We start from the raw sequence: 115,343 nt of genomic DNA, 5'->3' as shown, positions 1-115,343 counted from the left end.
TACTGCTTCCCGGCTGATCCGCTCTCCCGGTACGATAACCGGGCTTCCCGGTGGATAAAGATAAGCGTATTCCAGAGAAATATATCCTTCGCTTTCCTTCCACGGAATCTCTTCTGCTTCTCCGTCTTCCTCCCGGTCCTCTGCCTCTTGCAGTGTAAAATACTGCTCCAGTCTCGGAAGCTCTCCGGAAATCTCTGTGCTTCCGGAAACGGCTGTTTTTCCTTCCAGCTGACCGTCTATTTCCAGTAACGCAGCTTTTAACCTGTCCAGTCCTTCCTGCGTATCTGCCACGGTCGTCATCGCAAGTACATAGGTTCCTCCGGTCATTTCCATTTCCAGATGATATTCTTTTCGCAGCCGTTCCGCAAGCTCCGGACTTGTAATATTTGCATTTGCTGTGGAAATCACAACTTTGGAAATATCATAATGTTCTGTACGGAGAATCTGTAAATGCTGTAATGGTTCCAGCTCTTCTCTGAACTTTTGCAGCCTTTCTACATAAAGTTCAAATGCTTCCTCACATTTTCCATCCAGGAAATCTACACAGGCATCCAGGCTTGCCATGAAAATATACGACGGACTGCTGCTCTGCAGCATATCCAGATATTTCTTAATTCTTCTACGATTTGCAAATTTCCCATTGATATGCAGGATCGCTGTCTGGGTAAGGGACGGCAATGTCTTGTGCAGACTATTGATCACCACATCTGCTCCCAGATCATTTGCGCGCCCCGGAAATACCGGATGAAATCCGAAATGCGGTCCATGTGCTTCATCTACGATCAGTGGAATCCTATACGAATGTGCCACTTCTGCAATTCCTTTCACATCCGATACCACGCCATCATAATTTGGAGATACGATCACAACGGCTTTGATATCCGGCTCTGCAGCAAGTGCTTTTGCCACATCTTCTTTGCTGATCTCCCCGTTCATATGCATGGAAATATCAAATTCCGGATACACATAGCGCGGTACAAGACCATTCATATAGATTGCATGGTAAATGGATTTGTGACAATGGCGTGCCACCAGAATCTTATCTCCCCGGTGCGTACATCCCATCACTGCACTTAAAATTCCGGCAGTACTTCCATTTACCAGAAAATGACTTTCCTCTGCCCCAAATACCCTTGCGGCTCTTTCCTGCTCTTCTTTTAAAATACCATCTGCGTGATGCAGATCATCGAAACCATCGATTTCCGTGATATCCAGATCGTATGGGAGTTCAATTCCAAGAAGTGCCTTGTTTCTCTTATGTCCCGGCATGTGAAATGCGTAAAAATCGCTCTCGGAATATGCTTTTAATTTATCGTATAGTCGTTCCATTTGATACCTCTTTAAGTCTTTTAGAAACATCATATAATTTTTCTTCCGAAAACGCAAGAGGACGAAACGGTTCTCCCATTTCGTCCTTTCCATATATTCCGGCTTACACAGCCACAATCTCAAACACTTTCGCCTGGAAATCTCCCTTATCATTCACGCCCTTCTTCCATACACCGGACGCAGAATCGGACAGGATCATTCCGACTTGCATCAGCTCATCGCCATAGCAGTCATAATCATATCCGCTGACCTTATAACAGATATCTTCTTTCAGCCCTTTCAGCTTCAGTCTCTTAAATCCAACATTGACCGGCTGCATTACCCGGTAATAACCGACCAGCGCCTTCTTCTGATCCTCCGATACGATCATCCATGCGGTCTCATTTCCCTCAAACGGACTCTTCAGTCGATAGAAAGTTCCTTTCTGGATCAGATCTCTCTTCTCCTTCATAAATGCGATCTGACGGCGGATTTCTGCCTTATCTTCCTCGCCAAGCTTTAAAAGGTCAAGCTCATATCCAAAAGTTCCAAAGTAAGCCACATCTGCTCTTGTCTCGATCGGTGTCACACGGTTTGTCTGATGGTTCGGTGAAGCTGATACATGGCTCCCCATGCAGCTTACCGGATAAACCATTGAAGTTCCATACTGGATTTTCAGACGTTCGATTGCGTCAGTATCATCCGAAGTCCATCCCTGCGGTGCGTAGTAAAGCATTCCCGGATCAAATCTTGCCCCACCACTTGCACAGGATTCAAACAATACATGCGGAAAACGGCTGGTCAGGCGCTCATACAGTTCATACACACCAAGGATATATTTGTGGCAGACCTTTCCCTGATACTCTCTGTCATTTCCATTGGAGAACACCTCTGAAAATGTACGGTTCATATCCCATTTGATATAAGATACCGGCACTTCTGCAAGAAGATTTTCCAGCATGTCCCCGATATATTCACGTACCTCTTTCTTAGAAAAATCCAGTACATACTGTGTCCGGCTGTGGCAGATCCGCTTGCCCTGTTCTGCAAGAAGCCAGTCCGGATGCGCCCTGTACAGATCACTGTCTTTGTTCGTCATCTCCGGTTCAATCCAGAGCCCGAATTTTAAACCTTTGGCATTGATCTTTTCTGCCAACTCCTTTAACGTTCCTTTCAGCTTTTCCTCATTCGGATACCAGTCGCCAAGGGAAGAAGTACTGTCATCTCTCTTTCCAAACCATCCATCATCCAATACAAAAAGCTCCATTCCAAGATCTGCTGCCGCATCCGCAAGTCCCAGAAGCTTTGGCGCATCAAAATCAAAATAAAATGCTTCCCAGCTGTTGATCAGGATCGGGCGAACCTTATCTCTCCAGGTTCCCCTTGCCAGACGTGTGCGGTACAGCTTGTGAAAGGTCTGGCTCATTCCGTTAAGTCCAGCTTCCGAATATACCATTACCATCTCCGGTGTCTGGAAGGATTCGCCTTTTCCAAGTGTCCACTTAAATCCATTTGGATGGATTCCCATCAGCACACGGGCGGTATCATAATTGTCTACCTCTGTCTGTGCAAGGAAATTTCCGCTGTAAACCAGACTGAAACCGTAGACCTGCCCCTGGAACTCGTCTGCATTTTCACGCGCAAGTGCAAGGAACGGATTGAACTGGTAGCTGCTGCATCCGCGCATACTGTAAATACTCTGGATACCGTAATCCAGCTTATGTCTTCTCACATGGCGCTCTCTCGCCCACACACCGGCAAGATCGATCATCTCATAATCCTTGTCCGGCAGATCCATACAGGCGCTCATTGCAGAAAGAAGTGTGATTTTTTCATCAGAATCACATTCAAAACGTACACTTCTCGCGATCACCGGAAATGCTTCATAGATCGTATATAAAAGGACAATTCTTGTATTGATACTTGTATCCTCCAGAACCAGTTCCAGAGTCTGCGCCTCATCATCACTTTCTACATAAGTCGCCGGAAGTCCTTCAAGCTTTGGTTTGCCATTATAAATTTTATGCTCTTTATATACAAACTCGACTACATTGCTTCCGTTCTCCCGCTCGATCTCATATGCCGGAAAACGCATGTCTCCGCAGCCGAAAGTCGGATACTCCTGCTTGATATTCTCCAGTGAGAATGTAGAATTTCCCTCGAAAGCATACGGTGACATATCACGCATCGCATATTCAAAAAGATGGCTGAAATCTTCTTTATGTGTCAGGCGTTTTCCATAGTAGAGCTGTCCCGGCTGGTCGTTGTCAAGGATCTTGATGATATAGCTGATCTCCTGGTTGTAAAGATGAAACTCTCTTGTTTTTTCATTGTATATGATTGGCATATCGTTTCTCCTCATTCCATATTGTATAACGTTCATTTTTCCGTATTATCTGTATAGTATCACTGTTGGTTTTTCAGCGTCAATGATTCCTGCGGATAAATTTGTAAAACATACACTCAAAAAAGGGACTCTGTCCTTTCCTGAAAGACATCATCCCTTTTCCTTTCTTAGCAGATTTATTTAATTTTCTCTTTGTATTCTTCTACTCTGCACTACTGTCCACTTTCCATCCAAGCGCTTTCTCTACCGTATCGATCAGTACCCGGCTTACTCTTTGTGAACCGTCCATCTGTACATAATAGTAGGTCGCACTGTCGTCCTTGCTTCCCACATAGAATGTAACTGTCTTTTCCTTATCATCATCCGACGTATCCTTGTAAGTCAGCTCCACCTTCGTCCGCTGATTTTCCGCAAGCCCGTAATTGCCAAGCGTCGCGTCCGTCACATGATAATCTGCACAATCTGTAAAATAGAATCCGGAAAGTGCTGTCATAATACTTGTGACAGTATCTTCCTGATCCTCATTGTCCGCTTCGTAGGTTTTTACCTCGTCACCCGGTTTTGTCACAGTCTCTTTTACAAAGTTATCAGATGTAACTGTTACAAAGCTGTCCTTTTCAGCAACATCTGCAAGCTGCCATACCATTTCCGAAATCAGATCTGTCGATACCGTGTACACTTTTTCTGTTCCATCTTCCATGAAATAATAATTTTCTCCGGAAGCATTCCCGATTAGAAATTTATGTGCCTCGCCATCCTTTCCGGTCAGCGTAAGATTATATTCCGGTGAATCAAATCCATAGTCTGAAAGGCCATCCGGATTCTTGATCTCTTTTACCGCCCGAATATCCGAAAATGCATCTTCCATATTTTGCATACTGCTCTCCGTCAGTGCGATCGTGGTGTCCGGCGCATACTCCCAGGTATCATCCTCTTTTACAAAGGACATTTCTTCCCCAGATGCTTCTTTATACTCGATCGACTCCAGCGAATCTGTCTCAAAAATATGCACCACTGCATTTTCTTTTTTCTTCTCTTCTGCCTCTGACTTAGATGTATTCCATTTTTTCAGCCCGAAAAATGTAATGAGCAGAACAAGCAGTACGAGCAGAAGGATTCCTATTGTCCTTGTTTTTTTCTCCATCTTTTTTCCTCCTGCCTCTTACGCTTTCCGTCTTCTCATCCAGATCACAAATCCAAGGATCAGAATTGCAAGCGGAATAATAAAGATCACAAGGATGCTGAATGCACCTGCATGCATCGATGTGTTGGTCTCAGTCGAAAGACTCTTCGCTTCAATCGCAACATTGTTTACATTATCAAAATTCTCTGTCACTGAATTTACAAACAAAGTCAGGTTATCCAGTGTCGTCAGCTGATCTGTGATATCCGAGCTGATCATAGATGCAGAAGCAAGCACCGTAAGTCTTGCCGTCTTTGTGTCTGTATCCGTTGCATCACTCTTATCGTCTTCATCCTCGCTGTCCGAATCTGAAGAATCCCCAGAAATCGCATTGGTAGAAACGGCTCCCAGGATATACTGTCCCTGTGTCTGGTCATTTTCTGTCACTGCATATCCACTGTCTGATGTCTGCATAAATGGAGTAACCGTCAGATTATCATTATCCGTATCTGTTTTCTCCATACCAGGTGAATTCAGTAGAAGTACCATCTGATTGCTGATGCCGCTTCCCAGGTCACCACTCAGAGAAAGCTGTGGGAAGATTGCATAATAATTTCCCTGGTAGCATCTCTGGGTATCTGCAATATAACCGCTGACTTTTTTCAGTCCATAATCTGACATAATTCCGTCCAGATTTGGTGTGTCTGAAGTCGTATCTCCAAGGATCAGATAAACCTTTCCGCCGTCACTCAGATATTTCTCAATAATTGTCTTTTCATCATCTGTAATATCCGATGTCGGTGCATAGAGGAACAACAGGTCACAGTCATCCGGGATTTCCGGACTCATACTCAGGTTGATTTCTTCCGTCTCCAGATTATTCTTAGTAAGCAGATCACTTACCGAACTTGAAAATGTCGCTTCTCCGTGACCACTGGTCCGGTAAATCTTGCTTGTTTCCTCGCTGGTTACATAATTGATCGCACTGGTAAGCTGTCCTTCTCCGTCGAAAGAACTTTCGCTGGCACTTCCGGTCGTATAATAAGAATAATAATCCGACTGGATAATATCTGAAAATGAAATCGTTGTAGACTTTCCGGTTGCATCACAGGACACAACGATTACATTCCCATCGGTATTATATTTCTGAAGAACGGACGGATGCAGTACGCTGTCCACCCATTCCACTTTTACTTTGCCGGAAAGCGCCGCATATTTTTTCACAAAAGTCTTGATCCTGGTATCCACAGAATCCTGTTCTGCGATCACTTTCAAATCTACTTTTTTATCCAGCTTCTTCAGCATTTTTGTGGACACACTGCTGATATCGTACAGATTGTTGCTGCTGATATCAATATTTCTTACTTTTTCCGGAAGCTGTCCTGCCACCAGATTGATCACGATCGCGATTGCAATCACGATCACTGCAAGCCCTACGCTGTAAGTTCCGTTCCGGGAGGACTTGCTGCTGAACATTTTTTTGATTTTTTCCATGTCTTCTCCCTCCTAACTCCAACGTCTTTTCTGAATGGACTGCATGGTCAGGAAGATAAATACACCTGCCACACTCAGATACAGGATCAGCCCACTCACATCGAAAAGCTTGTTATATGCTACGTTGTCAAATACATCTGCAAGATACAGCTTCTTCATGATGTTGACCAAAATATTTTCAAATAATGAAGATTTTACAAAGCTTACGATCACAACCGCAACAACTCCGATCGCTTCGATAATTCCTGCGATCATCCAGTTTCCCGTCATCCGGTAAATGATCAGCGCCGCAATGGTAACGAATACCACAATACCGATCATGCCGCTTGTAGCTGATGTCGGGAGGAAATTGATCAGTCCTCCCCAGAGATAGATCAGAAGCAAAACGCCAAAGGTTGTTACTGCCGCAATGATCTGACTTTCTGTGAGTGACGAAAGAAACATTCCGATTGCCAGATACACGCATCCGAGCAGGAAGAACATCAGGATCGACAGATAATCCACCTTCAGATACGCCGTTCCAAAGCTCTTAATGATAATTGGGAAAATGCAAAAAATCAGGCACGGTACCGCAAATACCGTCACCATCGCAAGGTATTTCCCCATCACGATATCAAATAATTTTACCGGTGCGGCAAGCAGAAGCTGGTCTGTCTTGTTCTTCCGTTCCTCCGCAAAGGAACGCATGGTGAGCATCGGGATAATGATGATCAACACGTAGTTGATATTCATCAGAACATATGAAAAATAGGGATATCCCGAATTTAAGTTGTACGCCATAAAATAGATTCCCGTGAAGATCACAAGGAATGCGATCAGGACATAGCCTGTCATTGATTGAAAATAGGATTTTAATTCTCGTTTATAAATTGCTGTCATTTTCGAGATCCTCCTTTTCATCCTCACTTGTCGGAACGGCATTTTCTTCCGGCTCTTCATCCCTCTCAGTCAGCTCGTTCTCTTCTGCCTCTTCCTGCGCATTTTTCTTGCGCCGCTTTACCATCCGGTCTTTCTTTTCGCCGTCTTTCATCGCTTTTGCTGCTGCAGGTGTGCTTCCCTGCGTCAGCTCCAGGAAGACATCCTCCAACGTCGTGCGGCTGTGATACAACATAAGTAACGGGCAGCCCTCCTGTGCAAATGCCATAAATACTGTTTCCCTGATATCTTTTCCATCCTTCGGGAACAGACTCGCTTTTACCGTTCCTTCTTCTTTTCCGTGTTCCACGGATGCCTTCTGCACATTACCGATTGTGCCGATGACTTTCCGTACCGTATCTTCATTTCCCTTTGCCAGGATTTCCACAGTCTGCTGATTCGTCAGAAGCTTTTCCAGATTCTCCGGTGTATCACTTGCCACCAGTTTCCCTTTGGAAATGATCATAATATAATCGCAGACTTCCTGGATCTCTGCCAGAATGTGTGAGCTCAGGATCACGGTATGCTCTTTTGCAAGCTCTCGGATCAGTTCACGGATCTCAATGATCTGCTTCGGATCCAGTCCGACCGTCGGTTCATCCAGAATGATGATCTCCGGGAATCCAAGGATTGCCTGCGCAAGTCCGACTCTCTGCTTATAACCTTTGGACAGGTTCTTGATCAGCCGGTCCTGTACATCCATGATCTTCACCATCAGCATGACCTTCTCAATCTGCTCTTGCCGTTCCTTTTTCGGGATCTTCTTCAATTCCGCTACGAACCTCAGGTATTCATTCACCTTCATATCCGTGTAAAGCGGTGGCATCTCAGGCAGATAACCAATACATTTTTTTGCTGCCTCCGGTTCCTCCAGTATATTGTGCCCGTTGATCAGCACTTCACCTTCTGTGGCGCCAAGATAGCCGGTCATAATATTCATCGTTGTGGACTTTCCGGCACCGTTCGGTCCTAAAAATCCATAGATCTGCCCGGTATCTACAGTAAAATTCAAATGATCTACAGCCAGATGTGAGCCGTATTTCTTTACAAGATTTTTTACCTCAATCAATGTTGTTCCTCCTGACTACAAAATTTCATGTTTTTCAATTATACGGATGATTTGTGAAACTTCTGGGGGCAATCTGTGTTCATTCTGTGTTTTTTCTGTAAAACGGTGAACTGCAAAAGTGTACCACCTGCCCGATAATAATAGAAATACCGATATCTGGAATCAGCTTTTCCACATATCGGTATTTTATATTTTTAAATCATTTTTTACCCGAAAAAGACTTTTTTATATACTGGACAGATTTCACTTAACTTGCGATTATCCACACCAGTCAGGCAAGGAATTCTTCCAGAATTTCCCGGATTCTTGCCTCTTTTGTCGGTTCCAGCTTTTCGCCGGTATCTTCCTGCTTAAATCGGGAACCGGCTGTATCTTCCATCCGTGCTCCAGGCTGCTGCGTCCGCATTTCATCAGCCTGATTTGCATTCGCCTGTCCCACTTTTGCTACTGTCTGCACGGTCTGCTGCATTTGTCCATCTTCTGTATACCGTTTTTCGTTCGCAGAAACCGCATTTACCGTAGCTGCGCTTGCTGGCACGGTTTCTTCTGAAAATGGTCTTTGCACCTGACCAGAATGCGCCGCTTCATTTTCCTCTGCATCCATTTTCTCCGGAATCTCATCCGCTCTCTGAACTGTAACCTGGATTTCTTTCTGATTGGTCTTCTCATAGCGATGAGCATATGTATTTTCCAGAAAATCTACCATATAGGTTTTCGCTGCCTCCAGCTGATAGGCATCATCCGCAAGCATCCGGAGTAAAAAGAGCGCCAAAGCTCCCATACCGCCCAAAATACCATATCTGTAAAGTCCCTGTTCCCTCTCCCCCGCTGCATAAGCAAGCGCTGTTCCTGTGGCTCCAAAGATAAGGCAGATCCAGATGCTCCCCTTCGCCCACTGCCTCCAGGTATGCAGCCTCACGCCAAGCACCCGGTATTCATACAAATATTTCTCTACAAATGCACCAACATTCTGTACTTTATCACTCACCATACACCCATGCTCAAATTTTGCCCTTACAAGCCGCATCAGCGGATGATTGCTTTTGCTCATGTTACTTGCTGCTCTTACCAGCTTTTTCAGTGAAATCCCGGTAATCAGTCTTGCAATCGCGCCGATCCCGATCATCACTCCCGTCAGAAAAAATACCGTTTCTCTCACCACGAACATTTCCAACATAAAAAGAATCCTCCTTCTTAGATTTACCGTCATTATACCGTAAACCTCCGAATTTGGATTCCCTAATCGTTCGCCACAATCCGACATCCTGTCTGGAAAATGACGCTGCTTTTCTGTTTTACTTTGCTGCCTTACGCATTACATTCTTTCTACAAGACCTTTGACAAGCCCTACATAATGGGTGATTGCCATCTTCACAAACTCCGGATAATCCATCGTTGCACTGTTGTCAGCTTTGTCCGAAATTGCACGAATAATGACATACGAAACTTTATTCAGATATGCGGTCTGCGCCATTGCTGCGCCTTCCATCTCCGCACACTTTCCATCAAATGTCTTTACCAGATATTCCTTCTTTTCCTTGCCAGAAATAAACTGATCTCCACTGAGCACTCTTCCGGTAAATGTCTGAATGTCCGGATTCACTTCTTTGTTTACTTCCACTGCCAGCTTCACAAGTTTCTCATCTGCCGGGAAAGAAAAGGTATCCATTCTCGGAATCTGTCCTACCGGATCGCCAAGCATACTTACATCCATGTCGTGCTGAACTGCATCTGTAGAAATCACGATATCCCCGATGTTGATATCTGCATCCAGAGAACCTGCCACACCTGTATTGATCAGCGTATCCACACCAAAACAGTCAATCAGAATCTGTGCGCAGATTCCCATGTTGACTTTTCCGATACCACTTCTTACAACTACAACTTCCTTGCCACTCATAATACCTTTGACAAAAGTCATTCCGGCACGTTCCATCGTATCCTGAACTTCCATCGATTCCTTTAAGATTGCAACCTCTTCATCCATTGCTCCGATAATTCCTATCATTTGAAAATCCTCCGTTTTTCTTACATATTGTTTTTATCTATATCTATAGATTTCCCTTCAAAATTACAATAGCTATTATATCAGATTTCTTATAATATGCACTAGCATTTTCTTATAAGGCTGTGTTATAATCATTGAAGCAATTTTATAAGGCACAATAATAATATAAATATAAAGGAGGACTATACTCATGGAATTTACACCACACGGCGTCTGTTCTAAGAATATTCACTTAGAAGTAGACGAAGCTGGACGTATTCATAATGTTGAGTTCACAGGCGGATGTAACGGTAACTTACAGGGCATCGGGCGCCTCGTTGAAGGAATGGATATTCACGAAGCAATTTCACGTATCGAAGGTATCAAATGCGGATACAAAGCAACATCCTGCCCGGATCAGCTTTCACTTGCTTTAAAAGAATATTTAAGCAATAACCAGTAATCAAATAATTTTTTCGCAATTTTGTGTCAAAACAAGCAGGTCAGGAATTATCCCGACCTGCTTGTTTTGGTCTAATTCAGTTTAACATTAGTTAGGCTTCTTGCTTGCTCTGATATTCCATACTCACATATTTCGCGACCGGGTTGTATTATTTGGTCATATGCTTTCTGTCCAATCAGAAAATACGTTTATTAGTTGTGGCCTTTACAGTCCTGTTCGCCCTCTTGTCAGTCTGCAAGACCGGAGATGTTGAACTTTATCAACCTGCAATTCAGACAGGTGTTAAAAGGAATCTTCCCATCTCCCTCCCTCATATTGTTCCCTTGTCCTTACTTTCGCTAACTGCCGCACCGGTTGATAGTCGTATGAATATTTTATAAAAAATATTTTTTTGGTAGTGCGGGATGAGTTAGGGTGGGTAAGGGGTTGGGATGTTGTTGGTTTGTGATTTTTAGATGTAAATGCCGTTGGTGAATGAATCGCTTACATCTGAGTTTGCGTAATGTACACAGCCTACACGATAATAATATCCAGTTGGTACAGATAATGTCTTACTAGTACTTACATAAACTGAATTATAATTTGTTTCTGACCATGAAGTATAATAAGCCCATTTTCCATTCAATAATCGCTCCACAGTTACACTAACCGTAATCTTGGAAACCGTTTTCTGCCCTACCGTGTTTCCTCCCGCACCGATTTTTCCTGGTCCTACTTTAGTAATTGTTGATGATCCACTTTTCAAATATATGCCTCTACTCATTGATCCAACTGTTACTTCTGAGGAATCATCATTTGTCAAATAAGAACCATCAATACACTTCGGTACATCCGATGCCTTTACAACTCCTTGCGTACTGATAAACAATGTACAAACCATGACCATTGTCAAAATCAGCGACAAAATTTTACTTTTTTTCACCTTTCGCCTCCTCTCTACACTATATTAACAATCGAGAGAGAAAAAACTCACGCCATATTTAAAAAAAATATAAAGTTTTTAAAAGTTCTTTAAAACTTTTTTCATCCATTGTCGTATTAATTGTATAAAAAACATCTTTGTAAGTAAACTGTGCCACGCTTTCCTTGCCTTCATCTGGCAATTCATATTGAATAATAACAATATTATTACCATCTACTTCAAATTGTTCCTCTTTAATTTTTTTATCTTCTATATCATATCCGTGAGATTGTTCTTTATAATTAAAAATCATTTGATATTCAATAATATTATCTTCATTATTATAAATCAAACACGCCCGCTTCAATGTCTCATTTATGTCACTTTGCACCAATATCATATCATCTGATTTTTGCAAAAATCGAACAACATCCACTCCCATTTTTTTCTTTATTTCTTCATAAACTTGAAATTCATCATATTCATCGACCTTATTCTTATCCCCATCTTCTCTCTCCGTATCTACCTGTGTCATCTTCCTATCTCCGATAGTCTGCGTCCACAGTTTCCCAAAGAACGGCGTCCCACCAATACTCACCATACTCCACATCATAGCAAGCACAGCCACGATCGCCACGATTCCATATGCCTTCCAGTGCCGTTTTCTCTTCTTAACTTTCTTCTTCCCGGCTTCCTTCCCGGTCTCTCCGTTCGTACCGTCGTCACTTGCTTTATTATCTGTTTCATGCTTCACATGCTCAATTGGCACAACATTATCTATATAACTGTCACTCTCCACATCTTTCTCAAGATGATCTTTCGTATCCTCCCCTCCGCGAAGCGCCTGAACCTCTCGTCCGAGACGGATTGCCTCCTTGTCGGCATCTGACAGTTTTTCATATGCTTTCTGCTGTTCTTCATATTCTTGGATTTTACTCCACATCTTTTCATCCAGGTCTTCTGGAAAGGAAATGTCCTGCAGTGATTCGTCCGAGTCCACTTCTTCCATGATTTCCCCGGCTTCTTTTTCCAGTTCAGCTTTTAAAAGCTTATCCAGATTATCTTCATGTTTTTCCATTTTAAACCTCATTCTTTTGGATTTCTTTTCCCTTTAACTTGACCTTTTTCCTTCACCTGTTTAATATTATGATATCAGGGCAGTCTCTCTGCCTGTATCAACTGCGAATCTTAATTCGCACCATCAATGGGAGGATTTTTATTATGAAACGCATCATTCTGACCGGCGGAGGTACTGCCGGACATGTTACACCTAATATTGCACTGCTTCCCCGTCTTCGGGAACTGCAGTATGACATACATTACATCGGTTCTTACAACGGTATGGAAAAGCAGCTGGTTGAACAGCAGGGGATTCCATATCATGGTATCTCTTCCGGTAAGCTCCGCCGGTATTTCAGCCTTCAGAACTTTACGGATCCGTTCCGCGTCCTGAAAGGCTTCAGTGAAGCCAACCGTCTGATCAAGCAGTTAAAACCGGATGTAATTTTTTCAAAGGGTGGATTTGTAAGTGTTCCTGTTGTTATTGCCGGAAAGAAGAACCATGTTCCTGTTATCATTCACGAATCGGATATGACTCCGGGACTGGCTAATAAGCTTTCCATTCCTTCAGCTGCAAAAGTATGCTGTAACTTCCCGGAAACTTTAAGTTCCCTTCCTCAGGATAAAGCTGTCCTTACCGGATCCCCTATCCGTCAGGAGCTTTTCACCGGAGATAAAGAAAAAGCCTGCGCTTTCTGTGGTTTCAAGGAAGTAAAACCAGTTATCCTGATCGTCGGAGGAAGTCTTGGCGCAGTCGCAGTCAATAATGCAGTACGCAAGATTCTTCCTGAACTGTTAAAAGATTTCCAGGTTGTTCATCTCTGTGGTAAAGGCAAGCTCGATGAAAAGCTCACCGGTCTGAACGGCTATGTTCAATTTGAATATATTCAGGATGAACTGAAAGATCTCTTCGCCCTTGCCGATGTTGTAATCTCAAGAGCAGGTGCAAATGCAATCTGCGAATTGCTTGCTCTTCGCAAACCAAATCTTCTGATTCCACTTTCAGCTAACGCAAGCCGTGGTGACCAGATTCTGAATGCCCGTTCTTTTGAACGTCAGGGATTCAGTATGGTTATGGAAGAAGAAGAGCTTACAGATGAAAAGCTTCTCGCAGCTGTCCACAAGCTTTATGATTCCCGTGAAGACTTCATAAATGCAATGAATCAGTCTTCTCAGCAGGATCCGATCAAGACAATTATCGGTCTGATCGAAGATGCTGCTTCCAAATAATTTTTTAACAACAGTTATTTACATTGTTCAAAAACAGGTGCCGGAACGACACCTGTTTTCTTTACATATCCATCGGTGCTATTTTGTGTAATCATCAGAATTGTAATGTATCTTTACCCATTTTCTTGCTCTGTACAGTACACCCGTCAGTGCTTGGATACTGATCCCCATAGATTCAGCCACATCTTTTTGTTTTCTCTCCAGACAGTAAACCATGGTAATTGCTTCGTACCAGTTTTCATTTTCTTCGTACAATGCATCCAGAATCGTCCATCCATAACCCACTTTTTCTTTTTGTAAAATTTTGTGGAATACATGCTCCTCTGCACTTTCCGCATATTCCTTCGAGTACAGATCCGAAAACAGCTCAATATCTGCCTTCGGACATTCTCTTGCCCGCTTCTTCATATAATTGATAGCTGTATTTTTCGTTGTTGTTACCAGCCATGCTGCCATGTATTCTTCATCCACTGTATCAAAGTGTGTATATAGTTTTAGAAAAACCTCCTGGAATATCTCTTCCGCTGACTCTTTGTGACTGCCAGAATAATCCATTGCTATCCGATAAACGTTGAACTTATTTTTATAGTACACGTTCTCGAATTCCTTTTTATTCTTATTCTGAAAACTCACTCCAGTACCTCACTATTTTATTTTTCTTTCAGTTTTTCCAGGATTTCATCCCGATCTTCATCTGTAAGTTTACCCGGTTTCCAGCCGAATCCGCTCTTGTCATTTTTATATCTCGGAATCAGATGCATATGGAAATGGAATACGGTCTGACCGGCCACTTCCCCGTTATTCTGTACGATATTATAGCCGTCACATCCAAGTACATCTTTTAATCTTGTTGTGATCTTCTTTGCAAGCTTAAATGCTTTTCCTGCCAGTTCTTCATCAATAGAATAAATATCTGCCGCATGTTCTTTTGGCAGGATCAGTGCATGTCCCTTTGTCGCCGGTCCAAGATCCAAAATTACTCTGAAATCATCATCCTCATATATGGTTGCAGATGGAATTTCTCCATTTGCGATTTTACAAAAAATACAGTTCTCATCCCTCATGTTTTTTCCTTCTTTCTACATTTTCTTCGATTAATCTCGAATTTGTTTACGAACCAGACTTTCAATGATAAACTACAACTACTTTATATCATGGAAAGGATGGTCGTTACCATGCCATTTACTGCAAATGATTATGAAAAGTTACATCAGCTTATGAATTCCAGTCCGGAAATTCGTGAATTACTTCAGAAACTCCTGGATTCACAGCAATATACAATCAGCAAGATCAGTCATGAAGTTCGCAATCCACTGACGCTGATCTACAGTACCTTTCAGCTCATAGAGTCCAGTCACCCTGAAACCAGAGATTTCAGCCACTGGTCAGAGCTTCGCGAAGACATTGAATACACAATCTCTCTGCTGCAGGAGCTGTCTGCCTATAATAACAGTGAACATCTGCATCTGAGCACGTTTTCTGCACAGGACTTTTTGGGACAGATCTGCCTGTCCTTTGCCGCCTCCTGCGTAGATACCGACATTGGATTCTCTTCTCTGATAGCCCCTGATCTTCCATCTCTGACGGCCGACAGATTAAAGCTGCATGAAGCGATTCTCAACCTTTTAAAAAACGCCCGTGAAGCCATTTCGTCTGCCGGTTCAATCCGTCTGGAAGCAATCCTCAAAGATCAAATGCTTCAGATTACCATATCTGATACCGGATGTGGAATCTCACCGGAATATCTCGACACGATTTTTGATCCTTTTGTCACTTACAAACCAGACGGCACCGGTCTTGGTCTTGCCATTGTCAACCGGACAATCACAGCTCACGCCGGAACAGTAACAGTTACTTCCTCCTGTGGAAAAGGCACTTCTTTTTTGCTTTTGTTACCAATTACATAATCATTTTTATTATAAAAAACACGTAATTGTTTTACAAGTACTTCTTTCCATAAACTGGAAAATGTAGTAAAAAGAAAAACATGTCCTATCTTACTTATTCCTCTGAATCATCCGCCATTATCTCATCCCATTGGGATTCCCGTTTTTTTCTACGTTTCTGAAGGCGCTGATTCAGAAATCCCCAGACGCTCTGTCTGTCCTTTACAACCTGCCCTTTCATTTCCTGTTCTGCAATCCAGTCATCCAGGATCAGTTCCTCCTGCAGATCATATCCTGCTTTTTTCTCCGGCTGTATACTCTCCATTTCATTCTCCTTTTTCTCCAGTATCCGCTCCAGCGCATACTCAATATTATAATTTTCTTCCATTGAAGCCTTATGTAATTCATATGCCAGATAGACTGCCTCTTTCTGTTCATAATCTGTCTCCCTGACAAAATACTCTGTAAGCTCATGAAACTTTTCCAGAATATTACCTTCCAGTCCCGGACAATAACAAAAGTAATAGATTTCATCCGATACATAAATATGTCCCGGATCCAGGCTCAGACAGTTCACGTCCAGCAGATAATTCTTCACTGCATAAAGCACCTGGATAAACTGTCTCATAAAATTTTCCAGATCTGCAAATTTCCAGTGCTCTTTTTCTCCCTTTGCTTTCACGGATATCTTCCCACTGATCTCGTAGCGGTACTGGCTTTTATCATCTTTTCCCTGCCCTCTTACTGACAAGAGTCCGGGAATCGCATTTTCCATCAGCATCCGCATCTGATAATCTTCTTTATATAGCTCATCTGTTTCCAGAATCATCCAGGCATGATGTAAATCTCTTTCGTACTCTTCTCTCATTCCTCCTGGTCCCTTTCTACAATCTCCTGCAATACTTTTTTCCTGCGTATTTTTTCCTCTGGCACGGTCAGTGCCGCACTGCGTTTAACAGATACGCGCATTTTTCTCTTTTGCGCTCCTGCTGTCACTTCAAATTCATCTTTTACTACCGCAGTTTCCACCGATACTGTATCAAAAAATATCAGTTTGTTTTCAATTCTTTTCTGAAAATACTGCTCCATTTTTCCATCTTCTATTTCCTTTTGCCATCGCCATTCTTCACTTCCGACAATCGCAGTCTCATATGCCGCCCCACCGATAATATTTTTATCATGGTAATAAAAAAGTGCGAAAATGACTGCCATCCAACAAAGCAATACTACCGGCATCAGATACGCCATCTCAACTACTGTACTTCCTTTTAGCTTTACCATATAAATGTCCCCAGATAGCCGATCAGAAGAAAAGGATAAAATGACATTCTTGTCGTCCTTTTCCATTTTCCGCTCCAAAGACCTGCTCCTGCTGCCATCGCAGCCACAAGAAATGCAAGCATCAGCATTCCAAGCAGATTCCAGATCCCAAGAAAAATACCCATATTCAGGATCATCCAGCTGTCTCCGTACCCTATTCCCTCCTGTGACCATTTCGATATCATGAGAAATACAATTCCACATCCCAGTCCGGCAACCCATACACTCCAATGCATCCGTCCAAATAATGCACGGTACAGAATCGCCGCACAGCTTCCTGCAAGCAGATATTCTGTCGAGATTTTCTGATATTTTATATCCTGTGCTGCTCCGAATCCTAAAAAAAATAATCCTGCCAATTTTGCTATTTTCCACCACATTTCGAACATGCTCCTTTTCCTTTTACTTCTGACAGCGGAACTGTATAAACTTTTCTCTTCAGTCCGCTGCATGATAATGAAGTATGATAACGATCCCCGTAATCTGTGACATAGCAGTTTCCATCATTTCCCGGCATCCATCCACACCGTTCACACAAATGATAAATTCCTCCACTGCTGTTTCTCAGTTCCCCTAACTGTGTTTTCGCAACACTGCGCACGGACGGTTCCAGATAAGTGCACTGATAATTCCGGTGATATACGATCCCTGTTTCTGTCACATATACAAGTTCATTATCTCCAATTCCTGCTTCGTAGGTCTTTACATAACCGGTCCATGTCTTCATCCTCATTTTTTCTTTATAATGCAGTACCGGAATATGAAAGACAGGAACCGGCAATTCTACTTCATATTCTGCCGTCAGTTCCAGCACTCCCATTCCCGGTATCGCCCAGGATCTTTTACAGCTGACTCCTCCGCTTCCGCCAACAATCATACTTCGATCCATTCTTTCTTTCCCGACCGCATTTACAAGATCTGCATGCAGACTTATCGGGTTCAGCACGGGAATTTCTGCAAAACTCTCTGCCACCTGCTTTCCTGCACTCTGCAGTCCGCATCTTACTGCAGACTGGATGCTTCTGAGCTCCAGCATCCAGATCAGGCTCACCGCCGCATATAGGAACAACGGAACACAAAGTACAGCTTCTACTGTTACCGAGGCAGATACAGATGCCTTTTCTTTGACACAAGATATGGCGATCAAATCAGGTAGAAAATCAAATCCTTCCTCCTTTCTGCGAATATCAAATATGTGTTTGTAATTCAATATTTTTCTGTACATCATCAAAGGAATTTTATTTATTATTTCGATTGTCCTCAGAAAAGACACCTGTATCCACCTCCTAACATTTTCATTTTTTGTTACTGATATTGATATAAAATATGATACTGATACCGGATTCCTCTTCTCAGATAACATGTCATGTCAAAGTCTGCTCCTGATACGCAGGCATCTGCCCGAAAAAACGTTTTCTCCATTCCGAATCGCAGATTCATTTCCACCAGATCCAATGCTCTCATCGACAGTTCTTCCTTTGATTTTAAAACCAGCATCATTTGCAGATACTGCTCATAAGAATTTCCCTCTTCTGTCTCCTTCCCTTCCGGAATACTTCTGTTCTTTGCCAGTTCAAGCAGACCATCCAACGTTAGATTCCAGCTCTCCTTACTCTTTACAGCCGGAACCTTCTTCCCTGCCAGAAGCGTCTTAACATCCGTAAGGCTTTCTCCATAAGCCCATGCAAGAAGCAGCGCATGCTTGATCACAGGTCTGATCTCCGGTGAAAGAAACACCGCACTCAGTGTCGTTGCAAGGGTATCCACCTCCATTTGCATGTCCTTATCGGTCAGCAAATATCCATAATTCACTGCAAATCGAAGGATTCGGATTCTCCCGATCACATATTCCAGATTGTCCTTGTCGCTCGCCTTTCCTCCTAACAAATACTCCATCTCATAGTCCAGTACCGTATTCTTTTTCTTATTTGCAGCATTGCCAAACTTATCTATAAGGTACAGATTGAAAAAAATGGTATCTCCGGCTCCATTATCTTTTTCCTTCATGGTTCCGTATCCCTGCCTGAGCTTTCGGTTCGATACAGTCTCTTCTGACTTTACAGCTTTCGATGACAGCGTAAATCCTTCCGGGCTGACCAGATTTAACAGTGCTTGCGCCTGTATATCCACAATATCCGCCAATGGATTATTTTCTGCAGGAAGTTCTTCTTTTTCACTTTCCAGCATCTGGTCAAGTTCTTTACTCGTCTCTATATTCTCTTTCCCATATTCATTTGCTTTCAGTTCCTGCTCCTTCCATTCGGATACCTTTCCCGTCAGATTCTCTATCGCCGCAGCTCCTGTCTTCATTTTCTCGTATTCAACCGCCTGCCGCAGAAATTCTTTCCCATTCTGGTCTGTCAGATAACGGATTGCCGCAATCTCTGTTTCTATATTTTCTGCCCCGTAAAAGGACAGTCGGTTTAAAATATTTTCTTCAGACATTGTTCCGGATTCATAACTGCCTTCTATTGCAAAAATACCATATCGCTCCAGAAGATCTTTCTGATATTCTGCAAACGCAGATTCCACTGCCCTGCCTGCGTCTGCTCTTCTCTCATTCTTTGCCAGCTGGATCGAGGCACTTTCCAGCAAAGCCCCAACCAGAGTAAGAAGCAGAAGAAAGACCAGGCTTAGAAACACAGTAATCTCTCCCTTTACCATTTTTTTCATCTCTGTACACACTCACTTCTGAAATAAAATTTTTATTTTAGATTCCTGAACTTTCATTCGTTATTTTTTCAAATATTTTAGTTACAAGTTCATTAAGCTGTTTCTTAAAAATGATAACCAGACCGATAATGACAACCAGTACAAGGATCAATTCTACCGTTGATATCCCGTCTTTTTCCGTCAGAATCTTCTGAATTCTGATCCATCCTGTCCACAGCTTCTTTTTTACCGCCTTCATTCTCTCACCTCCTACACCTGGATCGACAAAAATGCCGGTACAACTACGATCGTAATCACGATGATCAGCATCAAAAGCATTGGGATCAAAAGTCTGGTTCCTGCCTCTTCTCCCAGCTGTCTCGCCCTGCTCTTTCTGTCCTCCAGTGCCTGTACTGCCTCCATACGAAGCATTTCAGAAATTCCTTTTGCACCCTTTTTCAGATTCTGTGAAAGAAGTGCTCCCATTTTCATATACGGAATCAGATCACATCTTCTTGCAAATCTTTCATAACATTCCATCTCTGGAATCCCACTTTTCATTTCCTGCCAGGTTTTCCAGATTTCTTCATATGCTTCTCTTTTTCTTCCCGTTTTTCCCCTGGTGATCCCATAATCTTCCGCAATCCTTTTCCACACATTTTTTGCTGTCATTCCGGCACCGGTCAGCATCGTAAACTCTGTGATAATTTCCGGATAATCCAGCATCATCTGCTCTTTTTTCGTCTTCTTCCGATTGCTTTCTTTCTGTATTTCTCTTCCGACAAGCAGAATGCTTATCGCCATTCCGAGCATCAGAATCGGAATCACTTTTGAATCTTTCTCCTCTGTCCAGGCAATTCTTCTTCCGTCCAGACTGGGTGGCAGTGTAAGATATGCTTTCTGCCTTGTAGCACTGTCCTGTAATCTTACCAGTTCCAGAACCCGCTCTTTCGTGGAAAGCGTTTTCTCCTGTCCTGCAAAAATAACAAGATCCATCTCACACGGATATACCTTATCTTCATAATGCAGAACTCCGGTAATATTCATCCCAATCCCCTGATTCTCCGGATCTTCTTCCCGGATTTTTTCCTGATCCAGTCTCCCAAGCGAATCCATTACATCATATCTGCTAAGTTCCCAGGAAATCGAAAACGGAAAATCGTCTAATGCTGTTACCAGATTCAGATCTGTCTTTATATGCGACAGATCCTTATTTTCCCCGGAAATCACTTTTGCAAGCTCTTTCCTCGCTTTCTGAAACTCCTTTTCCAGCCGCTTTTCACTGTAAATCTTCGGTGACACACGAATTTCTATATCCTGCTTTTTTTCTCCTTCAACCTGCATAGAAAGCGCCGCTTCTTTTTGTCCTTCCCCGTACCCGTTCCGCTTTATCTGCATGGTTTCAGAGTTTTCCGTCCCTGTCTTCTGCACGATTTCCGACAAAAATGCCAGACTTGTCACCGCCAACATCAAAAAAAATATCTGCCTGAGAAGCCTGTCCCATTTTCTGAAAAGTGATTTCTTCTTGAAATACATCCATGCACAAGCTCCGAGAAAGAAATACATTCCGATACAAAACCACATTTCTATACCTCGATTTCCACAATCTTGCATCCAAGTCTCCAGGCAGCAATGTAAGCTCCAAGACAAATACTCATAAAAGCCGCTCCTGGCAGATTCCCGTATAACCCCGCCATAAATTCCGGAAAGCTCAGACGCATATAACCAATAATTCCCAAAGGAATCACTGACATAATCTGAAATTCCATTTTTTTCGCTGCAATTACGGTATCGATTTCTCTTTTTACTTCCGCTTTATCACCAAGTTGTCTAACCGCATTTTTAATGATCAGAATACTGTCGCCTCCGCTCCTCTTTGCCAGGGAAAATACAGTGACAAATGTATCCACCTCCGGAAGTGCTACCCTTGCAGCAAAATCCTTCCAGGCAGCTTCCGCGGTTATGTTCAGATTCAGCTGCCTTACCATATACGTAAATTCCCGTACAATAAGTGTATGCCTGTCATACATGATCTGCAGGTCTCTCTGTACCTCTTTGATTGCGTTCTCCATAGAGTATCCCACATTCAGCTGCGCTTCCAGTGATTGAAGCGCATCCTGGAACTGTCTTTCAAAACGTCTCTTCCCTTTTTCCTCCACCTGACAGATCATCCTTTCGTAATACTTCATTCCCAGAGGAAAAAGCACTGCCATCATCCATAGTCTTGAATAGAACAGCATGGCAATCAGAAACACCAGAAGAATACTTTCCGTTATCGCCAGGGCATACTCCTTCCGGCTGATACCCTGCCGCCATAAGTTTTTCCGTCCGTGTAAGTGTGGACCTTTTCACCCACTCCCCCTGGATTTTTCCATCCTTACTTCCCGTCTCCTGAAAGGAAAATAACGGTTGAAGCCTGATTTCTCCTTTTTCATATCCCAATACCTCCATGATTTCCAATACTTTCCTGCTCTTGTCCCGAAGGCGTCCCAGATGTACCAGGATATCGATTCCGGAAGCGATCTGACGCATAACTGCTTCCAGCGGAAGTTTAATCCCCATCAGTACCATTGTAGACAGTCTGCTCATCATATCATCCGGACTGTTCGCATGACCGGTACTGATCGACCCGTCATGACCTGTATTAAATGCCTGTAACATATCCAGTGCTTCTTCTCCTCTGACTTCACCGACAATAATCCTCTCCGGTCGCATCCGGAGTGCTGTCCTGATCAGATCACGGATATTGATTTCGCCTGTTCCTTCTACATTTGCATTCCGTGCTTCAAGCCGCACCAGATTGGGAATCCCTGTGATCTGCAGTTCCGCGCTGTCCTCAATGGTAATAATACGTTCTTCTTTCGGAATAAAATCCGACAATACATTCAGAAAGGTTGTCTTTCCTGATCCTGTCCCTCCGCTGATAAAAATGTTATACTTTGCCTTCACGGCCTGGATCAGCATTGCCGCCGCTTCTTTTCCGATAGAACCTGTGTCGATCATCGTCTCCATCGTAATCCTGCTTTTCGGAAACTTTCTGATCGTAACAATCGGTCCATTAAGCGCAACCGGCGGCAGCACCACATTTACTCTGGATCCATCCTCCAGTCTCGCATCTACGATCGGTGTTGCCTCATTGACAACCCTGTTACAGCCTGCTACCATCTGCTGAACCACATCTTCAAGCTTTCCCTTTGAAAGAAACTTTTTATCGGTTTCATAAATCCTTCCGTTACGCTCGATGAAAATCGGCTGCGTTCCATTGATCATAATTTCCGTAATCTCTTCATCCTCGATCAGCTCCTGCAAGATATCCAGCTTCCTGAACGCGTTAAAAAGCTCTCTCCCGAGAATTGCCTTTTCTCCAAGCGGAATGAACTCTTCTTTCGATTTTTCTTCCAGTATCCTGTGGATCAGTTCCAGCAGCTCTTCATCGCTTGCTTCCTTCGACAGATCCATCTGCGCCAGAATTTCTTCATGAAGTTGTTCTGCCCTCCGCATAGAAGAACCTCTTTTCTGTACTTTCTTTTAATAACTCAACTGTTTCTTTTACTGTCTGACGCATATTTTTCCTCATATTGATATACATGGTACGCGACTCCAGCTCCTGATACCGCAGTACCTTCAACATATGCTGGTACTGCGCAATTTTTGCCATCGCATATACATCCTCCGCACACGGCATGAGAATCTGGTCACACAGCCTTAACAGCTGAAACACATCCTCCATCCCATTTCCGATATCCAGAATGATCACGCTGTATACACTTTGGCCGATCAGTCTTTCAAATAGAGTTTTCCATTCCTCTATATGCACAGCACGAAGATCTGTCCATACTTTCATTGGTGGGATATAGTCCAGATCACCCATTCTTTTTACCATGGATGCAATCCGTATCCCGATATCATCTCTTTCCTGTTTTGCATAGTAAAGAACATTTGCCAGATCAGGAGCATCCTGATCCCGGAAATATCCTCCCATGCCTGCATAGGTTTCCAGATTCAGATACAGCACGTCCTCTGACTGTGCCAGTGCTTTCCCAAGTTTCAGTGAAAACGTTGTCTTTCCAATTCTGTGAACCGGTGAATATACTCCAAGGATTCTTCCATTTCCGTTATCCGCACACGATCCCGGAAACTTCTCCTCCTGAAGGCCTTTTAAAATCCCGGTCATCAGTCCGTCAACCGGCTGATATTTCCGAAGCTCCGTTTCCTCCTCTCCCAGATCCACACAATGCTGTCTCGTCAGAATAATTCTCTTCCCGGTAAAAATCTGCTTTCTTTTTTCATATGGAACATCCTCACTGATCAACAATACCTTTATCAGACCAATCTTCAGTAACTCCTGTACCATTTCCGGCGACGAACAGATTCGCACTCCTGCTGTCACCTCTTTTTTCAAAAGCAGCGCCTCCGCAAGTCTTTTGACATACTCTTCTTCTGGATCACAAATTAAAATTTCTCTGTCGATTCTTTGCTCTGCTCCTTTCCGGCATGTCCGCCCTTTTTCTTTCAAACTTTGAATCAAATGCCGAATGGCATATGACGGAACACGTTTGCATTCCTTTTTTGACACAGTATTTATCAGAATATAAATACTGCTGAAACTGATTTTTTGATTTTCTAACTTATTGCTTTGCCTCTCTTGTAAGACGTATTATATGCGCCACTTTTCCCTTTGTCCATAGCTTTAAACCAGAAAAAAACGTTTTGCGCAACACCTACATAAACTGATAAAACATAATCCCATAAAGCATGGCAACTCCCGGAATTCCAAGACATCCGGACACAAAAAATGACAGGACATTTAGTCCGACAGAAACAGGAATGTTTCTATAGTCCATCCATTGATTGACCAGAAAAATACTGCCCATTCCTGTCAAAGCCCTGACAATAAAGTTTATCTGCCATGATCCTCTTCTTTTCATGCTCCGCCACCTCCTGCTCTATCTTATGAACTTTTTCACACAGATATGTTTTTTACCTCTGAAAAGAATTTCCTATAAAAAAAGAGCGCCACTGTCTGCACTTCACAGTCCAATGGCACTTCCCCATATCTTTTATAATTCAATTTCCACTTTTCGCCCGGTCCGGTGATACTGATGGTATCGCACCCCGGCACAGTCAAACATCATTTTAGATGCTTTTACAGAAGTTGTATCTGCATACTTGTCTGAATCATAGATTACTTCTTTGATTCCACTCTGAATGATCGCTTTTGCGCATTCATTGCACGGAAAAAGCGATACATAAAGTTTGGCTCCTTCAAGACTTCCTCCACTGTAATTCAAGATTGCATTCAGTTCACTGTGTACGGTGTATACATACTTTGTCTTCAGCGGATCCTCACCTTCCCGTTCCCACGGAAATTCATCATCCGAACAGCCTCGTGGCAGACCGTTGTATCCCATTGACAGAATTTTGTTATCTGCACTTACGATACAGCATCCCACCTGGGTATTCGGATCTTTTGACCGTCTTCCCGAGAGAATGGCAACTCCCATAAAATATTCATCCCAGGAAATATAATCCTGTCTTTTTCCACTCATAATCGGTTCCTCTATTTTGTTCCGAAAATACGGTCTCCGGCATCTCCGAGCCCCGGAACAATATATCCATGTTCATTTAACTTTTCATCCAATGCTCCAATATACACTTCAACATCCGGATGAGCTTCCTGAAGCTTCTTTACTCCTTCCGGTGCTGCAATAATACACATAAAACGGATATTTTTTACGCCTCTGTTCTTCAGCATCTGGATCGCTGCGATACAGGATCCTCCCGTAGCAAGCATCGGATCTACTACAAATACTTCTCTTTCTTCACAGTCAGCCGGAAGTTTGCAGTAGTATTCTACCGGTTCAAGAGTTTCCGGATCACGGAACAAACCGATATGACCTACTTTTGCAGCCGGAATCATCGCAAGCATACCTTCTACCATTCCAAGTCCTGCTCTCAGGATCGGAACAACAGCAAGCTTCTTTCCTGCAAGCTCTTTTGCTGTCATCTTGCAGATCGGTGTCTGGATCTCGACATCCTGTAATTTCAGATCTCTGGTTGCCTCATAGCACATCAGCATTGCAATCTCACCGATCATCATTCTGAAATCCTTTGAACCTGTTTCCTCTCTTCTGATAATCCCGATTTTGTGCTGAATCAGCGGATGATCCATTACGTGTACATTTGACATTTGTTTTTTGCCTCCTCGTTTAACTTATTGGCAAGTTTTTTGACATACCCCTGGATCAGCTCATACATCTGCTCATACTGTTCCTGTGTCTGACCATATACAGACGGAACCTCTTTGCTTCCATTTACAAATTCACATAGTGTATAAACCTGTCCTTTTCCCGGATAATCATTCTGTATCTTTTGTTTGATACTATCCTGCATTGCCAGAACAAGCGTATCTTCCCCAAATTCCTCTTCTGATAATGCAACAGTCTCATATCCTTCTGTCTCAATATGATGTCTCGCCAGAAGTTCTTCTGCTCTCGGATTCAGTGGCTCCGGGAAGAGAACCACAAGTCCTCTCGCACACACCTCGTATTCCTGGAAAAGCGGCTGCTTTTTCAGAATTGCTGCTGCGATCGGAGCACGACAGTTCGCGCTGTTGCTCACAAATACAATCCTGCGGTAATCCTGAAGCTTCGTGATCTCAGATGCCTGCAGTACATGATGTCCTGCTGCTTTGCCCAGCCGGTTCATGATCGCAGTTCCGATACCTGCCTCCGGAAATGCTTCACTGTAAATGTAATCAACTTCCTCTTCATCAAATTCACGTAGGACTTTATAAAGGTTTCTCGCAACCGTCTTTTCATTCACACGGGAACCTATGCATTTTACTACACCGGTCGTATACTGATCAACCGATTCATTAGACGCAATGATCCCCACCTTATATCCAAGTCTTACCTGCTCGTAAGCAATCTGCTTGATCGCCCGAACAGCCTCTTCAGGCTCTCCGTCAACAATGATCATCTCTGCCTTCGGCGCGTAGTGACGGTACTTCATTCCCGGTGCTTTCGGTGCTTTTGTGCTGTTCTCTGAAATCAAAGTTTCATCTACAGCCACCTCACCGATCACTTCACTTAACATCTCTTTTGTGATCGCTCCCGGTCTCAGGATCATCGGTGGTGTCACCGTCATATCCAGAATCGTAGACTCTACTCCGATATCTACACTTCCTCCATCCAGAATCATCTCGATCTTGCCACTTAAATCCTCTGCCACATGCTGTGCTGTCGTCGGGCTCGGTCTTCCGGATGTGTTGGCACTTGGTGCTGATACATATCCGCCTCCTGCAAGGATCAGCTCACGGGCAATCTCATCATCCGGCATACGCACAGCGACCGTTTCCAGACCACCGGTTGTTCCCAGCGGAACTTTTTCGTTCTTATTGAAAATCATCGTAAGTGGCCCTGGCCAGAAATGTGCCGCGATCTCATCTACAATAAGTGGTACAGATTCAACGATCGCACCCAGATCCTCCAGTCTCGCAATATGGACGATAAGCGGGTTGTCTGACGGGCGTCCTTTTGCTGCATAGGTCTTTTTCGCTGCCTCCTCATCAAGCGCATTTGCCCCCAGTCCGTAGACTGTCTCTGTCGGAAATGCCACCAGACCGCCGTTCTTCAGGATTGAACCGGCTTCTTCCATAATCACCTGATCTATTTGGTTTCTGTCTATTTTTTTTATTATTGTTTCCATGTGTTTCATTATAGCATTATCCACATGGCATGGCAATTTTAATTTCCATACTCGTTCAGGTATTCCAGACATTTTGCGATTCCTTTTGCAACAGCTTCTGCAACCTGCTCCTGATATTCTTCTCCCGACAATTTTTCTGCCTCTTCCGGATTAGTCAGAAAGCCGCATTCCACGATCACCGTAGGCACTTTTGTCCGCCTCAGAAGATAATAGGTCTCATTTGCTTTTGCCTGCCTGTGATTTTCCGGATCAATCTCCTGCAAACTTTCCTGCAGGATCTTCGCAACAGCCTCTCCTTCCCGGGAATGGCTGTAATAAAACACCTGCGCTCCATGAATTTCCGGGTCTTCATAGCTGTTCTGATGGATACTCACTGTAAGGACAGGTTTCGTCTCGTTGATCATCTTCACTCTTGCCTGCATATCTTCTGTCTTTTTACTTCCGTCTCCTGTTGTTACAAGCCCTTTATCCTCTTTTCTTGTAAGCTCTGCTGTTATCTTTTCCTTTTCCAGACATTTTTTCACTTTCTCAGTAATCGCCAGATTGATATCCTTTTCCAGAAGGTTATTCAGCCCGATTTTTCCCGGATCACTTCCCCCGTGTCCGGCATCCAGGATTACCTGAGCCTGCTTTGCCTCCACCTGATCCGCCTCGGTATACCTGCTTAATGTATAGCTGCCATAAATACATCCCGTCAGTAAAATAAGAGCCAGAATCCACTTTATTTTGCTCTTGAAAATAGTTTTCCCCCTTTTTACCATTTCACTGATTTTTTTATTCAAAAAAAGAGCCTCCTGCATATATTTTTACAAATATATGCATGGAAAGCTCTTTTCTATACCTTTCTCATTATGTAATCAGTTTACATATTTCTGAATCAGATCCCAGATATCGGAAGTCTCAAATCCAAGTTTCCATGCCGCCGTTCCTGCCAGATTATTGTCCTTCATAAGTCCGAGTTTGACTTCAAGTGAAGAAGCATCCTCCAGCCAGATCCTGTAGGTTGAATCGTTATCTCCCTGCCACTCTGCATAGTTCTGCTTCGCCGTATCATCCCATGTCACAGTTGCTCCGGCTTCGCTTACCCGCTGTGCCGCTTCTTCCATGCCAAGTGCTTCGCTGGTAACTTTCATTGAATAGCTTGCAGCCTCGGTTCCCTGATCTTCCGCACGCTCTTCGTCCGTCTTCGGTGTCTCATTCCACAGCCTTGTATAGAATGGCACTGCATTGATCACCTTATCTGCCGGTACATCCCGCAGGGTTTCTTCAATTCCCTCTTTTACATAATTGTAAGATGCCACAGAACCTGCTTCATAGGAACCGGCAAAATGTTCATCATATCCCATAATGATCACATAATCTGCCATAACCCCCTGTTCTTCTCTGTGATAATGTGTGTTATAACCCTTCGGCACATAATTATCTACAGAAAGGACCAGATTGTTCACCCGGCACAGCACAGAAAGCTCCCGGATAAACTGAATGTAATGCTCTCCGACATCCGTCGGTATCTGTTCAAAATCCACGTTGATTCCGTCAATTCCATTCTGAAGTGCTGCATTTACCAGCTGATTCTCCAGATTCTCCCTGCTTGAAGTATGACTGAGCAGCTCCATATCGTCTACATTCTGGTCGAAATTATCCACCAGCGCCCATACTTCCAGTCCACACTGATGTGCATAATCCACATAGTCTGTACTTGCAATGGAACTGATATTTCCGGAATTATCCGTTACACTGAACCATGTAGGGGAAATCGTATTGAGTCCTTTTGTAGCTGCAAGCGCATCTTCAATCCCTTCGTTGGCAGCTTCACTTGTGACCTGATGCCATACCAGATTGATCTTGTAATCTTTCTTGATTCCTGTATAATCCGGTTCCTCAAATTCTCTTGAGATTGTCTCTTTCTTGGCATCCTTCAGCTTTGACTTCTGAATATACCCGACAATTCCGGACTTTGTACAGACTTTTTTCCAGTCACTTACATCTTCAAGAACCGTAAGCTTATCTCCCTTTTTCACTTCTTCGAGCACCGGACTTTTTACACCTCCCAGAATCCTTACCTGGGAATCATCCTTAACCTTTGCCGTCTGACGCTCTCCAAACTTACTGGTGATCACGACTCTTGCCGGATCTTTATAAACTTCGTAGTCAAAATTTGCATATTTCTGCAGGAAATCCAGTGCAATATATGCTGTATCTCCTTCTGTCTTTACAATTGTATAATCCTCACTGTTCACAGTATCTAAAACAGAATAATCCTTACTGTCTGCCGCTACCTTTACCATATCTCTCGGCAGTGTATACAAAAGTATATGCTCATTGGAATCCCAGTAAAAACGATCGCTGATATAATCCTGTACAAAGTTATAAGACAGATATGCAGTTCCGCCTTCTGTAATTGCCTGAGCATCCAGTACCTCGTTGTTGATCGTTACACCCATCTGCGACTTTGCCGTAATTCCAAAATATTTATTCAAATCATAGGTTTCTTTTGTCGGCCCATACTTTATCCAGTATATTGTTCCACCGGCAAGCCCAATGACAACTATAAAGATCACCAGCAATGCAATACACACGTTTCTGACACGGCGACGTCTTTTTCTTGCTCTTCTCCGTCTCTGATAACCTACGCCCGGATCCTCGTATCTTGCAGCAGCTTTTCTTGCTGCCGCAGCTTTGCGTCTGCGCTCTCTTTCCCTTTGCTCATTGGTCATTCTTCTTTCGTCCACATGACACCTCCTGTTTGCAGCATATTTTCACAGCTTAACTAAGCTTGTAATATGCGCATACTTTAGGTTATTATACCACATATATCTACCATTTGTACACATCTGAGAACTATTTCCATTCTCCACAGGTCATGTCCTGGCGAGGGGGCTCTGCTCTTTTCATTCCACCTGTGAATGGTCTGTTCCTATACTGTTAAAATCCAGTTCACGGATCATTCCCTGTTCATCCAGAATATAATCCCGCATATAATTACTTTCTTCTCTTACCATATGCGCTGACACGATCTGAAGCGGACTTGCCGGAAAGCCATTCATCTGCATCCGGACACCACTACGCTCATAATTTGTCAGTTCTGTAAATAAATCCTGATACTTTTTCTCTTGCTCGTCCATATTTCCCCCTTGAGTCAGACAGTTTTTACGGCAAAAAGCGACCATAAGGCAACACTTGTGATATATTACTTCTCCTGTGCTTTTTCCGATGACAAGAAAATGATCACTGTCCATACTTCGGTTCAATTGTTAGGTTCTGTTGATAAATCGTCTGATATGACCTGAATGTACTTGATTCTGTACGCTGTGTGCGAAATGCGTATGATAAATTCAAGATTTGTGCGATTGACTGGTCTGTCTTATTTTCCTGTAACGCCATTATAAGAAAGAGTTTATAAAAAAGCAAGCATTTTTTATTTTTTATTTTGTTTACATCGTTCCGTTTTTTGTTTATACTATTAGTAATTGTTCAGATAGATTTTTGATTGAATAGGAAGTGATACTTTATGAAGATAGAAAAGATAAATGATAATCAGATCCGCTGCACACTTACCCGTGATGATCTCGCCCAGAGACAGTTAAAGCTCAGCGAGCTTGCTTACGGCTCCGAGAAGGCAAAGTCTTTATTCCGCGAGATGATGCAGCAGGCCGCTTCTGAATTTGGATTCGAAAGCGACAATCTGCCACTGATGATCGAAGCAATCCCGACCGCCGGTGATTCTATCGTTCTGAATATAACCAAAGTTGATGATCCGGATGAACTGGATACCCGTTTTTCCAGATTCACACCTACTCCTGCGGACGAAGCTGCTGATAAGCACAAATCCGTGCTGGAACATCTGAAAAAGCTTGACGGAGCCGAAGATTTTCTCGACATTCTCCGCCAGATGAAAGAGGCTGTATCCCAGCTCCCGGAGAACCCGGAAGCACTTGCCGATACTCCGGTCCAGGAACAGGCTCCTGCTTCAGAAGCCAAAGAAGCAGCTCCTGCTGAACCTTCTGTTCCACCGGTCCGGCTTTTCTCTTTCTCAAGACTTGACAGTGTGATTCATGCCAGTCATTTTTTAGCTGAGATGTATGATGGTCCGAACACACTTTACAAGGATGAAGCAGAGAACATGTACATCCTGACACTTGCACAGGGAGAGCATCCGTCTTCTGATTTTAACCGTATCTGTAATATGCTCTCCGAGTATGGTTCACCGGAACAGGGTGGTGGTATATCACTTGCATTTCTGGAAGAACACTGTGATATGATCCTTGCCAAAAACGCAATACAGACTCTGACTTCATTTAAATAACAGACAAATCCACAATTTTTAACTTGGCGAAAAAAGACGGGGACGGCAGATTAATGATCTGTCGTCCCCGTTAAATTATATCTTTTATTTATTCACGGTCTATGCTTCAGCTGCTAAGAGTGCGTTGATCTTTGCGATAAGAAGATCTGCATCAATTCCATGAACCATTGCTGCTTCTTCAAGAGACTCACCCTGTGAAGCCGGGCATCCAAGACAATGCATTCCAACTTCCATAAGAACCGGTGCTGTCTGTGGAGCTACCTGAAGTAATTCGCCAATTGTCATTGTTTTTGTTACTTCGACTGCCATCTTTCTTCCTCCTTTGCTTTTCGTATCCCTTATTATAATACCATTTATCCCAAAAAACAACCTTAATATCCGACTGTATTGCTCGGTGATATGCTCCCTTTTAGGTAGACAAGTAAAATAATATAAAACTTGTTACCTGAAAGGGGGTATTTTTATTGGGAAGAAAAGCAAGATACAGTGCTGAAGAAAAGATAAGTGCAGTTCAAGAATATTTAGATGGAAAAGGCAGTATGAAGACGATTGCACAACGTTTAGGTATAGCCTTTCAATCATTCAAACAATGGGTAAAAAACTATGAAGCGATGGGAATAGATGCGTTTAAAACCAATCATAACAAACATTATTCCAAAACAGAAAAAGAGCAAGCAGTCGCAGCATATTTAGCCGGCGAAGGTTCTCATATAGAAATTTGTCAAAAGTTCAAAATTCTTTCGACCAGTCAACTCAGAAGCTGGATTAAGAAGTATAATGGTCATGAGGAGCTAAAAGCTTCCAGAATGGGAGATACAGGCATCATGACCAAAGGAAGAAAAACGGCATTTAATGAACGGGTAGAAATTGCGGCATATTGCATTAGCCATGATCATAATTACACTGAAACATCTGAAAAATTTAAAGTTTCTTATCAGCAGGCACGAAACTATACGGTTAAATATGAAAACGGTGGAATTAATGCACTAAAAGACAATCGTGGCAAAAGGAAATCGGAGAATTTTCTTTCAGAAATTGAAAAACTTCAAGCAGAATTGAAGATGGAAAAAGCCAAGCGGAAAAAAGCTGAAATGGAGACATCATTCCTAAAAAAACTCGACGAAATAGAGAGGAGGCGAGGTTAAGCCTGTTGAGGCAAGGGCAGATTTATCAGGCAATTAAAGAGGAAAACGAAACATACGGTTACCCAATCAGTGCACTTTGCAAACTTGGAAATGTAAGCAGATCTGCTTATTATAAATGGCTTCATAGAGAGATTCCAGCTAATGAAATTAAAAACTTGCGTATTTCAGATGCAATCGAAAAGATACACACGGATTCTCCTGACAAAGGCTATCGAAGAATACGAGATGATCTGGAACGCTATTATGGAATAAAAGTAAATGACAAACGGGTTCTTCGTATTTGCAGAAAGAAAAATATTAAATCCACAATTAAATATGCTAACAATGGATGCACACGTCAATCCGCAAATCCACAATACATAGCGGAAAATGTATTAAACCGAGAGTTTTTTGCAGATGCACCTAATCAGAAATGGCTTACAGATGTGACGGAATTTAAATATTACATCGGTTTGGAAAAACATAAGGTATATCTTAGTGCAATACTAGATTTGTATGATAGACGGATTGTGTCCTATGTAATTCGAGATAACAATAATAATGCATTGGTCTTTGATACTTTCGACAATGCCATTGCCAGTAATCCAGATGCACGCCCGCTGTGTCATAGTGACAGAGGATTTCAATATACAAATCGAAGCTTCCACAATAAACTGGAAGCTGCCGGAATGACGCAAAGCATGTCCAGAGTTGCAAAATGTATTGATAATGGTCCGATGGAAGGATTCTGGGGGATTATAAAAAGAAAACGTTATTATGGGAAAAGATTTACGAATCGTACAGCACTTGTGGGCATGATTGAAAGCTACATGGAATATTACAACAATAGACGATTACAAAGGAATCTTGGAGTTTTAACCCCAATGGAAAAACATGAACAATATATATTGGCAGCATAAAAACTGCCACCAGTTTTTCATCTAGTGGCAGAAATAAATTTTATTTTTTTAATTGTCTACTTGACGGGAAGCAGTTCACTGAAAATTGGTAAGGTTTCTCTTTTTTATGCAATATAAAATAATGTCCGGTGATTACAAACACAGCCTCTACACACTGCACTTCTCATATGCAAACAATGCAGCTCCAAGCGCACCACAAAGCTGTGCCTCGTCGCAAATATACAATTTTGCATCCAGCTTTTCTTCCAGTGCTTTGATGATTCCAGGATTCTTTGCCACTCCGCCTGTCATCATATATTCTCCCGGATTCTTTTTCCCAAGACGTGCCGCCAGTGCTCCTACTTTCGAAGCAACCGACACATTCAGACCATGGATGATATCTGCCACATCTTTATTCTGAGCCACAAGTGATACCACCTCTGACTCAGCGAACACCGTACACATACTGGAAATCACAATATTTTCCTTCCATTCCAATCCTTTTGTACTCATCTCTTCAAGAGAAAGTCCCAAAGTCCGTGCCATCATTTCCAGAAACCTTCCGGTTCCTGCCGCACATTTGTCATTCATCAGGAAATTTTTTACTGCGCCATTTTCATCGATGCTGATCGCCTTGATATCCTGTCCGCCGATATCGATCACCGTCCGCACATTCGGGTTCAGGTAATGCGCACCTTTGGCATGACAGGTGATCTCTGTAATACTGTCATCCCCGCTTTCAATATAAGCACGTCCATATCCCGTCGTGACAATTCTGACAATTTCTTCTTTCTTAATTCCTGCCTTCTCTACGGCAAGATCCAGGCTTTTCTCCGCACTCATCATCGCTCCGCCGCCTGTCGGAATGATCATCGTAGATTTAATTTTTCCGTCCTGATCCAGAATCACAACGTCTGTACTTGTAGAGCCACTGTCGATCCCTGCTACATAATATATTCCTGACTCCATCTTTTTTCTTGCCTCCTCACTGATTCCTTTTCCCGGATCCATGTCTTCCGATCCTTCAATCGTTTCTGCAAATGCCTGGATTCTCGTCAGTAACTGTCCAGCGCTCTGACTTGTAAAATCCGTCTCGATTTTCAGAAGCGGTACTTTGATATTCTTTTTAATGCTCGCATATTCAAATCCATAATAATCACAGAATTTGATCGTATGATAAATAATTCCCTTCAAGTTTGGATCCAGATACAGCTGATTTCTCCGAGTGTTGTTATTCATTCGGAAACATGGGATCTGGCAAAGCAGGGCATCCGCATAAGCCAGAAACATTTTTTCTTCATCCATCTGTCTCATCTGCTCCGGAACAACTGCAAGCTGTCTTCCACCGGTGCAGGTAAGATTGTCCACGTCCATCTGAATATTATCCCGGATCATTTTTTCAAGAATACCCGTTACACGCACACCCATCAGACCAATGTATGGCTTCATTTCTGTCTCATTTTCTGTAAATGAATTTAAAAATGCTTCCTTATCAAATGTTTTTCCGGAAAATTTTTCGTATGCTTTTTTCAGGCGCATGATTGCCTGTGCATACTTTACCTTCCCACATTCATTATCCTCATGCGGAAGATCCAGCATATATAAAAAATTGCATTTTCCGGTACTCTCTACAATATCATAAACTCTCCGGGCAGAATCACAGCAGTTCACAAGTACAAGCTGCTTAACCTTTCCTTCCAGAACTGCCTGAATCACAGATTTCCCAAAACCGCACAGATTTGCGTGTGCGATCTGATCCGACATTTCAAAGTTCTCCGGCATTTCCTCCAGTACGGCACACTCTTCTCCAAATGCATTCAATAACTCTACCGGCGTATATTTACAGACATAATGTATCATCTGACCCAGCCCCCTTTCCGTGATTTGCGGCATATTTTTCTGCTTTATTTACCTTCAGCATCTCCATATAAGCCTGAAGTCTTGTAGAAATCTGTCCATCACTGCTGTTTGCCGGATTACATCCATCTCCATCAAGGATCATGGTTGGAATCCCTGCTTCCTCAAGCGATCCTTTGATCAGACTGGAAGCTCCGATCGTACCTTTGCATCCCCAATGGGTAAAAAGGATTCCTCCATCCACATTTGTCTGCGCCGCAAGCTCTTTTGCCTTCTGGATTCTCTGCCTGACGCTTCCATTGTAAATGCAGTTCACCATCTTTTCTGCCATGGACTCATACGGATCTTCATAATGTGTCTTCTGAAATCCGTCTGCCACAAAGTCACAGGCACTGATATGAATCTGGTCACTGTAATTGAAAATATCCTTTACCGGTTCCTGCAAAAATGGCATCATATGCATCCAGAGAATATGCAGACCTTCGCTCTTCGGTGCCTTTTTCACATCTTCCAGAAGCAATTTCGTGTACTTGACTGCCTCCTGCGAACCCGCCATGAGGTGGCACATGAAAATCGCGTACAGCTCATTGGTCAGGCTCGTGACCGGATCATGTTCTTTGCGCAGTGCCAGCTGTTCATGATAATATGCGGCTGCCTGGTTACTGTTATTGACCGCCTGCCGTACTGCCTCTTCGGAAATCTTCTTTCCAGTAACATCTTCTAAAAATGCTTTCAACTCCCGGAGCTGATCTGCCACATATTTTACAGAATCTTCGTTCTTGTCATATGGTACATCTATAAAAAATCCCGGAAGCATATTTTTCTGCTTCAGATACGGGAAGGTCATCATATTGCTGTCACATGCCAGATTTGTGTAGATCATACATTTTGGCTTTGGCACAAGTCCGGATAGTGCCGCTCCAAGGAAAACTCTGTGATAGGAGCACATCGTTTCCGGAAATCCCTCTTCTTCTGTTTTTCTCAAAAATGTCTGCTCACATCTTGTTCCTGCGATAAAGCAGGACATTGCTTCTACCGAATACGGAGTCAGCCCTGCCGCCGTCAAAAGCTCTCCCGGAACAAAGATGCTGACCATCGCTGAATTTTCAGGCTTTGAAAGTGCCTGGATGATATTTTTCATAACAATTCTTGCTACATACTGTCCCGACTTGGGCAGCTTTTTATCTGAAAAAAAGAGCAGTCGTTTCTCCTGAAGTCGATATCCTGTAAGAAGAAGCCTGCGCGCCTTCCCGGGATCCTCCAGAGACATACTGCTCACTGCGTTACCAAATTTTTGTATAATGTCCATTATAGAATTCCTCTCTGTTTTGCCTTTACTTGCTGTCTGATATATTATAGCAGTTGTGTCGGGAAAGTAAAGAGGAATCTATTGACTTCAACGGAACCAATGGAACGTACTTTTTTCAAGATATAATATCTGCTCTTCTATCTCTTACTCAAATTTAATAGCTATCTCAAGAAATTTTCATTGACTCTCGAGTGCGCTTCTATGATATGATGATACCATGGTCCAAAGTCTAACAATTATTATTTCTTTACTTCCGGACTTCTTCCATACTTGCTTTACGGAAAAATTCCGCGAATATCAAATCATTACAAAGGAGATTTTTATCATGAGAGAAACTATTTTGGGCAATCATCTGCAAAAAATTCCTTCCATTGCAGTCGGATGCATGCGACTTTCTGAAAAATCGAAGAAGGAAATGAACCATTTCATTCACTCTGCATTGGAACAGGGCGCATATTTCTTCGATCATGCGGATATCTATGGCGGCGGTATGAGCGAGACTGTGTTCGGCGAAGCCTTTGCCGGCGATCCATCCCTGAAACGGGAAGATATTTACCTGCAATCAAAATGCGGCATCCGGCAAGGTTATTATGATCTCTCAAAAGAGCACATTTTGAAATCCGTCGATGGTATTTTAAAACGGCTTCAGACAGATTATCTCGATCTTCTGCTGCTTCACCGTCCGGATGCACTCGTAGAACCGGAAGAGGTTGCTGCCGCATTTGATGTTCTGTTTGAGAGCGGAAAGGTCCGCCATTTTGGTGTTTCAAACCACAAACCGATGCAGATTGCACTACTGCAGAAGTATGTCTGCCAACCGCTCGTTGTCAACCAGGTTCAATTCAGCATTCCGGTTTCCAATCTTGTTGCAAATGGCATGGAAGTCAATATGGAAACCCCCGGTTCAATTGACCACGACGGAAGTCTGCTCGACTACTGCCGCCTACACGATATCACCCTCCAGGCCTGGTCACCATTTCAAATGCCGGCATGGCAAGGATGCTTTCTCGGAAATGACGAATACCCGGAGCTGAATCAAAAGATTCATGTACTGGCTGAAAAATATAATGTCAGCGACACTACCATTGCGGCTGCGTGGATTTTACGCCACCCGGCAAATATGCAAATCATTACCGGAACTGCAAGCGAAAGCCGCCTGAAAGAAATTATCGCAGCATGTGAGATAACACTGACTCGCGAAGAATGGTATGAGCTGTACCTGGCTGCAGGTCATCCGCTTCCATAAGGATTTTCGGCATTATATTTCTGATTTTATATTCTTGCTGACTTATGCTATTACCCGCACCGTTGGTGCGGGTAATTCTATTTCCGGAATAAACAGACAGTTAGCAAACTGAAGCCGCTTTATCAGTTGGCCACGATTTTCTAAGTGCCACATAGGAAATCACAAAATTGGCAAACCAGCCAGCCGGTACGGCAAGCCAGACAAATTCGATACCAAAACGAGGTGCAAAAATCAAAGCAACTGCCAGGCGGATTGCAAGGTTTACCATATTGGCAACGAGAAACGGGCGCATGACACCAAGTCCACGGAGGACTCCATCTGTTGCCATCTTGATACCCATAAAAATGAAAAAGTAACCAAGCCATCTCATATAATCCCCGGACACCTGATATGCCAGGGCGGTTCCGTCTTTCCCCAGGAATAACGAGGAAATCTGGGTATGCAGCGTTTCAATGACTATAAAAGCAAGAACTGCAAAACATAAATCCAACACCAGTGCCGCATGATATCCTTTTTTGATACGTTCCATTTTCTTTGCGCCAAAATTCTGGGAAACATACGGTGAAACTGCATTTCCAATGGATACAAAGATCAGTGAAAAAACGTTCTCTACCCGCATCGTTGCCGAATAACCGGCAAGTGCCTGTGTACCGAATGGATTTACAACTGCCTGTACGATCATCATGCCAATTGACACTGTAGACTGCTGAAGAACAGATGGCACAGCGATCCGAAGCATGGAATGCAATTCCTTCCCATCAAACCAGTCAAAATGACTTTTATATCGACGCATCCGGCTAAAGAAAATCAAAAGTGAAAACACTGCCGAAATCCCCTGCGCAATGAGGGTTGCAAGAGCTGCACCAAATACCCCCAAACCAAGTCCGGCCACCATCCAGAGATCCATAAAAATATTCAAAATAGAAGAAAATATCAACAGTCCCAATGGGATCTTTGATTCACCGATCGAGGTAAACATCGTTGAAAGGATGTTATACATAAACAGAAACGGAAATCCCACAAAATAAACACGAAGGTACAGTACTGCTTCATCCAGTATATCAGCAGGTGTCTGTAATAAACTCATCATCGAATGGGAAAAACAAAAGCCAAATACACCCAGAAGTACGCTTAGAATCAGGAAGCTGATCAATGATGTTGACACGATTGTTTTCATTTTACTATAATCTCTGGCTCCAAAATAACGGCTCACGAGCACTCCTGCACCTACACCGGCACCCAATGCTATACAAATGAAGACATTCGTAAGCGCGGCGCAGGCACCGACTGCCGCCAGTGCAGACGAACCAACAAACTGACCTACGATAATAGAATCAGCCATATTATATACTTGTTGAAAAAAGCTGCCTAAAATCATAGGCATTGCAAAAACAGTTAATGCTTTAAGAGGCGCATCTGTAATTAAATATTCATCTTTTGACACTCTCCAGTTCCTCCTACTGTTTATTTTTTTCGTACTTCCTCAATTCCTCCAGTGCCTCTCCACCCATAGGATACAAAGTCACAATATTAAAAATCGTCATAAGTCCGATTCCCACATCGCCAAGATCCCATACAATATGATAAGCCGCAATTCCTCCGATAAAGAGCATCACAAGTGCGAGGATTTTATATGCTGTCTGCCAGCACCACTTATCCCCTAAAAGATATGCCACATTTCCTCTTGCATAAAACAGGATTCCAAGAAACGTTGAAAAGCTGAAAAGGAACAACGTAACCGCAATAAAGATCACGCCAAATTTACCGAGATGATAATTCATTGCTGTCTGCAAAAGCTCCATTCCTTCCAGTCCTGCTATCATCTTTTCCGGTACAAGAAGCATGATCATCGCCGTACAGCTGCAGATCACAATTGTATCTATAAATACACCCAATGCCTGTATAAATCCTGCTTTTACAGGCGTATCACATTCTGCAGCCGCAGCTGCGCATGGTGCTGATCCCGAACCCGCTTCGTTGGAAAATAACCCTCTTTTTACACCATTCATAAGAACTGCTCCGAACCCTCCGGCTGCTGCCTGACGGATCCCAAACGCTTCCTGGAGAATCCGCTCAAATACACCCGGAAGGCTTCGGATATTCAATAAGATAATGACTATCGTAATCACAAAATAGCAGACTGCCATGATTGGAACCAGAATATCCAACACCTTTACTGTGGCATTTTTTCGCAGTACGATCACTGCCGCAACGGCTACCAGAATCACCGTCGTTAAAATTGGCGGAATCCCAAATGCATTTTCAAAAGAAGATGCAACCGAATTACTGATCACCTGACTGATCCCGGCCCAGCAGATAAGCCCTGAGATTGCAAAGAGCACCGCAATACAGACATGTTTCTTTGTCTTTCCTGTCCGTCTCTCTACATAATGATGCATATAATATGCCGGACCTCCGCGGTAGCCTCCGTAAAGCGGATCTTTCTCTTTATAAAGCTGTGCAAGCGTTGCCTCGATAAATGCAGTTGAAGAACCGATGACTGCTGTGATCCACATCCAGAATACCGCACCGGCACCGCCTGCGGAAACGGCAGCGACTACTCCTACCAGATTTCCCATTCCGACTCTTGTTGCAGTTGAGACGATCAGTGTCTGAAAAGTCGACAGACTGCCATCTTCCTTCTTTTTCCCGGTAAGCGCGCGAACCATATCTCCAAAAAGACGAACCGGCAAAAATCTTGTTCTGATCGTAAAATAGATTCCTGTGGGAATCAGCAAAATAATAAGCAGTGACACACCAAAAGAGGAGCCTCCCGGAAGTGGTATCCTTAAAAGATCTCCCCATAAAAATTGGTATACTGCCTGAATCCATGTAGTTAGCATTTCTCTTGTTTCCTTTTCTTTAAATTATTGTTCTCGTTTATCTTATCACAAAGCTATTCTTTAAAATACAAAAAACACGGAAATATTCCGTGTTTTTTGTATTTACATCCTCTTTTTAGATTATTCTCCCCAGCGAAGTCCTTTTCCGGCTTCTACCGCCTTATCATAAATCACTTTTGCTGCTACCAGATCCTGCGCAGCAACTCCTACAGTTTCATATACGATAATTTCTTCGTCATTTTCACGTCCTTTGATCTTTCCATTGATCACATCTCCAAGACTTCCAAGCACATCCTCTTCTGTAATGATTCCGTCTGCGATCGGAATCAGAAGATCCCCCGTTTCTGAAAGTGCCGCCTCTTTTGAATCACAGATGATCTTAGATGCTCTCGGTAAAACCGCCGGATCCAGCTCATGCTTGTGCGGTTCATAGGTACCTACGCAGCTGATGGTTGCACCGGCTTTTACCTTTGTTCCGTCAAATACCGGTTTTGCCGAAGGCGTCACTGTGATGATCAGATCTGCATCTTCGATACAGTCATCCGAATCCTTGGCCGGTATGATTGTTGCACCGTATTTAGCCAGTTCCTTCTGCATTCCTTCGGCAAATGCTTTGCATCTTTCTTCATTCAGGTCAAAGATCTTTACTTCTTCCAGCTTTCTTGCTGCGAGCATTGCCTCAAGCTGAGCTGCTGCCTGTCCCCCTGTACCGATCATTGCACCTTTTTTACATTCCTTTTTTCCAAGCAGATCGAATGCTGCACCGGAAGAAGCCCCCGTACGAAGCTGTGTCACATAAGTTCCATCCAGCATCGCGATCACATATCCCGTCTTTCCGTCGATCAGCATGGTCTGCGCCGGTGATGTCATCAGATTGTTATCGATATTGTGTGGAAAAATGTTGATCACCTTCATGGCTGCTGCATCTAATTCCGGAGCATAGGCCGGCATAAACAGAAATGCGCCGTCATATTTTCCATTGATGACTGTACGAAGCGGTGTATCTACCGTACCATCGACAACCATCTTAAATGCCTGCTTATCCGCTTCGATCATATCTTTCATTGTAATTACACTTTTAATATCCTCTTTTGAAAGCAATAACATACCCGTTCTCTCCTTATCCATACCAATACTTTTATTCGTGATGATATCCGTAGTCTGCATCCAGTGCCCATGGCTGCATTGCACCGCCTTCTTCTGCCGGTCTGCAGTTCTGTGCGTAAATATTTAAAACACCCTTCTGCTGCTTAAGCGGCGGACGTACCCAGGATTTTCTTCTTTCTGCTAAAATCTCATCGGATACGAGAAGATTGACGGTTCCCCCTGCAATGTCCATCTCAATTTCATCACCATTTTCGATCAAAGCGATCACACCGCCGTCATAAGCTTCCGGAGAAACATGTCCGACGATTGCTCCGTAGTTGAATCCGGAGAAACGCGCGTCTGTGATAAGCCCGACCTTTTTATCAAGTCCAAGTCCGATCAGCGCATCGATACTAAGCATCAGCTCTTTCATACCCGGTGCTCCTTTACAGCCTTCATAGCGGATAACAAGAATGTCCCCCGCAACAATCTCGCCTGCCATAATGGCTCTATATGCATCCTGATCGCATTCATACACTTTTGCCGCACCTTTGATGTATTTTACTTCTTCATATACTGCTGTCGGACGTACGATCGCCCCTGCCGGAGAAATATTTCCCCGCATGATTTTAAGTCCCGGTTCTTTTGCTACAGGATCTTCCAGCGAATGAATGACTTTATTTGGCGCGCTTTTCACAGAATCGAGGAGTTCACCCCAAGTTGTATCCCCGTAAATCGTCGGCGCATCGGTATGGATTTTACCGGCAAGCTGCTTCATGACCTGCTTTACACCGCCGGCATAATGAAAATCTACAACTGTATACGGTCCGCTTGGAATCACTGCATTGATGCAGTAAATTTCCTTCGCATACTTTTCAAAATCTGCCAGTGTAAGCTTGATACCAAGTTCATATGCATATGCCAGGATATGCAGTACCGCATTGGTTGATCCTGCAACTGCCATATCAAACATGATCGCATTTTCCAGAACATCTTTGGTGATCAGATCTTTTGGTGTCTTTCCGGATCTGGCAAGCTGTACCATGTATTTTCCTGCTGTTCTTGCAGCACGAAGTCTTGCATTATCTGATGCAGGAATCGTAGATGTTCCCGGCATAACAAGGTTCAATACCTCACCTAACATCTGCATCGTATTGGCTGTTCCCATAGAAGGGCATGCACCGAAAGACGGGCAGACGCTTTCTTCCATTTCAAATAACTCAGCTTCGGAAGCACCTGAGAATCTTGCCGCATCCAGATCTGCCTCTACAACTGTCTTACCACAGTAATTTCCGGCCTGCATTGATCCCCCGGTCACTACCAGAGCCGGAATATCCAATCTGCACGCTGCCAGATAACATCCGGCAATGATCAGATCACAGGATGCCACACAGCAGATCGCATCGAAATTATGTATTCTGGATACAAATTCGATGGACATTGCCACGATATCTCTTCCCACCTGCTCATACTTCATCTCATCCGCACCATTTGCCACATTTCCGCAAGTAGCCGGGATTCCGAATTCTACCGGGATTCCTCCTGCTGCCCAGATTCCCTCTTTTACAGCTTCTGTCACCTGGCGAAGATGCGCAGTTCCGGGAGAACCTGCCATGTAAGAATTCGGTATTCCGATATGCGGTTTCTGACGGATATCTTCATCCGAATATCCTGCCGCCTTCATCATAACACGGCGGTGTGCCGCTTCTGTTCCGTTCCAGTAATTGTATCCCATTATTCTTCTCCTTTAATTCATAATACACTTAAACTCCTTTGAATTTCATTCCCCTGCTTCTATGCTATTCCAGTTTCCGGTCATTGAAAAGTCTGTAAAACTGATATCAGACTTCACTTTTTCTTAATACATTGTTAACTCTTTGATTTGCGCTTATATTTTCACTTTTTCTTATGTTTGATTTTAAAAAAATTTATGTAACTGTTCAGAGCCAACCTCCAAAATGCTACACATTTCGTCGGTGTGGCGTATCCGCCAAATAAAATTTCAAAAACAGTCTTATAAATGCAAGCATTTTACACCCGTTTTATGAAATTTTGCTTGGCTCTGAACAGTTACAAATTTATAATAAAATCCCACGGATATTGATTATCTTCCTTATATTAAGTAAGATAGTAAAAGAGCATTGTTTATCAACACCACGGGAGGTTTCATCATGTCTAAATACGATGTGATTCTTGATGTCTATGAGAATCAGAGCATCTCAAAAGCTGCTCAAAAACACAACTACACACAATCAGCTGTCAGCCAGACCATTCGCAATTATGAAAAAGAGATTGGTCTTAAGCTGTTCAAGCGTTCAAAAAACGGAATGGAAGCGCTTCCCGGAACAGAACCCATCTTTGAGGAGCTTATGCATATCCGCTCCGCCAATACACGGATCAATCAGATTGTATCAAATATCAATAATCTGGACAGTGGCTTTATCCGCATCGGAACGGTGCAGAGCATTGCCTATAACTGGCTCCCCGGAGTACTGAAAAATTTTTCTGCCGAATACCCGAATATCACCTTTCGGCTCTATGTTGACGGATTTCAGAACCTGACGGAAAAGCTTCGCAAAAAAGAACTGGACTGTATCTTTGTTTCGCAATATGTCGCAAAGGATTTCCCAAATCTGCCTGTCGGCACCGACGAACTGGTTCTGGTTACTTCCCTGGACCATCCTCTTGCCGATCAGCTGACGGTATCTTTTGCCGATATTGACGGACAGGATTTTGTTCTCTCCGCCGATGATTTTGATTATGAAACCGGAAAATTATTCCGATTAAACCATATCACGCCTAACGTAAGATTTCGGATCAATGAAGACTATACCGCGATTAAAATGGTGGAACAGGGCTTTGGCATCACTGTACTTCCCAAACTTCTGCTTCATAATATTCCATTCAACGTCTGTGTCCGTTCCTTTACCGAACACTTCCGCAGGAATCTGTCCGTAGCCTATCTGGATACACCTGAACTCTCTCCTGCACTTGATAAGTTTCTTACCTTTGTCACCAAATGGGCCAAAGAGTGTAAGCTGATCTGATTTCCTGTCACACACAAAACGGCACAAAATTCTTCTATGACTTTGTACCGTTTTGCGCGTAACTTTATTTTGTTTATTTTCTCAGACCATCTCTGAGCGCATCCAGATTATTTCTCTATAATTCCGTATTTATAACCACTTTCTTTCATTAATTCAAGGTATGGTTTCGGATCAAAATATTCCGGTGCATAGACCCCAGCTTCTTTCCAGATTCCTCTTCCGATCAGCTCCAGTGCAAGTGCTGCTCCAAATCCTGTCTGGGCGGTAACAGCCTGGGTTCCCCATCTTTCGATAGACTCCTGATTATCAAATGGCTGATACAGGAAGTATTCTTTTTCCTTTCCGTCTTTCTTTCCGATACACTGTACTCCGACCAGCATTTTTCCGGTCATCTCATCTCCGATATCTTTTGGCTGCGGTGCGCAGGCTGCAACCACATCTCTTGGAACTACCTTCACATCCCCTACCTGCACCGGCTTGATACTGCGAAGTCCCAGCTTATCCAGCACCTTAAGTGCCGTGATCAGATTCTCATCAAGACTGATCTTGAAGGTTGCCTTTTTCAATCCATACTGGCTTAAGTAGCGTGCCATCGTCACAACTTCCTCATGCTCTACCTTTACCAGGGTATTCTTTCCTACTCCTTCCGGCATCTCATAGATTTCCTGCCCTGCAAATGCTTTTTCTACGATAAATCCGCCCTTCTCCTTATCATACTCAACATTCGGGTTCATTACCTCATCCAACACGGTCCACACGTTGAATCCAAACATAATGTCATCCGGATCTGCACCCGGAACAGACAAATTTCCGCCGTCTTTTACATGAACTTCTGTTATTTCATCCAAAAGCTCTGTCGCCGCGTATTTTGCAAATACATTTACAACACCCGGATCGATTCCCATACAGATCACAGCCATATTCCCCTGCTTCTTCCAGGCTTCATGACGGTCAAAATTGTATTTTGTCATCGGTTCAGTATAGCTGTTCTCAATACCAAGTCCGTAAGCCGGATCTTCCATCGGAACCGACCAGGTTCCCATGCTTCCGTAATCTGCACCCGTTTTAAATGCAGCGTCAAAAATCATATTACTTGCAAAAGGTGGTGCTGCATCCATCACAAAATCAATCTTATGCTCCCGGATCAGTTCTGCCATTTTCTCTGTATTTGTCGCGTCGATCTTAGAGGCTTCAAAACGGGAATCCCCCTTCATCATACCGACAACTTCCTCTGCCCTTTTCAGATCATAGTCGCAGACCAGCACATATTTCAGCCATTCTCCCTTTGGGTCTCTCCACCGCATTACTTTTAAAATACTTTCACCGACAGCACCGGCTCCCACAAGCATCATTCTCATCTTTTTTCCTCCTGCTTTTCCTTTTCTTCTGTCAAATTTTATTCAAAAAATGCCCTTTCCCTTCTTCCTCGGATATTACTTTTGTATGCCACCACGTACCCCTGCTAACAATCCCATCTCATATAAGTGCCCATATAAAAAGGACAGAAAAACAGACGCACGAAATAAATCGTTCATCTGTTTTCTCTGTCCTTTTACCAGTTGGTTCTAGCCTCGTAGGTGGTGCTCTCTTTGCACACTCTCCAAAGATTCGTCAGGTCGCCTTCCTTTTTGCCTGTCAGTTTCCACGAAAGGAAGATGTTACCTTACGCTTTGCTTCTTCGGCCCCTTGCGGTGTCTAGGGCGTCCCTCATCCGACATATTCTTGATAAATTTAAGTTTACCCTTTTTTATCTGTCCGGTCAAATCTTTTATTTCTTTCCTCCGAAAATAGCCCCCATAAAGCGGATATAAGTATATACCACCAGTACCACTGCAATGATTGTCTCAATCAAAACAATATATTTGAGGAATGGCATCGGATGTCCCATATTTGCTGCACAGGCCATCGTCTGTTTCGTTGCGATCGCACTGATAACAAACGGGAATGTGAAAGCTGCATAGCTTGGGAAGAATGGCATCTTCAGATAGCCTGCTGCTTTTACCAGGGCAAAAATATAAATAACCGTTGCAACTACGAACATTGCCATCAGGAAACCATAAGATTTTGGTGTTACCGACTGCACATATCCTGCGATACACAGACTGGTCGGCGCCGCATAAATACAAATCAGCGGTTTCGCCGGATCCGGTACTTCTTTGAACTTTACATAACGATAGGTTACAAATACAAGAAGTACGATCAGTGTTACAAATCCAAACCAGAATGCTGCGGTTCCGATTCCAAGCTGCTCATAAGCCGGTGCTGTAACAGCCGCTACAGCGATTCCTACATATACAATATAATAGCTTGCAAATACTTTCGGCATCTGAAGTTTCAGAACAAACTTCACCGTAAAGTATATGATCAGAATGATGTGAAGAATGATTGCCAGAAGCCATATGTAATAAGCTGCCTTTCCGATAAACGGTTTTACATAAGTGCTGAGAATCATGAGTGCCATCGGAAATGTTCCTGATACGCTTGCCATGATCGGATTTCCCATATCTTCTTTCACTGCTCCCGGGAACATGATCAGCTTCAAAAGCACCAGTATCAGAAGAAATGCTGCGAATATACCGCATACATAACGGATTCCTTCTGAATAGCTCTGAAGTAAATTTCCAAGTGCTGCCGCGCCAAGCATGACTCCACAAAGCGGAATCGGTACTTTCTTAATTACGTCTTTCATTGTTTCTTTCCCTTTCTCTCATCAAGCGGCTGTCGTTACCACTTCATTTAAATATCTGCAATTTTTCTTCTTTCGCATGGTTCATCAATTTCATCTAAGTTTTTGATTCCAAGTTCACGACAGACAATCTGTGCGACCTTCCATGCACAAAGTCCTGTAAAATATATACACTGCTCTTTATGTTCACCTTGTCCCATATTAAATTCTTTCGTAAGAACTCTGCAGCAGATCGCATTTTTACCATTTGCCTTCTTGAACCAGTCATGAAGTTCGTGTGTAAGCTCCATACATTTGATACTCTTCGGGTTAGTCGGTCCATCCTGCTCGGTACGTCCAAAGAACATTCCAAGTGCAAGAATTCCTCCGTTAAATGCACCGCAGACACATCCTGATTTTCCTGCTCCTACTGCCATTCCGGATGCCATAGCTACAACTTCTTTCGGTACATCCAGTTTAAATTCATCACGAATCGTACTTACCAAAGCTTCACAGCAATAGTATCCGTCTTTAAAACACTTTTCTGCCTTTCTCTGCACTTCTCTTGGACTGATTTCTGTTACTCCGATATTCATTTTCAAAACCTCCTGTAAAATTGTATTTGTGCCGGCGCGATTATTTGTATATTCCGCCAACATCCATGTATTACTATTATATTCTTTTGTGCATTTTATTCAAATTCATTATTTCTATAAATATTCCATTATTATAGTTATTCTCTATTTTTATATAATTGTCGACAAAAAAGTCACAAGCTATACTCTGCTTTTTCATGCATTCTGTATAGTTTGTGACTCGCCTGCAACTTTTCGTTACTTCTTAGCAACTTTTTTCTTATCGTGTAATCTCTCCTGAGCGAATCTTTTGCAGACATTCCTGTACGTGTTTCCGGAAACACTGCCTTCCTGTGCGATCATCAGAAATATTTTCAAATCATGAATATCCATCTATTTTCTCCCTCTTTTACTCATATTTCTATTATAACACACTTCGTTTGTTTTTCCTAACCACCCATTCAACACTTTTAACCGAAAATTAAATCCAGTTACAGTCTCCACCAGTAATTGCAAGACTCAGAAGTCCATCCATTTTCTCTACTTCTTCTTCACCGATGATCTTTTCCAGTAATTCTGCCGTGTCCAGAGCATCTTCCATGGATTCGTCTGGTCCGATCTCATAGTCGATCTCTGCCTCACATTCCGGACATGGGAGCCGGTTCATTGTCTGTAAGGATAAGAAACGGTTCCCACATTTTTTACATTCATAAAATCCACACTCTTTTGTGCCATCTGGTACGTAGTACATCGTATTTTAACTTCCTCTCCACATTTTAGTTTTTATATACAAAACATTCTCTCTTTTGTATGATCTTCCACTGCCTAGTATACACTATCTGACATATAAAAGTATAGTGTTATCCAGTTCATGCCCAAGCAAAAAAAGGACCATTTCCCATTTCTCAGGGAAACAGTCCTTTCACTTATCTTCAATTATTCTTCGACTTTCACCGGATTGGTCACACTTACCTTATGATCATACCAGACTCCTTTTTTTCCGATCAGAGCCACATCAAATTCTTTATCCAGTTCAGGAACCGGAATATCAAATCCATAAACTTCTTCTGTTGCACCGTCGCTATAGGTTACCGTATCTGTTGTAGGTTCCAGAAGTTCTGCACCATCTTTCTGTGCATCTTCGGATGTTCCTTCAAACAGGTTGACGATATTCTTAGAAACCAGACTGACATGAATCGTCATCTTTCCGTCTTTTACGGTGAGTGTTCCTTTTCCGTCATTCGCTTCATTTACATGAAACATTCCGCTGTCAGTCTTGAACTCTGCTGTGTAGGTTCCGTCTTCAAGCTCACACTCTGTCTGTTCCTCTGTTTCCTCTTCTTTAGCAGAAGAGCTTTCTGCTGTCTTTGCTTTCGTATCTGATGTGTCTGATTTTGCACCGCATCCGCTCATCATTCCCACTGCCATTACAGCAGATAATACCAATACTAACAGTTTCTTTTTCATCTTATAAATCCCTCTTTTTTTATTTATTCTGCATCAATTGCAGCCTGTGTATGTGCCACATAAAGCTGCTGGATCGCATCGATCTCACCAAGACCTGCAATCTGTGTATCAATACTGTCAAATACTCCAGATGCTTCAAACTGGCTCTTCCAAGAATCGTCATCATCGCCTGCCATATCGTTGTTTGCATGATCTCCTGCTACAACCATCAGTGGACGAAGGATTACTTTCTTGTATCCTGCATTTTTGAGCTTTTCAATTACTGCTTCACAAGCGGTATCTTCCGGTTCGCCTTCTACAGTTCCGATAAATACATTCTCATAACCAAGCTGTTCCATCTGTGTCTGCATCTGAGAATAGCTGATCTTTGCTGTGTGTGAAGTTCCATGTCCCATAAATACAAATGCGGTTCCCTCTTCTTTTGCCGCATCCAGGCTGTCAAATCCAGCTGTCTTTACAGCTTCTGCTGTAATTGCTTCTGCAACAGCTGCTTTATCCTCATTGATCGCTGTTTCATCCGCTCCGACTTCACCGAGAAGTGGTTCTGCAATTTTTACAGATTCAAATTTATCTTTGTAGTTCTCAACTGCTTCTGTCAGTTCATCATACTCGGCACCATGCATCAGATGTGTCGGCTGTACGACCAGGTTCTTAACCCCGTTGTCGACTGCTCTTTCCAGTGCCTGATCCATATTGTCGATCTTCTCATCATCACGGGCCTGTACATGGTTGATGATGATCTGTGCTGTAAATGCTCTTCTTACAGACCAGTCCGGATATGCTGCCTGAAGTGCTTTTTCCACACCACCGATATCCTCTGCACGGCTGTCATTAAAAGATGTACCAAAGCTTACAACCAGAATTTCATTTTCTCCGATGTTATCTTCGTTCAGCGGATCATCTTTCGATGCATCGCCTGTATCCCTTCCAAAATAATCCGGATCAGCGTTCTCGCCTTCTACCAGTTCTTTCTGTGCATCAGTAAGCTTATCCCAGGCTTCTTTTGCAGCCTTACACTGTTCATCTGTCTTGTCTGTTCTTTCCTGTACATAAATGTCATCGATCAGCTTTGCCACTTTGTCTGCTGCCTCCTGATCGCTGTCTTCGGATGTTTCTTCTGTCTTTGTAGAAGAAGTGTCCTCTGTCTTCTTGCTTCCACATCCAGTCATCATAGACACCGTAAGTGCTGTTGCCAGTAATGCTACTAATACTCGTTTCTTCATCTTGATCCTCCCTGACTTTTTTGTCATACTTTCAGGAATCGGAATGATATTCATTACACTTTACAGCATATTTTTTGTAAACAAAAAAATCCCCCGTATCTAAATTTAACGAGGGCGTACAAAAAAGAAACTGACATTTTGCCCTCGCAAAATCAGTCTGAAGTTTCTATCTTTCGTACTGCCAGTTACTCGTGGCATGAACTTTCCGTTCCTGTACTGCGAAAGGCAGGTCTCCCGACTGATTGCTCAGACGCTTGTGGCTTTCCTTCCCGGTCTCCCAGTGGTATGACAGCCTAAGCTTGCAAATTACGGTGACGAGTTCATACAGGACTTGCACCTGTTTCCCTTTTCACCAATCCAGACATTCCGTCTGATTGACACCTTACGCATCTGTATTTATTTTTCTAAACAAGCCTATTCTAGCACAGGCGTATGAACAGTGTCAAGAAAGGCTTGTCTGCTTCAGCACCGGCATCCGGAAAATCTGCACGATCAGCGGAATCACCATAACAAACCACACAATCGGCTCCGCAATGATAACCCCCGTGTATCCAAGATGTGGAACCAGTGTAAATGCGATCACAATTTTTCCAAGCATCTCAAGTGTACTTGATACGATCGGTGTAATATGGTCATCCAGTCCCTGCATCGCATTTCGCACAATACAGATCACCGCTGTCACATAGTAGAACAGTGTATCAAACTTCAGGTATCGGGTTGCATTTTCAATTACATTTTTATTATCTGTTCCGGTTACCAGATAGACAAGCTTATCTCCAATCGTATAGCTTGCAATAATAGCAAATGTACACCAGATACAGGTGTATAAAATAGAAAGCCAGATTCCTCTTTTGATCCGGTCTATCTTTCCCGCTCCCAGATTCTGCCCACAATAGGTTGCCATTGTATTTCCAAACACGCCAAACATAAGCATAAACATTTCTGTCAGCTTTCTTGCCGCTGTCTGCGCCACGATATAATCTCTTCCAAGTTTATTGATCGCTGTCTGCAAAGTCAGAGAACCAATATTGACCAGAGAACTCATAAAACCCATAGACAAACCGGCACTCAGCATATTTTTCACCATTGCAGAACTCGGGTTTTTAAAATCTTCCCGACCAAGCCTCAAAAGTTCATATCGCTTTATCATATAAATCCAGCAAACAATAAATGCAATCGACTGTGCAAGTACCGTTGCGATTGCCGCACCTTTTACACCACTTTTTAATATTACAACAAAGAATAAATCTCCGATAATATTTAAGATAACCGATATTGCCAGGATCACAAGTGGTGTCACGCTGTCTCCCAGTGAACGAAGCGCTGCCGCACAGGCATCATAAAGATAAGTTACCACAAGTCCCGCGATAATTATGAAAATATAACTTTTAGCTGTTTCCAGAAGGTTCGCAGGAACATTCAGCATTTTTAAGATCGGCTGCAAAAATAACAGACCGAATATTGTAAAAAATAACGCAATTCCTGTTCCTATAAGTAGTGACATGGCAAATGATTTTTTTACATCTTTATAGTCTTTTGCCCCGAATTTCTGTGCTGTGATGATTGCAAAACCTCCGGAAAGCCCTTGCAAAAATCCAATGATCAGATTGCTTAAGGTTGAGGTCGCGCCGACTGCTGCCAGCGCATCCTCCCCTAAAAAAGTTCCGACAATTCTGGTATCCACAAGACTGTATGTAAGCTGCAGAAGATTTGCGAAAAAGATCGGCAGCGCAAAAGCCAATATCAGTGTGGATGGTTTTCCTTTTGTTAGATCTTTCATATTTTAAATTTCATCCTGTCTAATTTTTCTTGTCCATCAATCCGAACTGTATCGTAACGCAGGTCGCAATAATCAGTCCAAACATATAGAACGAATATTTCAGTACATTAAGCGGTGATACATCAGCAAGTGCCGTAATCATCAGCATACCACCATCATGTGGCATCAGTGCAATAAATGCGCAGGCAAAGATATCCACCAGACTGGCAAGTCTCTTCGGTGCGATCTTATATTTTTCCCCGATTTCTTTTGCAATCGGACAGGTAACAATGATTGCGATCGTATTATTTACCATAGCTGCGGAAAGGATACCTGACATCAGTCCGATTCCATATTCCGCGCCACGTCTGCTCTTGATCTTGCTGCTGATCGCGCCCACCAGCCATTCAACACCGCCATATTCACGTACAAGACCGATGATACCGGATACAAGAATGGCAACGATACTGATGCTGAACATATCACTCATACCACTTCCAATTGCCTGGATCCATTCAAAAAATCCACAGCTTCCGACACAAAGTCCAATGATACCGGATGCAAGTATTCCGACAAAAAGGACTACCGCAACATTAACTCCCATAAGTGCCGCAATGAGAACTATGAAATACGGAAGAACTTCAATAATATTGTAACTTCCTGCTTCAATCGCCCCACTTCCTACTCCGCCAAAAATCGAGTACAGGATCATTGCCACAATTGCCGCCGGAAGAGCAATGAAAAAGTTCATTTTAAATTTGTCTTTCATCTCAGAACCACATCCTTCTGCTGCGGAAATAGTTGTATCTGAAATCATGGAAAGATTATCACCAAAATATGAGCCTCCGATAACTGCTGCACCGACGACTGCCACATTCAGGTGTGCACCCTGTGCTACATTAATAGCAATTGGCGCCATTGCAGCAATCGTTCCCATGGATGTCCCGATTGATGTAGAAATAAAACAGCACATCAAAAATACGCCCGGAACCAACAGTTTCACAGGAATAAAATGCAGACAGAGATTTACAACTGAGTCTTTTCCTCCCATTGCCGCCGCTGCTCCCTGGAATCCGCCGGCCATCAGATAGATCAGAACGATCATCATAACTCCTGAATTTCCCATGCTCGTTGTCATAATATTCAGCTTATCCTGTACACCAATGCCACGGTTAAGGAGAAGTGCTACCGCACACCCTGCAAGAAGTGCGACGTGACGCGGGAACTTTCCGAACGGTTCGTCTGCTCCAAGCAGGGTAAATGTAATCCCGCACCCTACATAACATACCAGAAATACGATTAGTGGAAGAAATGCCACTGCCCCCATATTTTTCTTTTGTTTGTCCATCTTTTTTCCCTCTCAATCCTCTTTTTATATTATTTTGCTGCCAGATGCTTATCCAGTGCGTCTTTCAGCTGAGTCAGTGCCTGTTCCAAAGTCACACGCGGACAGGCAACATTGAATCTCTCAAACTGAGCGGTCTCCGGTCCGAAGATAATTCCCGAATCCAGCCACAGTTTTGCCTCTTCAAGCATCAGATGTTCCAGTTCTTCATTACTAAAACCATAACCAGAAAAATCAACCCATACCAGATAGGTTCCTTCCGGCTCTACCATCTTCGCTTTCGGGAAATTCTCTTTCACGAACTTGCTCATATATTTTACATTTTCATAAATATACTGCACCAGTTCATCTACCCACTCAGCACCTTTGGTGTAACATACCTTGACTGCAAGCTGTCCCATCAGACTTCCCTGGCTGTAAGCTGCCTGTGTATTTGCCCACTGGTATTTCTTCCGCAGCTCTTCATTTGGAATGATGATATTTGCCGGCTGAAATCCTGCTACATTGAATGTCTTTCCAGGGGAGCTGTAAAGCGCAAGGATCTGACGGTACTTTTCGTCCAGATTCATACAGCTTGTGAACGTATGTCCCGGGAAAATGAAATCACAGTGCATCTCATCTACCATCCAGATTACATTGTATTTCAAACAGACCTGGGCAACTCTTTCTAATTCTTCTCTTGTCCAGACTCTTCCCACCGGATTGTGGGGATTACAGAAAATCAGAGCTTTGACACCTTCTTCCCGAATCATTTTTTCCATCTTTTCAAAGTCGATGGAATAATGGTTATTCTCATAGCGAAGCTGGCAGTTCACCAGTCTTCTTCCGTCATTTTTTATTACTTCACTGAATGGATAGTAAACCGGCTGCATCACCATCATGGCATCTCCCTCTTCGGTAAATGCTCTTACGCTGGTTCCAAGTGCATAGACAATCCCAGCACCAAGTGTTACCCACTCCGGTTCGATCGTATATCCATAACGTGTGGAGAACCAATGGTTCATTGCTGCAAAATATTCATCCAGCGGATCCGTATAACCAAAGATTCCATGGTCAATTCTCTTGTGGAATTCATCCAGAATTTCATCCGGAAGACGAAAATCCATGTCTGCCACCCAGAGCGGAAGCAGATCATCTCTTCCCTTTCGTTTCATTCCAAAATCATATTTCAGGCAGTCCGTTCCATGTCTGTCGATTACTTCATCAAAATTGTACTTTCCCATCTTATGCCTTTCTCCTTGTCGCAAAATTCTCTCGTTTTTTATACCTCTTTTTGTTAGACATGTCAATGTTTTTTCTATAGAAGTATAAAATAGAATGTACACTGACCCAATAAAAATAGCTGTGGATTGAACCGACTTCCAATCGTTAGAATTTAGGTCTAACTTTTGGGGCAGGTTTCATCCACAGCCATTTTTCCTTATGATTCTTTTATTTTATCGTATGCAAATATATGCCATATACACTGCATACATTCCAAGCATCGTAGCGCCTTCTCTTCGGTCGATCATTTTTGAAGTCCATGCAAACACCAGAACAACAAGACTCATCGCAATCAGTACAACCGTATCAATGATATTATCGGTAAGAAATTTCACTGGACTGATGGCAGCTGCAACTCCAAGTACCAACAGGATATTGAAAATATTAGAACCGATCACATTTCCGAGTGCCATATCCACTTCATTCTTTCTTGCCGCAACAATCGATGTTACAAGTTCCGGAAGACTGGTTCCCATCGCAACGATGGTAAGTCCGATAAGTGTCTGACTGAGTCCGAATGCGCTTGCAAGTGCTGAAGCACTGTCTACAACAAAATCACCGCCAAATTTGATTGCGATCATGCCACCAACAATAAATAATGCACATTTCCAAAGTGGCAGGATCTGAATTTCTTCGTCTACTAATTCTCCCTCTTCGCGCATCATCTGACTTTCCTTGTGTGCTGCTCTTGCTTTCTTGGCAGAGCCAATCATCCAGATCAGATAAGCTGCAAAAATAAGGAGAAATACACCGCCATCTAAATGTCCTAAAAGCATCCCGACATATCCAAGCACCATCAGCAAGGCCGCACAGATAATTGATAATGGAAACTCTTTTTTCAATGTATCTTTTTTTATCGTAAGAGGTGCAAATAACGCACAGGCTCCACAAACAACCATCAAGTTGAAAATATTCGATCCGACAACATTACTTACCGCAAGTGAGTTATTTCCTGTCAGGGATGCCGTTACACTGACCGCACATTCCGGAAGGCTGGTTCCCATTGCAACGATGGTCATACCGATGATCATCGATGGAACATGAAGCTGCTTCGCAACAGAAGAACTTCCTTCTACAAAATAATCTGCTCCTTTCATCAATAGAGCAAACCCTATAATTAAAATAATGATTGATTTTATAAGTGCCATGACCAAAACCTCTCTTTTAAATACTTCCTACCAAATTGCAACTTCCACTATAAAACAAGAAAATTTGGCTGTCAACTCTAAAGGCAGGGATTCGTGATATTTCACAAATCCCTGCCTTTTACTTGTTCTACCGAATAAAATTTGTCGGAATCTTTGCTTCTTTTTCCGGAAGTCCAAACTGCTCTTTTCCAAGTGCAATACTCTTCATAAGGAAAGTCATATTTCTTGCAAGTGTACGCATCGTCTGCCTTCCTTCCTCATCCTTTTCGGCCTCTCCCGGTGCTGCTCCATGGATGCTGTTCCAGTACTGGCTGGATGCAACCGGCATTCCGGAAATGGTAAAATATTTGTTCAGCTCATCAAATGTCGCAGAACATCCGCCACGTCTTGCACAGGCAACGCTTGCTCCCACTTTCATCGTTTTATCAAAATGACTGCTGTAGAACAGTCTGTCAAGACAGGCGATCAGAGTTGCATTTGCAGACGCATAGTACACCGGACTTGCGATTACAAGACCATCTGCTGCCTCAAATTTGGTTGCCATCTCATTCACCACATCATCAAAAACACATTTGCCTTTTTCGTAGCAGGAACCACAGGCAATACAGCCACGGACTGCCTGGTTTCCGATTACAATATTTTCTACTTCTATACCATTTTCTTTGAAAACATTTTCCATCTCGCGAAGTGCAATGGCTGTGTTACCATTTGCTTTCGGGCTTCCGTTGAGCATAAGTACTTTTAAATTTTCTTTCATGATAAAATCTTCCTTTCTGGTAATCATACCATCTTGTTTTACTATGATTTTATTTTCCTCTTTTTTTCTTTTCTCTGCAAGATGGAAATGATGATATATTTTTTAGCACACAAAAAAGCAGCAGATTTCTCTGCTGCCCTTCTTATAAAGTGGAGAATACGAGATTCGAACTCGTGACCTCCTGCTTGCAAGGCAGGCGCTCTCCCAACTGAGCTAATCCCCCATATGACGTTTGCGACTTAATTAAAATATCACAAACGTCCCTCTTTGTCAACTGTATCTGCTGATTTTATAACAGCTGTATCATTTCTACAGCTGTGTTTATTTTGCTCAAATATTCTCTACTATTTCTTTTCCGTATTTTTATACGCCGTCTCATAGAACACTTCCTGTGAATCCAGCTTTTCTTCATTGATATCACGATCTACATAATCGCCGTCTGCAGTCAGTTCTTTTCCTTTTTCATCATCCTTCATCATGGTGTCAAACATCCAGTCCAGTCTTTCACGCAACGTATCATCCAGAACCGGAGCTGCAACCTCCACACGTCGGAGCGTATTTCTCGTCATATAATCAGCTGATGCAATATACACTTTTTCTCTGTCCGGCGTTCCGAAACGATAAATACGGGAATGCTCCAGAAATCTTCCAACAATGCTGATTACTTTAATATTTTCTGTGTATCCTTTGATACCAGGAATCATACAGCAGATTCCACGGACGATCATTTCAATCTTCACACCCACCTGTGATGCTTCCACAAGCTTCTCAATGATCACTTTATCAGTCAGTGAATTGATCTTGATTCCGACATACGCATCTTTCCCGTTCTTTGCGTGACGTATTTCCTCATCGATCATATCGAGTATTTTATTCTGGAGACATTTCGGTGCAACCAGCAGGATGTGCGTTTCCTCTATCGTCTCACCGCGCAGCAGACATGCAAATACTTCTGCCGCTTCTTTTCCGATTTCCTGCTTTGCTGTGATCAGTGACAGGTCTGTATATAAAGTAGAAGTCTTTTCATTATAGTTACCGGTTCCGATCTGAGTAATATATTCCAGACCTTTATCTGTCTTTCTGGTGATCAGGCAAAGTTTTGAATGTACCTTGAATCCATTCAGACCATAAATTACACGGCATCCGGCTTCTTCCAGCTTTCTGGAGTATTCAATATTGCTTTCCTCATCAAATCTTGCTCGAAGTTCTACAAGTACCACAACTTCTTTTCCATTTTCTGCCGCTTCAACCAGTGCATCCACAACCTGACTACGGACAGCCAGACGGTACAAGGTCATCTTGATGGACACTACAGAATCGTCTCTTGCCGCTTCATAAAGCAGGTTGGTAAATGATTTAATATTTTCAAATGGATAAGATAACAGAACATCTTTCTGCTCAATCTGTGCGATCAGACTTTCTTTTTCTTTCAGCTGCGGTGTCATTCGCGGACTCCTCTTCTGATAGAACAGCTTTTCCTTTTCTGCTCCTTGCATTCTCAGATAATTCTGGATTGCAAATACAAATGATAAATCAAGTGGTACTCTCGACATAAATACGTGGTTTTTATCCATATGGATATATTTGCAGATCTCTGCGATCAGCTTTTTGTTAATCTTTCTGGAGAATTCCATGCGGACAGGATTCATACGTTTTCTCTGCTTTACCAGATTTTCCATGGCGTCTCTGTAATCCATATCTTCATCATAAATGGTTTCTGTATCAATATCCGCATTTCTCGTAATTCTCAGGAGAGATTTTTCTTTGATTTCATATTTTTTAAATAATTTCGGCAGAAAATGAAGGATCAGTTCTTCCGAAAGCATAAAGGTTCCCGGTCTGGTCGGGATATCGATCAGACGCTTAAACACATTATTGCTACACGGAATGATCGCAGTTTTTGTCTTTCCACCCTTCGTTGCAAGCAGTGCAACCGCATAGATCTCTTTATTCTGTAAGAATGGAAACGGCTGCTGTTTGCTGATGATATTTGCAGACAGATATGGTGCAATTTCATTATCAAAGTAAGTTTCCAGTAATTCCCCTTCTTTTCCTGAAAGCTTGTTGAAATTGATAATCCGGATTCCCTGCGGTTCCAATTCTCCCATTAACTGCTCGTAAATAACTGCTTTCTTTATATCAAGCTCTCTTGTTGCATCAATGATCGCTTTTACCTGCTCTTTGCTGGTCATATTGGTTTTATTCTCACGGACTACTTCCGATGATTCCATCTGATCCATCAGTGTACCTACCCGCACCATATAAAATTCATCCAGATTAGATTGATAAATAGACGCAAAAGTAAGTCGTTCTGCTAAAGGTACTCTCGGATTCCCTGCTTCATTTAATACCCTCTCATTAAATTTTAACCATGACAGTTCCCTGTTCATCATATATGGTTCTGGTTTTAACTGCTTCTTTTTCATTTGTCTACTTATCTCTTTTTGCTAATTTGAATATTTTATAGCTACGCTTAAGAATTAATTATACATCTGAATACGCTTTCATATCTACCTTCTTAAAGAACTGTTTTTGTAAAATTCATGTAAAATGATGCTTATACCAACTGACTTCCATATAATTCCCGGTCGGTAATCTTTGGTCATCTTCATTTCAATACTTTGCGATATCCCAAATATCCTGAAATCACACCGAACAGAATTCCTCCAAGAACATCTGTCGGATAGTGTACATACAGATATAACCTCGATATTGCGATCAGACATGCCAGCACAAGCGCAAATTTCCAAAGCTTCTTTTCACCTGCCAGGTACAAAGCTGTTACCGAAGCAAACGAAGCTGCCGTATGTCCGGACGGAAAAGAATAATCATGAAGCTTTGCTACCAGAAGGTGTACACCTGTATTCACATCATATGGTCTTGTCCGTGCTACAAGATTTTTCAAGACAATATTGCAAAGTAATACATCTACTACTAAAGCAACCACCATAACCGCACCGCTTTTTCTCGTTTTAGGAATCAGAAGCAATACTATGCTCAACACAATCCATATAATTCCTGCATCCCCAAGTCTTGTGATAAATACCATGATTTTATCCAGAAAAGGCGTATGCAACGTCTGGATCCAATCCAAAATATTTAATTCAATATTCATAAATTTCCTCCTGCTTTCTTCATCAGTATTTTTACTTTTCTATAGAATAACATAGATTACAGTTTATATGAATTTTTAGAATTACAAATTTTTTACAAACAATCTTTTGAAAAATGACGGTTACACAGGGCGTAACTTCAACCGTCCCGGATTTCAGGCAATGCTTGCAGAAGCCGAAGCCGGGAAAATCGGCACAATTATCGTCAAGGATATGAGCCGTTTCTGCAGAAACTATCTTGAGGTCGGCTTTTATACCGAGATTCTGTTCCCCAAGAAGCAGATACGCTTTATTGCAATCAATAACAGCGTGGACAGTGACAAGCCGCAGGATAACGACTTCACCCCGTTCCTCAACATAATGAACGAGTGGTATGCCAAGGACACCAGCAACAAAATAAGCCGAGCAAGAAGCGGTGGAAAAAGCCGACACCGTAACGGCGAAGCTGAAAGACGATTCCAAACTTTCCTAGACTGGCGATACAAGCAACCTTGCTTTGTGGATTGCCCTGTTGTTCATCAGCGGCGGTGCAGCCATTGGCACAACGGTTGTCAGCAGAAAGAAAAAGTACAACAGATAATTGAATAGTGTTCCCTTGCTCCATCTTCCGAGCAAGACAAAAGCGTCGTAGCAATACGGCGCTTTTTTGTTACCCGGAAGTGACAAACAGCGGCTTTTGAATGGTTGGCGGTAAAGGATACCGCCGTCAAAACAAAGCCGCTCATATCGAAAGAAAACGCCCAAAATCGCCCCGAAACCATACAACGGGAAACGGTTTTGGGCGTTTCTGCGTTTCGGGAGCAAATCGGCAATTAGGCAGCACAAAGGAGGTGTCCTCTATGCCCCGTATGCCGAAATACCTCAAGGAAGAATGGGCGTTCTTTCTTGATGAGCGTGGCAGGAAGAAATATAGTAAGTGAATTTTGATGCCAAAAAAGAAACTCAATCTATTTGCCAGTAAATGCAATTATCACCGCCTCATAAGGACGCAATATATTTCCTTCTCTGCCGTCCTCATAATTCTGGATCCAGACTTCCCCGTCTTTCCACTCATCAAGCAATGGGCAGCTAACTTCCTCATCCGTAAAGTTTGTACATACCAGCATCTTTGTATGCTCATCTGTTCTCGTATAGGCGAAAATTCTCTCATCTTCCGGCAGAAGAAGTTCAAATTTTCCATTCACGAATACTGGATTTTCTTTTCTTAACTGAATCAGCTTCTGATAATAGTAAAATACCGAATTTTCATCTTCCAGTGCCTCTTTCGCATTAATCCTGATATAATTTGGATTCACTGCAAACCATGGTTCTCCTGTTGTGAAGCCTCCGTTCTTCTCACTGCTCCACTGCATCGGAGTACGGGCATTATCACGACTTCTTGCGTAAATAGAATGCAGGATTTCTTCTGGCTGATATCCTTTTTCCAGACGCTCTTTGTACATATTCAATGTCTCAATATCTTCATATTCTTCAATGCTGTCAAACTGCACATTCGTCATTCCCAGCTCTTCTCCCTGATAAATGTAAGGAGTTCCCTGCATTCCATGAAGCATTGTCGCCAGCATTTTTGCCGACTCTTTTCTGTATTTTCCGTCATTTCCCCAGCGCGACACGATTCTAGGAAGATCATGGTTATTCATGAACAGACTGTTCCATCCTACCTGATATAAAGTATTCTGCCACTTTGCAAGGCATTTTTTCAGCTTTACCAGATTCAATGGAATCGTGTCCCATTTTTCCTTTCCTTCTTCCTGATCAAGCATAATGTGCTCAAACTGGAAAACCATGGAAAATTCACTTCCATCCGGATTACTATATTTCTTTGCAATTTCCGGTGTTGCTCCCCAGGCTTCTCCTACAGTGATCATGTCGCCCTTCTGAAATGTTTCCCTGCTTAATTCACGCAGAAATTCATGCAACTTTGGTCCATTATTTGTGATCTTAAGATCTGGCTCTTTTGCAATCTGATCAATTACATCCAAACGAAATCCGCCTGCCCCTTTTTCCATCCACCAGAGAATCATATCATAGAGCTCTCTTCTCACTTTCGGATTCTCCCAGTTCAGATCCGGCTGTTTCACTGAAAATTGATGAAAATAATACTGTCCCAATTCTGGAACCCACTCCCATGCCGGTCCACCGAACACAGAATTCATATCGTTTGGATAAACGTCTTCTTCTCCGTCACGCCACACATAATAATCATGATACGGATTGTCTTTACTTTTCTTTGCTTCCAAAAACCATCTGTGTTCATCTGAAGTATGATTCAATACAAGATCCATCATAATTCGGATTCCGCGTTTCTTTGCCTCCACAAATAACTGTTCCATATCTTCCATTGTTCCGAACATTGGCTCAATATCCTGATAATCTGAAATATCATATCCATTGTCATCCTGTGGAGAACGATACACCGGTGAGAGCCAGATTGCATCTATTCCAAGTTTTTTCAAATAATCCAGTCTGCTGATAATTCCTGGAATATCACCTATTCCATCTCCGTCCGAATCTTGAAAGCTTTTCGGATAAATCTGATATACGACTGCATTTTTCCACCATTTATTCTTATTTTCCATACCCAATTTCGATATCTCTCCGGCAGATTATCTGGTTCTACCGGGACATCCTCTCCTTTCTTTACATGCTCTCTAAATTCTACGAATGAGTGTTCCGTTCACACCAAGTATCTCTCCATCAAATTCTCGGGCAAAAAGAATTTTTCCATTTCCTTTTACTTTTATTTCTTCCTCCGATGCATTTAATAGAACCTCAATTTTATTACCTTCTTCATCTAATTTTATGTATTCTACACATCGATCATTTTTGTAAGTATCCGGAAAATGGAAATGCGGGCTTCTGCACATTTCCTCGTTTCTTCTAAGCATGATCAGTTTCCGCATCATTGCAATTTTTTCCTGATTCTCTTTGCTTTCGATCTCGCTCCATGGCATACATCTTCTGCAATCCGGGTCATGTGCACCTTCCATCGCAATCTCTGTTCCGTAGTAAATACAAGGACTTCCCGGAAGTGTGAAGAGAATTGCAAGCTGCTGATAGAATTTATCCAGATTATGAAAACGGTTCATAAGTCTCTCTGTATCGTGGGAATCCAGCAGATTGAAGAGTACATCGTTATTCTGCTGCATATACATAGTATAACAACGATTTACCATATATTCAAATTCCTCTTTTTTCATCGTTTTATCTAGAAAAAAGTCATGGATTCCACTGAGCAGCGGGTAATTCATAACGGAATCATATTCATCTCCTTGCAGCCACTGGCTTGCATCGTGCCAGATTTCTCCCAACAGATAAATGTCCGATTTTATCGTTTTTAAATGTTCTCGCATCCGCTTTAAGAACCGATGTGATACTTCATTTCCCACATCAAAACGGATTCCGTCTATATCAAATTTTTGAATCCATTCCTCGCAGACCTTACAAAAATACTCAATTACTTCTTCATTATTCGTATTTAATTTTGGCATCGTATCTGCAAATGCAAAAGAGTAAAAGCGCCTGTCTCTTGTGTCTGCTCGTTTTCCGATCTCTTCCCAGTCTTCTATCATAAACCAGTCCGCATAACGGGAATCTTTCCCATGCTCCAGTACATCCATCCACGGCGCGAATTTTCTTCCGCAGTGATTAAATACTGCGTCAACCATAATACGGATTCCTTTTTCGTGCGCTTCCCTGCAAAGTGCTTTCATCATTTCTTCATTGCCGAAAGCCGGATCAATCTTTGTATAATCTGTAGTATCATATTTGTGGTTAGATTCTGCTTCCATGATCGGATTCAGATAAATTCCGGTAATTCCCAGCTCCTGAAGATACTGTAGTCTCTGACGGATTCCCTCCAGATTTCCTCCGAATTTTTCCTGATTTGTCACTGTTCCGTGATTTCTCCACGGTGTGATATCATTTCCATTCTTTTCCGGTGTCCCATTGCAGAACCTGTCCGGGAAAATCTGATACCAGATCGTATCATTCACCCATGCAGGTGTGCGGTTTATATCTGCTGGATTCATCCATGGTACAATAAAACACTGCTGCATACGGCCATCCATCTGAAGCTGTTCTTCTGTCAGGAAACCGTCTTCAAAATAATACCAGACTTCCTCTTCTGTTCTCAGCTCAAAATAATATTTGCATCTTTTATATGCAGGAAGAAGCGTTGTTGTCCACCAGATTTGATAAGGCAGACGTTTTTTATAAATAATTTTCTCTCTTTTTCCTGTCCATTTTTCATTTCCACCCAGAATCCCGGCCTCATAAGGATCTCCGTAATGGATAAACACCTGTTTTACATCATACCCGGTCTTAATATTTACAATCAGTCTGTCCTCATCCAGAGGATAACTCATCTGCTCTGATGTTTTATGATATACACCGGTAAATTCCATCTTATTCTTCCTCCAATTTTTCATAAACACGCAGGATTTCCCCTACACTCCACGCCTGTGCAAAACATCCTTTTGAAGAAACCGGAATCTCTCCATCATAAATTTCAGGGAGCTGGCCAATACATCCTTCACGCATTGCACTTTCCAACACTTCCAACTGCTTTGCCACAATCTCTTTTGCTTCTCTTGAATCTTTATTTACTTTTAGATAGGCGAGATAATATCCACCCATCGGAAAAGTCCAGACAGTTCCCTGATGATAAGCAAGATCTCTTTTTATCATCTCTCCACCATAACTTGCATGAAACTCCTCGTCTTTTGGATCTAATGTCCGAAGTCCATAAGGCGTATACAATCTTTCAAACACTGTATCTACAATCTGTCTTTCTTTCTCTTCGTCCAGCATAGTAAACGGCATAGACACCGCCCATATCTGATTACAGCGAATTTGTGTATCTGCCTTTGTTTCTGAAATTACATCCTTCAGGCAGTGTTTTTCCTCCATCCAGAATTCTCGTGCAAAAGATTCTTTCACTTTCTGTGCGAGTTCTCCATATTTCTGCTCTTCATTTTTCTTCAAAACTTCTGAAAACTTTTGCATGATACAAAGCGCATTATACCAGTAAGCATTGATCTCCACCGGTTTCCCATGTCTTGGTGTCGGAAGGATTTCTCCCACACGTACATCCATCCATGTCACCTGATCCAGCCCCGCTCCGGCACTGATAAGACCATCTTCTTCCATATGGATATTGAAATTTGTTCCTCTCTCATAACCGGAAATAATCCTTTGCATTACCGGATACATTTCCTCTACAAATTTGATGTCCTGAGTTTTTTCATAATATAACCACACGCAGTTGATAAATAATAGTGCCGCATCTACAGTATTATAAAGTGGCTCATTCTCCCCCTCCGGAAACAGATTTGGCATCAATCCATCCTTTTCATAAAATGCAAAGGTCCGCAAGATTGATTTTGCACTTTCAACTCTTCCTGTGGAGATGCAGATTCCCGGAAGTGCAATCATTGTATCTCTTCCCCAGTCTTCGAAAAATGGAAAGCCGGCAAGGATGGTCAATCCATCCGTAGACTCTCTGTTCGAAAGGAACTTGTCTGCACTACAAACCAGTGTCTGTGCCAGTTTATTTTTCAAACCTGAAGTCTTTATAAGCTTCTCTTGATAATGGATCTGCTCTTCTTTTATTTTATCAAATATTTTTTTTGCGTCTATACCTTTCAGACTTTCCATCGAATAAATCACTGTTAAATCTGTCTCTTCCCCTGGATTTACTCGTTTTTTAATCTGATAAACTGCGCCTGCTGTTCCATTTTCCCGTCTTCCATCACATTCATCGTAGCTATAAAAATACGTCTCTTTCTTTTCTGTGAATCCTTCTACTTCTCCATTTGTTTCAAAGAAAAGAGCATACTTTCCATCGGTAATCTTTTGCTCTTGTCTTGAAAATATCTTATCTTCTTTCAAATCTTCCCCTTTGGGTTCAAATTGAAAAAACGGAGTTACACAGAGAGCGGCCTCTTTCTGACCACGGTTTTTCAGATGATAATTCACTGCAATCTGATTGCTGCCCTGTGCCATCACAATCTCTTTTTCTATCTCTATTCCGTTTATCAGATAACGCCACGAAGGAAGAATTTCAAAAGAAAATTCTGTAAGATAACGGTATCCTTCTTCTTTTGTTCCATCCGCAAATTCCTGGGTTGAAAGAACATATTTTGATTCTCCGATATCCAATTCTTCCTTCATCCGATGAATCATATTTATCCTATGATTTGGAGCTTTCGTACATGACATGAATACCGAATGGTCATTTCTTGCCACAGCTCCGGTCATCGTAAGCGAAGAAAAACCTCCCAGTCCATTGGTTAAAAGATAGCAATTTTCAAGTCCTCTCTCTAATGTTTTCCAATCCTGTCTACCATAAATCCACTTCATTTACTACTCCCCCTTAATCATTATTTACGTCCAAGTATCAACACGCTCTGCGGTGCAGCTTCTATCTGTCTGTCTGCACAGATTCCTTTTTCCCAACACCAGCTATCATCTGCATCGCTTAAGATTTCCCAGCCGTCATCCAAATATTTCACTTTATAACTACTTTTTTTTGCATTGTAAATTATCTTCACCTGACCCCATCTTGATGCTTCATCATTGAGCACAGTAAAACCTACTACGTCTTTTTCTTTCCACATATCCGTGATTTGTTTATAACTGTCTTTTGATTTGTCACAAAGTCCGGAGAGCTGTTTTCGAAGTGCAATCAATCCCTGATAATAATGAACCAGTTCCCTATTTTCCCATGCCTTTTCCCAGTTGATACGATTCAGGGAAATCGGAGCCTTAAAGGTATTATCCTGTCCATCTTTTGTACGGGCAAATTCTTCTCCTGATAAGAAAAACAATGTTCCCTGACAAGTCATATAAACTGCCGCTGCCATTTTATTCAGCCTCATACATTCATTTTCCTCTACGACTGTCTCTTTTAATTTATCCCATAATGTATGATTGTCGTGTGCCGATACATAAGTAACAATCTGCGAAGGTGCTTTCACATTTTCAAAACCTTCTGCTTGATAAGGATTTGCACACCACGCTGTCACACTTGCAAGCATTTCATCTTCTTTTCCTTCTGCGCCGTTTATAAACCCTGCTTTCTTTGCACGTAGTGCAGAACCTTTGATTCCATCTCGGGTACTGTCACAAAAAGCCCCGATATTTTCATCCAAAAGTCCGATATTTTCTTTTGCTGCCAGTTTTTTATTGCCTTCTACAGCTGTCTTATCCGCCGCCCATGGCTCTCCGTAAATGATCTTCTTTCCTTTTCCGTATCTCTGATCCAGTTCACTTCGGATCCGGTTCATCAGATCTACATCCAGAAGTCCCATCAGGTCAAAGCGGAATCCGTCAATATGATATTCCTCTGTCCAGTAAAGCACTGATTCCAGAATATATTTCGCACACATCTCTCTTTCGCTTGCAACATCATTTCCACATGCAGAACCATCGGAGATCTTCCCATCCGGAAATACCCGGTAAAAATACCAAGGTACAGTTCTCTGAAACCAGGAGTCCAGCGAATAAGTATGGTTGTAGACAACATCCATGATTACACCAAAACCAGCTTCATGAATTGCCTGGATCATTTCTTTCATTTCCCGAATTCTAACTTCACCATGTCTGGCATCTGTCGCATAGGAGCCCTCCGGCACATTATAATTGACTGGATCGTACCCCCAATTGAATTCTGTATCTTCCCCTGCTTCATTTACAGAACCATAGTCATACATCGGCATGATCTGAATGTGTGTCACCCCGAGTTCTTTTAAATAATCCAGACCTGTAGGATGAATCCCATCCTCATTCAAAGTCGTATGTCTGCACGTAAATGCTTTGTATTTCCCACGATATTCTTCCGGAAAACCACCCGCCTTATCCCATGAAAATTCTTTTACGTGAAGTTCATATACGATTCTCTCCGGTCCTTCTTCTGGTGTCTGATCTTTTTCCCATCCTTTTGGATTGGTCTTTTTCAGATTCACTGCCATGCTGCGCAATCCATTAACTCCGCATGCCTTTGCATATGGATCTGCTGATCGGACTTCTTCTCCATTGCGTGTAATCAGATAATCATAATAAACGCCGTGAAGTTCTTCTTTGCTCTCCCAACTCCACACACCCTTTTCTTCTTTTTTCATCGGAATCTGCTCGTATGCATTTCCTCCATCTCCTGTCTGATACAGGTTTAAACTAATGCATTCCGCCTGTGGTGACCACAGGCGGAATGTCGTTCCTTCTTCTGTACATTCTACGCCAAGATTATTTTCTTCATAAATATAATTTTCAAGAAACTCTTTTGTAGAATAATATTTTTTTAATTCTATTCTATCCTTCATCATCTTTCTTATCCTTTCACTGCACCTGATACTCCATCTACATAGTATCTCTGCATGAACAAGAACAGTATCGCAATCGGAATTGAAATCAGAACTGCCCCAGCCGCAAAACTGGTGTACCAACTGTCAATATATTCTTTTTCCAACATTTTCCAAAGTCCAATTGCAATCGTATACTGGTCTGAGTTTGCTCTGCAGATTACCTTTGCAAAAATAAAATCGAGCCACGGAGCCATGAAAGATGTCAGCACTGTATATACAATGATCGGCTTACTAAGTGGCAGTGTGATCTTGCTGAAAATCTGCCATCTGGTACATCCATCCAAAAGTGCAGCTTCATCAATTGCAACCGGAATTGTATCAAAGAATCCTTTTGCAATCTGGAAACCCAGTCCTGCACCACCGGAATAACATAAGATCAGAGCCAGTTTAATCAGGTTTCCTTCTGTAAGTCCCATCGCCTTTAAGATAAAGTACACAGCGATCATGGACATAAATCCCGGGAACAATCCCAGAATCATTGCCATGTTCATATATGGTTTTCTCATTTTAAATTTCAGTCTGGACAAACAGTAGGAAACTGCCAGCACATAAAATGCTGATAAAATGCAGGAACAAATTGCAATAAACAATGTGTTCATAAACATCTGCGGGAAATTCAAAATGGATGTATCAGTAAACAGTTTTATATAGTTGTCAAGCGTAAATGCTTTCGGGAAGAAGGTTGATACGTAAGAGCCTTTTTCCGCACGGAAGCTCGTCAGAATTACCCATGCAATTGGGAAAAGCCAGATAATTGCCAACACCGCAAGAACAATATGTACGATCGTATTGTTGATCATTTTCTTCTTTTTTGCAGATTGTAATTTCTTTCCTGCCATGATTAAAATCCTCCTTCTTCTTTATAGGATTTACTGTTACGGTATGTAAGAAGGCAACCGATTGCCAGAATGATAAAGGTCATAATTCCGATTACCGCACCAATGTTATAGTACTGTTTATCAATTGTCAGTTTGTAAAGCCATGTAACCAGAAGGTCTGTCTTACCTGCAGTTGAAGAAAGGTTTGTTACCGGATCTCCTCCTGAAAGAAGATAAATGACATTGAAGTTATTGACATTTCCCGTAAAGGTTACGATCAGATACGGTGTTGTCACATACAACATATATGGCAACGTAATCTTTGTAAATGTCTGGAATGCATTTGCTCCATCCACTTTTGCGGCTTCATAAAGTTCTCCCGGGATGTTCTGAAGTACACCTGTCAGCTGAAGCAGTGTATACGGTACCCCTACCCAGACATTGATGATGATAACAGTCACTCTCGCCCATGTCGCATCTGTAAAAAACGGAAGGCTTGCATCACTTGCAATCAATCCAATATTTCTGAGAAGTACGTTGACCGCTCCTTCCGGCTGCAACATGGTACGCATGATCAAAAGAGATACAAACATCGGCACTGCACAGGAAAGAACAAAACAAAATCTCCAGAATCCTTTTGCTTTTGTTCCCTTTCTGTTAATCAGAAGGGAAAGGATCATTCCAAAAATATAATTGCTGAAAGTTGCAAAAAACGCCCAGATGATCGTCCATCCCAAAACAGACCAGAAGGTGCTTCCAAGAATACTTTCGGAATCAAACAATGTCTTGAAATTATCAAGTCCCACCCAGTCAAACAGCATCAGATGGTTGCCGATACGGCTGTAATTGGTAAATGCCATACAGATCATGAACACCAACGGAAGTACAGTAAACACAAAGATGAATGCCGTTGGTGGCGTCATAAACAAGCGATACAGATTCTCATGCAGAAAGGATTTCAGATCTTCTGCAAATGTATTTACATGCATTCCCGCTTTCTGAATACATTCTGCTTTATATGCACTTCTTAAGGTTCCTCTCCATACAAGGATCATAAGAATTGTCAACAAGATTGTCGCCACACCATAAAGTAAAATCAGAACGGACTGATCTCCTTTTGTGTAAATATAGATTTGCTTCGCTTCATCCCATACTTCTTGCTGCTGCACAGTTCCAAGTGTCCGTAAACCACCGATAAACCCAATTCCATTTACTGCCATAAAGACGATGTAGGCAATTTCAACTGCCAGATACAAAAGTCCTTTGATAATCTGACCATGTACAATGTTTCCAAATCCCATCAGAATCATGGAAAGCTTAGTCTCTACTCCACCTTTTTTCACTGCATTTTTGCAGGTATATGGCGTTGGAAATTCATTGATTTTTTTCTTAAACATACTCATTCCGCTCACCTCTTAATTAATTCCATTGCTGTTCATTGCTTCATTCATTGCTTCCGTCTGTTCTTCGGCATTTTCGTGTGTCACACTCTTGTTACGAATTCCTTTTCCCATATTCTCGACCGGTGTCCAGCAATTACTCATGGATGCCACGAACGGCTGGAGTATTGATGTATTATTAAAGGTATCATTCTGTGCCTGAACAAGAGGATCGGATGCAATATCCTTTTCTTTCAGAAGTTCTGTATTACATGGAATCACGGTTCTCATCTCGTAGTGTGCTCTCTGTGCATCACTTCCTCCCAGATAAACAGCAAGTGCAACTGCCTGTTCCATACATTCACTATGTGCATTAACTCCGATTGCCTTTGAACCGGCATATGCTAGCATCTGCTTCTCTTGTCCGTTAATTGTATAAGTCGGAAGCGATGAAACTGCCATATTCTCTCCAAGTGCTTCTTTTATTGCATTTGCATCCCACGATCCGGTAAACATTGCCTTTACACTGCCATCACGAAGTCCTGCAAGTCCTGATCCGTCTGCATCAATTTTAAAATTTGGATTTGCTGCCAGATCAATTGCATAATTGGTTGCTTCCACTGCCTTTTCTCCTGCAAAATCAACTCCTTTTGACTCATCTGTTCCATCTCCAAACAAGGTGCATCCATTTCCCAGATAGAATGCCGGAAGATACCACGAATTAGTAAATGGGAAGGATACTGTTCCTTTTTCCAACATCGTATCCAGATTTTTCACATCTTCTTCTGAAAATACAGACTTGTCATAAAACATATACCAGGTATTAGTTGTAAACGGAACCCCGTAAAGTTCTCCGTCAACCGTCAACGAATCTAGAAGCTCTTCCGAGTTGGTTGATTCAATCTCTTCTTTATACTTTCCACCAAATTTTGCTACTGCATCCGCATCTGTAAGCGATGTGATCCTATCATTTGCATACAAAAATACATCTGCGCTTGCTTCCGGATCCTGTGCCACCTGATCTGCGGCAGTCGCTTCGTCAGCTACTCCATAGACAAATGTAATATCCCATTCCGGGTGCTCTTTTGCAAAATTGTTACACATTGTCTGAAGCCATTCACCACTGTCTTTTGACTGATCTTCGGATGGAGACCATACCATCAGTCTGACTTTTTCTGACCTTTTATCCGCCGTACTGCTCCCGCATCCGGTTAGTGCTGCTGCCACCAGCGTTACAGTCATGATTCCTGTTAGAAATGTTGCTAGCCCTCTTTTCATCGTCTTTCTTCCTTTCATTTTCTGTTTCGTATTGTTTCGTTAAACTTAATATACGTCTTTTTCAATTTTTCGTCAATCTCTTTTCAATCCGCTGCTTTTTTTTGTTATTTTTTCACATTTCCCACCTTGTTTTTTTGTGCATTATTTTTTATTTTCTTGTTTTCGAAACTCGTCTAAACTTTTATTCTTCCTATAGTTCATTGCTTTTTACTATATCATTGTATATAATAAAATAAGATTTATTTTCCTACTTCATGAAAGGATCACATATTATGACTACAATCCAAGATATTGCTGATAAGATGAATGTTTCCAAGAGTACTGTATCCAAAGCACTCAATGATGCACCTGATATCAGCGAAACTTTACGGAAACAGGTTTTAGAAACTGCTGTAGCCCTGGGTTATACTAAACTACGTCGTTATAAGAAACCCGTAAAAAAAATCTGTATTATAACAGAAAAAGAGAATATACAATACGAAGAGCCACATCATTTTGCCTATGACATTCTGCTTGGTTTTCGCCAAATGGCTGAACCAGCCGGTTTTGATATTGAAATCGTACCTGTGGACGTTCAAATGCAACGGAACCAACGTTATGATGTTTTTATGTTGGAGCATGATTACGTAGGAGCTTTTGCAATCGGCTTTTCCCTGAACGACCCTTGGATTCAGGATTTTAAAACCAGCCACACTCCTGCCGTGCTTTTCGATAACTATATTATTGGGAATCCTTCTACTGCTTATGTAGGTATTGATAATGATGAGGGAATGGAACTTGCTGTCTCTTATCTTGCCAGACTTGGTCATCGTAAGATTGCCTATCTCAGCGGTTCTCTTGGCTCTCAGATTCTTCAGATACGACATGCAGCCTTTCTCCGTGCCATGCACCAGCATGGACTGAAGACTTCTTCTGATTCTACCGGCTGCTCTTATTATTTGTCTGAATGTATGGAAAAGCACCTGCCTCGGTTTCTGGAAAAAGGAATGACTGCTATCATCTGTAGTCAGGACACTCTTGCCAATTCAGCCCTTATCCAGTGTCAACAACTAGGATACAAGGTGCCTGAGGATATCAGTATTATTGGATTTGATGATATTCCGATTGCAGCATATACGTCTCCTCCATTGACTACAGTCAGACAAGACCGGCTTGAACTTGGGAAAAGCGGGTTCTTTGCACTATCAAGCCTGCTTAATAGCATTTCAATCAGTACATTTTTGTTACATGCGCAGCTAATTGAACGAAAATCTACGGGAGAAGTTCCTGTGACATAATATTTATCTAATTATTTTTATACAAAAAGGTTAGGAAACTCCCTTTCGGTTGTTTCCTAACCTTTTTTGATGGCATCTTTTATATTTTCCCAGTCCTATCCTAACCATATACCCAGCTTATTTTTTTCTATATTTTAACGGAGAAACTCCATATGTTTTTTTGAAGCTTCTGATAAAATAGCTTACATTCTGATATCCACTCTGCATTGCGATCTCTGTAACAGGAGTATCCGTATCTTGTAACAGCTGTTTTGCATGCTCTAACCGTAAATGTGTTATATATTGCGAAAGTGTAATATGAAAATGTTCCTTAAAATATCGCGATATATATTTTTCCGAAAGATGAAACTGCTCACCGAACTCTTTTAATGATATCTTTTCCATAAAATTCTGCTGTATATATGAAATCATTTCTTTTTCTATCGTATTTCTCCCGCTTTTATCATTTTCGATTACAAAGCCCCTCTCCCACATTTCAAGAATAAATTGTAAAAGAATTATTTTTGTCTTTATCTGAGCAGTTATTATGGACTCAGTTTTCTTATTTTTTGCCACATATATTTCAACCAACTGCTCACATAGTTCTTTTGCTGTATCTTTTACTCTTGGACTTATCATCAGATGACCATTTTTTAACGGCTCCAGTAATTTAGCATCCAACATGTCATTTATACAAAAAGATATGTATTTTAACGGAAAAAGGAAAGTAAAATAATCCACTGTACCAGTCTGTGAACCCATAAAATGCAGATTACCCGGCGACACTACAAAAGCATCCCCGGGGGTTCCAATATAATTTTCTCCTGATATACTAACAGTCAAAAAACCACTTTTTACATATATAATTTCCAGTTCATCATGCCAATGAACCGGTATCTGAAATGATCGTCCTTCATTTTTTATATGATATGTACTAAACGGATCATCCTTTGTACCATGTGGTTTATTTTCCTTTAATTCAAAGTACATAATCTCTCCTATACTTCTATAAGACCTTTACTTTTCCATTTTCCACTCTTCCATCTAAGTACCATTCCCACTGCTCTCGCACATTCGTCACCTGCCATAGCAATATATGCTCCTACAGCCAGAAGTCCCATGTGTATTCCGAGAAAATAGGTTCCGCCAACTGCAAACAAATACATAAATATCGCACCTAATATAACCGGAAAAAATGCGTCTCCGCTCGTTTTTAACGCCTGCCCATATACAAGGTTTGTTACCCTTCCAAGTTCAAGAAATATATCTACTATTAACAACTTTACCACAAGATTTATCATCTGTATATCATCCGTAAATATATGCACGATAAAATGTCCGGCAAATGCAAAGGTCACGGAAAAGCATGTCGCTGTGATGATACCATATATCGCAGCTTTTCTCGTCCCCTTGTTACATTCCTCAAACTCTTTTGCTCCAATTCTCCAGCCGGTCATAATTGCATTTGCCTGAGCAAGGGCAGCTCCCACGCAATACGAGAAATTTGCAATCTGTATCGCATATGAACGCGCTGTAACATTCATTCCATCCACATCCATCTGATTCATAAAACGCACTATAAATGTCATTGCGATGTTGTAAAGTGCTGTTTCAAGCGCAGAAGGAAAACCAATCTTAACAATCTGTGCAAATATCTTTCTTGATGTAATTCGCTCAGGACTCTGCTTTGCTTTTATAAGTACAGCCCCCATGCCGGCTACAATAATAAGATTTACAACTCTCGAAATAACCGTGGCAACAGCAACTCCCATCACACCCCAGTTGAATGCAAATAAAAATACTGAATTAAGTATTATATTGAGAACATTTCCAACAACCGTTCCTATCAAAGAATGTTTTGTATATCCAAACACTCTCAAATAACTGGAGAAAATAGGAATCAGTGCATTTAAAAAACATGCGCCGCCAACAATTCTAAGATATATTTCAGCCGGCTCAAGCAAAGCCGGAGCAATACTTACGATTCGAAGTATCCCACCAGAAAAAGTAGCAAGAACGACAGACATTACGATACCTATCAATGCGTTGAATATAAGTCCAAGTTGCCTTGCCTGATATGCTATCCCCGGTCTTCCGGCTCCGATATTTTGTGACATAACGGCTATCATACCCGACGATATTACTCCAAACATAATAATAAAAACACCTATATATGTATTTGCTGTTCCCACTGCTCCTACAGCCTGATCACTTACAGATGATAGCATAAGCGTATCAACCATACCTGAAAGCATATAAAATAAAGTTTCTAAGCATATTGGCACAGATAATTGTGTTAATGTTTTTCTTTTAGCTGCCATAGTTTTCTCCTCACATACAATTCAAGAATACCATATCAATAATACGATATATTTCTATGTAATTCTTGTATAATTTCATGTGAAAATTGCACTATTTCTACTTTAGCTTAAAGAATACTGGGTGCGAGCTATATGGAATAAAAGAAAAAGACTACAGTTTATATTCTGTTCAATACATTTAGTCGGCGTTATAACAATTGATTACTCATGCTTACAAGGATTTGCAAATCAGGATAACTTTTTCCGTTTTCCCAATTTGAAACAGTTTGCCTGGTAACATGAAATAATTTACCAAACTCCTCTTGTGTTAATTGATTGTCTTTATTCTTTTAACACCAGTTCTTTTTCTTATTTTCTATACAGTTTTCCAGTCTTCTACACTAAGGATTGCTTCATGTTCGCGTCCACCTGCATGGTAGTAGATATCCTGAAATTCTGCATATTTTTTTAGTTTGTCCTTCTGTGCATCCAAGCTGTAACCATCAACCTGAATTGCTGTTGATACACGAGTATATATGTAGCATTTTGTTTTCTTTTTCAATAACCTAACCTCCCAGTTTATTCATTTGTCAATTTTCCCGACTGCTCAGCTAACTTCTTTTCTTCTCTCTTTACCCTACGTTCTAATTTTTTAATATCTTCTGATGCGGGCAAATTTTCTGGCTTAATCCCCCTCTGCCCCAGCATATCCCTAACTGACGTATTATTTTCAACATGCTCAACAGTAATAGCCGTCTCACCCTGTAAGTCTTTTTCTTCAACATTATAATTTGTCATTTCAGTTGCAAGGTTCTTTGCAGCAATAGTAAGTGTTGGTAAAAAATCTGCAAGCGGCCTTTTATCTTGCACTCCTAAACGTTCTTTCATTTGTTTTGTAGTGAATCCTCCAAATAAAGCCTGATCCCCCTTAGATCGGATACGTCCAAATCCAGCATCATCAACTCCACGTTCATATATATTTTGAGACAGTCGTTTTTCAGATTCTCGAAGCTTTCCTCTTGCCTCAGTTCTTTCAATATAAGAAATCCTTTCTTCTATCAATTCCTGTTTTCTTGTTTGAACTGCAAAATAGCTTTGTGCAAAAGCGATCTGTTCTTTACGAGGATCTCCGTTCTCTGCAATAAGATAACATGCATAACGTGTAAGCATATAATCTTCTACTTCTCTATTTGCGCCACTTCCCAGAATAACCATTTTACTGGCATCAGCAAAATGGTCCTCTACTACAATGCCATTATTTGCGCAAGCAACTTTTGCCTTTAATAAAACATTTTCAAAATTTTGCCATTTTGAATAATCTAGCAAATGCATTAATTCACGTGCATACCAAAATTCAACTCCGTTTTCTTCATGCCTAATTTCATCAAATCTTTTCTTATAATTCATTATCATTTTCTTTTCCATATTAGACTTTCTCCTCCCACATTAAACCATTTTACTGACGTCAGTAAAATGGTCTATTCCTCTTTTTCCCTCAGTTTGTCATAATACGCTTTATACCTATAAATCGTCCGCTCACTGACATTGTTCCTCTTCGCAATTTCTACCATTGTCATGCCGCTCTCATACCCAACAACAAAATCATTATAAATTGCCATCCACTTGGCGTTATGTTTCTGACGACCGCTTAACTTACGATTTCTGTAATACTCCAATTCCTCCCGAAGTTCTGCATTCTCTTTTTCCAACTCCTCAATTCTTTTTAATGCCTCTTCAAGTGTTACAGTTTTCTCCATTACTCTGTCCTCCGTTCATGTCATTTTCGTTTTGTCTATATTATAAATACCTATGTCACTTTAGTCAATTCGATTATGTCATGTCGTATCATTTTTTACAATAGCTTTCATACAATCGAAATACCGCTGATATCTTTTACAGGCTAAACTTCTCCAAAAGCAGTCAGCCTGTATGTTTTTTATCCAATCACGTAAAATCCATTTTCTTTTTATTGCCGGTCCATATTTTAAGATCAGTGCTGTCACAACATCCACACATCTCTCAAATCAGTCTTAATACATCAGTATTATTACCTTGTCCCTTGAACACTTCCATATCTGCAAAAAGGACATCCCCTAACCTGTAAAATCTACAGTTCCGGAATGTCCTTTTTTCCATACTTCACTATATTTTTAACACATGATACTGCTTATCCACAATCTATATGATTCCAAAATGTCTAAATGCCTGCATAATCGCATCTTCCTTCTCCGGTGTACACTGTGGCTGTCTCGCATTCTCTGATTTAGCCGGATTGAAGTTCTCACCGACATCTAATCCACACTTCTTCTTAATCTGTGCGATATACAGTGATGAAACCTTCAGTCCTGTCTTTTCAAGTACATATGCCTTTATCTGCTCATAAGTTGCTTTTCCCTTAAATTCAGATAAATCCATATCCTCCAGAGAGAAGTCCACCTTCACTTTTCTGCTATCGACCATTCCCTTGGAAAGCAAGACAACCGTCTCACAGAACATATTTTATCGCAAGGCTTTTAAAAATGGAATAGATTTTACCAAACGACAGTTTTCAAAAAACTTATATCGGTTGCATTTTGTCAAAAGCACAAAACTTTTTGAAGCCAAGTGCTTTTAATTCCTGTTATGATACTGAGGATATCCCAGCAATACTTGCTATCCCTGATACCTTATTCTTTCTACCAGCGTTTCCTTTTTCAGATTACTGCTTAAAACACAGGAAAGCACAATTTGTAGAATACCAACCAGAAGAATCATAACAAGAATCGGGATAAGAGGAACGTGATAAACGTTCATTCCAAAAATCCCATTATGCTTCGCATAGGAAAACAGTGCATAGCCAAGGGGCAGACCGGCAGCAAGTGCGACGCAGATGGTGCCAACCGTAAAAATCAAGCCCTGTATTTGTAAGCTCAGATTCAACTGCTTATTGGTCATGCCTACCGCTTGCAGCACACCGTACTCCTGCTTCTTCGTGGTGATATTGATAATCATGGTGTTTGCCAGATTCATAAACCCGATGAGACCGACAATTGCCATGAACAGATAGCAGCCAAGCTTCATCATACGGCTTGCGTATTCTGCAGATTGTAACTGTGCATGATAAGTATCCATTTTTATATGCGAAGTATTAGAAATCAAAGTATTCAGACTCTGTTCCACAGATGCAACATCTTTTTTATCACAGTCCACCCACAGATAGCCATAAGCTGTTCCCCTCGGATTCATGGAACGGTATACACCTTCCGGAATGACAAGATAAGTGTCCGCGCTTACAAAGGATCCTGCAATCTTTCCCTGATAGGTATAGGTTTCACTTCCATTCTCAAAGTCAAATGCAATGGATTCACCCGGAGCATATCCATCTTGTTCCATCCACGTCGACCAGCCAAAGAAAATTTCACCATTCTTTACCGCCTGATCATAGTCCATAGAGCCAATATCCCCGTCTTGGCGCATAAAATCAAAATCATTTTTACTCACAATATCAGCTGGATATCTTGTTCCGTTCAGATTTACATAGACAATCTCTCTCGTCATGACATCTGTCACTCCTGGAATGCTTTTGATTTCTTCAATCATTGAATCATTCAGTGGGTTGTTCTGTAGGATTGTGTCCAGATTATTCTCCGAATAGGCTTCATCATAATTCTGGGAATAATCCAGCTGCAACTCAAATTGTCCATGGTTGATTGCAATCCGCGCCTCGTGCTCCGTGTCAATATTCCCAACATAATTAGAGATAATTACGAACAATACACAGGAAAGCCCCATGGTAAGAATCGTAGCAATGGTTCTTTTCGGATTGCCTGTCACATTTGCCATTGCCATGGAGAAAACGGTGACATCTTTTCTGCCTTTTCGTCTGCCCTGTTTTTGCTTTTTGGAGCCGTCAAGATACCGTGTCGCTTCGATGGGTGAAATCCGGGAAACAATTTTCATGGGTTTGCGCAGAGCCAAAACGACCGTAAGAAACGATACAAAAATGCAGATGAGCATAATTGTCAGTGAAAACAGAGGCACCTGATGGTTCTTGATTCCGGACGATACCAGATTTCCCTGCTCCACCAGCCAGTTGAAGCTGACTTTTGCAATCAGGAAACCAAACAGCAGACCCAGCGGTATCGAAGGAACCGCCAGAAGAATGCCCTCACGAAAGATCAACTGCTTCATCTGCTTTCTGGTTGCACCCAGCGCCTTGATTTTTCCGTACTCCTGAACCTTCTGGGCGATCCCGACCTGGAAGATATTATAAATGACCACAACGGAAAACAGCACGATTCCGAGGATCAGGGTTCCACAAACCACAATCATTTCATAGCTCGGCTGCAATACCCACTGCAGGTAGAGGTCATTGATGATCACGTTTTTCTGGTCAATGCCGCAGGAATCCGCGATTTCTTTTATAACAGGCGCAACATTATTCATAGATACATTTGCAGAATCGCTCAAGGTAAAATAGATATTATATCGCCTGTCACCCTCCGCAACACGCTCATTATAAAAATCCCGCGAACCGAATACAACATAGGAAGCCTCGATGGTATATTCATCCCGGTCATATAAAATCCCGCTGACAACAAATTCTTCCGGCTTATATTCTGACTGCATCCCTGCGCGGTAATCCAGTGTAACCGTATCTCCGACCTTTACATCACCATACCCCATTGCACGAAAAAATGCTCTTCCTGCGGCAATTTCCTGCGTTCCCCCCGGATACTTTCCTTCCTTTAACTCATATTCCTTATTATAGGGAAGCATCTTTCTTGCAGTCTCATCCATGCAGACAAAACCACCGTTTTCGTTGCCTTTTATGATACCTTCGGTGCACATAGTGCCTGTAGCATCTATTTCCGCACGGCGGTTTACTTCTTTTAACTGCGGTCCGCCTGCTGCGACAAACAAACCATAATTGCTTCCATATGAGCCTGCCGCCTGACTTTTCTGTAAACGGATCATTCCATTTCCCACAGTACTGATAATCACAAGCAGCATCGTAGTCAGACATATGGACATCATAATCAGTATACTTCTTGTCTTGTTCTTTTTGTCATTGCTATATGCAATCCTGCTTATTGTCTTCATCTAAAATCCACCACCTGTCCATCCTCAATTACCAGAATACGATCAGCGACCTGTGCAATTTCGTCATCATGGGTAATCATTACAATTGTCTGTCCATATTTTTTTGCTGTCATCTTAAGCAGGGCGATTACCTCATCACTGGTCTTAGAATCAAGATTTCCTGTCGGCTCATCTGCAAATATAATTTCCGGACGATTCACCAGTGCTCTTGCAATTGCTACTCTCTGCTGCTGTCCTCCGGATAACTGATTTGGCAGATTATAAATCCGGTTTTCAATCCCCAGAGTTGCAATGATATCATTTACATACGCTTCATCCACTTTTCTTCCATCCAGCCCCAATGGCAGTACAATATTTTCCCAGACATTAACAGATGAAACCAGATTAAATGCCTGAAAAACAAATCCGATTTTTCTTCTGCGGAAAACAGCAAGGGCATCTTCCTTCATCCTGTATAAATCTTTCCCGGCTAAAGTAACACTGCCTTTTGTAGGGGTGTCAAGCCCTCCAAGCATATGAAGTAATGTACTTTTACCGGAACCTGACTTTCCGACAATTGCGACAAATTCTCCCTGCTCAATCTGAATGTCCACCTGATTGACCGCTTTGACCTGATTCTCACCTGCGCCATAAAACTTACAAAGCTGCTTGGTTTCTAATATCACACTCATGTGTTGCCTCCTTTTCAATTCTGTAAAGCGTACCTTTTCAGCACGCTTTCTTTGCCTGTTTATATATTTGGTCATTTTTCAACCTACATCCAAATTGTATCAGGGCAATCTTTCATTTCACTTTCAAAAAACGAGCAGAAGTCTTACAGAATTGTAAGATTTCTGCTCACTTAAAATTTAACCAACATATGGTAATTGAATCACAAACGTGCTTCCTTTTTTCTTTTTACCGGAGGTTACCGTAATCGTACCTGCGTGTTTTTCGATAATTTCTCTCGATAGAAAAAGTCCGATTCCTGTACCACTCTTTTCCATGACCTCCTTGGAACTTCCTCTGTAAAATCGTTGAAAAATTTTGTGATACTCATTCTGCGGAATACCAATTCCCTGATCCTCAATTTCCATTCTTACAAGATCGTTTCTTTTTTGTAACCGGATAAATATTTTCGAACCACACGGACTGTACTTGACCGCATTATCCAGAACGTTGATCACAGCTTCACCAAGCCACCTTTTATCTTGCATAACCATGCATGTTTCCAGCTCTTTTGCATAGTCAAAAACGAATTCAATTTCTTTCTCATCCGCTTTTGGATAAGTACAGTTCACAGCAGATATGACAGTATCCATAAGCGGAAGTTTTTTCTTATTAATCTGAATCAGTCCAGTTTCCATCTTGGATATTTCAAGAAGCGACTGCAATAATGTCTCCAGTCCATCCAGAGCACTCCGACAACGGATACGAAACTCCTCCTGTTCTGTGGCACTTAAGTCATTCTGCATCAGCACACTAAAACATGTATCCAAAGCTGCAACCGGTGTCTTTAACTGGTGAGAAATATCAGAAACCATTTCTTTCGTGTTCTCCTTTTCTGCCCTTGCTTCTTCCTTTATCAACTGAATATGATGTCCGATTGCTTCAAGCTGGTCATTCAATTTTTCCAGTTCTGCTGGATTTTCCGTTTTCAGTAAATCATCAAATTTATTTTCACGGAATCTGATCAGAATTTCTTCCAACTGGTCTAAAATTTTCTGATGACACGCATCTTCTTTTTTCTTCCAATAAAGTAAAAAAGTCAAAAGAAGCACGCATATCAAAGTGCTTACAACACCGGTCACCATAACCTGATGCCGGAATTGTGAATAAAATGTATTCCCATTATTTCCCCAGTATCCATATTGCTCCAATAATTGCCTTCCCTGTTCGTTAGTTTCAATATCCTTATCCTTAAGCAATTCCGAAACAGCATCCAGCCCGGAAAATTCTTCCTTTGCAGCAATCTCTGTCATAAGATTCATTTTATATTTATAATCTTCATAAAACACATACGTGGTAAAGCAATTTAATATTGCAAACAATACTATGACAGGCAAAACCAAGGAGAGCACTACTGTAATCTTCTTGCGATATCTCTTTGTCACTGCCTTACTTCCTGATTCCATATATACCCAAGACCTCTGATATTCTTTATATAGACCGGTGCAGCCGGATTGTCTTCGATTTTCTCACGGAGTCTTCTGATATTGACAGCGATTGTATTTTCATCCACAAAATCCCCTTCCAGATCAAACACATTTTCCAATATTTGTGTTTTTGAAAGAATCTGTTTCGGATTCTGCAGAAAAAAAGTCAGCATTTTCAACTCCGTTTTTGTCAGACTGATTTCTCGACTCTTTATCAGGACTTTCATTTCTCCTGCGATAAATACGATATCTCCCGAAATCATCTTCCCGGCTTCCGTTTTCTCCTGTCTGCGTCGGAAATGTGCTTCTATTTTCAAAAGAAGTACCGAAAGACTAAACGGCTTTGTAATATAATCATCTGCCCCTGCTTCATATCCCATGACATGATCCATCTCCTGATCTAGTGCTGTAAGACAAATAATGTATGTATTATAATTGTATCTCATCCACCTTACAAATTCCAGTCCATTCCCATCCGGAAGATTCACATCACAAATGGTAACATCCACATTATTATCACTTGCAATTCTTTTCGCTTTTTTCACTGATTCTGCTGAAAAAACCTCATATCCGGATTTTTTCAGTGAGAATGTAATTCCACGATTTAAATTTTCATCATCTTCAACCACGAGTATACCTGGCATAGCATATGCACCTCTCTTTATTAACTATTCATCGTGACATGCTCCCACCACTTAAATCCCTGATTTTGAAGTGGGGGCTTCTTGCTCAATGGCTCTACTGAGCCAAGTATCTACAAGCTATCCTCGCGTGCCCCACGATTCTTTTGCCCGGACACGGGCATATTTTCTTGTTTTTCTATTGTCCGGATACGGACAGTTTATGCTGTCAACATCCTTCTTGCCTCTTCACGGATGTTGATTGCTGCATTACGATCTCTGTCCATCTTATTTCCACACTCACAGTGATAGACTCTTTCGGATAATTTCAGCTCTTTCTTTATCCTACCACATTTACAGCATTTTTTACTGGAAGGAAAAAAACGGTCTACTTTTACCATTTTCTTTCCTTTCCATGCCAGTTTATAGTCTAACATTTCCCTGAACATTCCATATCCATTATCCTGTACGCTTTTTCCGAAATGCAGGCACTGTCCCATCGCTTTCATATCGATATCTTCCACTGCAACTGCATCAAAACTATCTGCAATCTTTCGACTAAGTTTGTGCAGATAATCTCTTCGCTGATTCCGTATCTTTTCATGACATCTGGCAACTTTCTTTTTCTGCAGTTCGTAATTATGACTTCCCCGTACGCATCTTGACAACTTTCGTTGCTCCCTCGCCAGCCTCTTTTCATTTTTTCTGAAAAACCCTGCTTCTTCCATCTCAATCTTTTCTGAAAATACTGCCATCCCCTGCATTGCATAATCTATTCCAAGTATCGTTGCAGTACTGTAATCTGGTTCAGCTGCTTGGTTTTCACAGCTGTATCCTTCATACAACAGGCTTGCAAAGTATTTTCCGGATGGTTCCATACTGACTGTCACTGATTTCAGACGAAAATCTTCCGCTGGCTCTCTGTGTTTTTTCATGGCAACCCATTTTAATTTCGGAAGTCTGATCCGCTTACTTTCCATCAGGATATTTCCATTGACCACATTCGTTGTATAGCTGTTTCTGGAATGATGCTTTGACTTGAACCTTGGAAATCCAATCTTGGGTTCTCGAAAAAAATTCTTATATGCCTTTTCCAGATGAAGCTGGACATTTGCCAGCGCCAGCGAATCTACTTCTTTCAAAAATGGATATTCCTTTTTATACATGGCCGGTGTATTTTTTAACATTTTCTTCGTCTTTTCATACTCCTGGATCTTATCATTAAGCATTTGATTGTACAGGAAACGACAACAGCCAAATGTTTTGCCCAGAAGTATCTTCTGTTCTTCTGTCGGATAAATTTGGAAACGATATGCTATGTTCAATACTTTTTCTCTCCCTGGCTTTCAATATATTGACGGATTACTTCTACCGGAGCGCCTCCAGCTGTCAGTAAGCAAAAACTCTGACTCCAAAAGGCTTCTTTCCAAAGTTTTTCTCTGATCTCTGGATACTCCTTTTTCAACAGTCTGCTACTTGCACTTTTATAAGCATTGATAAATTTACTAAGTTCTGTTCTCGGCTGCGCACGGAACATTACATGCACATGATCAATGTCATGATTCCATTCTTCCAGAACTATCCCATACCTTGGAGCAATATGTTCCCATATCTCTTTTGCTCTTTCTGAAATCGGATTATCAATCACTTTTCTTCGATATTTCACCACCATGATCAGATGATAATACATCAGATATACTGAATGCGCATTATGATCTATTTTTTTCATGCAAATCAGCCCTTTCTCCAATAATTATCTTTTCGACTGATTCTATTATACCATAGATCGTTCTATCGAACAAGTGTTCTTTTTGTTTTTGCGCAATTCATCACCCACCTGTAAAGGAAGGAGAATTCTTGCTATATTATGTTAAAACCGCAATTACAGGCTGAAAAAGAATTCCACTTGCAAGATACAGGATGGAAAGAGGGAATACAACTGTCAGACTTTTTAATGCAAAAAGTAAAAGCACTATCCCAGCTGCAAGCATCGCATTTTCGGGAGTATACCTGAGAATGGTATTCACCGATAAAGGTTCACTGGATTTTTTTACAATCACTGTAAATACAATCCCCATAAGGACAATTGCAACAATCGGAATTAATTTCTTTTTATTTTTCATTTCACATCATCTTCATCAATAATATTTCCACTTAATTCATCTATGGCATCCTGAATTTTTTCTACACTCTGTCTGCTTATTTTTTGAATGTGATATAAAATCACTCCATCGATCACCGCATTTATGATGAAAATAATCCCTGTCATAATCGCAGCCGTCTTAACCGTATTGGGAGAAAAGAACATCATAATAATTCCACCCAGAACTACAAAGCATGATAAAATGACATACTTTCTGCAATTTACTTCAAATGCTCTCTGCATATATATTGCTGTTTCCATACAGATAATGCCATTGATTATAATATAAATGCTAAATACATAGGAAAATAAAACTGTCGTAATTCCTGCATGAGTAAATATAAAAATCCCCAGAACGCATTTCATAATTCCCTCAAACAGAGAACCTCTTGAATAAAAGTCTGTCCAAACCCGCAAGTAATAAATCAGGTCAAAAATACCATTTGCAAATATTACAGCGCCTGCAATAATCGCTGTTACCTCCAAAGAATCCTGCGGACGAACAATAAACAATATACCAATCAATAACATCATGAATACGTTAATCCACATATCTGTCTTAATCTTTTTTAACATTTTCATAGTTTTTCCACCTCTTTCTTTAAAATTTTTTTCTTAACTCCTGAATCAATTCATGGTAATACCGATGCTTCATCTCCGGAAATGCTTTAATAATTCTTCCTTGTCCAACAATTGTATGATTAGTGATCGAATTAGAAAGTTCATCAAATTCCCTTTGAAGTTCAGTTCTTTTTTTGCGAAGTTTCTCGATGGATTGTTCTTTTTTCATTTCAGCAGTTTCACGCAATTCAGCTTTTGCAAGAGCTGTCTGCACCTTTCCTTCATCTATAACCTGTGCTGTATCTATTGTTGTGTTTGCAACGGTATCACTGATTTTATCACTTACAATCCGCATATCCGAACGAATCTTATTTAATCTGGTAAGTTTCTTATTTAACCCCCGTATAACAGCTACTGTAACAATAAAATCTGCCAGATACACACAATATAAAATCACCAGTAAGATCCAGCCAAAAGTTGAATCAGCATGTGGCGATGTATGGTTTTCCACATATTTTTGAAAAACTTTCACGACAAAAACAATTGCCAGTCCCCATATTATCGAAAATTCCAGACAGATATACCCATGAAAATTTAAAGGTTTATCCGAATAATCCCACCATCTCGCATGAAAACATACATCTAACAGCCATCCAGCTATTAACTCCACTATAGTAGCCAGAATAATTCCAAATAAAAATATCATTCCATCACTCATCTGATAACCACTGCTTTGCAGTGTATTTATCATAGCAAAAACAGCTAGTACTCCAAATCCATATACCGGACACACCGGACCATTTAGGAATCCTCTGTTCACAACTTTTCCCAAAGCTACTGCATGAAAGATCACTTCAACAACCCAGCCACCAAAGGAATATATCAGGAAATACCAGCATATCTGATAGTATGTCATTCCACAAATCATAATTTTTTCCTCCTCCGCATTACAGCTCATTCACCTTTTTCTTTTTTATTTTCCAACAAATGTCAATATCGGTGTAAAATACCGGATTGTTAACAAAATTCCTAAAATCCTGCTTATCAGAAAAAGCGGAACTGCCGTCAGCACATCAATTAATGTGTGCTGTTTTGTTGTAAGAGTTGACAACACAATCATAATGGCAATTGAAACTGTAAATACTCTGACCCAAAGACTCATTCCAGCACATGTGAAGGAAACACAGATTACAAGGAAACAACTAGAACAATGCAGACTTGGTGCACAATTCAGCCCTCTGTAGCTGCCATGATAGACGAATTTCATAAAGTTTCCCCAGAACCCATCTGGAGGCGCCGGTCTCTGAAAAGAAGTCGGATAGATCAAATAGCACACCACACTGAGTACGATTTCCATTACCATAGTCATCAGATAACCACAATAAGAACATGGATCAGTTCGGAAAACTATCAGCGGATAAAAAGCAATCATTGGAAACCAGAAACAGTAAGGTAACACCGTCCATGGAAGAAAAGGAATCTTATCATCCACCGAACGTTTTACGTTGTGAATCTTACTCTGAAAAAACTCGCTTCCAAAATATAGCAGTGTCTGGAAAGCAAGCAAGATGCCTTGCACCAATATCAGTTTCTTAAACATATAATCGCCTCTATTCTGGGTTTAGCCCGTCTGTTTTCTTAAATCATATAAAATTGTTGCAACATCCTCTGGCAATTCAAGAAAATCCCCCTTACTCCATTCCCGATACATATTATAAATAGCACCGGCAAACGCACTGATTCTCAGATTTTCTTCTCTTGTTCCTTTTTCTACATCAATCCATTTCTGGATAAGATACTCTGTAATTTTTGCTAAAAATAAATCCCCCATTCCGGCTGTAATCAGAGCGTCTATAAATTCACGATGCAAATAGAAGAATCTGAAGCAGCGCAGCATATATTTTTTCTCATAGAATACCGTTTTGCTTTCTGTATCGGATTCTTTTGCTCTATATTCTTCCACCACCTCAACTAAATGTTCCGTCAGGATATCCTCTATCGCATTATAATTTCTATAAAACGACATTCTGGAAACATTCGCCTCTGAAGTGATATCTGAAACAGAAATGGAAGAAAATGCTTTATCTCCCATCAGCCGCAGCAGTGCTTTGTACATATCCTGTTTTACCTGAATATTGGTCTGACTTATTCTTTTCTTCATCGCTATAACTCCATTCCTGATGAAATATTTCTCTTGTAGATATTGAAATGTTTCTCTTTTAATGTTACAATCTGTAACATCATTATAAGGTATTTTATTCTTTTTTACAATCCAATATTTTACTATTAGTATTTTGTAACTGTTCAGAGCCAAGCAAAATTTCAAAAAACAGGTATAAAATGCTTGCATTTTTAAAACTGTTTTTGAAATTTTATTTGGCGGATACGCCACACCGACGAAATGCGTAGCATTTTGGAGGCTGGCTCTGAACAGTTACAGTATTTTTAATAATCAGGAGAAAAGCACTATGAAAACAGCCATCATGACTGACACAAACAGTGGTATTACTAAAAATATCGCCGAAAAACTTGGAATATATGTTATACATATGCCTATAATTATTGATGAAACAACTTTTTATGAAAATGACACTATCACAGAAGCCGAATTTTTCCATGCGCTTTCCAGCAGCAAACACATTACCACTTCTCAACCCTCCCCTGGTGATGTAATGGATTTATGGAGTCAAATCTTAGACGAAGGATATGATGAGCTTGTATACATTCCAATGTCAAGTGGTCTGTCCAATTCTTGTGCTGCTGCTACAGGATATTCACTGGATTATGAGGGAAAAATTGAAGTTGTTGATAATCATCGAATTTCCGTTACCATGTACGAATCAGTGCTCCATGCAAGAGAAATGTCCCTGAATGGAGCTTCTGCAAAGGAAATAAAAGCAGCCTTAGAATCTGATGCCTATAATTCAAGCATCTATATTACTGTAAATACATTAGAATACCTGAAAAAGGGAGGACGTATCACCCCTGCGGCAGCTCTGATTGGAACAGTACTATCCATAAAACCGATTTTAACAATCCAGGGCGAAAAGCTGGATTCTTATGCCAAAGCACGTGGTTCTATGAAAAGAGCTGAAGAAAAAATGATTCTTGCAATTCAGTCTGATCTTGAAAAAAGATTTGTCCATCAAGATATGTCGAAATTGCATATTGGAGCCGCCGGTGCCGGACTTACAACTACACAGCAGAAAGAATGGCTGACTCTGCTCCACAATAAATTTCCGGAAGCTGACGTTTTTTACAGTCCGCTTTCTGCCAGTATCAGTGTTCATACTGGTCCCGGTGCAGTAGGTATTGGTATCAGTTTCAGATAAAAAACAAATCAAATACATAAAAAATCAAAATACAAGATTTTATCAACACTTCCTATGGTTTCTGCACCGGAAGTCATGTCGGGCCTAATACAATCACACTTTTTTTCCTCGGTAAAGATAAGGTAGAAATCGGCATTAGCCGATTTCCCCTTTTCACCTTATTTCATTTTACAGATAATCAAATTTCTTTTGAAGATATACTCGTAGCAGCATGATTCCTACATTGATAAATCCAAATAACAATATCAAATTCACAGGCAAATATCCTCTGATTATATCTCCAAGTACTGCTATCCCAGAAAGACTTCCAACTAAAAACATTTGCGAAATTTCATCCCACATTCTTTTGTATCGTTTTATTACTTCCACGATTATCACTATCATAATTGCCAATATAAAAAGTACAGCTACGATTGCCAGAATTCTGTTAATCCATGCCTCTTTTCCTGTATATGCTATTTTCTGATTGAATCCGTTATCATAAGTCGGATATACCAGCCAGTCACAAAATCGCACATACCATATATATGGAATTTTGAAGAAATTGAGCAGTTGCCGGACCACATGAAGGCATACTTTACCCGTCTCCTCAATCATTTATCAGATGAATATGCCTGTCTTGCCGAGGCATCTTACGATGCTGGTATTGAACGAGGCTATTCCAGAGAAGAAGCCTATGAAAAATAGAATACAAAAAAGGCAGAAAGCTAGTGAAAACCAAACTGGAATTCACTAGCTTATTTTAATGCCAATAATCATAAGGTGAACGATACCCTCGCTGCTGTGCTACCACCGGCTTTGGCTCGGCCTTTGATATGCTCTCCTCTGCAGCTTCTTTTGTGGCAAACAACCTATTCTTGTTTACCTGGATTCCACCGCCATTTTCAAATCTTATAATAATCAAATTTCCAGCCGGGCGCACCACCGTACACTCCCGGACTATCCTATTACTTTCTACAATATAGGCTTTATCGCCTGCTTTATATCCTGCTGCCATAAATGCCTCCTACAAAAGAAAAGGCCAGCTCAAAGGGAAATCAAAGCTGGTCATCCTTACAACCTATTTTGCTGTTACCTTCTCTCGTAAAGCGATACCATCAACAACTCCATTCACGTAATCCTGAGACGCTAATGCACTATGTACTTCCGTAGTTGCGTCCATGTATGCTCCAAGTTGCTGCTTCTGCATATCACTTAACCCTGCTTGCAAATATGATAACAGCCTATCTTCCTGCTGCTTAAGTCGGGTATATTCTTGAGACTGAATATACACACGAAGTGACTCATCAAAATTATCTTTGATGCATTCTTCCAATTCCATGTCAATCACACCTCCAATACCGGGATAAATATTGATCGGCCTGTTTAACAAAATATAAAAAACCCTAGGTAGCGAACCTAATGTTATTAGGTCAAACATATGTTCTTTTGTCAATTTTAGAATTAAAACGAATCGATTATTGTCTGGATAATATCATTAGCTTTGGCATTAGTATATTTTGCATACAATGCATCAAAAACATGCTCTAGCGTCTGCTTCTGGTCGACTGTAAACTTACTATTCAGATTCAAAACATTATATTTTGTTTTCTTTTTTCCCATATCCATAAGCAGTGATAACTTACTGAGCAGATCTGTATTGGCAACCGAATCAGAATCATCCATATCATAACTATCTAATTCTGTCCCAAGAGAAATGTCCACTCCATCTACATCCGTAACACTTTCATCAGCCAAAAATTTCTTATCGCTCTGAGTTAAACTTCTTTCGTAAGATCGGTGACGTATCTGCCTTGACATTTCATTAGCCCATTCCGTGAACTGACTAAGCAGTTCTTTATAGGCACTATTTTTTTCATAGTCATCTCGTCTTGTATTCGGAATGATATCTTCATTAAAGACAAGCAACTCTCCAACCATCCAGCTATTAAATCGTTCCTCTTTATAACATTTCCTTAATGTATTCTCGTCACCAATAAGAATATTTCCTTGCCTGATCCTAATTCCCTTTATATCTTTATCCAAAACGGTTCCTAAAAAGTTTGTCTCCGCATACCAAAGCATAGCCGTAACTTTTTCGCCAGAATAAAAGGGCACGAAGTTAATATCTGATATAGAATCATTTATTTTTCTTATCCTATCAGCAAGTATTTTATTCTTGTACGGTTTGCAAATATCTATTACCGTACGGTCTGTTCTCAGCTCCACATTATATTCCGCAAGTTCAACCTCCATCTGGACCAACTTTTGTTTTATCATTGAGCCCCATACAAAGTCTCTAGAAAACGGAACCGGAAGATTCTGTTGTAAATACGGGACCACCTCGGAATCATTCAGCAAATCACTTTCTGGGACTACTCCGTAAAGCTCAACTGAAAAGTAATGCTTATTAATACGCTCGGGTATTTCTTCAATTGTGAGAACACTTGATAAAACTTGATCAATCGAATCACGACTGTCCACTTGTGGAGAGAGTAAGTACTTTAATTTTTCAGCATCATATATAATACAGGATGCCTTTTCTTCTCCATGGATAGATGTCAAAAATTTCAACTTCTGACAATATCCTAATCCTGATAATCTTCCAATTCCCCTAAAGCCTCGACTATTAGAATGTCTTTTCTTGGAATTTCCTATATCTATAAGATTTGAGTAAATATCATTTGCTCCAACGCCAGTTCCATTATCTGAAATCTTTATTATCCTTTCAGATTCTGAAACCGTAATTGAGATCTTTTCTTCTCCTTTCTTTAGAATCCCCTGCTCAAGAGCCTCGTCAATTGAATCGGCTGCGTTTTGTACATACTCCCTATATAAGTCTAACGGAGATACATACAATCCGCTTGTAAGGGACTCTAGTGTGAACTTTCCAATTAATAACTGATGCTCCACTATTCTGTCTCCTATAATTCAAATATACTTATCTGATGATACAGTTCTTTAATCTGTTCTTCTATTACAGAAATTATTTGTGTATCACCAGGCTGAGCGCCATTTGTCTTTATTAATACATCTTTCAATTCATCCAAATGTAATAATAGAATTTTTCTTATTGGCGCCTCTTTTAATTCGTATGCGCTGTTCATAATAATCTGCTCCTCTTGTTTTGAAAGCAAATTACTCACGTGAAAATATGGAATGAACTGTAATAATGAGAAATCAAAATCAACTAAGCGTTTGGATTTGTTTGCCTTTATTAGCATCGTTAATTTATCATTATCATGCCCGCTGAACAGATCGATTTTTTTCAACAAATCTGTACATACTTTTTCCCCAAAATTTTCAAGTATACCGGCGATTACTTTGTATCCCGGTTTCGAACTCAGTATCGTTTCAACGATACGAGAATACATAAACGGGAGTTCTTCTAAAATAAATGTGCTAATTATTCTTTTTGTATCCTCCGTGCAATCCGAGAATACTCGAATTGTTGCACTTGGCGTAAGATAAAGAAAATACAATTTTTTCAGTTCTTCATTTTCAATTTTGTCTAACGTTTCCACGCTAAATCTATTACACCCAATATATTCCAGAACTGTATCCTTCTCGAACATCGAATAATACTTCATCCAGGTGTCGATAAGATGTCTATTTTCAGACCACTGTGTATACCGAATCTCTCTTTCAAATTTCGGCTCATCTTTTCTTTCTACAAAATGACCACGTTTATTTAACAATCTTTCAGGCATTGCAAGATACATCACGAAGTCTTCGGCTGTCTTACCAAAATCTGCCTCAAAGAAGGATCTTCCCTGGATACCTTTTCCCTGTGTTGGTATCAACATGCACTGTAGAGCTCGAAGATATTTTGCATTCCAATTAGCACCAATAAATCCTCTTTGATCATTATCTAGCGGAATATATCTCATAGGGAACGAAAAAATAGCAATTTTTCTTCCCAGCTCCTCGGTTAAATTTTCGCCAAGCTCCATAGTCAGGTGCATGCGATAGAATAAGTCCTCTGGTGTATCCGCATGATAAGAGTGCCCTTTACCAGTGAAATCCTCTCCATTGTATAAAAGGTAATTGGACATATGATCAATCCCTGCCCTTGCACACAATGTAATCGCGCGCACATATACATCTTCATCTTCAATATGATCAAAGGCGATACGTGCTGGTTTTATTGCTAATTCTCCTAACCTTTGTGCTTTATGCTCATTAAGTAAAAATGCATCTAACCCCTGGTTGAAATCAACATGTCTTACAACAGTTTTTCCTGTTTTCGGATTTACAAATGTTGCACCTTTTTCAAATCCTAATGCTTTTATCTCATCAATTATTTGATCAAATTTGGGAGATCTCAAAACATTATTATCCATCAACAAAAGGTCTCGTTTTGGTCCAAACTCTTTATCAATTCTCTTAATACTATCTGAAATAGATACATATGGCTCATATGTAGGTTCCAATGTTTTAACCGCACAAAAAGTACAGTTCATACCACAGCCCCTAGTCATATATGTAAAGTATGCATCCTCCGCAGGATATTTATACTCATCCTTTATATCGTCCAATATCCCGTAATCCAAAGGAAGTGTGTCGATACACTCCTCCCCTTTTAATCCAAGGGTACCTTCGTGATTAAGAAGTCCGGTATTATTTATTACAGTAGGAAATTCCTTTGCAATCCACTCCGGCCGCAGTGTTGCCAGGATACCTCCCGTAAAAACCTTTCCGCCTGGTTTTACTACAGACAGCGCATATTGTAATGCTTTTTTTGTATTTTCCCACTCGAAGGTAAAAAGAGTAGTTACATATACTCTATCCCATTTTTTATTTTCTAGTCCCTCCGGTAATCTTCCCTTTGCGAATCTTACATAATCGTGCATGATATAACGATGAAAATACGCAATTTTCATTAGCCCGATTGGTGGGTATTTATTTTTGTATGCCGGTTCAATTAACAATATATCTTCCACGATTAAACTCCTACGCATAGTGAAACCGTCCTGGAGCGCTATCACCAGAACGGTTTCATTATAACCATTTTCTTTTGATTTGTCGATCCCTGACTTCTCTACTATTTTTTCTCATCAATTTCTTTCATTAACTGAGTTACTGCTGTATTAATTTTTCTCAATGAAAATAATATGTCTTTACTATTGCCAACAGCCTCTTTTTTTAACTCATCGCAAAAATCTTTTTCTGAAATTAATCTCTGAAATTTTTTTACTTTTTCATAGTTGTCACCGCTTCTTCCGGTGGCCTCAAAACGTGCATGGGCCTCTTCTAAGTCGATATCACCTTTAATATAATCCTGCATTATATGCGTTGAACTTTTACCCTCATCAGAAGCAATTTTTCCCAGTATATCTCTTACGTCCTGAGCTCTGACAATTCCCCCTGTCTTTACCTGCTTTGCGAAAAACGAATCCATCTCTGGATAAGTGTTTCGATATTGTTTAATGCCTTTGTTCTGTACATACTGCTCATACATATTCCAATGAGATTGATGAGTATCATTATGCTCTACCATCAAGCCATATATCTCACAGTATTTTTTTACAGTTATCGCTGAAATACCCACTTGTTTTCCCAAGGCGGAATCCGAACATCCCAATTCCTTCTTTTGTCTATAAATATAGGCGGCTTGTTCAAATTTACTCCAATCCTTTTTAGGATTTAAATGGAATGTACCGAGAAGTGTAAATATATCTGAGTCAGAAATATCCTCTGGTAATATCTGCACCAAGACTCTAGACCATTTAAGCGGGTCATTTTTTGCTAAGATTCTGTATGCTGCCAGGCGGCTATTTCCCTCCAACACAACATATCTATCTTTTCGTTTGACCACTATCAGCGGCTCAATAAGGCCACCATTTTGCATGATTTGTGACTTCAAACTCTTAACATGGTCCAGTGAACACATTATCTCTTCAATTTCTGTCTGAGTCGGATTATCGTGTCCATTTTCATGCAATACCGAATATACTCTAGGATTATCAAGGTAAAACAATAAATCTTGTTGTAATAATTCTGTTTCGGTAACTTCAAACTTTTTCTGTCCAATAACTCTTATTCCCATACTGCCACCTTATTCATCTACTTCTTCAAATCCCAAAATGCTTTTTACAATATCTCCAAAACTATAATCAGCCACGCCTTGATAATCTCCTAAGCTGATATCTCCCTGTGATAATGCCGCTGCATTTTGCTTAGCTTTCAATAATAAGTCAACCCATTCATCTATACTGTCCTTAATAATAATATTATGAACATAGCATGTTTTTTTCTGTGAAATGCGGTGTATTCTATCCTGTGCCTGCAAATAATCATCTAGGCTGAAACCTCTATCATAGAAAATAACATGATTAGCCATTGTTAGTGTCAGACCTTCTTTTGCAGATGCTGGAGTTGCAAAGAGAATACGAATATCATCATCATGAAATTTTTGGACAGAACGATTTCTAGCATCCATATTCATTTTCCCATGTATTTTTACAGCACCTAAATCCTGATACTTTTTAGTGAAGTAATCTATATTCTCAATAAAATTACTCCATACAATACATTTTTCACCATTTGCCAATATTTTTTGAATAAGTTCATCCAACAAAGGCTCCTTTGCAGATGCTTCGCATTCCTCGTCTACCAATTTGGGATTTGATGTAACCTGTATTAAGCGAAGTAGACGCTTGACAATTGCAGAGGAATCATCAATATATCTTTCACCATCTCTTACCACTTCAGCATATAATTCAGTTCTTATCCGCTCGTACAACTCCTCTTGCATACGATTGAATTCTGTAACTTCCTGTATATATACTTTATCCGGCAGTGTAATGATTCCACTATTTTTTGTTTCGCGAACTGTAAAAGAACTTATCCTATTAAAAATCTGGGAAATATTATCTTCAAACTCTTCCTGTAAATCAGTATTTCTACTAAGTTTATTGCTAAGGTCTGTTTCCTTTTTAAACTCGTTAAAATCAGCCCCCAGACTTTCTCCAAAGTCCAAAAAATATATCTGTGCCCAGATATCATATGGTCTATTGGCTACAGGTGTACCTGTCATTATAATTCTTCGCTGAAACAACGGAGCCAACTCAAAATAGGTCTTTGTTAATTTTGAATTAGGATTCTTCAATTTTGCAGACTCATCAATAATTATCCCGACATTTCTAACTTTCAAATACAATTCGAATTGTTGTTTTTCTGTTTCTAGAGTCTCAAAATTTGTCAACACCACTCTGTATGGTCCACAAAAAATTCGGTAGTTATTATTTTTATCTGTATTTAACACTGCAGGTTTTATCGAAGTATGGTCTTTAAACTCGTTAACCCAGTTTGCAACCAGCTGTTTTTTGGTAACAATTAAAGCAGTATCCATCGAACACTCTGACAGCCAATATAAAAGCACATCAATGGCAATTTTAGTTTTACCCAATCCCTGCTCATGAAAAATCGCAGCATATTCTAAATCTTTCACCGCATCTACAGCTTCTTGCTGATACGGAAAAGCCTTAAATTTGGCTATATATTTAGGCTCTCGTTTTAACTTGTTACTTTTCATAACTATACAATCATTCCAATCGCTTTTACTTCATAATCCCCAGGTATTTCTTTCTTGATTTTTCCAAGAATATTATTTGCCCTGGCCCGGTCTTCAAGAGGAACTGCCAAAACAAATGTTGCATGTCCCTGGTTTAATGAACATTTTTTCAAGTATGAGTAATATTGATTTATACTATGTTCTCTCAAAATGTCATCACTTGTTTTTGCCTCTCCTATAAACATAACACCGTTGTATTCAAAAAATACGTCTGGTCTGTATCCTTCCATTGTCAATTGAGGAAGCGGTCGTCCATCATTAATATCGGTTTCGATAAAATAACTCAACTCCTCCCCAACGCTATCTTTAATAAATCTTAAGGCGTATTCAACTAAAACCTTATGCTTATTTGATTCTCCCATATCAGTTACCATCAATTTCATCTAAGACTATGCTCTGCACTGTCTCAACTACTTTTCGTAGTGCGTTTAATTTTTCCTCATACTCAGCATCTGTTTTTAGCTTAAGGACCTCCACATGTGTAATGTCAAACATTCTCTTTGAAAGTTCATTGGCCAACATCTCGTAGGTAACATTTTTCAGAGAATCCGGTGTGATATCCTCAGCTTCTAAAATTTTCTTAGCCGCAGCCGTGTCATGCTTTAAAAAAGCCTGCCTTGCTCTTTTACTATTCAGAATCTGTGGTAATCGTCTCACGTCTTCTAATCGAGAGAATTTTTCATCTACCATCCATTGTGCAAAATCAGTTTTGTCATATCCATGTAACTGAAGACTTTCCACAACATTCTTTTTTTGTAATTCAACAAAGCCGGAAAATTTCTTTTGATCGAACTGTGTGTCATCCTCACATAGTGGAGCATATATATCTCTCATATCTTTATATGCTTGAATCATGTAGCGAATTTCTGATGCTTTTGAGGATCCACCACAATACGCCAAAAGTTCTTTCATAGGCATTTTCTCTTCGTCCGAAAGAAAGGTTAAATATTTCGCCTTGGCATAAGCATCCCAATCTCTTGGTCCAACCAAATGTGCCTGTAACCGAATTGAGTGCATTTCATTATTTTCGAGATTCTCATAGATGATAGCCCTGATTTTATTCCAATTTCCTGGCACATTGTCCCTAATAAAATCTCTATATATTTGCAGACGAGTGTTACCCTCGATAACTACGTATCTGCCATCCGGAAAGTGATTTACAATAATTGGATTAATGATTCCACCATGCTCCTTGATAGACTCCTTTAAACTTGCACAACTGTCAGTTCCAGTTCCTAGCAGCATAGCAAGTAATTCTCCTGATCTGCTTTCTTCCGGATAGTTTTGTAAATAATTTTGTATACGCGGATTTGTAAAATCCAAATCTAATAAAGCTGTATCAATCTCAGTATATGAACTCATTTAGCGCCCTCCTCTATCTCATCACTATTTTTTCTTGTACGCCTGGGATCTTCAGGCTTTATCGCATTATCAGGTATTAGCCATGTATTTCCCTTCATAATCGCTCCTTCGATCCGCCCATTTGTACAGTATGTTGTTACTCTTCGTCTGGAGAGCCCCCACTTTTTTGCCATTTCGGTTGTTGTTAAAAGTTCCATATACTTCCTCCATATTACAATGACAACATATTTATTATAATCCTTTAGAGGAACACTTTCAATGGAATATCTTGTACAAATGGTAAAATCCGCGGACACGCTTTATGCCGATAAAGTTTCGGTGCACAAGCAGTTGTCCGCGGATTTTACTTACACCCCTTGTGGGGAAATTCTATATTCTCATAATTTTTCGCTAAAAACACAGGTTCATATCCTGCGATAATCGCCGGAAACCCACTTAAACTGGGGCTTTTCTCGAGAGTAAACAGACCGTCTCAACGGTACTTTCGTTGTCCCAACAAAGTTCCTGTGTCTCCCTGTCTCCAAAATACACCGGAAAACGGAACTTTATGTGCTTCAGGAATCTGCCATCTGGCTGCTCCTGCTCGTAAATGTCTACCTGTTCCACAAAGCTGTTAAGAAATTCTTTCTTCTCCAGGTCGGTGAACTTATCATATAGTTTATCAAAATATAAAAGAAATTGATAGACGTTTTCTTCTGATATTTTCTGTTGCCGAATATTCAACAGGCGATTCTTTACTTCCTCTATACTGTTCTCCACGCCTTCAATCTCATCATACAAACGGTATAACCTTGTCTCCATATCCTGATATTTCTTCTCATAAAATTTATCCATAATATCCAGACTGTCCATCTGCTGTCCAAGTCTTGCTTTTGCTCCGGTCAACTGCCTGTGCTGCTTTTCCAATCCGTCAATCTCTTTTTCTATTTCTTCTGTATCTATTCTTGAACCAATTTTATTCAGAATTGCTTCTTCAAATTTAGGATTCTTCACCAGCTTCCGAATAACTTCTTCCACTGCATTGTTAATCTTCTCCTCACTCCATTGTTTACGATATCCACATTTATGACCGTCTACCAGACGACGATGTTTACAGGCATAATAGAAATAATCTTTATATAAGGTTCCGTCTTTCTTTTTCTTTCGGTTCACGTTCCCATACATACCGCTTCCACATAACGGACATCTCAATATTCCAGATAAGATATGCTCATGATCCAGACTATGCGTCTTTTCATATTTCACACCTGTTTTTTCCCGTTTTTGATGTGCCAGCTCCCAATCTGTTTCTGAAATAATCCCTTCGTGGATACCATCATGCAGCATATAATTTTCCTGTTTTACAATGCGATATTCATTTCTTGTTCCAGAAACTTTCTCGTTCTTCCTTTGTCCATAAGCCAACTTTCCACAGTATACCGGATTATCCAGAACACCTTTTATAAAGGAAGAGGCAAATGCGTCCAATGTATTATTCTGTCGTTTTTTCTTTTTATATCCATGCTGGTTCAGCCATGCAGCAATCGCAGAGATTCCCATATTAGTATGAATAAATTTGTCATAAATCAAACGAATAATCTCCGCTTCGTCCTCTGCAATCTGTAATTCTCCATTTACCAATTCATAACCATATGGAGCGAATCCTCCGTTCCATTTTCCTTCCCTGGCTTTCTGCTTACGTCCTTCCATTGTCTGAACAAGGATATTCTCCCGTTCAATCTCTGCCACCGCAGACAGAACAGAAATCATCAGCTTTCCACTATCTTTTGAGCTGTCAATTCCATCTTCTACACAGATCAGATTCACTCCAAAATCCTGCATCCTCTGCAAAGAGTTTAATACATCTGCTGCATTACGACCGAATCTGGAAAGCTTGAACACCAGTACAAACTGTACCTCATCTGTTCCATTCTCAATATTATCCAACATTCTCTGAAATTCCGGTCTGCCCTCTACGCTCTTTCCAGACTTACCTTCATCTGAATACTCATTTACGATTTCCATATTCTGAAATTCCGCATATCTCTTGAGTTTTTCTTTCTGAGCATCCAGACTGTAGCCATCTACCTGCATGGTTGTGGATACTCTGGTATATATATCGCATTTAATCTTTTTATTCTTCATAATCTTCCTCGCAGTATAACTCTGTTTTATTGTCCCAACCTTATTTTAGTACTTGTTCCAACTATTTTCAATACTTATTTTCCGTATTGACGCATTTCTTCGCCAATCGTATAATTAAGTTAGATACAGAGCATTTCTGTTATCAAAATATTGCCCGCCCACCATTGGCGACTTATAAATGATTGGCTCGAAAATATTGTTCGCTTACCGGAAGCGTCTAATAAATGTCCGGCTTGAAAATTATTTAGAAATAATTTCTGTTTTTGATATTGTGTTTTTATCACACATTGCATATACTATAAATACACAAAAAAGCCAAAAAAGAGGAGGTGTTAGTATGGCTACTTCAAGTATTACTCATAATTTTGTCGTATCCAATCCAAATAGCGTAAAGCGTTTTGTCGCAGCAATTGACGAAGCCGACCGTGACCGCACACCAAAGCAGACACTTCCCGGACGTCAGTTAACGAACCCACAGGAAATCTTAGCTTTAATGTCAAAAAGGAAGAAAAAACATGTCTGATAAATATTTTACCGTTAATATTCGGGCATATTTGGATAAAGACGAACCGACATATATCGGAGAGGAAAGTCTTTACGACTTACTCTCCGATTTTTCTTGTCCCAAAAATCCCGATGTGGAATACTTTTTATTACATAATGCGATTGAGTTTACCAAAAAAGATCAATCTATCACTTATCTGGTATTTGATGCTGAAGATGCTTCACTGGTTGGTTATTTTTCACTTACAATAAAACCAATCTCTGTCCGTGCTTCAAATATCAGCAAGACAATGGCAAAAAAACTGTCCCGTGTCAGTATTTTGGATGAAGAAACACAATCCTATACTACCGCAGCTTACTTGATCGCCCAGTTGGGAAAGAACTATTCTCTTCCAAAGGAAAAACGAATTCCTGGAAATATTCTACTGGGATTTGCACTGGAAACCATATCCAGTCTCAAATATTCCGTAGGTGGCGTTATGGAGTTTCTTGAATGCGAAGATAATGAATTTCTTCTGAGCTTTTATACGCAGAATCATTTCAAGCCATTTGATACGCGTATTACCGCTTCTCAGAATAATGAGCCACACACTCTGCATCAGCTTTTAAAATTTATTTGATTTAAAAATGCATGAAAAAAGCGACAGTCTGATTTACATTTTGTATTTCAGGAAACTGCCGCTTCTTTTTCTTCCTTATTCTGTTTTTCTTCCTCCAACTCCCGGAGGACTTCAGCGCCGTACTTATCAATCATCCGTACCAGAAAATCAATGCACCGCTCAAATTCAATATTCTGTTGCATAAGCTCCTCCCGTTATTGTTTTGATCTGAGCTTATTTTACAGAACCTGCCGGAAAACCACATTGAATAGAAATTGATTGTAAATTGACACAATCAATTTAAAAATATCCGCATTTTCTTGAATCGAATATATGTTCGTATTATGATAGATATACTTAATCTTAACTACGAAAGGGGAATTTCTATTGAATCGATGCGATTTTTCTTCTATTAGCACTTGCTTAAAAAATCATATCAGCGAAAGTAATCAAATGAGTCAGCCTGATTTTTTATACGAATTATTTGAAGATTTTATGGATGATCCGGCAAATCAGGATTTTTCTATGGATAATGGTCTGGTTTGTCGTTGGCTGACCGGTCAAGCAAAGATCAGTCCCAAAATATCTGCCTACTATTCCAAACCCAGTAATCAGAAAAAACTGGCAGAAACCATTCACCAGAATCTGCTTCCATTGATGTCTGACTGCAATATGGCTATGCAGGATATATACACATTATTTATACAAGATGACACCATCTCCGATGCCAAAAAGAAAAATCTGGCTTCTCTGTACAAACCAGCCAGCTCACGTCTGCTTTTTCTTGCAAAGCTGATTTCTTTTGGCATGGAGCGACAATTTATCAAACGTGATACTAAAAATCAAAAATTAATTGCCGGAGGTGCCCTGTCACCCATTGTGCTGGATTATATTATGGACAGTGAGGTTCCGAAACCATGCCGTCATTTTATCGGAAGAGATAAAGAACTAGAAGAATTATATACCATGCTTGAGGAAAACCGTCATGTTTTTCTTTGCGGAATTGCCGGTATTGGTAAAAGCGAACTTGCCAAAGCCTACGCAAAACATTACAAAAAGCATTACACTAACATTCTATATGTAGAATATACAGGTGATCTTCATCAGGACATTACTGACATGGATTTTATTGATGATCCACCAGAAATCAGCGAACAGGAACGGTTTCAAAGACATAACCGTTTTCTGCGTTCCCTGAAATCCGATACTCTGCTTATCATAGATAATTTTAATGTCACAGCTACACAGGACAGTTTTCTGTCAGTAGTATTAAAATACCGCTGTCAGATTTTATTTACGACCAGAAGTAATCTGAATGAATACTGTACTTTTCAATTAAAAGAAATAAAGGATATAAACATTCTTTTCCAACTGACATCTGCATTTTATTCAGAAGCAGACAAGTATCGTTCGACCGTCGAAAAAATCATAGAGACCGTACACTATCATACATTTGCTGTAGAACTGGCTGCAAAACTTTTGGAAAATGGAATTTCAACTCCAGGTCAGTTATTAGCAAAACTTCAGGAAGAAAGAGCATCTCTCGATAACGAAGATAAAATTAAGATAATCAAGGATGGTCAAAGCAGTAAAGCCACTTATTATAGTCATATCCATACTCTATTTTCACTATATGCTTTATCCCGAAAACAGCAGGATATCATGTGCAATTTGTGTTTTCTTCCTTACACTGGTATTTCTGCCCGCATATTCGCCAAATGGCTGGAACTGCCTACCTTAAATGAAATTAACGACTTGATTGAAACTGGTTTTGTGCAGACAACTACACGTCACACAATCTCCCTGCATCCTATGATTAAGGAAATTGCCCTTTCAGAGACAAAACCATCTGTAAGTAGCTGTCACATATTACTGGATTCTTTACAGAAAATATGTTTAATGCATGGAATTGAAGTCGATTATTACAAGAAGCTGTTTCAGACAGCAGGAAACATCATAGAATTGATTGAAAAAGATGATATACCAAAATATCTACTTTTTCTGGAAAATGTTTTTCCATATATGGATAATTATAATTACCAGAAAGGTATGAAAGAAATCATTCAGGAATTAAAAAATTTTTTGAAGCCTAAAGACATTGGCACCGATTCTGACCAGGCATTGTTACTGGATTTTCAGGCTACTCTTGAAATCAAGCCAGAAAAAGCAATAAAACTGGAAAAGGATGCACTTGCCCAGATAGAAAATATCACTGCTGACAATGCTCGCCTTGTTTCCAACCTTCATGCCAATCTCGGTGGACTTTACCGCATGAACGGTCATCCCGATCTTGCAAGAGAACACATGGAAAAAAGTATCTCACTGCTTGACCAATTTAACCTGCTTCATATAAATGACAGCATACCTCAGATTGCCAATTATGCAATGTTCCTGACAGAACAGCAGGAACCCGAAAGAGGCATCTCTGAATTGCAAAAATTATCCGGCATCATCAAGGAATACCATTCCGATGACTGTCTGGATTATGCCAAAGTACAGGAAACCCTTGGAACCATTTATCTGATGACTGCCAATCTTCCGCAAGCCAAAACACATTTTAAAAGAGCTTTCAAAATATATGAAAAGATCTGGGCTGATGAACCAGAAATGATTGAAGCAAAATATCAGGAAATTCAGGAGTTATATCCACAGATTGGATTTTGCATTGGAAAAAATCTATCCGGTCTTTTAACAAAATAAGCATAATTTACGGCGGGCAACTTGCCCGCCGTTATATTCAACTATTCGTCAAATAAATATATGCATCTTCCAAAGTGATATCATTATCCAGGACACAATTCTCATTTGGCTTTCCTTTGCTTAATACTTTCATATGAATTCCATTTTCTACATACTGCTTAGATGATATAGAATAATTGGCTTCTAACAAACGGGCTTCTTCTGCATTTTGTACCGTACAATTCCAAACACAGCCCTTTGCATTTTCCAGCAACCCACTCACGCTTCCAGAATATAAAAAACTTCCCTTTTTCATAATGGCAAGCTGTGTACAGGTTGCTGCTAAATCTTCTACTACATGAGTGGAAAACAGCACAGTTCTATCCTTTGAAAAATCAACCAAAAGATTGCGGATCCTGATTCTTTCTTCCGGATCTAACCCGGTGGTAGGTTCATCAATAATCAAAAAATCCGGATTATTAAGAAGTGCCTGTATGAGTCCGACACGTCTCTTCATACCACCAGATAATTGCCGCATTTTTTTATTCTGATGCTCTGTAAGAGAAGTCTTTTCCAGATAATAGGTAATTCTTTGTTCGAGGTCATTTCTGGCTACTCCTGACAGTCCCCCCATATATACAAGACATTCTTTCACCGTAAGATTCGGATATAAGTCGATTTCCTGTGGAAGATAACCAATCTTTTTCTGTATTTTCTCATAATTTCCCTCGTTATACAGAATTCCATCAAGGGAAACCATTCCTTCCGTTTGTTTTAAAACAGTTGTAAGAACCCTCATCAAAGTGGTTTTTCCGGCACCATTCTCACCCAAAAGTCCGTAAATTCCCTTAGGTATTTCAAGAGATGCCTTATTTACTGCAACTACACCATTTTTAAATCTAACTGTTAAATCATTTATTCTAATACTCATAATCTATCCTCTTTTCTTTAAAGTCATTGGTAATACTGCAAATAAAAACAGCCCCGCTATAAAAGACACAAGCGTTCCATAAATCCAACTCTCGGACATTAATTGAGTAGGTTCACAAAAGCTGAAAGAAAACAATCCCAGATTTCCGAAAAATGAACTTCCCGCTTTTGATATAAGTCCAATGACAATTCCAAATAAACATCCAATACCTGCCCACATATTTCGAAGCAATGTACACAAAATCACAGAGCATATACTCCAAAGCCAGATAGTTCCAAACATTGCAATGAAATATAAAAGAAATATCTGAATACCCGAAATGCCTTCGTTTACACTGCCCGGTTTTTGCCAGAAAAACAAAACATATCCAACACAGGAAAGTATTAATAAATATAATATTTGAACGCCCACTCTCTGCGATATTACTTTTAACTGCTTTTTTTGATCATACAAATGAAATACATCGGCACGCTTACTTTTTACTTCCATCAAATATGTGTCACTACAAAAAATAATTGTTAAAAATGCTATTGGCGACTGAATCGCTGAACCGATTTCTTCATAGTATATAATCGGATGAATAGCACACAATATCAGTATAAATGCACATGAATAAAAAATCTTATATAACGACAGGCAGTTTTTTAGTTCCGTTTTCAATGAACCCTCCTCCTTTTCCAGATTGTAACAGAAATACATACTAATATAACTGATGAAATTACAAGAATAATCTGATTTATGTTTGACATTTTGGCTACATGTGTTTCAAAAAATCTGCCAGGGAATCGCACCATAATAGAGAACGGTCTCATATAATAAATATCATTCTTCATGGTCAGCATATTTGAATATATAATGTGTAAAAACAAGATTGGTGCTGCCGGAAGCGGATTTTTAAATATTACTGCTGTAATTGTATAGACACAACATATCATCAAAAGATTCGGAATAATATAGATCAGAGAATTCACGCAAAAATCAATTGGTGTTACTGGAAAGCCCGATTCTAAAGACGTTTTCAAACACAGCATAAAGAATATAACATTCAAAATCACTAATACTCCCAGCATACTAATGAATCCGCTTATTACTTTCCCACATATATATTGGACTGCCGTAACAGGCTTTGTATGTAATAATTCATAGGTACTTTTTCGTGTATCCTGAATAAATAAAAATGATAGCAAGACTGTTGCAAAAAAAGCCATATGCAATCCTGCAAAATCCGTAAATTTTTTGGCAAAGTACCAGGAAAAAGAATGTTCGGATAATTTCCGCTCGATATAATGATTGATTTCTTCTGCTGTCCCCTTATGAATTTCAAGGTCATCATAAGCATATATTGCATTATAATAGCCATATTGGGATTCCAAAAACTCAGAAGCAGTCTTTACATCCATATTCTGAATTTCTTTCATTACATGATCTGCTTCCTGCCTGCTAAATCCAAAACCATTTTTGGAGGTGTCCATTAACGTCTCTTTGATCGTATCTTCCCACTCCCTTCTTCTTTCTTTATCATCAGATGTGGGAATGTACCCATCCATGACATCAGCATCTTCCAATGCTACGTCATTTTGTGTGATCTTTTCATTCGGTTTGATATAATGAATTTGCAAATACGATGACAGACATTGATACATACTGGCAACTATAATAATCAAGCCAATCCACAAAACAGGGTTCTTTAAATAATCAAGTATACTTCTTTTTATGATTGTTTTCATTGTATCTCTTCCTTTCTTTATTTCTTTAACAACATCATACAAATCAATTCTCAATAAATTCACAACAAAAAAGACTAAAACCACTTTATTTGTGATTTCAGCCTTATAAAGTATTTTTATTCAGCTTTGAAAAGAGCTTCTACATGAGCACCGCCTTGTCTGGCATTATATATTTTCAAATTTCCTCCATGCTTTTCACAGAAAATACGAGAAATATACATACCAAGGCCAAAATGCTTTAAATCATCTTGTGGATTCTTATGATAAAATGGTTCTGTTACTTTTTCCTCAGTATCCACAAACCCTATTCCATCATCTTCAACAGAAATTATAAGAAAACCATCCTTTTTCTTTATCTGCAAAGCAATACTTTTTTGTGCATATCGAACCGCATTTTCCAGTAAGTTGTCTGTCACTTCCATGACAAGTTCCTCATCCACTTTCACAATGTTTTGTTCCTGCACTCTTTCTACCTTACATAATTTACTTTCCTTCTTGGACAGCATGGCAGCTTCTGCCTCAATCTTTTTTGCCAGTTCCGATAATTCTATCTCTGAGCATTGCAGTTCCCTCTGTTCTAAATGGGACATTTTTCTCATGTTTTCCGTGAAATGCTCTATACGGTCAATCTGATACATGCCTGTTTGTAAGATATCAATAACATCCTCTGTTTTTATACTCTCAGAAGAAACAAACTCTAAGAGCATTTCCTGATACCCTCGCAATATGGAAAGTGGAGAACGTATATCATGTGCAATTGCATTCCGCAAAGCCTTCTCGTCATCAATCATTCGCCACATCTTTCTGTTATTATCTGCTAAAGCACTTCGCATCATTTCAAATTCTTTACACAAAGTTCCCATCTCATCTTTATTTTCATAGGACACATGAAAATCCAGTTCATTATCTGCAATCATTTGTGAGGCATCTTTTAGTTCCTGTAGAGGTGTCTTTAACTTATTTTTATAAAAAAAGAATACCGCAACAACACTCCTAACAATCGAAAAAATCAGTACCGAATATGTTTCCATAAAGTCACACATTTCCGAAAGATGATAGTCCAAACGATTCATCTGCGATTGATTAGGTCTTGATATCTCAATCTCGTATTTCTTTCCATATTGCTGAAACACGTCCGTATAATCTGCATAATCAATATATTTTTCCCATATTTTATTCTGCATATTTCCTGCAAAATGAACTGTAAATCCAGATAACAGAAATGCTGCCGTTAAGCTGATCACAAAATAAAGCAGAATTGTTTTTTTCAGTGACAAGTTTCTTATTTTTTCCATCGGTATCCAATCCCCCATACAGTTTCTATGTATTCTTTTTCTGAATAATCCGCTATTTTTTTCCTTATACGCCGTACTAATTCCGTTATCGTTCTACTGTCCCCTTCTGCATCATATCCACAGACTTGTGCATATATACGTTCTTTATCAAACACCTGCCCTGGATGCATGGATAAGAATTCAATAATCTGATATTCAATTTTTGTGAACTCCATCCTGTGTCCAGCTATAGCTACTATTTTTTCAGAATAATCAATCAGCATTTCATCCATGAAACGGTATTCCGTTTTTTGTTGATGCCTTTCTTCTCTCTTTATGTTTGTGACAATCCTTGCTTCCAACTCCCGAAGACTAAATGGTTTCGTAATATAATCATCCCCACCTGAAAGCAACCCATTAATTTTATCATCTTCGTCAACTCTTGCTGTCAGAAATAAAATTGGACATAACACTTTACTGCGTATCAGACGACATACTTCAATCCCATCCATGCGTGGCATATTGATATCCAACAAAATAATATCCGGTTTCATTTTTATTTTATTTAATGCTTCCATTCCATCTGTAGCCGTAATGGTTTCATATTGTTTCATATTAAAATAACTACAAAGCATTTTCACCAATTCTTTATCATCATCGACAACTAAAATCTTGTATTTCATCCAAACCACCTCCAGTATCCATATTATACGATAAAAAACAATGAAATCACAACAAGAGTACATGAAGAACGTAAGCACAATATATCTTTTTTCTCAATTCCTGCTCAATTTCCCCTCAATGCCTTTTTCCTCCGATTTTCGTATGCTTATCCCACAGCAGAGCAGTACCACACCGGTACGACCTGCTGAATCAATCAATACGAAAACGGAGGTATTTTTTATGCGAGAACTCAGAAACACCAAAATCATTGCTGTAGATCATGGCTACGGCAATATGAAAACAGCAAACACCGTCACCCCAACCGGCATCAAAGCCTATGAAACTGAACCAATCTTCACCGGGAATATTCTGGAATACAACGGCATTTACTACCGGATCGGCGAAGGACACAAAGAATTTATCCCGGATAAAGCTATGGACGAAGAATATTATCTTCTGACGCTAATGGCTATTGCAAGGGAACTGAATGTCTTTTCCATCCGTGAAGCAGATGTTCATCTGGCTGCCGGACTTCCTCTGACATGGATCAGAAATCAAAGAGAAGCTTTTCGTTCCTATCTGCTCCAGAATCCAGAAGTCCATTACCGTTTCAACGGCAAAGAATATCATCTCCGCTTTGTGGGATGTAGCCTTTACCCACAGGGATATCCGGCTATTGTAAACCACCTTGGAAATTTCAAGGGAACTAATCTCCTTGCAGATATCGGAAACGGAACCATGAACATTCTGTATATCAACAATAAGAAAGCACAAGAAAGCCGATGCTGGACAGAAAAACTTGGTGTAAACCAATGCATGATTGCTGCAAAGAACGCTGTTCTGGACAAATTTGGAGTGAAGATTGAAGAATCTACAGTAGAACAGATTCTGCGGTTTGGAACAGCTGACATTTCAGCACCATATATGGATTGTATCAGTTCTATTGCCAGACAGTATGTGGCAGAACTTTTTTCCACACTCCGCAAATATGAATACAATCCTGACCTAATGCGCCTGTATGTAGTTGGCGGCGGTGGATGTCTGATCCGTAACTTCGGAACGTATGACAAATTACGAGTCACCATCATTGATGACATCTGCGCCACCGCCAAAGGTTACGAATCTCTGGCTTATATGAGCCTGAAAAGGAGGGGATAAACCATGCAGAACAATATCCGCAACACAAACCTGCGCTTTAATCTGGACAAAGAACAGCAACGGAGAGCCTGGGAATATTTACAGACGATGGACAGGCAGGATTTTAAATCTTACAGTCAGGTAATCTCTCTTGCACTGGTAGATTATTTTGACCGCTACTACCGCACACAGGCTGATCCTTATCTGGAAACAAGAGAACGGGAAGAACTTTTTGTGAAACAGATTGTAGATGCAGTGGAAAACAGTCTGAAACAGGCATTGCCACTTTTTCTTTCCGGACTGACTGCAGGCATGGCGCAAAGGGAGCCCCAAATCAGGGCATCCTTTCCAGCACCTGAAAATTCACAGCCAGATAGTGATGTAGACTGGGATTTTCTTGGGGAATAAACCCTTTTGATTGGAGGTGAACACATGACTGACTTTCTGACAGCAGACACCAACCTGCCATCTTATATGATGTTTCCCCGTTTCCTTCTGGACATGGAAATAAACGAAACTGCCAAAATGCTTTATATTATCCTGCTCGACCGGGCAAGGCTTTCCCAGAAAAATGAGGGGTGGTCAGATACAGACGGTCATGTGTTCATTTACTTTACGATTGAAGCACTGGCAGAAGTTCTCCACAAAAGCCAGATGACGGTTAAAACTGCTCTGGCAGTACTGGAAAAACAGGAGCTTATCTTCCGAAAACGGCAGGGTCCCGGACAGCCCAATCGGATTTATGTAAAACTCCCAAAAGAAACCATCCACTATACAGACAGATTTCTTTCCCTAAGACAGACAAAAAACTGTCCTATTGACAGACAGGATTCTTTCCCTGATACAGACAGAAAACTGTCTGGTAATAAGAAAGAGATAAAAAAGAACAATTTAGCAATAAGAGGGAGTAAGGAGCCACTCTCACCCTATGGAAAATTTCAAAATGTTTTTCTGTCAGAAAAAGAGCTTGAAGATATCCGGCAGACAATCCCTGACTGGAAGGATTATATTGAACGCTTATCCGGTTATATGGCTTCTACCGGAAAGCAATATCAGAACCACGCAGCTACCATCATCAGTTGGGCAAGACAGGATCATCCTGCTTCCCGACAACGAAATTACGAAAGTGAGGAATACGAAACATTATGACAAAATTTATAGAAAAACCAACAGCTATAACCCCAAACAGAGAGCTTCAGTCTGATGAATATTTTAACGAAACAGACCACCTGATCTACTGTTCCAAATGCAATACGCCAAGGCAATGCAGGCATGAATTACAGGGAAAGGTTCTTATTCCTTCCATCCGCTGTAAATGCCAGCAGGAAATCTTTGAGCAGGAAGAAGCCCAGAGAAAACTTCATGAAAAACAAATGGAAATAGAGCATCTTAAAACCAGCGGCTTACAGGACAAAGCACTCTATGACTACACTTTTGCCAGGGATAACGGCATCAATCCGGAAATAAAACTGGCACACAATTATGTAAGCAACTGGGAAGAGATGAGAGCAAATGCTTCCGGACTTCTCATCTGGGGTGATGTCGGTACTGGAAAATCTTTTTTTGCAGGCTGCATTGCCAATGCCCTTCTGGAAAAAGGCGTTCCTGTACTGATGACCAACTTTTCCCGAATTCTAAATACCCTTACCGGAATGCATTTTGAAGACAGAAACCAGTTCATCAACAGCTTAAACCGCTACAGTCTTCTGATTATTGATGATCTCGGAATTGAGCGGAACTCTGACTTTGCACTGGAACAGGTATTCAATGTGATCGACAGTCGTTACCGCAGTAAAAAGCCCCTGATCATAACGACCAATCTCACTTTATCAGAGCTGAATAACGCCGCTGATATCGCACACAAACGAATTTATGACCGTATTCTGGAGAGATGTATTTCTGTCCGTATCAATAACCGGAATATTCGTCAGGACAATGCAACAGCTAATTTAAAACAGGCAAAAAGAATTCTGTTAAACAATCATGCTCCGAACCAGAACTGAAGCAAAGAAGCATAACACGATAATTATTCTTCACTGACAGTGGTACTACTTTCTTTCCTTATTTATCACCAGAAACATGCCACTGTCAGTTATCCGAAACTATAGTACCAAACCATAAGATTTTAAAACCAATACTGCCCGGATACGGGCATAAAAAGGAGGTGCCAGATATGGCAGATAAAAAAATCATGACACCGGAAGAAAAAGCACTTTTACAGGCAAGACACCGCCAAGAAGAAGCCGAAGCAAGAAATCGCAAAAAAGAACGTGATGCCAGAACACACCGATTAGTCCAGGAAGGAGCCATTTTGGAAAGTATTGTTCCCCATATTAAAGAAATGGATTTGGATTCCCTGAAACGGGAGCTGATAATCCGGCTACGAGGAATGTAAACGCACAAGTTCTACTCCCGAAGGGCGCACTTACTCACCACCCGATAAATCGGGCGGTGGTATCCCCTACGGGGCTCGTGCGCTCTGCCGAGGGCTTTTCCGCTGTTGCAGGCAACATCGAAAGGAGGTGCCAGATATGGCAATTTATCATATGCAAGCCAAAGTTGTCAGCCGTGGTTCCGGACGTTCCGCTGTCGCAGCTTCTGCTTATATGAGCTGCAGCCGGATGTACAATGATTACGATGGCATCCAGCATGATTACACCAGAAAGCATGGACTCATTTATCAGGAAGTATTGCTTCCACCGATGGCTTCACCAGAATGGAAAGACCGTGAACAACTCTGGAATGCTGTGGAAGCTGCAGAAAAAACAAAAGACAGCCGACTGGCAAGGGAATTTGTTGTCGCACTTCCCGTTGAATTAGATAAGGACAGTAATATTTCTCTTCTAAAAGATTTTATTCAAAAGAACTTTGTAGATATGGGCATGTGCGCTGACTTTGCTATTCACGATACGGATGGACACAATCCTCATGCACACATTCTGCTTACCGTCCGTCCACTGAACGAAAACGGAACATGGCAGTATAAAACAGAAAAAGAATATCTCTGCATAAAAAATGGAGAAGAAAAAGGATTTACAGCTACTGAATTCAAAGCTGCTCAAAAAGATGGCTGGGAAAAGCAATACAGATATAAAGTTGGGAAAAAGAAAGTTTATATGACCGCATCTGTCGCACAGGAAAAAGGCTATGACCGCATCGACAAGCATCCAAAAAGCAGCCGCTATGGCAGACAGAATCCCATTTCTGAACAATGGAACAGTGATGAGCAACTCTGTATCTGGAGAGCAAACTGGGCAGATACTGTAAATGAAATGCTTGCCCACAATCAGATAAATGCATCCATTGATCACCGCAGCTTTGCAGATCAGGGAATCACCGAACAGCCGACCATCCACGAAGGCTATATTGCTCAAAACATGGAAAAGAAAGGAATGATAGCTGACCGCTGTGAAATCAACCGCCAGATTCGTGCAGATAACCAAATGCTCCGGGAATTAAAAGCTCAGGTAGAGAAACTGGCTCAAGCTGTCAAAAATTCTATTCCTGTAATTGCAGAAACAATGGAAACTATCCGAAATCATATGATCTTTACACAATATCATTTACTTCATAATGAGATGCAAAAAGAAGTAATTCATGATTGGATGAATCATTTTAATCCAATACTGAATAAATACAACACCGTTAAAAAGAAACTCAAAGCTAAAGTTACAGAACGGAAAGAGCTGAATGTAGAAAAAGAGAAAACCAGTATTTTGAATCCCATCCAGCATATAAAATTGAATCAGCAGCTTACCACTGTTACGGAAGAAATTGAAGAACTGAAATCAAGGAAAGAGCAACTAATCTTCCAGGCACAATGCTCCACTGATAAAGATATGACGAATCTATCCAAAAAATATGACCAGATGAATAGCAATCTTGATATCCTGGATTCTCAGGACATCTCCCTTAAAAAGCAGCTTAAAAAAGACGCCGCTGCTTTCCGGGAAGAAAAATTTCGTCCTGAACCTGAACAGTATACAGAATTGCTGGACACCAGAATCCAGATACGTCCTGATTTCCGGGATAAGCTGATCGAGCAGCTCAAAGGTACTTTTGGTAAGTATTATGACTATCACCGCCGTGATATTGCCGCCAATGAGGTAGATTATCTCAATGTGGAAGATCCTGATGTTTTTTCCCATCGTGCCTGGGAACTTGAATATCAGAGGAAACAGGAGATGCGGCGAAATCAGCCTGCCAGAGCTAAGAAAAGGTCATATGATATGGAATTATAATCATCATCGAGTAGATAATATGCTCTTACAACTCTCTTGTTTAAAAGGCGTATGGATTTAAAAGTTCCATACGCCCAATTCACTTTAACCAGTTACAATCTGCCATGTTTTCTTGTATAAAACCACATTCATTATAATGCTGAGATTCTTTGTTGCATATCAATAACTTGAACTTTACTATTTTTAAGAACTAATCCATACGAAAAATGAATCGTATTTCCTCCCACTGGTTCAAATTTAACATATTGTCCACATATATTTCTATTACGTTCACCAAATATTTTCTTTATCTTTTCTGGCAATACACTATATATCGGACATGACACATCTATAGTATAAAATCCATTTTTCATAGGATTACCTCTGTCACTAAACCATTCACTTATTGAAATTCTATTACCTGCTACAGATTTACATTGAGCTGTATATTCTTTGCCACGTAATGTAAACATTAATGGGGTTTCCTCTGGAATATTAGAAGATACTTGAAATCTTATCTTTCCATCATTCATTTTCCAGCTCAATGAAGCTTCAATCTTCAATTCCTTTCCATTAATAGGTTGTTTAGGTTCTAATTCCTCGGGCAATGGCAATAAATCTCCCATCTCAACGTAATGATTTTTATAATACCATCTACCATATTTCTGTATAAATCCCCATGATGACAAATAATTGCTGTTTAACTGATCTATAGTAGCATCCGAAAACTGAAATCCTCTTTTTGAATAATCTACTCTTGAATATGCACGTAAAATTATAGTAAACTTTATATCTGATTTTTGAT

The 115,343-nt window shown here is 40.7% G+C and carries 111 protein-coding genes, 1 tRNA gene, 3 pseudogenes and 1 riboswitch (1 of these 116 running past the window's edge); of the genes and pseudogenes, 21 read left to right on the top strand and 94 right to left on the bottom strand.

All coding sequences use genetic code 11. The features are described from left to right. The 8 genes from PG840_RS07980 to PG840_RS07945 all read right to left on the bottom strand — a co-directional run. A protein-coding gene (locus PG840_RS07980; RefSeq protein ID WP_270205871.1) for an aminotransferase class I/II-fold pyridoxal phosphate-dependent enzyme crosses the window boundary here: on the bottom strand, nt 1–1,329 show its 5' portion. The gene continues 87 nt to the left of window position 1, outside the view; the window shows 1,329 of its 1,416 coding nt (coding positions 1–1,329); the start codon lies at nt 1,327–1,329; the stop codon falls past the left edge of the window. A 103-nt stretch (nt 1,330–1,432) separates the two neighbouring features. Beyond that, nucleotides 1,433–3,655, bottom strand: coding sequence for an alpha-galactosidase (locus PG840_RS07975; RefSeq protein WP_270205870.1), 2,223 nt, complete (start codon nt 3,653–3,655; stop codon nt 1,433–1,435). Between the two features lie 202 nt (nt 3,656–3,857). Next, nucleotides 3,858–4,799 (bottom strand): DUF4340 domain-containing protein, encoded by a 942-nt coding sequence (locus tag PG840_RS07970; RefSeq protein ID WP_270205869.1) that lies wholly within the window; start codon nt 4,797–4,799, stop codon nt 3,858–3,860. A gap of 18 nt (nt 4,800–4,817) precedes the next feature. After that, the gene (locus PG840_RS07965; RefSeq protein WP_270205868.1) at nt 4,818–6,272 is read right to left on the bottom strand and encodes a Gldg family protein; all 1,455 of its coding nucleotides are present in this window, start codon (nt 6,270–6,272) and stop codon (nt 4,818–4,820) included. A gap of 12 nt (nt 6,273–6,284) precedes the next feature. Continuing rightward, complete coding sequence (locus PG840_RS07960) at nt 6,285–7,151, bottom strand: ABC transporter permease (protein WP_270205867.1); 867 nt, start codon at nt 7,149–7,151, stop codon at nt 6,285–6,287. Next, nucleotides 7,135–8,256, bottom strand: coding sequence for an ABC transporter ATP-binding protein (locus tag PG840_RS07955; RefSeq protein ID WP_270205866.1), 1,122 nt, complete (start codon nt 8,254–8,256; stop codon nt 7,135–7,137). The genes PG840_RS07960 and PG840_RS07955 overlap by 17 nt, the downstream gene beginning before the upstream one ends. 271 nt (nt 8,257–8,527) lie before the next feature. Then, nucleotides 8,528–9,433 carry a hypothetical protein gene (locus PG840_RS07950; RefSeq protein WP_270205865.1) on the bottom strand — a complete coding sequence of 302 codons (906 nt, stop codon included), beginning with the start codon at nt 9,431–9,433 and terminating at the stop codon, nt 8,528–8,530. A gap of 138 nt (nt 9,434–9,571) precedes the next feature. Next, nucleotides 9,572–10,264 (bottom strand): 5'-methylthioadenosine/adenosylhomocysteine nucleosidase, encoded by a 693-nt coding sequence (locus tag PG840_RS07945; protein WP_008374185.1) that lies wholly within the window; start codon nt 10,262–10,264, stop codon nt 9,572–9,574. Between the two features lie 190 nt (nt 10,265–10,454). On the opposite strand from PG840_RS07945, the gene PG840_RS07940 reads away from it, so the two are divergent. Then, the gene (locus tag PG840_RS07940; protein WP_008374186.1) at nt 10,455–10,706 is read left to right on the top strand and encodes a TIGR03905 family TSCPD domain-containing protein; all 252 of its coding nucleotides are present in this window, start codon (nt 10,455–10,457) and stop codon (nt 10,704–10,706) included. 451 nt (nt 10,707–11,157) lie between these two features. Here PG840_RS07940 and PG840_RS07935 read toward each other — a convergent pair whose 3' ends face one another. Together PG840_RS07935 and PG840_RS07930 are read right to left on the bottom strand one after the other, a co-directional pair. Next, nucleotides 11,158–11,628 (bottom strand): DUF6147 family protein, encoded by a 471-nt coding sequence (locus PG840_RS07935; RefSeq protein WP_270205864.1) that lies wholly within the window; start codon nt 11,626–11,628, stop codon nt 11,158–11,160. Nucleotides 11,629–11,686: 58 nt separating this feature from the next. Continuing rightward, nucleotides 11,687–12,685: a DUF4367 domain-containing protein gene (locus tag PG840_RS07930; protein WP_270205863.1), complete on the bottom strand. Its 999-nt coding sequence runs from the start codon at nt 12,683–12,685 to the stop codon at nt 11,687–11,689. A gap of 143 nt (nt 12,686–12,828) precedes the next feature. Between PG840_RS07930 and PG840_RS07925 the strand changes: the two genes are divergently transcribed. Continuing rightward, the gene (locus PG840_RS07925) at nt 12,829–13,896 is read left to right on the top strand and encodes an undecaprenyldiphospho-muramoylpentapeptide beta-N-acetylglucosaminyltransferase (RefSeq protein ID WP_195502276.1); all 1,068 of its coding nucleotides are present in this window, start codon (nt 12,829–12,831) and stop codon (nt 13,894–13,896) included. A 78-nt stretch (nt 13,897–13,974) separates the two neighbouring features. Here PG840_RS07925 and PG840_RS07920 read toward each other — a convergent pair whose 3' ends face one another. After that, entirely contained in the window at nt 13,975–14,529 is a 555-nt protein-coding gene (locus PG840_RS07920) for an RNA polymerase sigma factor (RefSeq protein WP_173686103.1), read from the bottom strand. A 17-nt stretch (nt 14,530–14,546) separates the two neighbouring features. Further along, nucleotides 14,547–14,960 carry an HIT family protein gene (locus PG840_RS07915; RefSeq protein WP_008374196.1) on the bottom strand — a complete coding sequence of 138 codons (414 nt, stop codon included), beginning with the start codon at nt 14,958–14,960 and terminating at the stop codon, nt 14,547–14,549. A 111-nt stretch (nt 14,961–15,071) separates the two neighbouring features. Here PG840_RS07915 and PG840_RS07910 point away from each other — a divergent pair, with 111 nt between their 5' ends. After that, nucleotides 15,072–15,803 carry a sensor histidine kinase gene (locus PG840_RS07910; protein ID WP_270205862.1) on the top strand — a complete coding sequence of 244 codons (732 nt, stop codon included), beginning with the start codon at nt 15,072–15,074 and terminating at the stop codon, nt 15,801–15,803. Between the two features lie 94 nt (nt 15,804–15,897). Here the strand turns inward: PG840_RS07910 and PG840_RS07905 are convergent, their stop codons facing one another. From PG840_RS07905 to PG840_RS07825, 17 genes are all read right to left on the bottom strand, one after another. Beyond that, nucleotides 15,898–16,650 carry a DUF6382 domain-containing protein gene (locus tag PG840_RS07905; RefSeq protein WP_008374199.1) on the bottom strand — a complete coding sequence of 251 codons (753 nt, stop codon included), beginning with the start codon at nt 16,648–16,650 and terminating at the stop codon, nt 15,898–15,900. Further along, nucleotides 16,647–17,063: a TadE family protein gene (locus PG840_RS07900; RefSeq protein ID WP_117559394.1), complete on the bottom strand. Its 417-nt coding sequence runs from the start codon at nt 17,061–17,063 to the stop codon at nt 16,647–16,649. Before PG840_RS07900 ends, PG840_RS07905 begins: the two co-directional genes overlap by 4 nt. After that, nucleotides 17,057–17,482: a prepilin peptidase gene (locus PG840_RS07895; protein ID WP_049938189.1), complete on the bottom strand. Its 426-nt coding sequence runs from the start codon at nt 17,480–17,482 to the stop codon at nt 17,057–17,059. Before PG840_RS07895 ends, PG840_RS07900 begins: the two co-directional genes overlap by 7 nt. After that, entirely contained in the window at nt 17,467–18,375 is a 909-nt protein-coding gene (locus PG840_RS07890; RefSeq protein WP_008374202.1) for a hypothetical protein, read from the bottom strand. Before PG840_RS07890 ends, PG840_RS07895 begins: the two co-directional genes overlap by 16 nt. A 32-nt stretch (nt 18,376–18,407) precedes the next feature. Further along, nucleotides 18,408–19,775: a DUF5702 domain-containing protein gene (locus PG840_RS07885; protein WP_270613490.1), complete on the bottom strand. Its 1,368-nt coding sequence runs from the start codon at nt 19,773–19,775 to the stop codon at nt 18,408–18,410. A 37-nt stretch (nt 19,776–19,812) separates the two neighbouring features. Beyond that, nucleotides 19,813–20,013: a Flp1 family type IVb pilin gene (locus PG840_RS07880; RefSeq protein WP_022220442.1), complete on the bottom strand. Its 201-nt coding sequence runs from the start codon at nt 20,011–20,013 to the stop codon at nt 19,813–19,815. A gap of 11 nt (nt 20,014–20,024) precedes the next feature. Then, entirely contained in the window at nt 20,025–21,338 is a 1,314-nt protein-coding gene (locus PG840_RS07875) for a hypothetical protein (RefSeq protein WP_270613489.1), read from the bottom strand. A 2-nt stretch (nt 21,339–21,340) separates the two neighbouring features. After that, complete coding sequence (locus PG840_RS07870; protein WP_270613488.1) at nt 21,341–21,913, bottom strand: type II secretion system F family protein; 573 nt, start codon at nt 21,911–21,913, stop codon at nt 21,341–21,343. Then, nucleotides 21,885–23,255, bottom strand: coding sequence for a CpaF family protein (locus PG840_RS07865; protein WP_270613487.1), 1,371 nt, complete (start codon nt 23,253–23,255; stop codon nt 21,885–21,887). Before PG840_RS07865 ends, PG840_RS07870 begins: the two co-directional genes overlap by 29 nt. Continuing rightward, nucleotides 23,230–24,330 carry a hypothetical protein gene (locus PG840_RS07860; RefSeq protein ID WP_270613486.1) on the bottom strand — a complete coding sequence of 367 codons (1,101 nt, stop codon included), beginning with the start codon at nt 24,328–24,330 and terminating at the stop codon, nt 23,230–23,232. Before PG840_RS07860 ends, PG840_RS07865 begins: the two co-directional genes overlap by 26 nt. 145 nt (nt 24,331–24,475) lie before the next feature. Continuing rightward, nucleotides 24,476–24,682 (bottom strand): pro-sigmaK processing inhibitor BofA family protein, encoded by a 207-nt coding sequence (locus PG840_RS07855; protein ID WP_008375529.1) that lies wholly within the window; start codon nt 24,680–24,682, stop codon nt 24,476–24,478. A 132-nt stretch (nt 24,683–24,814) separates the two neighbouring features. Further along, a complete protein-coding gene (locus tag PG840_RS07850; RefSeq protein ID WP_008375533.1) occupies nt 24,815–25,303 on the bottom strand; it encodes a deoxycytidylate deaminase in 489 nt (162 codons plus the stop codon). An 11-nt stretch (nt 25,304–25,314) separates the two neighbouring features. Then, the gene (upp, locus tag PG840_RS07845) at nt 25,315–25,944 is read right to left on the bottom strand and encodes a uracil phosphoribosyltransferase (RefSeq protein WP_022220333.1); all 630 of its coding nucleotides are present in this window, start codon (nt 25,942–25,944) and stop codon (nt 25,315–25,317) included. Further along, complete coding sequence (locus tag PG840_RS07840; RefSeq protein WP_270613499.1) at nt 25,926–27,464, bottom strand: L-threonylcarbamoyladenylate synthase; 1,539 nt, start codon at nt 27,462–27,464, stop codon at nt 25,926–25,928. The genes upp and PG840_RS07840 overlap by 19 nt, the downstream gene beginning before the upstream one ends. 38 nt (nt 27,465–27,502) lie before the next feature. Further along, complete coding sequence (locus PG840_RS07835; RefSeq protein ID WP_243034401.1) at nt 27,503–28,246, bottom strand: N-acetylmuramoyl-L-alanine amidase family protein; 744 nt, start codon at nt 28,244–28,246, stop codon at nt 27,503–27,505. A 75-nt stretch (nt 28,247–28,321) separates the two neighbouring features. Further along, nucleotides 28,322–30,181: a glycosyl hydrolase family 18 protein gene (locus PG840_RS07830; RefSeq protein WP_270613498.1), complete on the bottom strand. Its 1,860-nt coding sequence runs from the start codon at nt 30,179–30,181 to the stop codon at nt 28,322–28,324. A 174-nt stretch (nt 30,182–30,355) separates the two neighbouring features. After that, complete coding sequence (locus tag PG840_RS07825) at nt 30,356–30,589, bottom strand: hypothetical protein (protein WP_117559053.1); 234 nt, start codon at nt 30,587–30,589, stop codon at nt 30,356–30,358. A gap of 386 nt (nt 30,590–30,975) precedes the next feature. Here PG840_RS07825 and PG840_RS07820 point away from each other — a divergent pair, with 386 nt between their 5' ends. Beyond that, on the top strand, nt 30,976–31,770 hold the full coding sequence (locus PG840_RS07820) for an adaptor protein MecA (protein WP_008375545.1): 795 nt from the start codon (nt 30,976–30,978) through the stop codon (nt 31,768–31,770). 99 nt (nt 31,771–31,869) lie between these two features. Here PG840_RS07820 and PG840_RS07815 read toward each other — a convergent pair whose 3' ends face one another. Next, nucleotides 31,870–32,079 (bottom strand): DUF1858 domain-containing protein, encoded by a 210-nt coding sequence (locus PG840_RS07815; RefSeq protein ID WP_022220329.1) that lies wholly within the window; start codon nt 32,077–32,079, stop codon nt 31,870–31,872. Between the two features lie 155 nt (nt 32,080–32,234). Between PG840_RS07815 and PG840_RS07810 the strand changes: the two genes are divergently transcribed. After that, entirely contained in the window at nt 32,235–32,915 is a 681-nt protein-coding gene (locus tag PG840_RS07810) for a transposase (protein WP_270613484.1), read from the top strand. Between the two features lie 5 nt (nt 32,916–32,920). After that, nucleotides 32,921–33,814 carry an IS3 family transposase gene (locus tag PG840_RS07805; RefSeq protein ID WP_270613483.1) on the top strand — a complete coding sequence of 298 codons (894 nt, stop codon included), beginning with the start codon at nt 32,921–32,923 and terminating at the stop codon, nt 33,812–33,814. 147 nt (nt 33,815–33,961) lie between these two features. Here the strand turns inward: PG840_RS07805 and PG840_RS07800 are convergent, their stop codons facing one another. Continuing rightward, nucleotides 33,962–35,653, bottom strand: coding sequence for an acyl-CoA dehydratase activase (locus PG840_RS07800; RefSeq protein ID WP_270613482.1), 1,692 nt, complete (start codon nt 35,651–35,653; stop codon nt 33,962–33,964). Further along, nucleotides 35,634–36,959, bottom strand: coding sequence for a 2-hydroxyacyl-CoA dehydratase subunit D (locus PG840_RS07795; RefSeq protein ID WP_055155501.1), 1,326 nt, complete (start codon nt 36,957–36,959; stop codon nt 35,634–35,636). Before PG840_RS07795 ends, PG840_RS07800 begins: the two co-directional genes overlap by 20 nt. A 325-nt stretch (nt 36,960–37,284) precedes the next feature. On the opposite strand from PG840_RS07795, the gene PG840_RS07790 reads away from it, so the two are divergent. Next, nucleotides 37,285–38,205, top strand: a complete 921-nt coding sequence (locus PG840_RS07790) for an aldo/keto reductase (RefSeq protein WP_270613481.1) — start codon at nt 37,285–37,287, stop codon at nt 38,203–38,205. A gap of 100 nt (nt 38,206–38,305) precedes the next feature. On the opposite strand, the gene PG840_RS07785 is transcribed toward PG840_RS07790, so the two are convergent. The 4 genes from PG840_RS07785 to ilvD form a co-directional block, all read right to left on the bottom strand. Then, nucleotides 38,306–39,649 carry an MATE family efflux transporter gene (locus tag PG840_RS07785; RefSeq protein WP_270613480.1) on the bottom strand — a complete coding sequence of 448 codons (1,344 nt, stop codon included), beginning with the start codon at nt 39,647–39,649 and terminating at the stop codon, nt 38,306–38,308. A gap of 13 nt (nt 39,650–39,662) precedes the next feature. Continuing rightward, nucleotides 39,663–41,048 carry an alanine/glycine:cation symporter family protein gene (locus tag PG840_RS07780; protein WP_195250712.1) on the bottom strand — a complete coding sequence of 462 codons (1,386 nt, stop codon included), beginning with the start codon at nt 41,046–41,048 and terminating at the stop codon, nt 39,663–39,665. A gap of 120 nt (nt 41,049–41,168) precedes the next feature. Beyond that, nucleotides 41,169–42,155: an ornithine cyclodeaminase family protein gene (locus PG840_RS07775; RefSeq protein ID WP_195250713.1), complete on the bottom strand. Its 987-nt coding sequence runs from the start codon at nt 42,153–42,155 to the stop codon at nt 41,169–41,171. Between the two features lie 31 nt (nt 42,156–42,186). Further along, nucleotides 42,187–43,869 (bottom strand): dihydroxy-acid dehydratase, encoded by a 1,683-nt coding sequence (gene ilvD, locus PG840_RS07770; RefSeq protein WP_008368759.1) that lies wholly within the window; start codon nt 43,867–43,869, stop codon nt 42,187–42,189. Nucleotides 43,870–44,305: 436 nt separating this feature from the next. On the opposite strand from ilvD, the gene PG840_RS07765 reads away from it, so the two are divergent. Beyond that, on the top strand, nt 44,306–45,181 hold the full coding sequence (locus PG840_RS07765) for a LysR family transcriptional regulator (protein WP_117557860.1): 876 nt from the start codon (nt 44,306–44,308) through the stop codon (nt 45,179–45,181). A 107-nt stretch (nt 45,182–45,288) separates the two neighbouring features. Here the strand turns inward: PG840_RS07765 and PG840_RS07760 are convergent, their stop codons facing one another. The 15 genes from PG840_RS07760 to PG840_RS07690 form a co-directional block, all read right to left on the bottom strand. Beyond that, nucleotides 45,289–46,539 (bottom strand): saccharopine dehydrogenase family protein, encoded by a 1,251-nt coding sequence (locus tag PG840_RS07760; protein WP_270613479.1) that lies wholly within the window; start codon nt 46,537–46,539, stop codon nt 45,289–45,291. A 410-nt stretch (nt 46,540–46,949) separates the two neighbouring features. Then, nucleotides 46,950–47,870: a TDT family transporter gene (locus tag PG840_RS07755; protein WP_117835212.1), complete on the bottom strand. Its 921-nt coding sequence runs from the start codon at nt 47,868–47,870 to the stop codon at nt 46,950–46,952. Between the two features lie 47 nt (nt 47,871–47,917). Continuing rightward, nucleotides 47,918–48,442 (bottom strand): C-GCAxxG-C-C family protein, encoded by a 525-nt coding sequence (locus tag PG840_RS07750; RefSeq protein ID WP_022220060.1) that lies wholly within the window; start codon nt 48,440–48,442, stop codon nt 47,918–47,920. 237 nt (nt 48,443–48,679) lie between these two features. Further along, complete coding sequence (locus PG840_RS07745) at nt 48,680–48,814, bottom strand: hypothetical protein (protein ID WP_270613478.1); 135 nt, start codon at nt 48,812–48,814, stop codon at nt 48,680–48,682. A gap of 88 nt (nt 48,815–48,902) precedes the next feature. Then, nucleotides 48,903–49,172 carry a hypothetical protein gene (locus PG840_RS07740; RefSeq protein ID WP_270613477.1) on the bottom strand — a complete coding sequence of 90 codons (270 nt, stop codon included), beginning with the start codon at nt 49,170–49,172 and terminating at the stop codon, nt 48,903–48,905. 185 nt (nt 49,173–49,357) lie between these two features. After that, nucleotides 49,358–49,888 carry a hypothetical protein gene (locus tag PG840_RS07735; protein WP_118198603.1) on the bottom strand — a complete coding sequence of 177 codons (531 nt, stop codon included), beginning with the start codon at nt 49,886–49,888 and terminating at the stop codon, nt 49,358–49,360. A 23-nt stretch (nt 49,889–49,911) separates the two neighbouring features. Then, nucleotides 49,912–51,111, bottom strand: coding sequence for a sirohydrochlorin cobaltochelatase (locus PG840_RS07730; protein ID WP_022220057.1), 1,200 nt, complete (start codon nt 51,109–51,111; stop codon nt 49,912–49,914). A gap of 207 nt (nt 51,112–51,318) precedes the next feature. Next, a riboswitch (cobalamin riboswitch) is annotated at nt 51,319–51,511 on the bottom strand. A gap of 42 nt (nt 51,512–51,553) precedes the next feature. Then, nucleotides 51,554–52,891: an MATE family efflux transporter gene (locus PG840_RS07725; RefSeq protein WP_173825922.1), complete on the bottom strand. Its 1,338-nt coding sequence runs from the start codon at nt 52,889–52,891 to the stop codon at nt 51,554–51,556. Nucleotides 52,892–52,910: 19 nt separating this feature from the next. Beyond that, on the bottom strand, nt 52,911–54,218 hold the full coding sequence (locus PG840_RS07720) for a Na+/H+ antiporter NhaC family protein (RefSeq protein WP_270613476.1): 1,308 nt from the start codon (nt 54,216–54,218) through the stop codon (nt 52,911–52,913). A 29-nt stretch (nt 54,219–54,247) separates the two neighbouring features. Continuing rightward, entirely contained in the window at nt 54,248–55,438 is a 1,191-nt protein-coding gene (locus PG840_RS07715; protein WP_117835202.1) for a MalY/PatB family protein, read from the bottom strand. 213 nt (nt 55,439–55,651) lie between these two features. Continuing rightward, nucleotides 55,652–56,626, bottom strand: coding sequence for a calcium/sodium antiporter (locus tag PG840_RS07710; protein WP_008368789.1), 975 nt, complete (start codon nt 56,624–56,626; stop codon nt 55,652–55,654). Nucleotides 56,627–56,753: 127 nt separating this feature from the next. Next, complete coding sequence (locus tag PG840_RS07705) at nt 56,754–57,383, bottom strand: flavodoxin family protein (protein WP_008368790.1); 630 nt, start codon at nt 57,381–57,383, stop codon at nt 56,754–56,756. Between the two features lie 150 nt (nt 57,384–57,533). Next, nucleotides 57,534–57,606: transfer RNA gene (locus tag PG840_RS07700), tRNA-Ala, on the bottom strand. Between the two features lie 121 nt (nt 57,607–57,727). Then, nucleotides 57,728–59,809 carry a polyphosphate kinase 1 gene (gene ppk1 / locus PG840_RS07695; RefSeq protein ID WP_270613475.1) on the bottom strand — a complete coding sequence of 694 codons (2,082 nt, stop codon included), beginning with the start codon at nt 59,807–59,809 and terminating at the stop codon, nt 57,728–57,730. Between the two features lie 182 nt (nt 59,810–59,991). Beyond that, on the bottom strand, nt 59,992–60,498 hold the full coding sequence (locus PG840_RS07690; protein WP_270205457.1) for a phosphatase PAP2 family protein: 507 nt from the start codon (nt 60,496–60,498) through the stop codon (nt 59,992–59,994). A 112-nt stretch (nt 60,499–60,610) separates the two neighbouring features. On the opposite strand from PG840_RS07690, the pseudogene PG840_RS07685 reads away from it, so the two are divergent. Next, nucleotides 60,611–60,907, top strand: a pseudogene (locus PG840_RS07685) (recombinase family protein); the annotation flags it as partial. A gap of 536 nt (nt 60,908–61,443) precedes the next feature. Here PG840_RS07685 and PG840_RS07680 read toward each other — a convergent pair. From PG840_RS07680 to PG840_RS07650, 7 genes are all read right to left on the bottom strand, one after another. After that, nucleotides 61,444–63,075 carry a glycoside hydrolase family 13 protein gene (locus tag PG840_RS07680; protein WP_117835220.1) on the bottom strand — a complete coding sequence of 544 codons (1,632 nt, stop codon included), beginning with the start codon at nt 63,073–63,075 and terminating at the stop codon, nt 61,444–61,446. A 72-nt stretch (nt 63,076–63,147) separates the two neighbouring features. Then, on the bottom strand, nt 63,148–64,902 hold the full coding sequence (locus PG840_RS07675; RefSeq protein ID WP_270613474.1) for a glycoside hydrolase family 13 protein: 1,755 nt from the start codon (nt 64,900–64,902) through the stop codon (nt 63,148–63,150). 1 nt (nt 64,903) lies between these two features. Further along, nucleotides 64,904–66,859 (bottom strand): amylo-alpha-1,6-glucosidase, encoded by a 1,956-nt coding sequence (locus tag PG840_RS07670; protein ID WP_270205645.1) that lies wholly within the window; start codon nt 66,857–66,859, stop codon nt 64,904–64,906. 20 nt (nt 66,860–66,879) lie between these two features. Continuing rightward, nucleotides 66,880–68,817 (bottom strand): type I pullulanase, encoded by a 1,938-nt coding sequence (gene pulA, locus PG840_RS07665; protein ID WP_270205684.1) that lies wholly within the window; start codon nt 68,815–68,817, stop codon nt 66,880–66,882. 8 nt (nt 68,818–68,825) lie between these two features. After that, the gene (locus PG840_RS07660; RefSeq protein ID WP_117557902.1) at nt 68,826–69,698 is read right to left on the bottom strand and encodes a sugar ABC transporter permease; all 873 of its coding nucleotides are present in this window, start codon (nt 69,696–69,698) and stop codon (nt 68,826–68,828) included. A gap of 2 nt (nt 69,699–69,700) precedes the next feature. Further along, on the bottom strand, nt 69,701–71,080 hold the full coding sequence (locus tag PG840_RS07655; RefSeq protein WP_117824206.1) for a carbohydrate ABC transporter permease: 1,380 nt from the start codon (nt 71,078–71,080) through the stop codon (nt 69,701–69,703). Between the two features lie 12 nt (nt 71,081–71,092). After that, complete coding sequence (locus PG840_RS07650; RefSeq protein ID WP_195502574.1) at nt 71,093–72,334, bottom strand: extracellular solute-binding protein; 1,242 nt, start codon at nt 72,332–72,334, stop codon at nt 71,093–71,095. Between the two features lie 272 nt (nt 72,335–72,606). Between PG840_RS07650 and PG840_RS07645 the strand changes: the two genes are divergently transcribed. Continuing rightward, on the top strand, nt 72,607–73,611 hold the full coding sequence (locus tag PG840_RS07645; protein ID WP_118199627.1) for a LacI family DNA-binding transcriptional regulator: 1,005 nt from the start codon (nt 72,607–72,609) through the stop codon (nt 73,609–73,611). Nucleotides 73,612–73,728: 117 nt separating this feature from the next. Here the strand turns inward: PG840_RS07645 and PG840_RS07640 are convergent, their stop codons facing one another. From PG840_RS07640 to PG840_RS07555, 18 genes and pseudogenes are all read right to left on the bottom strand, one after another. After that, complete coding sequence (locus PG840_RS07640) at nt 73,729–74,580, bottom strand: AraC family transcriptional regulator (RefSeq protein WP_117835187.1); 852 nt, start codon at nt 74,578–74,580, stop codon at nt 73,729–73,731. A gap of 8 nt (nt 74,581–74,588) precedes the next feature. Then, nucleotides 74,589–75,911, bottom strand: a complete 1,323-nt coding sequence (locus PG840_RS07635; protein WP_270205646.1) for an MATE family efflux transporter — start codon at nt 75,909–75,911, stop codon at nt 74,589–74,591. 188 nt (nt 75,912–76,099) lie between these two features. Further along, nucleotides 76,100–76,213: pseudogene (locus PG840_RS16940) on the bottom strand (helix-turn-helix transcriptional regulator); the annotation flags it as partial. A gap of 119 nt (nt 76,214–76,332) precedes the next feature. Beyond that, nucleotides 76,333–76,452, bottom strand: a pseudogene (locus tag PG840_RS17025) (recombinase family protein); the annotation flags it as partial. Between the two features lie 17 nt (nt 76,453–76,469). Next, nucleotides 76,470–77,315, bottom strand: coding sequence for a DNA damage-inducible protein D (dinD, locus tag PG840_RS07620; RefSeq protein WP_055247963.1), 846 nt, complete (start codon nt 77,313–77,315; stop codon nt 76,470–76,472). A 53-nt stretch (nt 77,316–77,368) separates the two neighbouring features. After that, nucleotides 77,369–77,647 carry a helix-turn-helix domain-containing protein gene (locus tag PG840_RS07615; protein ID WP_008368854.1) on the bottom strand — a complete coding sequence of 93 codons (279 nt, stop codon included), beginning with the start codon at nt 77,645–77,647 and terminating at the stop codon, nt 77,369–77,371. A gap of 421 nt (nt 77,648–78,068) precedes the next feature. Beyond that, entirely contained in the window at nt 78,069–78,350 is a 282-nt protein-coding gene (locus PG840_RS07610; protein ID WP_226875142.1) for a 23S rRNA methyltransferase, read from the bottom strand. A 192-nt stretch (nt 78,351–78,542) separates the two neighbouring features. Then, complete coding sequence (locus tag PG840_RS07605) at nt 78,543–80,972, bottom strand: ABC transporter permease (protein ID WP_270205647.1); 2,430 nt, start codon at nt 80,970–80,972, stop codon at nt 78,543–78,545. Beyond that, nucleotides 80,969–81,643: an ABC transporter ATP-binding protein gene (locus PG840_RS07600; RefSeq protein ID WP_006426335.1), complete on the bottom strand. Its 675-nt coding sequence runs from the start codon at nt 81,641–81,643 to the stop codon at nt 80,969–80,971. The genes PG840_RS07605 and PG840_RS07600 overlap by 4 nt, the downstream gene beginning before the upstream one ends. A gap of 177 nt (nt 81,644–81,820) precedes the next feature. Continuing rightward, nucleotides 81,821–83,086 carry a sensor histidine kinase gene (locus PG840_RS07595; RefSeq protein WP_270205648.1) on the bottom strand — a complete coding sequence of 422 codons (1,266 nt, stop codon included), beginning with the start codon at nt 83,084–83,086 and terminating at the stop codon, nt 81,821–81,823. Continuing rightward, nucleotides 83,062–83,751 (bottom strand): response regulator transcription factor, encoded by a 690-nt coding sequence (locus PG840_RS07590; protein ID WP_270205649.1) that lies wholly within the window; start codon nt 83,749–83,751, stop codon nt 83,062–83,064. The genes PG840_RS07595 and PG840_RS07590 overlap by 25 nt, the downstream gene beginning before the upstream one ends. A 197-nt stretch (nt 83,752–83,948) precedes the next feature. Then, the gene (locus PG840_RS07585) at nt 83,949–85,052 is read right to left on the bottom strand and encodes an RNA-guided endonuclease TnpB family protein (RefSeq protein ID WP_117557934.1); all 1,104 of its coding nucleotides are present in this window, start codon (nt 85,050–85,052) and stop codon (nt 83,949–83,951) included. After that, the gene (gene tnpA, locus PG840_RS07580; protein ID WP_195250961.1) at nt 85,049–85,456 is read right to left on the bottom strand and encodes an IS200/IS605 family transposase; all 408 of its coding nucleotides are present in this window, start codon (nt 85,454–85,456) and stop codon (nt 85,049–85,051) included. The genes PG840_RS07585 and tnpA overlap by 4 nt, the downstream gene beginning before the upstream one ends. A gap of 136 nt (nt 85,457–85,592) precedes the next feature. Further along, nucleotides 85,593–85,850 (bottom strand): hypothetical protein, encoded by a 258-nt coding sequence (locus PG840_RS07575; RefSeq protein ID WP_270205650.1) that lies wholly within the window; start codon nt 85,848–85,850, stop codon nt 85,593–85,595. Further along, complete coding sequence (locus PG840_RS07570) at nt 85,847–86,452, bottom strand: DUF308 domain-containing protein (protein ID WP_270205651.1); 606 nt, start codon at nt 86,450–86,452, stop codon at nt 85,847–85,849. Before PG840_RS07570 ends, PG840_RS07575 begins: the two co-directional genes overlap by 4 nt. Before the next feature lie 19 nt (nt 86,453–86,471). After that, nucleotides 86,472–87,359: a putative ABC transporter permease gene (locus PG840_RS07565; protein WP_270205652.1), complete on the bottom strand. Its 888-nt coding sequence runs from the start codon at nt 87,357–87,359 to the stop codon at nt 86,472–86,474. Nucleotides 87,360–87,404: 45 nt separating this feature from the next. Continuing rightward, complete coding sequence (locus PG840_RS07560) at nt 87,405–88,031, bottom strand: hypothetical protein (RefSeq protein ID WP_270205653.1); 627 nt, start codon at nt 88,029–88,031, stop codon at nt 87,405–87,407. 21 nt (nt 88,032–88,052) lie between these two features. Beyond that, the gene (locus tag PG840_RS07555) at nt 88,053–88,592 is read right to left on the bottom strand and encodes a TetR/AcrR family transcriptional regulator (protein ID WP_270205654.1); all 540 of its coding nucleotides are present in this window, start codon (nt 88,590–88,592) and stop codon (nt 88,053–88,055) included. A 307-nt stretch (nt 88,593–88,899) separates the two neighbouring features. Between PG840_RS07555 and PG840_RS07550 the strand changes: the two genes are divergently transcribed. Then, nucleotides 88,900–89,763 carry a DegV family protein gene (locus PG840_RS07550; protein ID WP_270205655.1) on the top strand — a complete coding sequence of 288 codons (864 nt, stop codon included), beginning with the start codon at nt 88,900–88,902 and terminating at the stop codon, nt 89,761–89,763. A 168-nt stretch (nt 89,764–89,931) separates the two neighbouring features. Here PG840_RS07550 and PG840_RS07545 read toward each other — a convergent pair whose 3' ends face one another. Next, entirely contained in the window at nt 89,932–90,327 is a 396-nt protein-coding gene (locus PG840_RS07545; protein ID WP_270613473.1) for a DUF6040 family protein, read from the bottom strand. Here PG840_RS07545 and PG840_RS07540 point away from each other — a divergent pair, their 5' ends adjacent. Continuing rightward, a complete protein-coding gene (locus PG840_RS07540) occupies nt 90,328–90,450 on the top strand; it encodes a hypothetical protein (protein ID WP_255820990.1) in 123 nt (40 codons plus the stop codon). Nucleotides 90,451–90,505: 55 nt separating this feature from the next. Here the strand turns inward: PG840_RS07540 and PG840_RS07535 are convergent, their stop codons facing one another. The 10 genes from PG840_RS07535 to PG840_RS07490 form a co-directional block, all read right to left on the bottom strand. Further along, on the bottom strand, nt 90,506–90,760 hold the full coding sequence (locus PG840_RS07535) for a hypothetical protein (RefSeq protein ID WP_118071690.1): 255 nt from the start codon (nt 90,758–90,760) through the stop codon (nt 90,506–90,508). Between the two features lie 63 nt (nt 90,761–90,823). After that, nucleotides 90,824–91,084 carry a DUF6809 family protein gene (locus PG840_RS07530; RefSeq protein WP_117598312.1) on the bottom strand — a complete coding sequence of 87 codons (261 nt, stop codon included), beginning with the start codon at nt 91,082–91,084 and terminating at the stop codon, nt 90,824–90,826. Between the two features lie 122 nt (nt 91,085–91,206). Next, nucleotides 91,207–92,655 (bottom strand): ATP-binding protein, encoded by a 1,449-nt coding sequence (locus tag PG840_RS07525; RefSeq protein WP_161170223.1) that lies wholly within the window; start codon nt 92,653–92,655, stop codon nt 91,207–91,209. A gap of 11 nt (nt 92,656–92,666) precedes the next feature. Next, nucleotides 92,667–94,685, bottom strand: a complete 2,019-nt coding sequence (locus PG840_RS07520) for a radical SAM protein (protein ID WP_117557942.1) — start codon at nt 94,683–94,685, stop codon at nt 92,667–92,669. Between the two features lie 101 nt (nt 94,686–94,786). Continuing rightward, entirely contained in the window at nt 94,787–95,791 is a 1,005-nt protein-coding gene (locus PG840_RS07515; RefSeq protein WP_270613472.1) for a ParB N-terminal domain-containing protein, read from the bottom strand. Between the two features lie 9 nt (nt 95,792–95,800). Then, nucleotides 95,801–97,279 (bottom strand): DEAD/DEAH box helicase, encoded by a 1,479-nt coding sequence (locus PG840_RS07510; protein ID WP_117557946.1) that lies wholly within the window; start codon nt 97,277–97,279, stop codon nt 95,801–95,803. A gap of 2 nt (nt 97,280–97,281) precedes the next feature. Continuing rightward, a complete protein-coding gene (locus tag PG840_RS07505; protein ID WP_117598315.1) occupies nt 97,282–97,701 on the bottom strand; it encodes a hypothetical protein in 420 nt (139 codons plus the stop codon). Continuing rightward, nucleotides 97,682–98,680: a ParB/RepB/Spo0J family partition protein gene (locus tag PG840_RS07500; RefSeq protein WP_117557950.1), complete on the bottom strand. Its 999-nt coding sequence runs from the start codon at nt 98,678–98,680 to the stop codon at nt 97,682–97,684. Before PG840_RS07500 ends, PG840_RS07505 begins: the two co-directional genes overlap by 20 nt. Next, the gene (locus PG840_RS07495) at nt 98,677–98,877 is read right to left on the bottom strand and encodes a helix-turn-helix domain-containing protein (protein ID WP_117557952.1); all 201 of its coding nucleotides are present in this window, start codon (nt 98,875–98,877) and stop codon (nt 98,677–98,679) included. The genes PG840_RS07500 and PG840_RS07495 overlap by 4 nt, the downstream gene beginning before the upstream one ends. A gap of 238 nt (nt 98,878–99,115) precedes the next feature. Continuing rightward, a complete protein-coding gene (locus tag PG840_RS07490) occupies nt 99,116–100,804 on the bottom strand; it encodes a recombinase family protein (RefSeq protein ID WP_270205657.1) in 1,689 nt (562 codons plus the stop codon). A 337-nt stretch (nt 100,805–101,141) separates the two neighbouring features. On the opposite strand from PG840_RS07490, the gene PG840_RS07485 reads away from it, so the two are divergent. Beyond that, on the top strand, nt 101,142–101,327 hold the full coding sequence (locus PG840_RS07485) for a hypothetical protein (RefSeq protein WP_014080774.1): 186 nt from the start codon (nt 101,142–101,144) through the stop codon (nt 101,325–101,327). After that, complete coding sequence (locus PG840_RS07480) at nt 101,320–101,928, top strand: hypothetical protein (protein WP_005348504.1); 609 nt, start codon at nt 101,320–101,322, stop codon at nt 101,926–101,928. Before PG840_RS07485 ends, PG840_RS07480 begins: the two co-directional genes overlap by 8 nt. 47 nt (nt 101,929–101,975) lie before the next feature. Here the strand turns inward: PG840_RS07480 and PG840_RS07475 are convergent, their stop codons facing one another. Next, nucleotides 101,976–102,110, bottom strand: a complete 135-nt coding sequence (locus PG840_RS07475; RefSeq protein ID WP_005348500.1) for a hypothetical protein — start codon at nt 102,108–102,110, stop codon at nt 101,976–101,978. A gap of 250 nt (nt 102,111–102,360) precedes the next feature. On the opposite strand from PG840_RS07475, the gene PG840_RS07470 reads away from it, so the two are divergent. After that, on the top strand, nt 102,361–104,607 hold the full coding sequence (locus tag PG840_RS07470; protein WP_270205658.1) for a tetratricopeptide repeat protein: 2,247 nt from the start codon (nt 102,361–102,363) through the stop codon (nt 104,605–104,607). 37 nt (nt 104,608–104,644) lie between these two features. Here PG840_RS07470 and PG840_RS07465 read toward each other — a convergent pair whose 3' ends face one another. The 5 genes from PG840_RS07465 to PG840_RS07445 all read right to left on the bottom strand — a co-directional run bounded on the left by PG840_RS07465 (nt 104,645) and on the right by PG840_RS07445 (nt 109,201). Continuing rightward, a complete protein-coding gene (locus tag PG840_RS07465; protein ID WP_005348496.1) occupies nt 104,645–105,517 on the bottom strand; it encodes an ATP-binding cassette domain-containing protein in 873 nt (290 codons plus the stop codon). Between the two features lie 3 nt (nt 105,518–105,520). Further along, nucleotides 105,521–106,177 (bottom strand): hypothetical protein, encoded by a 657-nt coding sequence (locus PG840_RS07460; protein ID WP_008705633.1) that lies wholly within the window; start codon nt 106,175–106,177, stop codon nt 105,521–105,523. Continuing rightward, entirely contained in the window at nt 106,174–107,244 is a 1,071-nt protein-coding gene (locus PG840_RS07455; RefSeq protein WP_117688332.1) for an ABC transporter permease subunit, read from the bottom strand. Before PG840_RS07455 ends, PG840_RS07460 begins: the two co-directional genes overlap by 4 nt. A gap of 116 nt (nt 107,245–107,360) precedes the next feature. Then, entirely contained in the window at nt 107,361–108,539 is a 1,179-nt protein-coding gene (locus PG840_RS07450; RefSeq protein ID WP_270613470.1) for a sensor histidine kinase, read from the bottom strand. After that, nucleotides 108,527–109,201 (bottom strand): response regulator transcription factor, encoded by a 675-nt coding sequence (locus tag PG840_RS07445; RefSeq protein WP_014080778.1) that lies wholly within the window; start codon nt 109,199–109,201, stop codon nt 108,527–108,529. The genes PG840_RS07450 and PG840_RS07445 overlap by 13 nt, the downstream gene beginning before the upstream one ends. A 220-nt stretch (nt 109,202–109,421) precedes the next feature. Between PG840_RS07445 and PG840_RS07440 the strand changes: the two genes are divergently transcribed. From PG840_RS07440 to mobQ, 6 genes are all read left to right on the top strand, one after another. Continuing rightward, on the top strand, nt 109,422–110,339 hold the full coding sequence (locus PG840_RS07440; protein ID WP_117688329.1) for a ParM/StbA family protein: 918 nt from the start codon (nt 109,422–109,424) through the stop codon (nt 110,337–110,339). Between the two features lie 3 nt (nt 110,340–110,342). Beyond that, nucleotides 110,343–110,726, top strand: a complete 384-nt coding sequence (locus PG840_RS07435; RefSeq protein ID WP_005348488.1) for a hypothetical protein — start codon at nt 110,343–110,345, stop codon at nt 110,724–110,726. A 24-nt stretch (nt 110,727–110,750) separates the two neighbouring features. Further along, the gene (locus tag PG840_RS07430) at nt 110,751–111,467 is read left to right on the top strand and encodes a replication initiator protein A (RefSeq protein ID WP_005348487.1); all 717 of its coding nucleotides are present in this window, start codon (nt 110,751–110,753) and stop codon (nt 111,465–111,467) included. After that, nucleotides 111,464–112,321: an ATP-binding protein gene (locus PG840_RS07425; RefSeq protein WP_270613469.1), complete on the top strand. Its 858-nt coding sequence runs from the start codon at nt 111,464–111,466 to the stop codon at nt 112,319–112,321. The genes PG840_RS07430 and PG840_RS07425 overlap by 4 nt, the downstream gene beginning before the upstream one ends. Nucleotides 112,322–112,491: 170 nt before the next feature. Beyond that, nucleotides 112,492–112,713, top strand: a complete 222-nt coding sequence (locus PG840_RS07420) for a DUF3847 domain-containing protein (RefSeq protein ID WP_005348485.1) — start codon at nt 112,492–112,494, stop codon at nt 112,711–112,713. A gap of 136 nt (nt 112,714–112,849) precedes the next feature. Further along, nucleotides 112,850–114,559: a MobQ family relaxase gene (gene mobQ / locus PG840_RS07415; RefSeq protein WP_118373743.1), complete on the top strand. Its 1,710-nt coding sequence runs from the start codon at nt 112,850–112,852 to the stop codon at nt 114,557–114,559. Nucleotides 114,560–114,690: 131 nt separating this feature from the next. On the opposite strand, the gene PG840_RS07410 is transcribed toward mobQ, so the two are convergent. After that, on the bottom strand, nt 114,691–115,343 hold a 653-nt coding region (locus PG840_RS07410; RefSeq protein ID WP_442872505.1), incomplete at its 5' end, for a hypothetical protein.

Origin of the sequence: Coprococcus sp. AM97-35 (genome assembly GCF_027697525.1) — a bacterium.
In the GTDB taxonomy this organism is placed as follows: Bacteria; Bacillota; Clostridia; order Lachnospirales; family Lachnospiraceae; genus Allocoprococcus; species Allocoprococcus comes.
This window is presented reverse-complemented; position numbering and strand designations above follow the sequence as displayed.

Excerpts from the sequence above, each read along its gene's own strand:
- PG840_RS07490 (WP_270205657.1), bottom strand. The coding sequence starts at position 100,804 with ATGAAGAATAAAAAGATTAAATGCGATATATATACCAGAGTATCCACA.
- PG840_RS07760 (WP_270613479.1), bottom strand. The coding sequence starts at position 46,539 with ATGAGAATGATGCTTGTGGGAGCCGGTGCTGTCGGTGAAAGTATTTTA.
- ilvD (WP_008368759.1), bottom strand. The coding sequence starts at position 43,869 with ATGGGATACAATTACTGGAACGGAACAGAAGCGGCACACCGCCGTGTT.
- PG840_RS07420 (WP_005348485.1), top strand. The coding sequence starts at position 112,492 with ATGGCAGATAAAAAAATCATGACACCGGAAGAAAAAGCACTTTTACAG.
- PG840_RS07500 (WP_117557950.1), bottom strand. The coding sequence starts at position 98,680 with ATGAGTTCATATACTGAGATTGATACAGCTTTATTAGATTTGGATTTT.
- PG840_RS07740 (WP_270613477.1), bottom strand. The coding sequence starts at position 49,172 with ATGTACTACGTACCAGATGGCACAAAAGAGTGTGGATTTTATGAATGT.
- PG840_RS07595 (WP_270205648.1), bottom strand. The coding sequence starts at position 83,086 with ATGGAATCAGGAAGTAAGGCAGTGACAAAGAGATATCGCAAGAAGATT.
- PG840_RS07510 (WP_117557946.1), bottom strand. The coding sequence starts at position 97,279 with ATGAAAAGTAACAAGTTAAAACGAGAGCCTAAATATATAGCCAAATTT.
- PG840_RS07705 (WP_008368790.1), bottom strand. The coding sequence starts at position 57,383 with ATGAAAGAAAATTTAAAAGTACTTATGCTCAACGGAAGCCCGAAAGCA.
- PG840_RS07480 (WP_005348504.1), top strand. The coding sequence starts at position 101,320 with ATGTCTGATAAATATTTTACCGTTAATATTCGGGCATATTTGGATAAA.
- PG840_RS07670 (WP_270205645.1), bottom strand. The coding sequence starts at position 66,859 with ATGAAGTGGATTTATGGTAGACAGGATTGGAAAACATTAGAGAGAGGA.
- PG840_RS07855 (WP_008375529.1), bottom strand. The coding sequence starts at position 24,682 with ATGAAAAGAAGAGGATCATGGCAGATAAACTTTATTGTCAGGGCTTTG.
- PG840_RS07465 (WP_005348496.1), bottom strand. The coding sequence starts at position 105,517 with ATGAGTATTAGAATAAATGATTTAACAGTTAGATTTAAAAATGGTGTA.
- PG840_RS07755 (WP_117835212.1), bottom strand. The coding sequence starts at position 47,870 with ATGAAAGACGTAATTAAGAAAGTACCGATTCCGCTTTGTGGAGTCATG.
- PG840_RS07895 (WP_049938189.1), bottom strand. The coding sequence starts at position 17,482 with ATGTGGTGGAAAATAGCAAAATTGGCAGGATTATTTTTTTTAGGATTC.
- PG840_RS07735 (WP_118198603.1), bottom strand. The coding sequence starts at position 49,888 with ATGAAAAAGAAACTGTTAGTATTGGTATTATCTGCTGTAATGGCAGTG.
- PG840_RS07660 (WP_117557902.1), bottom strand. The coding sequence starts at position 69,698 with ATGGCAGGAAAGAAATTACAATCTGCAAAAAAGAAGAAAATGATCAAC.
- PG840_RS07765 (WP_117557860.1), top strand. The coding sequence starts at position 44,306 with ATGTCTAAATACGATGTGATTCTTGATGTCTATGAGAATCAGAGCATC.
- PG840_RS07780 (WP_195250712.1), bottom strand. The coding sequence starts at position 41,048 with ATGCTAACTACATGGATTCAGGCAGTATACCAATTTTTATGGGGAGAT.
- PG840_RS07575 (WP_270205650.1), bottom strand. The coding sequence starts at position 85,850 with ATGAAAAATAAAAAGAAATTAATTCCGATTGTTGCAATTGTCCTTATG.
- PG840_RS07640 (WP_117835187.1), bottom strand. The coding sequence starts at position 74,580 with ATGTACTTTGAATTAAAGGAAAATAAACCACATGGTACAAAGGATGAT.
- PG840_RS07565 (WP_270205652.1), bottom strand. The coding sequence starts at position 87,359 with ATGATTTGTGGAATGACATACTATCAGATATGCTGGTATTTCCTGATA.
- PG840_RS07965 (WP_270205868.1), bottom strand. The coding sequence starts at position 6,272 with ATGGAAAAAATCAAAAAAATGTTCAGCAGCAAGTCCTCCCGGAACGGA.
- PG840_RS07555 (WP_270205654.1), bottom strand. The coding sequence starts at position 88,592 with ATGAAGAAAAGAATAAGTCAGACCAATATTCAGGTAAAACAGGATATG.
- PG840_RS07730 (WP_022220057.1), bottom strand. The coding sequence starts at position 51,111 with ATGAAGAAACGAGTATTAGTAGCATTACTGGCAACAGCACTTACGGTG.
- PG840_RS07645 (WP_118199627.1), top strand. The coding sequence starts at position 72,607 with ATGACTACAATCCAAGATATTGCTGATAAGATGAATGTTTCCAAGAGT.
- PG840_RS07800 (WP_270613482.1), bottom strand. The coding sequence starts at position 35,653 with ATGATACATTATGTCTGTAAATATACGCCGGTAGAGTTATTGAATGCA.
- PG840_RS07505 (WP_117598315.1), bottom strand. The coding sequence starts at position 97,701 with ATGAAATTGATGGTAACTGATATGGGAGAATCAAATAAGCATAAGGTT.
- PG840_RS07590 (WP_270205649.1), bottom strand. The coding sequence starts at position 83,751 with ATGCCAGGTATACTCGTGGTTGAAGATGATGAAAATTTAAATCGTGGA.
- PG840_RS07925 (WP_195502276.1), top strand. The coding sequence starts at position 12,829 with ATGAAACGCATCATTCTGACCGGCGGAGGTACTGCCGGACATGTTACA.
- PG840_RS07470 (WP_270205658.1), top strand. The coding sequence starts at position 102,361 with ATGAGTCAGCCTGATTTTTTATACGAATTATTTGAAGATTTTATGGAT.
- PG840_RS07940 (WP_008374186.1), top strand. The coding sequence starts at position 10,455 with ATGGAATTTACACCACACGGCGTCTGTTCTAAGAATATTCACTTAGAA.
- dinD (WP_055247963.1), bottom strand. The coding sequence starts at position 77,315 with ATGGAAAAGAAAATGATAATGAATTATAAGAAAAGATTTGATGAAATT.
- PG840_RS07570 (WP_270205651.1), bottom strand. The coding sequence starts at position 86,452 with ATGAAAATGTTAAAAAAGATTAAGACAGATATGTGGATTAACGTATTC.
- PG840_RS07560 (WP_270205653.1), bottom strand. The coding sequence starts at position 88,031 with ATGTTTAAGAAACTGATATTGGTGCAAGGCATCTTGCTTGCTTTCCAG.
- PG840_RS07635 (WP_270205646.1), bottom strand. The coding sequence starts at position 75,911 with ATGGCAGCTAAAAGAAAAACATTAACACAATTATCTGTGCCAATATGC.
- PG840_RS07495 (WP_117557952.1), bottom strand. The coding sequence starts at position 98,877 with ATGGAACTTTTAACAACAACCGAAATGGCAAAAAAGTGGGGGCTCTCC.
- PG840_RS07880 (WP_022220442.1), bottom strand. The coding sequence starts at position 20,013 with ATGAAGGCGGTAAAAAAGAAGCTGTGGACAGGATGGATCAGAATTCAG.
- PG840_RS07865 (WP_270613487.1), bottom strand. The coding sequence starts at position 23,255 with ATGCGGAGGGCAGAACAACTTCATGAAGAAATTCTGGCGCAGATGGAT.
- PG840_RS07975 (WP_270205870.1), bottom strand. The coding sequence starts at position 3,655 with ATGCCAATCATATACAATGAAAAAACAAGAGAGTTTCATCTTTACAAC.
- PG840_RS07875 (WP_270613489.1), bottom strand. The coding sequence starts at position 21,338 with ATGTGGTTTTGTATCGGAATGTATTTCTTTCTCGGAGCTTGTGCATGG.
- PG840_RS07790 (WP_270613481.1), top strand. The coding sequence starts at position 37,285 with ATGAGAGAAACTATTTTGGGCAATCATCTGCAAAAAATTCCTTCCATT.
- PG840_RS07550 (WP_270205655.1), top strand. The coding sequence starts at position 88,900 with ATGAAAACAGCCATCATGACTGACACAAACAGTGGTATTACTAAAAAT.
- PG840_RS07720 (WP_270613476.1), bottom strand. The coding sequence starts at position 54,218 with ATGGACAAACAAAAGAAAAATATGGGGGCAGTGGCATTTCTTCCACTA.
- PG840_RS07900 (WP_117559394.1), bottom strand. The coding sequence starts at position 17,063 with ATGGTAAAGCTAAAAGGAAGTACAGTAGTTGAGATGGCGTATCTGATG.
- PG840_RS07680 (WP_117835220.1), bottom strand. The coding sequence starts at position 63,075 with ATGGAAAATAAGAATAAATGGTGGAAAAATGCAGTCGTATATCAGATT.
- PG840_RS07795 (WP_055155501.1), bottom strand. The coding sequence starts at position 36,959 with ATGGACATTATACAAAAATTTGGTAACGCAGTGAGCAGTATGTCTCTG.
- PG840_RS07455 (WP_117688332.1), bottom strand. The coding sequence starts at position 107,244 with ATGAAAACAATCATAAAAAGAAGTATACTTGATTATTTAAAGAACCCT.
- PG840_RS07745 (WP_270613478.1), bottom strand. The coding sequence starts at position 48,814 with ATGGATATTCATGATTTGAAAATATTTCTGATGATCGCACAGGAAGGC.
- PG840_RS07650 (WP_195502574.1), bottom strand. The coding sequence starts at position 72,334 with ATGAAAAGAGGGCTAGCAACATTTCTAACAGGAATCATGACTGTAACG.
- PG840_RS07820 (WP_008375545.1), top strand. The coding sequence starts at position 30,976 with ATGAAGATAGAAAAGATAAATGATAATCAGATCCGCTGCACACTTACC.
- PG840_RS07440 (WP_117688329.1), top strand. The coding sequence starts at position 109,422 with ATGCGAGAACTCAGAAACACCAAAATCATTGCTGTAGATCATGGCTAC.
- PG840_RS07825 (WP_117559053.1), bottom strand. The coding sequence starts at position 30,589 with ATGGACGAGCAAGAGAAAAAGTATCAGGATTTATTTACAGAACTGACA.
- PG840_RS07690 (WP_270205457.1), bottom strand. The coding sequence starts at position 60,498 with ATGAATATTGAATTAAATATTTTGGATTGGATCCAGACGTTGCATACG.
- PG840_RS07715 (WP_117835202.1), bottom strand. The coding sequence starts at position 55,438 with ATGGGAAAGTACAATTTTGATGAAGTAATCGACAGACATGGAACGGAC.
- PG840_RS07515 (WP_270613472.1), bottom strand. The coding sequence starts at position 95,791 with ATGGGAATAAGAGTTATTGGACAGAAAAAGTTTGAAGTTACCGAAACA.
- PG840_RS07605 (WP_270205647.1), bottom strand. The coding sequence starts at position 80,972 with ATGAAGACAATAAGCAGGATTGCATATAGCAATGACAAAAAGAACAAG.
- PG840_RS07775 (WP_195250713.1), bottom strand. The coding sequence starts at position 42,155 with ATGTTATTGCTTTCAAAAGAGGATATTAAAAGTGTAATTACAATGAAA.
- PG840_RS07885 (WP_270613490.1), bottom strand. The coding sequence starts at position 19,775 with ATGAAAAAAATGGTAAAGGGAGAGATTACTGTGTTTCTAAGCCTGGTC.
- PG840_RS07445 (WP_014080778.1), bottom strand. The coding sequence starts at position 109,201 with ATGAAATACAAGATTTTAGTTGTCGATGATGATAAAGAATTGGTGAAA.
- PG840_RS07905 (WP_008374199.1), bottom strand. The coding sequence starts at position 16,650 with ATGAGAGAAGAGTACGAAAGAGATTTACATCATGCCTGGATGATTCTG.
- mobQ (WP_118373743.1), top strand. The coding sequence starts at position 112,850 with ATGGCAATTTATCATATGCAAGCCAAAGTTGTCAGCCGTGGTTCCGGA.
- PG840_RS07815 (WP_022220329.1), bottom strand. The coding sequence starts at position 32,079 with ATGGCAGTCGAAGTAACAAAAACAATGACAATTGGCGAATTACTTCAG.
- PG840_RS07535 (WP_118071690.1), bottom strand. The coding sequence starts at position 90,760 with ATGGCAGCAGGATATAAAGCAGGCGATAAAGCCTATATTGTAGAAAGT.
- PG840_RS07840 (WP_270613499.1), bottom strand. The coding sequence starts at position 27,464 with ATGGAAACAATAATAAAAAAAATAGACAGAAACCAAATAGATCAGGTG.
- PG840_RS07475 (WP_005348500.1), bottom strand. The coding sequence starts at position 102,110 with ATGCAACAGAATATTGAATTTGAGCGGTGCATTGATTTTCTGGTACGG.
- ppk1 (WP_270613475.1), bottom strand. The coding sequence starts at position 59,809 with ATGAAAAAGAAGCAGTTAAAACCAGAACCATATATGATGAACAGGGAA.
- PG840_RS07830 (WP_270613498.1), bottom strand. The coding sequence starts at position 30,181 with ATGACCAATGAGCAAAGGGAAAGAGAGCGCAGACGCAAAGCTGCGGCA.
- PG840_RS07435 (WP_005348488.1), top strand. The coding sequence starts at position 110,343 with ATGCAGAACAATATCCGCAACACAAACCTGCGCTTTAATCTGGACAAA.
- PG840_RS07600 (WP_006426335.1), bottom strand. The coding sequence starts at position 81,643 with ATGAGTGTGATATTAGAAACCAAGCAGCTTTGTAAGTTTTATGGCGCA.
- PG840_RS07485 (WP_014080774.1), top strand. The coding sequence starts at position 101,142 with ATGGCTACTTCAAGTATTACTCATAATTTTGTCGTATCCAATCCAAAT.
- PG840_RS07960 (WP_270205867.1), bottom strand. The coding sequence starts at position 7,151 with ATGACAGCAATTTATAAACGAGAATTAAAATCCTATTTTCAATCAATG.
- PG840_RS07725 (WP_173825922.1), bottom strand. The coding sequence starts at position 52,891 with ATGAAAGATCTAACAAAAGGAAAACCATCCACACTGATATTGGCTTTT.
- PG840_RS07450 (WP_270613470.1), bottom strand. The coding sequence starts at position 108,539 with ATGGAAAAAATAAGAAACTTGTCACTGAAAAAAACAATTCTGCTTTAT.
- PG840_RS07915 (WP_008374196.1), bottom strand. The coding sequence starts at position 14,960 with ATGAGGGATGAGAACTGTATTTTTTGTAAAATCGCAAATGGAGAAATT.
- upp (WP_022220333.1), bottom strand. The coding sequence starts at position 25,944 with ATGTCAAATGTACACGTAATGGATCATCCGCTGATTCAGCACAAAATC.
- PG840_RS07675 (WP_270613474.1), bottom strand. The coding sequence starts at position 64,902 with ATGGAATTTACCGGTGTATATCATAAAACATCAGAGCAGATGAGTTAT.
- pulA (WP_270205684.1), bottom strand. The coding sequence starts at position 68,817 with ATGAAGGATAGAATAGAATTAAAAAAATATTATTCTACAAAAGAGTTT.
- PG840_RS07910 (WP_270205862.1), top strand. The coding sequence starts at position 15,072 with ATGCCATTTACTGCAAATGATTATGAAAAGTTACATCAGCTTATGAAT.
- tnpA (WP_195250961.1), bottom strand. The coding sequence starts at position 85,456 with ATGAAAAAAATAGATCATAATGCGCATTCAGTATATCTGATGTATTAT.
- PG840_RS07750 (WP_022220060.1), bottom strand. The coding sequence starts at position 48,442 with ATGAATATCGGAGTAACAGAAATCAGTCCAAGAGAAGTGCAGAGAAAG.
- PG840_RS07850 (WP_008375533.1), bottom strand. The coding sequence starts at position 25,303 with ATGAGTGGAAAAAGACAGGATTATATTTCCTGGGATGAATATTTTATG.
- PG840_RS07530 (WP_117598312.1), bottom strand. The coding sequence starts at position 91,084 with ATGGAATTGGAAGAATGCATCAAAGATAATTTTGATGAGTCACTTCGT.
- PG840_RS07710 (WP_008368789.1), bottom strand. The coding sequence starts at position 56,626 with ATGGCACTTATAAAATCAATCATTATTTTAATTATAGGGTTTGCTCTA.
- PG840_RS07950 (WP_270205865.1), bottom strand. The coding sequence starts at position 9,433 with ATGTTGGAAATGTTCGTGGTGAGAGAAACGGTATTTTTTCTGACGGGA.
- PG840_RS07970 (WP_270205869.1), bottom strand. The coding sequence starts at position 4,799 with ATGGAGAAAAAAACAAGGACAATAGGAATCCTTCTGCTCGTACTGCTT.
- PG840_RS07610 (WP_226875142.1), bottom strand. The coding sequence starts at position 78,350 with ATGGTCGATAGCAGAAAAGTGAAGGTGGACTTCTCTCTGGAGGATATG.
- PG840_RS07540 (WP_255820990.1), top strand. The coding sequence starts at position 90,328 with ATGAAGGCATACTTTACCCGTCTCCTCAATCATTTATCAGATGAATAT.
- PG840_RS07615 (WP_008368854.1), bottom strand. The coding sequence starts at position 77,647 with ATGGAGAAAACTGTAACACTTGAAGAGGCATTAAAAAGAATTGAGGAG.
- PG840_RS07430 (WP_005348487.1), top strand. The coding sequence starts at position 110,751 with ATGACTGACTTTCTGACAGCAGACACCAACCTGCCATCTTATATGATG.
- PG840_RS07425 (WP_270613469.1), top strand. The coding sequence starts at position 111,464 with ATGACAAAATTTATAGAAAAACCAACAGCTATAACCCCAAACAGAGAG.
- PG840_RS07655 (WP_117824206.1), bottom strand. The coding sequence starts at position 71,080 with ATGAGTATGTTTAAGAAAAAAATCAATGAATTTCCAACGCCATATACC.
- PG840_RS07945 (WP_008374185.1), bottom strand. The coding sequence starts at position 10,264 with ATGATAGGAATTATCGGAGCAATGGATGAAGAGGTTGCAATCTTAAAG.
- PG840_RS07930 (WP_270205863.1), bottom strand. The coding sequence starts at position 12,685 with ATGGAAAAACATGAAGATAATCTGGATAAGCTTTTAAAAGCTGAACTG.